Origin of the sequence: Pseudomonas frederiksbergensis, from assembly GCF_003732275.1 — a bacterium.
Lineage (GTDB): Bacteria > Pseudomonadota > Gammaproteobacteria > Pseudomonadales > Pseudomonadaceae > Aquipseudomonas > Aquipseudomonas frederiksbergensis_H.
On the sequence record NZ_MOBM01000011.1, the window covers coordinates 1 to 96,997 of the forward strand.

General features: G+C 58.7%; 82 protein-coding genes, 1 tRNA gene and 1 pseudogene. 48 read left to right on the plus strand and 36 right to left on the minus strand.

Annotation, left to right across the window (positions count from 1 at the left end; genetic code table 11):
• Nucleotides 1-349: 349 nt before the first annotated feature.
• Nucleotides 350-580 (minus strand): hypothetical protein, encoded by a 231-nt coding sequence (locus tag BK662_RS34605; RefSeq protein ID WP_148057919.1) that lies wholly within the window; start codon nt 578-580, stop codon nt 350-352.
• 512 nt (nt 581-1,092) lie between these two features.
• Here BK662_RS34605 and BK662_RS07570 point away from each other — a divergent pair.
• The 3 genes from BK662_RS07570 (at nt 1,093) to BK662_RS07580 (ending at nt 7,888) form a co-directional block, all read left to right on the plus strand.
• Nucleotides 1,093-4,551: an alpha/beta fold hydrolase gene (locus BK662_RS07570; RefSeq protein ID WP_123357557.1), complete on the plus strand. Its 3,459-nt coding sequence runs from the start codon at nt 1,093-1,095 to the stop codon at nt 4,549-4,551.
• A gap of 191 nt (nt 4,552-4,742) precedes the next feature.
• Nucleotides 4,743-6,611, plus strand: coding sequence for a c-type cytochrome (locus BK662_RS07575; RefSeq protein WP_123357558.1), 1,869 nt, complete (start codon nt 4,743-4,745; stop codon nt 6,609-6,611).
• A gap of 26 nt (nt 6,612-6,637) precedes the next feature.
• Nucleotides 6,638-7,888 (plus strand): metallophosphoesterase family protein, encoded by a 1,251-nt coding sequence (locus tag BK662_RS07580; protein ID WP_123357559.1) that lies wholly within the window; start codon nt 6,638-6,640, stop codon nt 7,886-7,888.
• A gap of 108 nt (nt 7,889-7,996) precedes the next feature.
• Here the strand turns inward: BK662_RS07580 and gbca are convergent, their stop codons facing one another.
• The gene (gene gbca / locus BK662_RS07585; RefSeq protein ID WP_123357560.1) at nt 7,997-9,292 is read right to left on the minus strand and encodes a glycine betaine monooxygenase oxygenase subunit; all 1,296 of its coding nucleotides are present in this window, start codon (nt 9,290-9,292) and stop codon (nt 7,997-7,999) included.
• A gap of 287 nt (nt 9,293-9,579) precedes the next feature.
• Here gbca and gbcB point away from each other — a divergent pair, with 287 nt between their 5' ends.
• Complete coding sequence (gene gbcB, locus BK662_RS07595) at nt 9,580-10,680, plus strand: glycine betaine monooxygenase reductase subunit (protein WP_123357562.1); 1,101 nt, start codon at nt 9,580-9,582, stop codon at nt 10,678-10,680.
• A gap of 105 nt (nt 10,681-10,785) precedes the next feature.
• Here gbcB and BK662_RS07605 read toward each other — a convergent pair whose 3' ends face one another.
• Together BK662_RS07605 and BK662_RS07615 are read right to left on the minus strand one after the other, a co-directional pair.
• Nucleotides 10,786-11,610 (minus strand): SDR family oxidoreductase, encoded by an 825-nt coding sequence (locus BK662_RS07605; protein ID WP_123357563.1) that lies wholly within the window; start codon nt 11,608-11,610, stop codon nt 10,786-10,788.
• A 417-nt stretch (nt 11,611-12,027) separates the two neighbouring features.
• Entirely contained in the window at nt 12,028-13,068 is a 1,041-nt protein-coding gene (locus BK662_RS07615; protein WP_123357564.1) for a threonine aldolase family protein, read from the minus strand.
• Nucleotides 13,069-13,199: 131 nt separating this feature from the next.
• On the opposite strand from BK662_RS07615, the gene BK662_RS07620 reads away from it, so the two are divergent.
• The 8 genes from BK662_RS07620 to fdhA all read left to right on the plus strand — a co-directional run bounded on the left by BK662_RS07620 (nt 13,200) and on the right by fdhA (nt 23,336).
• A complete protein-coding gene (locus BK662_RS07620; RefSeq protein ID WP_123357565.1) occupies nt 13,200-13,916 on the plus strand; it encodes a TraX family protein in 717 nt (238 codons plus the stop codon).
• A gap of 318 nt (nt 13,917-14,234) precedes the next feature.
• Nucleotides 14,235-15,488, plus strand: coding sequence for a serine hydroxymethyltransferase (gene glyA, locus BK662_RS07625; protein WP_123357566.1), 1,254 nt, complete (start codon nt 14,235-14,237; stop codon nt 15,486-15,488).
• A 23-nt stretch (nt 15,489-15,511) separates the two neighbouring features.
• Nucleotides 15,512-16,762, plus strand: a complete 1,251-nt coding sequence (locus tag BK662_RS07630; RefSeq protein ID WP_007947735.1) for a sarcosine oxidase subunit beta — start codon at nt 15,512-15,514, stop codon at nt 16,760-16,762.
• A 14-nt stretch (nt 16,763-16,776) separates the two neighbouring features.
• Complete coding sequence (locus tag BK662_RS07635; RefSeq protein ID WP_033053963.1) at nt 16,777-17,106, plus strand: sarcosine oxidase subunit delta; 330 nt, start codon at nt 16,777-16,779, stop codon at nt 17,104-17,106.
• Nucleotides 17,103-20,120: a sarcosine oxidase subunit alpha gene (locus BK662_RS07640; RefSeq protein ID WP_123357567.1), complete on the plus strand. Its 3,018-nt coding sequence runs from the start codon at nt 17,103-17,105 to the stop codon at nt 20,118-20,120. The genes BK662_RS07635 and BK662_RS07640 overlap by 4 nt, the downstream gene beginning before the upstream one ends.
• A 166-nt stretch (nt 20,121-20,286) precedes the next feature.
• A complete protein-coding gene (locus BK662_RS07645; protein WP_123357568.1) occupies nt 20,287-20,919 on the plus strand; it encodes a sarcosine oxidase subunit gamma in 633 nt (210 codons plus the stop codon).
• 180 nt (nt 20,920-21,099) lie between these two features.
• Nucleotides 21,100-21,957 carry a formyltetrahydrofolate deformylase gene (gene purU / locus BK662_RS07655; RefSeq protein WP_007907570.1) on the plus strand — a complete coding sequence of 286 codons (858 nt, stop codon included), beginning with the start codon at nt 21,100-21,102 and terminating at the stop codon, nt 21,955-21,957.
• A gap of 179 nt (nt 21,958-22,136) precedes the next feature.
• A complete protein-coding gene (gene fdhA, locus BK662_RS07660) occupies nt 22,137-23,336 on the plus strand; it encodes a formaldehyde dehydrogenase, glutathione-independent (protein ID WP_123357569.1) in 1,200 nt (399 codons plus the stop codon).
• Nucleotides 23,337-23,416: 80 nt separating this feature from the next.
• On the opposite strand, the gene BK662_RS07665 is transcribed toward fdhA, so the two are convergent.
• Entirely contained in the window at nt 23,417-24,382 is a 966-nt protein-coding gene (locus BK662_RS07665) for an RHS repeat-associated core domain-containing protein (protein WP_123357570.1), read from the minus strand.
• Between the two features lie 695 nt (nt 24,383-25,077).
• Between BK662_RS07665 and BK662_RS07675 the strand changes: the two genes are divergently transcribed.
• Nucleotides 25,078-25,647, plus strand: a complete 570-nt coding sequence (locus BK662_RS07675; RefSeq protein WP_123357572.1) for a DUF2780 domain-containing protein — start codon at nt 25,078-25,080, stop codon at nt 25,645-25,647.
• Here the strand turns inward: BK662_RS07675 and yihG are convergent, their stop codons facing one another.
• The gene (gene yihG / locus BK662_RS07680; protein ID WP_123357573.1) at nt 25,648-26,535 is read right to left on the minus strand and encodes a 1-acylglycerol-3-phosphate O-acyltransferase, YihG family; all 888 of its coding nucleotides are present in this window, start codon (nt 26,533-26,535) and stop codon (nt 25,648-25,650) included. It abuts the gene before it with no gap.
• 270 nt (nt 26,536-26,805) lie between these two features.
• Between yihG and rloA2 the strand changes: the two genes are divergently transcribed.
• From rloA2 to creD, 4 genes are all read left to right on the plus strand, one after another.
• Nucleotides 26,806-27,312 carry a retropepsin-like aspartic peptidase RloA2 gene (gene rloA2 / locus BK662_RS07685; RefSeq protein ID WP_123357574.1) on the plus strand — a complete coding sequence of 169 codons (507 nt, stop codon included), beginning with the start codon at nt 26,806-26,808 and terminating at the stop codon, nt 27,310-27,312.
• Nucleotides 27,313-27,371: 59 nt separating this feature from the next.
• A complete protein-coding gene (creB, locus tag BK662_RS07690) occupies nt 27,372-28,052 on the plus strand; it encodes a two-component system response regulator CreB (protein ID WP_123357575.1) in 681 nt (226 codons plus the stop codon).
• Nucleotides 28,052-29,470, plus strand: a complete 1,419-nt coding sequence (creC, locus tag BK662_RS07695) for a two-component system sensor histidine kinase CreC (protein ID WP_123357576.1) — start codon at nt 28,052-28,054, stop codon at nt 29,468-29,470. The genes creB and creC overlap by 1 nt, the downstream gene beginning before the upstream one ends.
• 203 nt (nt 29,471-29,673) lie before the next feature.
• Nucleotides 29,674-31,044 carry a cell envelope integrity protein CreD gene (gene creD, locus BK662_RS07700; RefSeq protein ID WP_123357577.1) on the plus strand — a complete coding sequence of 457 codons (1,371 nt, stop codon included), beginning with the start codon at nt 29,674-29,676 and terminating at the stop codon, nt 31,042-31,044.
• Between the two features lie 101 nt (nt 31,045-31,145).
• Here the strand turns inward: creD and BK662_RS07705 are convergent, their stop codons facing one another.
• From BK662_RS07705 to BK662_RS07725, 5 genes are read right to left on the minus strand one after another with little or no spacing between them, the layout of a single operon-like run.
• Nucleotides 31,146-31,748, minus strand: a complete 603-nt coding sequence (locus tag BK662_RS07705) for a LysR family transcriptional regulator (protein WP_123357578.1) — start codon at nt 31,746-31,748, stop codon at nt 31,146-31,148.
• Nucleotides 31,749-31,779: 31 nt separating this feature from the next.
• Nucleotides 31,780-33,015: an MFS transporter gene (locus BK662_RS07710; RefSeq protein ID WP_123357579.1), complete on the minus strand. Its 1,236-nt coding sequence runs from the start codon at nt 33,013-33,015 to the stop codon at nt 31,780-31,782.
• A complete protein-coding gene (locus BK662_RS07715; protein ID WP_123357580.1) occupies nt 33,012-35,114 on the minus strand; it encodes an AMP-binding protein in 2,103 nt (700 codons plus the stop codon). Before BK662_RS07715 ends, BK662_RS07710 begins: the two co-directional genes overlap by 4 nt.
• Nucleotides 35,111-38,314 carry an FAD/NAD(P)-binding protein gene (locus BK662_RS07720; protein WP_123357581.1) on the minus strand — a complete coding sequence of 1,068 codons (3,204 nt, stop codon included), beginning with the start codon at nt 38,312-38,314 and terminating at the stop codon, nt 35,111-35,113. The genes BK662_RS07715 and BK662_RS07720 overlap by 4 nt, the downstream gene beginning before the upstream one ends.
• Nucleotides 38,311-38,703: a cobalamin B12-binding domain-containing protein gene (locus tag BK662_RS07725; RefSeq protein ID WP_221179097.1), complete on the minus strand. Its 393-nt coding sequence runs from the start codon at nt 38,701-38,703 to the stop codon at nt 38,311-38,313. Before BK662_RS07725 ends, BK662_RS07720 begins: the two co-directional genes overlap by 4 nt.
• Before the next feature lie 250 nt (nt 38,704-38,953).
• Here BK662_RS07725 and BK662_RS07730 point away from each other — a divergent pair, with 250 nt between their 5' ends.
• From BK662_RS07730 to BK662_RS35170, 4 genes are all read left to right on the plus strand, one after another.
• The gene (locus BK662_RS07730) at nt 38,954-39,814 is read left to right on the plus strand and encodes a LysR family transcriptional regulator (protein ID WP_123357582.1); all 861 of its coding nucleotides are present in this window, start codon (nt 38,954-38,956) and stop codon (nt 39,812-39,814) included.
• A gap of 316 nt (nt 39,815-40,130) precedes the next feature.
• The gene (locus tag BK662_RS07735) at nt 40,131-40,943 is read left to right on the plus strand and encodes a hypothetical protein (protein ID WP_148057920.1); all 813 of its coding nucleotides are present in this window, start codon (nt 40,131-40,133) and stop codon (nt 40,941-40,943) included.
• A gap of 38 nt (nt 40,944-40,981) precedes the next feature.
• Entirely contained in the window at nt 40,982-41,254 is a 273-nt protein-coding gene (locus tag BK662_RS35165) for a LysE family transporter (RefSeq protein ID WP_259695886.1), read from the plus strand.
• A 2-nt stretch (nt 41,255-41,256) separates the two neighbouring features.
• Nucleotides 41,257-41,595, plus strand: coding sequence for a LysE family transporter (locus BK662_RS35170; RefSeq protein WP_259695888.1), 339 nt, complete (start codon nt 41,257-41,259; stop codon nt 41,593-41,595).
• Between the two features lie 6 nt (nt 41,596-41,601).
• Here the strand turns inward: BK662_RS35170 and BK662_RS07745 are convergent.
• The 3 genes and pseudogenes from BK662_RS07745 to BK662_RS07755 form a co-directional block, all read right to left on the minus strand.
• Nucleotides 41,602-41,748: pseudogene (locus tag BK662_RS07745) on the minus strand (PepSY domain-containing protein); the annotation flags it as partial.
• Between the two features lie 161 nt (nt 41,749-41,909).
• Complete coding sequence (locus tag BK662_RS07750) at nt 41,910-42,617, minus strand: 3'-5' exonuclease (protein ID WP_123357584.1); 708 nt, start codon at nt 42,615-42,617, stop codon at nt 41,910-41,912.
• A complete protein-coding gene (locus BK662_RS07755) occupies nt 42,614-44,554 on the minus strand; it encodes a putative nucleotidyltransferase substrate binding domain-containing protein (protein WP_123357585.1) in 1,941 nt (646 codons plus the stop codon). Before BK662_RS07755 ends, BK662_RS07750 begins: the two co-directional genes overlap by 4 nt.
• Before the next feature lie 265 nt (nt 44,555-44,819).
• Between BK662_RS07755 and BK662_RS07760 the strand changes: the two genes are divergently transcribed.
• Nucleotides 44,820-45,266, plus strand: coding sequence for a response regulator (locus tag BK662_RS07760; RefSeq protein WP_123357586.1), 447 nt, complete (start codon nt 44,820-44,822; stop codon nt 45,264-45,266).
• Nucleotides 45,267-45,494: 228 nt separating this feature from the next.
• On the opposite strand, the gene BK662_RS07765 is transcribed toward BK662_RS07760, so the two are convergent.
• On the minus strand, nt 45,495-47,672 hold the full coding sequence (locus BK662_RS07765) for a malate synthase G (protein ID WP_123357587.1): 2,178 nt from the start codon (nt 47,670-47,672) through the stop codon (nt 45,495-45,497).
• On the opposite strand from BK662_RS07765, the gene BK662_RS34610 reads away from it, so the two are divergent.
• Nucleotides 47,655-47,921, plus strand: coding sequence for a hypothetical protein (locus tag BK662_RS34610; protein ID WP_148057921.1), 267 nt, complete (start codon nt 47,655-47,657; stop codon nt 47,919-47,921). The two genes, BK662_RS07765 and BK662_RS34610, sit on opposite strands and share 18 nt — an antisense overlap.
• 349 nt (nt 47,922-48,270) lie before the next feature.
• On the plus strand, nt 48,271-48,789 hold the full coding sequence (locus tag BK662_RS07770; RefSeq protein ID WP_052967399.1) for a glycine cleavage system transcriptional repressor: 519 nt from the start codon (nt 48,271-48,273) through the stop codon (nt 48,787-48,789).
• A 215-nt stretch (nt 48,790-49,004) separates the two neighbouring features.
• On the opposite strand, the gene rarD is transcribed toward BK662_RS07770, so the two are convergent.
• The 5 genes from rarD to BK662_RS07795 form a co-directional block, all read right to left on the minus strand.
• Nucleotides 49,005-49,892, minus strand: coding sequence for an EamA family transporter RarD (rarD, locus tag BK662_RS07775; RefSeq protein ID WP_123357588.1), 888 nt, complete (start codon nt 49,890-49,892; stop codon nt 49,005-49,007).
• Nucleotides 49,893-50,044: 152 nt separating this feature from the next.
• Nucleotides 50,045-51,019 carry an SrkA family protein kinase gene (locus BK662_RS07780; RefSeq protein ID WP_123357589.1) on the minus strand — a complete coding sequence of 325 codons (975 nt, stop codon included), beginning with the start codon at nt 51,017-51,019 and terminating at the stop codon, nt 50,045-50,047.
• Nucleotides 51,020-51,229: 210 nt separating this feature from the next.
• A complete protein-coding gene (locus BK662_RS07785) occupies nt 51,230-53,131 on the minus strand; it encodes a PhoX family protein (protein ID WP_123357590.1) in 1,902 nt (633 codons plus the stop codon).
• Nucleotides 53,132-53,260: 129 nt separating this feature from the next.
• Nucleotides 53,261-54,025: a TOBE domain-containing protein gene (locus tag BK662_RS07790; protein WP_123357591.1), complete on the minus strand. Its 765-nt coding sequence runs from the start codon at nt 54,023-54,025 to the stop codon at nt 53,261-53,263.
• A gap of 63 nt (nt 54,026-54,088) precedes the next feature.
• Nucleotides 54,089-54,829 carry a ComF family protein gene (locus tag BK662_RS07795; protein WP_123357592.1) on the minus strand — a complete coding sequence of 247 codons (741 nt, stop codon included), beginning with the start codon at nt 54,827-54,829 and terminating at the stop codon, nt 54,089-54,091.
• 90 nt (nt 54,830-54,919) lie between these two features.
• Between BK662_RS07795 and bioB the strand changes: the two genes are divergently transcribed.
• From bioB to BK662_RS07845, 10 genes are all read left to right on the plus strand, one after another.
• Nucleotides 54,920-55,975 (plus strand): biotin synthase BioB, encoded by a 1,056-nt coding sequence (bioB, locus tag BK662_RS07800; protein ID WP_123357593.1) that lies wholly within the window; start codon nt 54,920-54,922, stop codon nt 55,973-55,975.
• Nucleotides 55,976-56,212: 237 nt separating this feature from the next.
• Nucleotides 56,213-57,391 carry an 8-amino-7-oxononanoate synthase gene (gene bioF / locus BK662_RS07805; RefSeq protein ID WP_123357623.1) on the plus strand — a complete coding sequence of 393 codons (1,179 nt, stop codon included), beginning with the start codon at nt 56,213-56,215 and terminating at the stop codon, nt 57,389-57,391.
• The gene (locus tag BK662_RS07810; protein WP_123357594.1) at nt 57,384-58,115 is read left to right on the plus strand and encodes an alpha/beta fold hydrolase; all 732 of its coding nucleotides are present in this window, start codon (nt 57,384-57,386) and stop codon (nt 58,113-58,115) included. Before bioF ends, BK662_RS07810 begins: the two co-directional genes overlap by 8 nt.
• Complete coding sequence (gene bioC / locus BK662_RS07815; RefSeq protein ID WP_123357595.1) at nt 58,108-58,920, plus strand: malonyl-ACP O-methyltransferase BioC; 813 nt, start codon at nt 58,108-58,110, stop codon at nt 58,918-58,920. Before BK662_RS07810 ends, bioC begins: the two co-directional genes overlap by 8 nt.
• Nucleotides 58,917-59,597: a dethiobiotin synthase gene (gene bioD / locus BK662_RS07820; RefSeq protein ID WP_038981192.1), complete on the plus strand. Its 681-nt coding sequence runs from the start codon at nt 58,917-58,919 to the stop codon at nt 59,595-59,597. Before bioC ends, bioD begins: the two co-directional genes overlap by 4 nt.
• A 121-nt stretch (nt 59,598-59,718) precedes the next feature.
• Nucleotides 59,719-60,015, plus strand: a complete 297-nt coding sequence (locus BK662_RS07825) for a pyrroloquinoline quinone biosynthesis protein PqqE (RefSeq protein ID WP_123357596.1) — start codon at nt 59,719-59,721, stop codon at nt 60,013-60,015.
• 277 nt (nt 60,016-60,292) lie between these two features.
• Complete coding sequence (locus BK662_RS07830) at nt 60,293-62,098, plus strand: phenylacyl-CoA dehydrogenase (protein ID WP_123357597.1); 1,806 nt, start codon at nt 60,293-60,295, stop codon at nt 62,096-62,098.
• Between the two features lie 227 nt (nt 62,099-62,325).
• Nucleotides 62,326-63,615: a GGDEF domain-containing protein gene (locus BK662_RS07835; protein ID WP_123357598.1), complete on the plus strand. Its 1,290-nt coding sequence runs from the start codon at nt 62,326-62,328 to the stop codon at nt 63,613-63,615.
• 90 nt (nt 63,616-63,705) lie between these two features.
• Nucleotides 63,706-65,502 carry an acyl-CoA dehydrogenase C-terminal domain-containing protein gene (locus tag BK662_RS07840; protein ID WP_123357599.1) on the plus strand — a complete coding sequence of 599 codons (1,797 nt, stop codon included), beginning with the start codon at nt 63,706-63,708 and terminating at the stop codon, nt 65,500-65,502.
• A 266-nt stretch (nt 65,503-65,768) separates the two neighbouring features.
• On the plus strand, nt 65,769-67,547 hold the full coding sequence (locus tag BK662_RS07845; protein WP_123357600.1) for an acyl-CoA dehydrogenase C-terminal domain-containing protein: 1,779 nt from the start codon (nt 65,769-65,771) through the stop codon (nt 67,545-67,547).
• A gap of 226 nt (nt 67,548-67,773) precedes the next feature.
• On the opposite strand, the gene BK662_RS07850 is transcribed toward BK662_RS07845, so the two are convergent.
• Nucleotides 67,774-68,703: a LysR family transcriptional regulator gene (locus BK662_RS07850; RefSeq protein WP_123357601.1), complete on the minus strand. Its 930-nt coding sequence runs from the start codon at nt 68,701-68,703 to the stop codon at nt 67,774-67,776.
• A 169-nt stretch (nt 68,704-68,872) separates the two neighbouring features.
• Between BK662_RS07850 and BK662_RS07855 the strand changes: the two genes are divergently transcribed.
• Nucleotides 68,873-70,156, plus strand: coding sequence for an aspartate aminotransferase family protein (locus tag BK662_RS07855; protein WP_123357602.1), 1,284 nt, complete (start codon nt 68,873-68,875; stop codon nt 70,154-70,156).
• A 204-nt stretch (nt 70,157-70,360) separates the two neighbouring features.
• On the plus strand, nt 70,361-70,519 hold the full coding sequence (locus BK662_RS07860) for a YqaE/Pmp3 family membrane protein (RefSeq protein ID WP_007904205.1): 159 nt from the start codon (nt 70,361-70,363) through the stop codon (nt 70,517-70,519).
• Between the two features lie 154 nt (nt 70,520-70,673).
• On the opposite strand, the gene BK662_RS07865 is transcribed toward BK662_RS07860, so the two are convergent.
• The 10 genes from BK662_RS07865 to BK662_RS07910 all read right to left on the minus strand — a co-directional run bounded on the left by BK662_RS07865 (nt 70,674) and on the right by BK662_RS07910 (nt 81,667).
• Nucleotides 70,674-72,506, minus strand: coding sequence for a S9 family peptidase (locus BK662_RS07865; RefSeq protein ID WP_123357603.1), 1,833 nt, complete (start codon nt 72,504-72,506; stop codon nt 70,674-70,676).
• A complete protein-coding gene (gene pqqE, locus BK662_RS07870; RefSeq protein WP_123357604.1) occupies nt 72,472-73,647 on the minus strand; it encodes a pyrroloquinoline quinone biosynthesis protein PqqE in 1,176 nt (391 codons plus the stop codon). The genes BK662_RS07865 and pqqE overlap by 35 nt, the downstream gene beginning before the upstream one ends.
• Nucleotides 73,619-73,894 (minus strand): pyrroloquinoline quinone biosynthesis peptide chaperone PqqD, encoded by a 276-nt coding sequence (pqqD, locus tag BK662_RS07875; RefSeq protein WP_123357605.1) that lies wholly within the window; start codon nt 73,892-73,894, stop codon nt 73,619-73,621. The genes pqqE and pqqD overlap by 29 nt, the downstream gene beginning before the upstream one ends.
• Nucleotides 73,891-74,643, minus strand: coding sequence for a pyrroloquinoline-quinone synthase PqqC (pqqC, locus tag BK662_RS07880; protein WP_123357606.1), 753 nt, complete (start codon nt 74,641-74,643; stop codon nt 73,891-73,893). Before pqqC ends, pqqD begins: the two co-directional genes overlap by 4 nt.
• Nucleotides 74,644-74,790: 147 nt before the next feature.
• The gene (gene pqqB, locus BK662_RS07885; protein ID WP_123357607.1) at nt 74,791-75,702 is read right to left on the minus strand and encodes a pyrroloquinoline quinone biosynthesis protein PqqB; all 912 of its coding nucleotides are present in this window, start codon (nt 75,700-75,702) and stop codon (nt 74,791-74,793) included.
• 84 nt (nt 75,703-75,786) lie between these two features.
• Entirely contained in the window at nt 75,787-75,861 is a 75-nt protein-coding gene (gene pqqA, locus BK662_RS07890) for a pyrroloquinoline quinone precursor peptide PqqA (RefSeq protein WP_009045898.1), read from the minus strand.
• 156 nt (nt 75,862-76,017) lie between these two features.
• Entirely contained in the window at nt 76,018-78,456 is a 2,439-nt protein-coding gene (gene pqqF / locus BK662_RS07895; RefSeq protein ID WP_123357608.1) for a pyrroloquinoline quinone biosynthesis protein PqqF, read from the minus strand.
• A gap of 38 nt (nt 78,457-78,494) precedes the next feature.
• On the minus strand, nt 78,495-79,289 hold the full coding sequence (locus tag BK662_RS07900) for a carbon-nitrogen hydrolase family protein (protein WP_123357609.1): 795 nt from the start codon (nt 79,287-79,289) through the stop codon (nt 78,495-78,497).
• Nucleotides 79,290-79,301: 12 nt separating this feature from the next.
• Nucleotides 79,302-80,984 carry a flavin monoamine oxidase family protein gene (locus tag BK662_RS07905; protein WP_095052657.1) on the minus strand — a complete coding sequence of 561 codons (1,683 nt, stop codon included), beginning with the start codon at nt 80,982-80,984 and terminating at the stop codon, nt 79,302-79,304.
• 221 nt (nt 80,985-81,205) lie between these two features.
• The gene (locus tag BK662_RS07910; protein ID WP_007980298.1) at nt 81,206-81,667 is read right to left on the minus strand and encodes an Lrp/AsnC family transcriptional regulator; all 462 of its coding nucleotides are present in this window, start codon (nt 81,665-81,667) and stop codon (nt 81,206-81,208) included.
• A gap of 240 nt (nt 81,668-81,907) precedes the next feature.
• On the opposite strand from BK662_RS07910, the gene BK662_RS07915 reads away from it, so the two are divergent.
• Nucleotides 81,908-82,555, plus strand: coding sequence for a zinc metalloprotease (locus BK662_RS07915; RefSeq protein WP_123357624.1), 648 nt, complete (start codon nt 81,908-81,910; stop codon nt 82,553-82,555).
• Nucleotides 82,556-82,574: 19 nt separating this feature from the next.
• Here the strand turns inward: BK662_RS07915 and BK662_RS07920 are convergent, their stop codons facing one another.
• Nucleotides 82,575-83,366, minus strand: a complete 792-nt coding sequence (locus tag BK662_RS07920) for a response regulator transcription factor (RefSeq protein WP_123357610.1) — start codon at nt 83,364-83,366, stop codon at nt 82,575-82,577.
• A gap of 139 nt (nt 83,367-83,505) precedes the next feature.
• Between BK662_RS07920 and BK662_RS07925 the strand changes: the two genes are divergently transcribed.
• The 11 genes from BK662_RS07925 (at nt 83,506) to BK662_RS07970 (ending at nt 91,697) form a co-directional block, all read left to right on the plus strand.
• Nucleotides 83,506-84,609, plus strand: coding sequence for a polyamine ABC transporter substrate-binding protein (locus BK662_RS07925; RefSeq protein ID WP_123357611.1), 1,104 nt, complete (start codon nt 83,506-83,508; stop codon nt 84,607-84,609).
• A gap of 58 nt (nt 84,610-84,667) precedes the next feature.
• The gene (locus BK662_RS07930) at nt 84,668-84,853 is read left to right on the plus strand and encodes a hypothetical protein (RefSeq protein ID WP_123357612.1); all 186 of its coding nucleotides are present in this window, start codon (nt 84,668-84,670) and stop codon (nt 84,851-84,853) included.
• 164 nt (nt 84,854-85,017) lie between these two features.
• Complete coding sequence (locus BK662_RS07935; protein ID WP_123357613.1) at nt 85,018-85,287, plus strand: hypothetical protein; 270 nt, start codon at nt 85,018-85,020, stop codon at nt 85,285-85,287.
• Between the two features lie 397 nt (nt 85,288-85,684).
• Nucleotides 85,685-87,070 carry a tyrosine-type recombinase/integrase gene (locus tag BK662_RS07940; protein ID WP_123357614.1) on the plus strand — a complete coding sequence of 462 codons (1,386 nt, stop codon included), beginning with the start codon at nt 85,685-85,687 and terminating at the stop codon, nt 87,068-87,070.
• A 249-nt stretch (nt 87,071-87,319) separates the two neighbouring features.
• The gene (locus BK662_RS07945) at nt 87,320-87,547 is read left to right on the plus strand and encodes a helix-turn-helix transcriptional regulator (protein WP_221179098.1); all 228 of its coding nucleotides are present in this window, start codon (nt 87,320-87,322) and stop codon (nt 87,545-87,547) included.
• Between the two features lie 2 nt (nt 87,548-87,549).
• The gene (locus tag BK662_RS07950; protein WP_259695887.1) at nt 87,550-87,867 is read left to right on the plus strand and encodes a helix-turn-helix domain-containing protein; all 318 of its coding nucleotides are present in this window, start codon (nt 87,550-87,552) and stop codon (nt 87,865-87,867) included.
• Nucleotides 87,864-88,136, plus strand: a complete 273-nt coding sequence (locus BK662_RS07955; protein WP_123357615.1) for a hypothetical protein — start codon at nt 87,864-87,866, stop codon at nt 88,134-88,136. Before BK662_RS07950 ends, BK662_RS07955 begins: the two co-directional genes overlap by 4 nt.
• Nucleotides 88,133-90,478 carry a phage/plasmid primase, P4 family gene (locus BK662_RS07960; RefSeq protein ID WP_123357616.1) on the plus strand — a complete coding sequence of 782 codons (2,346 nt, stop codon included), beginning with the start codon at nt 88,133-88,135 and terminating at the stop codon, nt 90,476-90,478. Before BK662_RS07955 ends, BK662_RS07960 begins: the two co-directional genes overlap by 4 nt.
• A 323-nt stretch (nt 90,479-90,801) precedes the next feature.
• Nucleotides 90,802-91,008, plus strand: coding sequence for a hypothetical protein (locus BK662_RS07965; RefSeq protein ID WP_123357617.1), 207 nt, complete (start codon nt 90,802-90,804; stop codon nt 91,006-91,008).
• Nucleotides 91,001-91,177 (plus strand): hypothetical protein, encoded by a 177-nt coding sequence (locus BK662_RS34745; RefSeq protein WP_185047095.1) that lies wholly within the window; start codon nt 91,001-91,003, stop codon nt 91,175-91,177. Before BK662_RS07965 ends, BK662_RS34745 begins: the two co-directional genes overlap by 8 nt.
• A complete protein-coding gene (locus BK662_RS07970; protein ID WP_123357618.1) occupies nt 91,164-91,697 on the plus strand; it encodes a hypothetical protein in 534 nt (177 codons plus the stop codon). Before BK662_RS34745 ends, BK662_RS07970 begins: the two co-directional genes overlap by 14 nt.
• Before the next feature lie 313 nt (nt 91,698-92,010).
• Here the strand turns inward: BK662_RS07970 and BK662_RS34620 are convergent, their stop codons facing one another.
• The 4 genes from BK662_RS34620 to BK662_RS07990 form a co-directional block, all read right to left on the minus strand.
• Entirely contained in the window at nt 92,011-92,418 is a 408-nt protein-coding gene (locus BK662_RS34620) for a hypothetical protein (protein ID WP_148057923.1), read from the minus strand.
• 31 nt (nt 92,419-92,449) lie between these two features.
• Nucleotides 92,450-92,815 carry a hypothetical protein gene (locus BK662_RS07980; protein ID WP_123357620.1) on the minus strand — a complete coding sequence of 122 codons (366 nt, stop codon included), beginning with the start codon at nt 92,813-92,815 and terminating at the stop codon, nt 92,450-92,452.
• 182 nt (nt 92,816-92,997) lie between these two features.
• Nucleotides 92,998-93,074: transfer RNA gene (locus BK662_RS07985), tRNA-Ile, on the minus strand.
• Nucleotides 93,075-93,089: 15 nt separating this feature from the next.
• On the minus strand, nt 93,090-96,836 hold the full coding sequence (locus BK662_RS07990) for a bifunctional diguanylate cyclase/phosphodiesterase (protein ID WP_123357621.1): 3,747 nt from the start codon (nt 96,834-96,836) through the stop codon (nt 93,090-93,092).
• Between the last annotated feature and the right edge of the window lie 161 nt (nt 96,837-96,997).

The window sequence follows — 96,997 nt, forward strand, 5'->3', positions numbered from 1 at the left end:
CCTTATCCCAAAGAGGGGGACTGCTTCGCAGTCCAACGGGAGCAAGCTCCCTCGCCACAGGTTCAGTGTCGATCACTGTGCACGCCAACAATCCACCGGGGTTACCCACAATCCCTGTTAGTGCTTCTGTGGATAACATGTTCGCCCCTCGCTACACCCCATGCCCATCAAGCCCTTCAGCCCTCCGTACAAAAAACAACCAGCCTAACCTCCGGTTTTTTCGAGCTTTCTCCACAGAACGACTTCGCTCGTAAGCCGATACTTGCCCCCAATCTCTGTTGGCGCTTCTGTGGATAAGATGTTCGCTGTCCGCTACAGGCTATATAAACCGTGGCTTTCAGTGAGTTGATCAAATAATGCTCAATTGACCATTTTCTCCCCCTGAACCTACCGCAAACCCTGAATTTTCGCGGCTTTCAGCGGTTTTCCACAGAACCCGCAAAGTTGCCCCCAAAGTCTGTTGGCGCTTCTGTGGATAAGGTGTTCGCCATCCTCTGCACGTCATATAAACCGTGCCCTGCAGGCTTCTGATCAAAAAACGATCAATGCTTGCATAAAACCCTGCTTCTGGATAAGTCACGGTTTTTCTTGGTTTTTTGTGAATAAATTTGCCCCGTCATCCACAATTGTCCCCAATAGCTGTGGGTGGAGATGTGGATAACTTGTTCGCTAAACCCTGCAAGCCACGGCCCATATAGACCACAACGCGATAGATCAGATTTCATACAGTTCTAAGTCACTTCCTTGACTTCGATCTGTCGCCTGTCTTCACTCTCAGGTCACAAGGACAGCCGTCACTTATCCACATCTGGTTCAGGGAGAACACGGATGGATAGCCAGCCACATCGCTCGCAGCCACATTCGCACCTCAGCCCCTGCATGACCTGTGTACCGACCCCCGCGACCTTGCTGCGTAAACGGATTCACCGTCGCGCCGCCAATCAGCGCGCTCGCCTATAGCGCCTGAAACCTTTCCCCATACCCTGACGCCGCTGCCATTGAGGCCCGACCGTGCCCGGTGACCAGGTGTTCGTTCGTCTATCGATTGCAGGCAACCACAGAGTTGCCCATCTGCCTGAGAGGAAATGACCCATGACACGGATCGCCACGCCCATCAGCGACATCAAGGAACATTACGACGTGATTGTCATCGGCTCCGGTTACGGCGGCGGGATCGCGGCGTCGCGCCTGTCCCGGGCCGGCAAGCGGGTGTGCCTGCTGGAGCGAGGCCGAGAAATCCAGCCCGGCGAATACCCCAATACGATGCTGGCGGCCACTGAAGAACTGCAAGTCCATGACCCAGACGGACACATCGGTTCGCGCACCGGGTTGTTCGACCTGCACGTCAATGCCCAGCAGAACGTGGTGGTCGGTTGCGGCCTGGGCGGCACGTCGCTGATCAACGCTAACGTTGCGCTGGAACCGGAGCCCGGCGTGTTCGACGATCCGCGCTGGCCGCTGGCGGTGCGTGAACACCGCGACACGCTGCTCAAGGATGGGTACGCCCGGGCTCGGGAGATGCTCAAGCCCAACCCTTACCCAGGCACTTCGCCGGTGTTGCCGAAACTGGAAGCCAACAAAAAGTCTGCGGACTACCTCAAGCAAGGTGCGCATTTCTACAAGCCGCCAATCAACGTGACCTTCGACAAACTGCCGAACAACCTCAACCATGTCGGCGTCGAGCAGCTGCCGTGCAACCACTGCGGCGACTGCGTGTCGGGCTGTAACAACAAGGCCAAGAACACCACGCTGATGAATTACCTGCCGGATGCCTGGAACCACGGCGCGGAGATTTTCTGCCAGGCCGAGGTGCGGCACCTGGAGCGCGACGCCGACGGCGACGGCTGGATCGTGCATTTCCAATACCTGGACAGCGGGCGCGAGCAGTTCTCGGCACCGACGCTATTCGTCAAGGCTGACATCGTCGTGGTTTCGGCGGGCACCCTGGGTTCCACCGAAATCCTCCTGCGTTCTCGGGACAAAGGTCTGGCGACGTCCGATCAACTCGGCGAGAACATGAGCGGCAACGGTGACATTCTCGGTTTCGGCCACAACTGCGACCAAGCAATCAACGGCATCGGTTTCGGCGCGCATCCGGCCAGTGAAATGAAACCGGTCGGCCCGTGTATCACCTCGATCATCGACATGCGCACCGAAGGCGACTGGCGCAGCCGCATGGTCATCGAAGAAGGCTCGATCCCCGGCGCCCTCGGCCGGCCCATGGTGCCGAGCATGGCCGCGTTCGCCGGGTTGATCGGCAAGCCCACCGATGACAGCTTCAGCGGCAAGCTCAAGTACGCCGAGCGCGAAACCGACAGCTTCCTGCGCGGCCCGTATCACGGCGCCCTGCATAACATGCAGACCTACCTGATCATGAGTCACGATGACGGCAAGGGTCGCATGGTGCTCGACAGCAAGGACCAGCTGCGCATCGACTGGCCGGGTGTTGGCGAGCAGGAAAACGTCAAACTCGGTAACGAACGGCTGCACCAGAGCACCAAGGCATTGGGCGGAATCTGGGTCGAGAACCCGATCTGGACCGAGTTGCTCAAACACAGCATCGTGTCCGTTCACCCGTTGGGCGGTTGCGTGATGGGAGAGGACGCGGAGCAGGGCGTGGTCAACCACAAGGGCCAGGTGTTCAGCAGCACCAGTGGCACCAATGTCTATGCCGGGTTGTACGTGACCGACGGCGCGGTGATTCCGACCTCCCTGGCGGTCAATCCGCTGCTGACCATTTCCGCCGTGAGCGAGCGCAACATGGGCCTGCTGGCGGCCGATCGCGGTTGGCATATCGACTACACGCTGCCCTCGGCGCCGCGCAAACAAGTGGCGCCGCCGACCCTCGGCGTGCAGTTCACCGAAACCATGAAGGGCTATTTCTCCAAAGACTTCACTCAGCCTCAAGGCACCGATCTCAAACTCTACGAGGCGGCGGCCAAACGCGGCGAGTCGGAGAACTCGCCGATCGAATTCACCCTGACCATCACCGCCAACGACCTCAACCGCATGATCAAGGAGCCGCAACACGCCGCGACGCTGGTCGGCACGCTCAATGCGCCGGGCCTGTCGCGGGAACCGCTGACCGCCAGCAATGGCGTGTTCAACCTGTTCGAGGAATATCAGGAACAGGTCGGCGTGCGGCACATGAAATACGACATGAAACTGACCGCCGAGGACGGCAGCGATTATTACTTCAGCGCGTTCAAGACCGTGCCCGAAGACAACGGCGTGCTGAACGTCTGGCACGACACCAGCACTCTTTACGTGACGCTGTATCGCGGGTCGGACAAGACCGGCGAGGTGATGGGTTCGGGTGTGATGCACATCCAGCCGGCCGATTTCGCCAAGCAAATGACCACCATGAAGGTGCTCAACGCCCGCAACGAACGCGAGCGTATCGATGGGCTGGCGCGCTTTGGCAAATTCTTCGCCGGCATCTTGTGGGAGAGCTACGGCGGCGTGTTCGCTGGCGACATCTATTTCAACCCCGATGCGCCGCCGCGGCAGAAACGCCCGCTGGATGCGCCAACCCCGAGTGTGCAGTTCTTCCAGACCGAAGACAGCGTCCAGCTACGCCTGACCCGCTATCAGGGCGGCAGCAAAGGGCCGGTGATGCTGGTGCATGGCTTGGGCGTGGGCTCGAATATTTTCTCCACCGACACCATCCAGACCAACCTGCTGGAGTACCTGTGCAAGCACGAGTACGACGTCTGGCTGCTGGATTTGCGGGTGAGCATTCTGTTGCCCGCGAGCAAGAAGGAATGGAACGGCGACCAGATTGCGCAGTACGACTTCAAGGCCGCCATCGCGCAGATCCAGCAAGCAACCAAGGCCGCGGACGTGCAATGCGTGGTGCATTGCTACGGCGCGACGACTTTCTTCATGTCGCTGTTGGCCGGATTGCAGGGCGTGCGTTCGGTGGTGTGTTCGCAGATCGCCGCGGATACGGTGGTCGCCACGGCAACCGGGCTCAAGGCCGGCTTGCACCTTCCGGGGATGCTCGACGCCATCGGCATCAAATCCCTCACCGCGTATGCCGACAACAAGGAGAGCTGGTTCAACAAGCTCTACGACAAGGCTCTCAACGGGTATGCCCGCATCGAGGCTCAGGGCTACTGCACCAACCCGGTGTGCCATCGCATCACCTTCATGTACGCATCGTTGTACCGCCACGACACGCTCAACGAGACCCTGCATGACAACCTGCATGAGCTGTTCGGCGAGTCGAACATGCAGACCTTCGAGCACTTGGCGTTGATCCTGCGCAAAGGTCATCTGGTGGACTTCAAGGGCCAGGACGTCTACATGCCGCACTTCGACCGGCTGACCATGCCGATCTGCTTCATCAGCGGCGAAGACAACCAATGCTACCTGCCGGAAAGCACGCTCAAGACCTATGAGCGCGTTTGTAAAGTCCATGGGCCGGAGCGCTACAGCCGGCATGTAGTGCCGGGTTACGGGCATATCGACTGCATGTTCGGCAAGAATGCGGTGCTCGATGTGTACCCGATCATCCTGCAACACCTGGAGAAAACGGCCCTCGGCTAGCACTGCTTACCTGTGGCGAGGGAGCTTGCTCCCGCTGGGCTGCGTAGCAGCTCCAAAACCTGAGGGTGCGATCTATCAGATACACCGCGTTTTCTGGTTTTACGACTGCTTCGCAGCCGAGCGGGAGCAAGCTCCCTCGCCACAAAAGCCGTGTACTGACTTGGGATTGGTGACGACAAGGAATGGATGCTATGGACAGTTACATCCGCTGGTTTCAACGCTTCATCTGGCTAGGCATCGTGATGAACATGGTCTTCGCGATTCCGGCGCTGTTTGCGCCGGCGTTGCTGACCTCGATGCTCGGGATGCCGCCGCAACTCTCCGATCCGTGGCTGGAAAACGCCGGCATGCTGCTGGTGGGGATCAGCCTGTTCTACATGCCGTCAGGCTTCAACGCACCAAGATACGTCGTGCATTCATGGCTGTGCGTGCTGTCGCGATTGGTCGCCGTGGCGTTCTGGGTTTACCTGATCAACACCAGCAATCAGGCCCAGGTGTTCGTGCCGATGTTGCTGGGTGATCTGAGCATGTTCCTGATCCTCGGGGTTTTGCTGTATCTGGGCAGCGCGCCGGCCAATCGGCCCTTGGCGTTGCTTCGCGACGGCTGGCTTGAATGGCGCGCAGCGTGGGCGCGACGCTGGCAGCGGCACAGCTTCAAGGTTGCCACGCTGGTCGTGGTGCTGGCGCTGGGGTTTATCGGCTACGAAACCTGGTACCAGATGCTGCGGGTGGTGCCGGCAGAGCAATACGCCTCCGATGAGGATCACTACAAGTACGGCGCCATCGGCCTGGGCATCGAGGCGCGGATTCCCTATTACCTGTTCGCCGTATTGCCACAGATGTGCCCGGATAAGCTGCCGAAACCCGGCGGCTATGAAGTCTTCGGTTTCCTCTACGAGAACGGCAAAGACCTGCCGATCGGTATGGCCAAGCGGCAGATCGGTTACCCGACCGTGGAGCCCAACTGCGCCCTGTGTCACACCGGTTCCTACCGGGCCACTACCAGCGACGTCGCCATCCCGGTGGCCACCGCACCGGCCAATACCCTGCAACTGCAGGCCTTTCAGTGGTTCGCCTACAATTGCGCCAGCGACCCGAAATTCACCCCAGACGCGGTGATGACGGCGATCAACAGCAAGTTCCAGCTCGGGTTTTTCGAGCGCTTGTACAACCGCTACGTGATCATTCCGATGGCCACGAGCGCGCTGGTCAAACAGAAGCAGGCCTATGCCTGGCAACGACTGCGCGCACCGCAAGGGCCGGGACGTACCGACACCTTCAACCCGACAAAAATGGTGGTGTTCGGCTTCCCGGATGACTCGACCATCGGCACCGTCGACTTGCCGCAAGTGTGGAACCAGAAGCCGCGGGAGTCGCTGTACCTGCATTGGGATGGCAATAACAACGACATCCATGAACGCAACTACGCGGCGGCCATGGCCGTGGGCGCGACGCCGGAGTCGGTGCTGCCGGCCAGTTTCAACCGGGTGACCAACTGGTTGCTGGGCCACAAGGCGCCGGCATGGCCGTTCGCGCTGGATCAGGCCAAAGTCGCACGGGGCAAACCGGTCTGGGAAAACAACTGCGCCGGTTGCCACGATTTCGGCCGCACCGATACCGGTCAGGTCACCACCAGCATTGATGAACTGGGCACCGATCCCCATCGCCTGAACTCGTTCACCACAGGTTTGGTGACGGCTTTCCATGGCTTCAAGAAATCCCCGTTCGACTTTGGCGCCTATCGCAAGACCCAGAGCTACAGCAACACGCCCACCGACGGCGTCTGGTTGCGCGCGCCGTACTTGCACAACGGTTCGGTACCGACCCTGTGGGATTTGCTGCAACCACCGGAAAAGAGGCCGCTGGTGTTCTTCACCGGCTCTGATGTGTACGACCAGGACAAAGTCGGCTTCGTCACCAGTGGCCAGCAGATGAAAGCCTCGGCGGACTTCAAATACGACACCCGTCTGGAGGGCAACCACAACGGCGGCCACCTGTACGGCACGCAGCTGTCGGAACTCGATAAGCGGGCGCTCATCGAGTTCATGAAAACCCTGTAATTCCACTACGGATGGAGGAAAGCGACATGTCATTGGTCAGTCATTGGGAACACGAGTACGACAAGGTCAAGCTACGCGTACACGGCTTGTTCACCCGTTTGGAAATGGCCTGGAAAAAGCTCGTCAGCGAGCTCGAACCCGAGGAGTACCAGGCCATCGTCGCGCTGTTGCAACGGGGTCACGATCAGGCGCAATACGTGCTCAAGCACGGTGATATGCCAGACGATCAGCCAAGTGTGCCGTGGGAGTTGTCCCATGGCTTGTCGATCCTGCACATCGGCAACGCCAGCCCCTTGCCGCAATCGGTAGACGAGCTGCAAACCCGAGTGCTCAAGGACGGCAGCTTGCTCGGTTGTCGCAAATGGGAGCTGCTGGATCTGTTGTGGAGCGAGGCGCTGCTCAAATGGATCGAGAACCTGCGGCATCACGCGTCGTTCGCCACCAACCCGGCGCTGATGCGCATGGACAGTGATGTGACCCTGGCCATCGCCGGCGACTGGGGTACCGGGCCGTTCGACAGCCATGCTCCGGCGGTGTCGGTGGCCAACCAGATGCAACTGGCCCAGGCCGACTTCACCATTCATCTAGGGGATGTGTATTACGCCGGCACCCGCTCCCAGGAAGACGTCGACATGGTCGGCTGGCCCATGGGCAAGCACGGTTCGTTCACCCTCAACTCCAACCACGAGATGTACAGCGGCGCCCATGGCTACTTCAAGGAACTGGCCAAGCGTTTCCCGGCGCAGCAGGGCACCAGTTATTTTGCGTTGTACAACGATGACTGGCTGGTGATCGGGCTCGACACGGCTTACGCCTCGGATGCGATCAACCTGTACATGGACGGTGCGCTGAACAAGGAGCAGATCGACTGGATGAAAGACCTGCCTCAGCGCAAGAAGATCATGGTGCTCAGTCATCACCAGGGCTTCGACATTTCCGGGCACAACAAGACGGCGCTTTATAAACCGGTGTGCGATGCCTTGGGCCGTGAGCCGGATTATTGGTATTGGGGGCATTTGCACAACGGCATCTGCTACGCCGCTCAAGGCGGGTTGCATGCGCGCTGCGCCGGGCACGGGGCGATTCCCTACGGCAATGCCAGCGAGCTGAACGGGCATGCGCGGGTGCTGTGGTCGGAAACGGAAAATGCGCGGGATGAGGCGTACCCGGATCGGGTGTTGAACGGTTATGTGAAGGTGCGGCTGGTGGGGGAGAACATCGAAGAAACGTTTATTGGGGAGGATGGGTCGGTGCGGTGGTCTTCATCAGCCCATTGATTTGTGGTGACGGGTAGGCCGTCATCGCGAGCAGGCTCGCTCCCACAAGGGATCTTCAGTGCATATAGATCCAGTGTGGGAGCGAGCCTGCTAGCGATGCTTTTGCTCTTAGCCTTGAACCGGTACCCCTTTGAGGTACGGCGCAGGCTCGGCCCCAAGGTTGTTCAGCAACCGCTCGCTGTACCAATCCACAAAGTTCACCACACCAAACTCATAGGTCTTGGAGTAAGGCCCTGGCTGGTACGCGGTGGAGTTGATCCCGCGCTGGTTTTCTTCGGCCAGGCGACGGTCCTGGTCGTTGGTCGCATCCCAGACCTGGCGCATGCGCTCCACGTCGTAGTCCACACCTTCGACTGCGTCCTTGTGGACGATCCACTTGGTGGTGACCATGGTTTCCTGAGCGCTGATCGGCCACACGGTGAACACGATGATGTGGTCGCCCATGCAGTGGTTCCACGAGTGCGGCAGGTGCAGGATGCGCATCGAACCCAGGTCCGGGTTTTTGATGCGGCCCATGAGTTTGGCGCAGCCCTGTTTGCCGTCCAGGGTCATCGACACAGTGCCCTTGAGCAGCGGCATGCGCACGATGCGGTTACGCAGGCCGAAGCTGGCGTGGGCGTAAGGAATCTTCTCGGCTTCCCAGGCAGCGGCCGAAGCAGCGACGTGGTCCTTGAAGGCCTGGTCGGCACGCGGGTCGGTGACGTCGTCCCATTCCAGCAGGGTTTTCAGCAGTTCCGGGTGCGCCGCGTTGCAGTGGTAGCACTCGCGGTTGTTTTCCAGCACCAGTTTCCAGTTGGCCTTTTCGAACAAGGTGGTCTGGATCGCCACCTTGGTGTTCTCCATGTCGTACGGTTCCATGTAATGGTTCAGCGTCGACAGGAAGTCATCAATGGCCGGCGGGTTTTCCGACAGGCTGATGAAGATGTAGCCGCCAGCGGTCTTCACGTTCACAGGCTTCAAGCCGTACTGCTTCATGTCGAAGTCGGCGCCCATTTCGGTGCCGGCGAACAGCAGGCGACCGTCCAGCTCATACGTCCACTGGTGGTAGTGGCAGACCAGTTTGGCGACTTTGCCTTTTTCACTGGTGCACAGCCGCGAACCGCGGTGACGGCAGACGTTGTGGAACGCATGGACCACGCCGTCGGCGCCACGAATCACGATGATCGGGTTCTTGCCGACTTGCAGGGTCAGGTAGTTGCCCTTGGTCGGGATTTCGCAGGTCATGCCGGCGATCAACCACTCTTTCTGAAAGATTTCCTGCATGTCGATATCAAACAGCCGCTCGTCAGAGTAAAACGGCTGCGGCAGCGAGAAAGTGCGCTCACGCTCTTGCAGCATCTGCGCGGTGGCCTTGCGTGCGGGTTCCAGCGGATCGCCCAGGCTGATTTTTGCGGTGACGTCCATCGATTTGATCCTCATGGCCTTTCTGTGTGGCCGGCGAAATAGTGGCTGATACGGTTTGCTACGCAAGGGTGTAAAGAAAACGTCTTTGTGTGTGGCGAGTGTGGGGCCGCCGTTGCCCGGAACCTTATCCATGGGCGACATGGCCCAATCTGTTCCCGACGCGCAACCCCCGGTAATTGGGGGCTGGTCGCGATAAGTATGTGAATGTCGCAGATAGGTAAATGGAGGGGCTGCGCTATACGCAGAATCGCCAACATAAAGGCCGGTAGTCGGCCGTGGAGAACAGCATGTCCAACAGCTTCCTGAACCCGGTAACCACCCAGACCTGGGCCAATGGTCGACACATTGTCCGTTGCGTCAAAGTCATCCAGGAAACCTGGGATGTGCGCACCTTCTGCTTTATGGCCGACCAGCCAATCCTGTTCTTTTTCAAGCCCGGGCAGTTTGTCACCCTGGAGCTGGAAATCGACGGCGTGCCGATCATGCGCTCCTACACCATATCCAGTTCTCCGTCGGTGCCGTACAGCTTTTCGGTGACGATCAAGCGCGTGCCGGGGGGCAAGGTGTCCAACTGGCTGCACGACACTCTGCATGAAGGCCAGGAACTGGCGGTACACGGGCCGGTCGGGCTGTTCAACGCCATGGACTTCACCGCGCCAAAGGTTCTGTACCTCAGCGGTGGCGTCGGCATCACGCCCGTCATGTCGATGGCGCGCTGGTTCTACGACACCAACGGCAACGTCGACATGGTGTTTATCCACAGCGCCCGTTCGCCCAAAGACATCATTTATCACCGCGAGCTGGAACACATGGCGTCGCGAATCGACAACTTCAGCCTGCACCTGATTTGCGAGAAGCATGGCCTGGGCGAGCCGTGGGCCGGTTATCGCGGTTACCTGAACCACAAGATGCTCGAATTGATGGCGCCGGACTTCCTTGAGCGTGAAGTCTTCTGCTGCGGCCCGACCCCGTACATGAACGCGGTCAAGCGCATGCTTGAGGCGGCCGGTTTCGACATGACGCGTTATCACGAAGAATCCTTCGGCGCGACGCCAGCGGAAGCCCGTGCCGACGCGGTGGAGCAAGCCGAAATCGCAGCAGATGCACCGGAAGTCGACGTTGCCGACCTGCATCAGGTGGAATTCACCGCGTCCGGCAAGAGCATTCGTGTGGCGCCGGGCGAAACCGTGCATGCGGCGGCGGCCAAGCTTGGCCTGCTGATTCCGAAGGCTTGCGGGATGGGGATCTGCGGGACGTGCAAGGTGATGAAGCTTGGTGGTGAAGTCGAAATGGACCACAACGGCGGGATTACCGAGGAAGACGAGGCCGAAGGGTTCATCCTGTCGTGCTGCAGCGTGCCGAAGGGTGATGTGCGGATCGAGTTTTGAACCTGTGGGAGCGGGCTTGCTCGCGAAGGCGGCGGCACAGTCAACATTGATGTTGCCTGACACACCGCTTTCGCGAGCAAGCCCGCTCCCACAATGGTTGGTATTTCAGTCCACAAACAAGTCTGGCATCAGCTTGTCTTGGGTGCCGTGCTCAAAGCGGTAATGATCGAATTCGGTCACCCCATGCTCCCGCAGAATCTCCTCATCAATCAGCAAGCGCCCGGTAATGCTGCGGCCACTGCTACCCAGAATTGCGTAGGCGGCGTCGGCCATAATCGCCGGCGTGCGCGCATGCTTGAACGACTCGCGCGACCCCAGCTGAAACTCGATGGCGGCAGTGGCGATCATGGTCTGCGGCCACAGAGAATTGACGCTGATGCCGTAGGAGGCGAATTCCTCGCTCATGCCCAGGGTTAGCATGCTCATGCCGTATTTGGTCACCGTGTAAGGGCTGTACTGGGCGAACCACTTGGTGGCCAGGTTCAGCGGTGGCGACAGGTTGAGGATGTGGCCGGCGGTTTTTTTCAGATAGGGCAGGGCGGCCTGACTGCACAGCAGCACGGCGCGGGTGTTGATCTGGTGCATCAGGTCGAAGCGCTTGAGTTCGATGTGTTGCACGCCGGTCAGCTTGATCGCCCCGGCATTGTTGATCAGCGCATCGATGCCGCCGAAATGCTCAGAGGCGTCGGCCATGGCCTGGCGCACGGCAATTTCATCACGCACATCCACCTGCAAGGCCAACGCCTTGCCGCCCGCGGCTTCAACTTCCGCCGCCACGCTGAAAATGGTGCCAGGCAGTTTGGGGTGAGGAGTGGCGCTTTTGGCGGCAATCACGATGTTGGCCCCGTCCTTTGCTGCCCGCAGCGCAATCTCACGCCCGATGCCACGGCTGGCGCCGGTGATGAACAGGGTTTTGCCTTGTAATGACATGCGTACGCTCCTGATTGTTGTTATCGATGCGGATCGAAACGGCTCGCCAGTCAATGTAGACCAACTCTTGCGGGGCATTTTGCATCAGGGCTTTTTGTGGCGAGGGGGCTTGCCCCCGTTGGGTTGCGAAGCAGCCCCAAACCTTGAACATGCGGTCTGTCAGGCAGGCCAGCGTTGGCTGGTTTCACGACTGCTGCGCAGCCGAACGGGGGCAAGCCCCAGCGCCACAAAGTTTCATTTCAATCAATTAGTTGAGGTTGAACACAGACCTGTGGCGAGGGAGCTTGCTCCCGCTGGGTTGCGCAGCAGCCCCAAAGCCTGAGCATGCGGTCTGTCAGGCAGACCGCGTTGGTTGGTTTTTACGACTGCTGCGCAGCCGAACGGGAGCAAGCTCCCTCTCCACAAAAGCTTGGGGCTTCAGGCTGCCATGACTTCCCGAATATCTGCCGCCAATTCGCGAACGCGTTCTTCTTCGGTGTCCCACGAGCACATGAACCGTGCGCCGCCGTTGCCGATGAAGGTGTAGAAACGCCAGCCCTTGGCGGTCAGTGCGGCAATGGCCGGTTCCGACAATTGCAGGAACACGCCGTTGGCCTGCACCGGGAACATCAGTTCCACGCCCGGAATGTCGCTCACCAGTTCGGCCAGAAGCTGTGCACAGTGGTTGGCGTGGCGGGCGTATTTGAGCCAGGCGTCGTTTTCCAGAATCCCGACCCACGGCGCCGAGAGGAAGCGCATCTTCGAGGCCAGTTGCCCGGCCTGTTTGCAGCGGTAATCGAAGTCTTCAGCCAGTTTGTGGTTGAAGAACAGAATCGCTTCGCCCACCGCCATGCCGTTTTTCGTGCCGCCGAAGCACAGCACGTCAACGCCGGCCTTCCAGGTCAGGTCGGCTGGCGAGCAGCCAAGAAATGCACACGCATTGGAGAAGCGTGCGCCGTCCATGTGCAGGTTCAGGCCCAGTTCTTTGCAGGTGGCACTGATGGCGCGGATTTCTTCCGGGGTGTACACGCTACCGACTTCGGTAGCCTGGGTCAGGGTCACGACGCGCGGTTTCGGGTAGTGGATGTCTTGGCGCTTGAGGGCGATTTCGCGGATCGATTCCGGCGTCAGCTTGCCGTTTTCGGTGCGGGCGATCAGCAGTTTGGAACCGTTGGAGAAAAACTCCGGTGCGCCGCATTCGTCGGTTTCGACGTGGGCGGTTTCCGAGCAGATCACGCTGTGGTAACTCTGGCACAGTGATGAAAGGGCTAACGAGTTGGCCGCGGTGCCGTTGAAGGCGAAGAACACTTCGCAGTCGGTTTCGAACAGTTTGCGGAATTGATCCGCTGCGCGCGCGGTCCACTCATCGTCGCCATAAGCGCGCTGGTGGCCGTGGTTGGCCTGTTCCATGGCAGCCCAGGCTTCAGGGCAAATACCGGAATAGTTGTCGCTGGCGAATTGTTGGCTCTTGTCGGTCATGGCCGGCTTCCGTAATCGAGGCTCTTATGGTGAAGAGCTTCGTGGTCAATGATGGTGCGCACTTTACCGAAGATCGTCCGGGGAGCACACGGGATGTTGCTGTCAGAAAAACACACGGTTGACAGGCAATTATGCACATGACGCAACGGGATGGGGCGCTGGATCTGCTCAAGTGGCTGGCGCTGCTGAGCATGGTGCTCGATCACCTGCGATATATCGGTTACTCCATCGATCTGCTGTATGTGCCGGGCAGATTGGCGTTCCCGTGGTTCTGTCTGGCGATGGCGGCGAACCTGTCGCGAACCCGTGCAGTAACCACCGACGGCCAGTGGCGCTATCTCGGTTGGTTGTTGCTGTTTAGCGTTCTGAGCGAAATTCCCTACCGGATGTACCTTCCTGATCACGACACCTTAAACGTATTGCCCACGCTGGTTCTGGGGCTGTTGGTCGCCCGTGGCTGGCAGCACAGGATGCTTCAGTCGCGACTATTGGCGGCGGGTGCCTTGTTGCTGGCGGCACTGTTCACGGAGCGATTGATGTTCGGTTTCTTCGGCGTGCTGTTGCCGCTGGCGATGTGGCTGGTGATCAGGCGGCCCTGGTATTTCAGCCTGCTGCCGGGGTTGGTCTGCCTGGCGGCCAATCAGTGGCAAGTGCTGTATTACGCCGCACGACTTCATAGCAGTGCAGCCATCCTCGGCATTGCCGCTTGTCTGATTGCGCCATTGCTGGGGCTGTTGCTATTGCGACATGCCCAAGGCATCCGGCCACCGCCAATGCGCCGCTGGGCTTACGCGCTCTATCCCGCGCATTTCCTCGGGCTTCTGGCCTTGCGCCAACTCATCGCCTGACCCTCATGCTCTTGTGGCGAGGGAGCTTGCTCCCGCTGGGCTGCGTAGCAGCCCCAAACCCAGTGCATGCGGTTCATCAGGTTGATCGTGTTGGTCGTTTTTACGACTGCTGCGCAGCCGAGCGGGAGCAAGCTCCCTCGCCACAAGAGCCTTCCCTGGTCCTGCCTTTCTGGCCCATGTCGTAAACGCACCTTTGCGTGGCGTCCATAGGCATTTGACCTGTCTGCGCCGGTCATACCATCGCATCCAAAGGGCACTGCCGTAACGCCAGTGCCTTACCGAGACGAATGGCGCATAGATGCCGCTGGGAGAGACGCGATGTTCAGCAAGCAAGACCAGATCCAGGGTTACGACGATGCACTGCTGGCGGCGATGAATGCCGAGGAGCAACGCCAGGAAGATCACATCGAGCTGATCGCGTCAGAGAACTACACCAGCAAGCGCGTCATGCAAGCGCAGGGCAGCGGCCTGACCAACAAATACGCCGAAGGCTATCCGGGCAAGCGCTACTACGGTGGCTGCGAGCACGTCGACAAGGTTGAAGCCCTGGCCATCGAGCGCGCCAAGCAACTGTTCGGTGCCGATTACGCCAACGTCCAGCCGCACTCCGGTTCCTCGGCCAACAGCGCTGTTTACTTGGCCCTGCTGCAAGCCGGCGACACCATTCTGGGCATGAGCCTGGCCCACGGTGGTCACCTGACCCACGGTGCCAAGGTGTCGTCCTCGGGCAAGCTGTACAACGCCGTGCAGTACGGTATCGACACCAAAACCGGGCTGATCGACTACGACGAAGTCGAGCGTCTGGCTGTCGAATGCAAGCCGAAGATGATCGTTGCCGGATTCTCGGCCTACTCCAAGACCCTCGACTTCCCACGTTTCCGTCAGATCGCCGACAAGGTTGGAGCGCTGCTGTTTGTCGACATGGCTCACGTCGCAGGTCTGGTCGCTGCCGGCCTGTACCCGAACCCGCTGCCGTACGCTGATGTGGTCACCACCACCACCCACAAGACCCTGCGCGGTCCTCGTGGCGGCCTGATCCTGTGCAAGTCCAACGAAGAAATCGAGAAGAAGCTCAACGCGGCAGTGTTCCCGGGTGCCCAAGGCGGCCCGTTGATGCACGTGATCGCCGGTAAGGCGGTGTGCTTCAAGGAAGCGTTGGAGCCTGGCTTCAAGGCTTACCAGCAACAAGTGATCGACAATGCCCAGGCCATGGCCGGCGTATTTATCAAACGCGGCTACGATGTAGTGTCCGGCGGCACCGATAACCACCTGTTCCTGGTCAGCCTGATCCGGCAGGGCCTCACCGGCAAAGAGGCGGACGCAGCACTCGGTCGCGCCCATATCACCGTGAACAAGAACGCTGTCCCGAACGATCCACAGTCGCCATTCGTGACCTCCGGCCTGCGTATCGGCACCCCGGCGGTGACCACTCGCGGCTTCAAGGTTACCCAGTGCGTTGAGCTGGCTGGCTGGATCTGCGACATCCTCGACAACCTCGGTGATGCCGATGTCGAGGCCAATGTCGCGCAGCAAGTGGCAGCCCTGTGCGCGGACTTCCCGGTTTATCGCTGAGCGCGGTTTTGGAGTAAATGACTATGCAACGCTATTCGGGCTTCGGCCTCTTCAAACACTCCCTCAGCCATCACGAAAACTGGCAGAAGATGTGGCGCACGCCGACCCCTAAAAAGGTCTATGACGTGGTCATCGTCGGCGGTGGCGGGCATGGTCTGGCGACCGCTTACTACCTGGCCAAGGAACACGGCATCACCAACGTGGCCGTGGTCGAGAAAGGCTGGCTGGGCGGCGGTAACACCGCGCGCAACACCACCATCGTTCGCTCCAACTACCTGTGGGACGAGTCGGCGCACCTGTACGAGCACGCGATGAAACTGTGGGAAGGCCTGTCTCAGGACCTGAACTACAACGTGATGTTCTCCCAGCGTGGTGTCTACAACCTGTGCCATACCCTGCAGGACATCCGTGATTCCGAGCGTCGGGTCAGCGCCAACCGCCTCAACGGCGTGGACGGCGAACTGCTCGATGCCAAACAGGTAGCCGACGAGATTCCGTACCTCGACTGCTCCAAGAACACGCGCTACCCGGTGATGGGCGCAACCGTCCAGCGTCGCGGCGGCGTGGCCCGTCACGATGCCGTGGCGTGGGGCTTTGCCCGCGCCGCCGATGCCTTGGGCGTGGACCTGATTCAACAGACCGAAGTGATCGGCTTCCGCAAGGAAAACGGCGTGTGCATCGGTGTTGAAACCAACAAGGGCTTCATCGGCGCCAAGCGCGTCGGTGTGGTCACCGCCGGTAACTCCGGGCACATGGCCAAACTCGCCGGTTTCCGTCTGCCGATCGAATCGCACCCGCTGCAAGCGCTGGTGTCCGAGCCGATCAAGCCGATTATCGACAGCGTGATCATGTCCAATGCCGTACACGGTTACATCAGCCAGTCCGACAAGGGCGACCTGGTGATCGGCGCCGGTATCGACGGCTACAACGGCTACGGCCAGCGTGGTTCGTACCCGGTGATCGAGCACACCATTCAGGCCATCGTCGAGATGTTCCCGGTGCTGTCGCGCGTACGCATGAACCGTCAGTGGGGCGGCATCGTCGACACCACGCCGGATGCGTGCCCGATCATCTCGAAAACCCCGGTACCGAACATGTTCTTCAACTGCGGTTGGGGCACCGGTGGCTTCAAGGCAACACCTGGCTCGGGCAACGTGTTTGCCGCGAGTCTGGCCAAGGGTGAAATGCACCCATTGGCCGCACCTTTCTCCATCGACCGTTTCCACAACGGTGCGTTGATCGACGAACACGGCGCTGCTGCGGTTGCCCACTAACAGGAGAAATCCCCATGTTGCATATCTTCTGTCCTCACTGCGGCGAACTGCGCTCCGAAGAGGAATTCCACGCATCCGGCCAGGCGCACATCCCGCGTCCACTGGATCCGAACAGCTGCACCGACGAGGAGTGGGGCGACTACATGTTCTTCCGCGACAACCCTCGCGGTCTGCACCACGAACTGTGGGATCACGTCGCCGGTTGCCGTCAGTACTTCAACGCCACCCGTGACACCGTGACCTACGAGATTCTCGAAACCTACAAGATCGGCGCCAAGCCGCAGTTCACCGACAAGACCGACAGCCCGAAAGCGGCCGCCACGGCTCTGGGAGAGAAGGTATGAGCCAGATCAATCGCCTGTCCAACGGCGGACGGATCGACCGTAACAAAGTGCTGAGCTTCACCTTCAACGGCCAGGTCTACAAAGGCTTTGAAGGTGACTCCCTGGCCGCAGCCTTGCTGGCCAACGGTGTCGACATCATCGGCCGCAGCTTCAAGTATTCGCGTCCGCGCGGCATCTTCGCCGCCGGTGCCGAAGAGCCGAACGCTGTGCTGCAGATCGGTGCGACCGAAGCCACGCAGATCCCGAACGTGCGCGCCACGCAACAAGCGCTGTATCAAGGCCTGGTCGCCACCAGCACCAACGGCTGGCCGAGCGTGAACAACGACATGATGGGGATTCTCGGCAAGGTCGGCGGCAAGCTGATGCCGCCGGGCTTCTACTACAAAACCTTCATGTACCCGCAATCGTTCTGGATGACCTACGAGAAGTACATTCGTAAGGCCGCCGGCCTTGGCCGCTCGCCGACCGAGAACGATCCGGACACCTACGACTACATGAACCAGCACTGCGACGTGCTGATCGTCGGCGCTGGCCCTGCGGGTCTGGCGGCGGCACTGGCGGCTGCCCGTAGCGGTGCGCGTGTGATCCTGGCCGATGAACAGGAAGAGTTCGGCGGCAGCCTGCTCGATTCCCGCGAAAGCCTCGACGGCAAGCCTGCCACCGAGTGGGTCGCCAGCGTCATCGCCGAGCTGAAAAACACCCCGGACGTGCTGCTGTTGCCGCGCGCCACGGTCAACGGTTACCACGACCATAACTTCCTGACCATTCACGAGCGCCTCACCGATCACCTCGGCGACCGCGCCCCGATCGGCCAGGTGCGTCAGCGTATCCACCGGGTTCGTGCCAAGCGTGTAGTGCTGGCGACCGGTACTCATGAGCGTCCACTGGTTTACGGCAACAACGACGTGCCGGGCAACATGCTCGCCGGCGCTGTGTCGACTTATGTACGTCGTTATGGCGTGGCACCGGGCAAGAAACTGGTGCTGTCGACCAACAACGATCACGCCTACCGCGTGGCCCTGGATTGGCTCGACGCCAGTCTGCAAGTGGTCGCGATCGCCGACGCCCGCAGCAACCCTCGTGGTGCGCTGGTGGAAGAAGCCCGCGCCAAAGGCATTCGCATCCTGACTGGCAGCGCCGTGATCGAGGCCCGTGGCAGCAAGCATGTCACTGCCGCTCGCGTTGCCGCGATTGACGTAAAAGCACACACCGTGACCAGCCCAGGCGAGTGGCTCGATTGTGACCTGGTCGCCAGTTCCGGCGGCTACAGCCCGGTGGTTCACCTGGCGTCGCACTTGGGTGGCAAGCCGATCTGGCGTGAAGACATCCTCGGTTTCGTACCGGGCGAAGCACCGCAAAAACGCGTGTGCGTCGGTGGCATCAACGGCGTCTACGGCCTCGGCGATTCGCTGGCAGACGGTTTTGAAGGCGGTGCTCGCGCCGCCAGCGAAGCCGGTTTCAGCGGGGTCGAAGCGACCTTGCCCAAAGCCCTGAGCCGTCTGGAAGAACCGACGTTGGCGCTGTTCCAGGTGCCGCACGAAAAAGCCACCGCACGGGCACCGAAGCAATTTGTCGACCTGCAAAACGACGTCACCGCTGCCGCCATCGAACTGGCGACCCGCGAAGGCTTCGAGTCGGTCGAGCACGTCAAGCGCTACACCGCGCTGGGCTTCGGCACCGATCAGGGCAAGCTCGGCAACGTCAACGGTCTGGCCATCGCCGCCCGTTCGCTGAACGTGACCATCCCGCAGATGGGCACCACCATGTTCCGTCCGAACTACACGCCGGTGACCTTCGGCGCCGTAGCCGGTCGTCACTGTGGGCATATCTTCGAGCCGGTTCGTTTCACCGCGCTGCATCATTGGCACGTGAAAAACGGCGCCGAGTTCGAAGATGTCGGTCAGTGGAAGCGTCCATGGTACTTCCCGAAAAACGGTGAAGACCTGCACACCGCCGTGAAGCGCGAATGCAAAGCCGTGCGCGACAGCGTCGGCCTGCTGGACGCTTCGACCCTGGGCAAGATCGACATCCAGGGCCCGGATTCGCGTGAGTTCCTCAACCGCATCTACACCAACGCCTGGACCAAGCTCGATGTGGGCAAGGCGCGTTACGGCCTGATGTGTAAAGAAGACGGCATGGTGTTCGACGACGGCGTTACCGCATGCCTGGCCGACAACCATTTCGTGATGACCACTACCACCGGCGGCGCTGCACGCGTGCTGCAATGGCTGGAAATCTACCATCAGACCGAATGGCCAGACCTGAAGGTGTACTTCACCTCCGTGACTGACCATTGGGCGACCATGACCCTGTCCGGGCCGAACAGCCGCAAGCTGCTCAGCGAAGTCACCGACGTGGATCTGGCCAATGAAGCTTTCCCGTTCATGACCTGGAAAGAAGCGCTGGTCGGCGGCGTGCCAGCGCGGATATTCCGGATTTCGTTTACCGGCGAGCTGTCGTACGAAGTCAACGTGCAGGCCGACTACGCCATGGGCGTACTCGAGAAAATCGTCGAGGCCGGGAAGAAGTACAACCTGACTCCGTACGGCACCGAAACCATGCACGTACTGCGGGCAGAGAAGGGCTTCATCATTGTCGGTCAGGACACTGACAGCTCGATGACCCCGGACGACCTGAACATGGGCTGGTGCGTCGGTCGCACCAAACCGTTCTCGTGGATCGGCTGGCGTGGCATGAACCGCGAAGACTGCGTGCGTGATCAGCGCAAACAGCTGGTTGGTCTGAAGCCGATCGATCCGACCAAATGGCTGCCGGAAGGTGCGCAACTGGTGTTCAACACCAAGCAAACCATCCCGATGACGATGGTCGGTCACGTGACTTCCAGCTATCTGCACAACTCCCTCGGCTATTCGTTTGCCATGGGGGTGGTCAAGGGCGGCCTGAAGCGCATGGGTGAGCGGGTGTTCGCACCGCTGGCCGACGGCAGCGTGATCGAGGCGGAAATCGTTTCTTCGGTGTTCTTCGATCCGAAGGGTGATCGCCAGAACGTTTAATGGCCTCGGGTCCTGTGGGCTGGCCGCTGCACCGCGTTGTCTGCATCGCGAGCAGGCTCGCTCCCACAGGAGATCGCGTAACCCTTGTGGGAGCGAGCCTGCTCGCGATGGCGACAGAACAGCCACCACAAGGGCCAGAACCAACAGAATTCAAGACAGGTGCTTTATGACCGCAGCCAATGTTTACCAACAACGCCCAACCACCGGGGCCAAGGCCGAGTCGTCGCTGCATCACGCCGACCTCGCCAGCCTGGTGGGCAAGGGCCGCAAGAACGCCGGCGTGATCGTGCGTGAGAAAAAACTCCTCGGTCACCTGACCATCCGTGGCGATGGCCACGATGCGGCTTTCGCCGCTGGCGTGCACAAAGCCCTTGGCATCGAATTGCCGGGTGCGCTGACCGTCATCGTCAAAGGCGAAACCAGCCTGCAATGGATGGGGCCGGATGAATGGCTGCTGATCGTGCCGACCGGTGAAGAATTCGCCGCCGAGCAAAAACTTCGCAAAGCGCTGGGCGACCTGCACATTCAGATCGTCAACGTCAGCGGCGGCCAGCAGATCCTCGAACTCAGCGGCCCGAACGTGCGTCAGGTGCTGATGAAATCCACCAGCTATGACGTGCACCCCAACAACTTCCCGGTGGGCAAGGCTGTCGGTACGGTGTTCGCCAAGTCGCAGCTGATGATCCGCCACACTGCCGAAGACACCTGGGAACTGCTGATTCGCCGCAGCTTCTCGGATTACTGGTGGTTGTGGTTGCAGGATGCAGCGGCTGAGTACGGGCTTAGCGTCCAGGCGTAATTGTGGCGAGGGAGCTTGCTCCCGCTCGGCTGCGAAGCAGTCGTGAAGCCTGAATCCACGTTCCTTCTGAGGGAACGCGGTTGCTGATTTTGGGGTTGCTTCGCAACCCAGCGGGAGCAAGCTCCCTCGCCACAGATCTTCGCAGTCGCGTAGGTTTTTTCGAACAGGAGTCACCGCACTATGAGCCGCGCCCCAGACACATGGATTCTGACCGCCGACTGCCCTAGCGTCCTCGGCACCGTGGATGCGGTGACCCGCTTTCTGTTCGAGCAGGGCTGCTACGTCACCGAGCATCATTCCTTCGATGACCGGCTTTCGGGCCGTTTCTTCATTCGCGTGGAATTCCGTCAGCCCGACGGCTTTGACGAACAAGCTTTTCGCGCAGGTTTGGCGGAACGTGGTGACGCCTTCGGGATGGTCTTCGAGCTGACCCCGCCGCACCACCGGCCAAAAGTGGTGATCATGGTTTCCAAGGCCGATCACTGCCTCAACGACTTGCTCTACCGCCAGCGCATCGGCCAGTTGTCGATGGACGTGGTCGCCGTGGTCTCCAACCACCCGGACCTCAAACCGTTGGCCGACTGGCACCAGATTCCGTACTACCATTTCCCGCTGGACCCGAACGACAAACCGTCGCAGGAGCGTCAGGTCTGGCAGGTGGTTGAAGAGTCCGGCGCCGAGCTGGTGATCCTTGCCCGTTACATGCAGGTTCTGTCGCCAGAGCTGTGCCGCAAACTCGATGGCAAGGCGATCAACATCCACCACTCCCTGCTGCCGGGTTTCAAAGGCGCCAAGCCGTACCACCAGGCCTACAACAAGGGCGTGAAACTGGTCGGCGCCACGGCGCACTACATCAACAACGACCTGGACGAAGGCCCGATCATCGCCCAGGGCGTGGAGGCCGTGGATCACAGTCATTACCCCGAAGATTTGATCGCCAAAGGGCGGGATATCGAAGGGCTGACACTGGCGCGGGCCGTTGGCTATCACATTGAACGACGCGTGTTTTTGAACGCCAACCGCACCGTCGTTCTTTAGATCGCCATCGCGAGCAGGCTCGCTCCCACATTTGATCGCATTCCCCTGTGGGAGCGAGCCTGCTCGCGATGGCGGCATAACAAACAACACAAGAAACACAGGCAATAACCCGAGCAATCAACGCGCCGCCGATCCATGGCGACGCGACCGCTACATAAAAACAACAGCGAGGTGAAAGCATGTCTGGTAATCGTGGTGTCGTGTATCTCGGCGCAGGCAAGGTCGAAGTACAGAAAATCGACTATCCCAAAATGCAGGACCCGCGCGGCAGGAAGATCGAACACGCTGTCATCCTGCGCGTAGTTTCCACCAATATCTGTGGTTCCGACCAGCACATGGTGCGCGGTCGTACCACCGCCCAGACTGGTCTGGTGCTGGGTCACGAGATCACCGGTGAAGTGATCGAGAAGGGCAGCGGCGTCGAGAACCTGCAGATCGGCGATCTGGTATCGGTACCCTTCAACGTTGCATGTGGCCGTTGCCGTTCGTGCAAAGAACAGCACACCGGCGTCTGCCTGAGCGTCAACCCGGCGCGTCCGGGCGGTGCTTACGGTTATGTCGACATGGGCGACTGGACCGGTGGCCAGGCTGAATACGCGATGGTGCCGTACGCTGACTTCAACCTGCTGAAACTCCCGGATCGCGACAAGGCCATGGAAAAAATCCGTGACCTGACCTGCCTCTCCGACATTCTGCCGACCGGTTACCACGGCGCAGTGACTGCGGGCGTTGGCCCAGGCAGCACCGTATACATCGCGGGCGCCGGCCCGGTTGGCCTGGCGGCTGCCGCTTCCGCTCGCCTGTTGGGCGCTGCAGTGGTGATCATCGGTGACGTCAACCCGATCCGCCTGGCTCACGCCAAGGCTCAGGGTTTCGAAATTGCCGACCTGTCGACAGACACCCCACTGCACGAACAAATCGCCGCGCTGCTGGGTGAACCAGAAGTGGATTGCGCCGTCGACGCCGTAGGCTTCGAAGCCCGCGGCCACGGCCATGCCGGCGTGAAACACGAAGCCCCGGCGACCGTGCTCAACTCCCTGATGGGCGTGGTACGCGTGGCGGGCAAAATCGGTATCCCTGGCCTGTACGTGACCGAGGATCCAGGTGCTGTGGATGCGGCCGCGAAAATGGGCAGCCTGAGCATTCGCTTCGGTCTGGGCTGGGCCAAATCCCACAGCTTCCACACCGGCCAGACGCCAGTGATGAAATACAACCGCCAGCTGATGCAGGCGATCATGTGGGACCGCATCAAGATTGCCGACATCGTTGGGGTTGAGGTGATCAGCCTGGATGACGCGCCACGGGGTTATGGCGAGTTCGATGCGGGCGTGCCGAAGAAGTTTGTGATTGATCCGCATAAGATGTTTAGTGCGGCGTAAGGGTTTTAGGTGAAAGAAGAGGGCGACTTATGTCGCCCTTTTTTGCATCAGGGGCATCACTTCTGAATGGCTTGATTCTTCTACCGCGACCTTCTAACCGCGCTTTGGTAACTAGGTAGTTTGTCGGTATCAAGTACATCTTTGTAGCTTGGAAGGGGAATTCTTTCTTTGAGCGCTACGATACTTATTTGTGTTTGATGCCATTCGGTCACTCTGCTTGCATGCTCGCCTGGTGCGACCTGTAAATGGCCGTTGGTAATGTCGTTCAGAAAGCTGCGTTGTATTGACGCACTCGCTTCTCGACGGTTAATTTCGGAGAGCAAATCACTTTCGGTAGTCAATGCTAATCCCGGGTCCGATGTCGGTTCAAACGAAGGACGGCGGTTACGAGGAGGACTATAGGGTGGCGGCGGATCAAGGTTGATAGGGTTTGTAGCATGAGTAGCCATATTTTCCGTCGAACCCGCAGTTCCAATCACTTGTCTAGCGCTGGAAGGTGTTCTGATATTCAATCGATTTGCAATTCCCTTGAAAAGGCTGAATAGCCAATTGGAATGTCCCGTCGGATCTCCCCGATTCACCGGATCCCCCACACAATACGCATACGCATTCAACCCACCCTCCCCAAACGGACTCCAACTGTCCGGACTGTTAAACCGCATCAACACCGGGTTAAACGCCCGATAGCCATTACCTAACAAATAACACCCCGTCACCGGATCCGGCCGTTCGCCGTTGAAGCCAAGCAGGCTGAGCAAGCCGTTCTCCGGATGGCGGTGACCATATGGCGTATAGGCAAGCGGATTGCGACGTGCTGCAGCGAGTACGTTCAACACCGAGCTCTGTTGATCAGTGACGAGTAGGCATGTTTCCACAGGGCCGCTTTGGCGCTGTTGTTGCGCCAGCAGTTGATCTTCATGCTGCATGATCGAACGCTGTTCGGCGCCTTGAATCTCGGTGGTCTGCGCCAAGGGTGTGCTCGCGATCAGCCGATTGAGTGCGTCGTACTGGTAGCGGCAGAGCAAGGTTTTGCTGTCGATCTGCATAGGGCTGATCTCCCTGAAGAGGCCATCGATTCAGGGTTTTACTGTGGCGCAATCGGCCAGGGTTGCCTACTAGCAGAACTGATAGGGTCGGGTGCCACTGAGCTGAAACCACCAGCCTTGACGATTCGCCACGGGTATATCGATTGTTGATGTGAGTACCATGTTTAAGTTTTCTTCTGTGATCCCATTTCTGGAACCACTATCACGTCGACCTTCACTGGGTAGGTATATTTATCTTTGACTTTCCTTTTGGCTTCTTTGGGCGTATTTGCGTCTACAGATCCGTATTGGTTGCTGGGAGTGCCCCTAACAGCGCGGGCGATGTAAATGTAAGTGCACATTGTTAAGTTCCTTTTGTGGGTCCAGCAATGGTTTGAGATATATCCGTTTTGTTTGGGGTTGCCGATAAAGTTGTAAGTCTCGGATGGAGTAAACCCTTGAGAAGGCGATGAAATGTGTTCTTCTAATTTTTTAGTGGTCGCGGCGGACCAAAAATACCCATATGCATTCAACACCACTCAGAGCTTTTACTGTGACGCAATTGACCAAGGGCGCCTACTAGCAGAACTGATAGGGCCAGAAAACGCAGAGAAAAATGAACGGCTTCGCGAGGAACATGCCGACGCATGCCCGGTCAAACTGGCAGCTTTTCCGTCCATCAATCGGGCGGTTTTATGGCACATGAGGATGTCGGGATGAAGATTTCACGCGGTTTTGCATTGGCTTCGCTGTTGGCCCTGTTCGCCAGCCCGGTCTTCGCACAGTTCAGTCTCAGCGATGTGGTCAATGCGGCTTCAGCGATGCAGGGCAACGAGGGCGATGGCGCCGTGGCGGCGGCACCCAAGGCCGCCGGTTTGCTCAATACGCTAGGCTCGCAGCTCGACATCACCCCGGAGCAGGCCGTGGGCGGTGCCGGTGCGATGTTGGGGCTGGCCAGGAATCAACTCAGCGGCGAGGACTTTTCCGAGCTGAGTAAAAACGTGCCGGGCCTCAGTCAGATTGCCGGTAACAGTGCCATCGGCGGCTTGAACGGATTGGGTGGGCTGCTCGGCGCGGGATCGGACAAGAATGCTTTGCTCGATGGTTTGCTGGGTAACGTCAAAGACACCAACGACCTCAATAACGCCTTCAGCGCGCTGGGCATGGACACTGGCATGATCGGCCTGTTCGCCCCGGTGATGCTGCAATACCTCGGTCAGCAAGGCGTCGCCGGTTCGCTGCTGCAAAACCTTGGCGGGATCTGGGGCACCGGCACCGGTAGTTGATCAGCGGCTTTCGGCGCGCAACGCGTCGATACGCCGGTCTTTTTCGATCCAGAGCTGGTTGACCCAGTTCTGGACCTTTTCCCGAAACAGGGCATCGTTTTCATAATCGCCTTGCCACAACGCCGGGTCGAGTTCGCGGGTCTTGATGTCGATGATTACCCTCGGCACGTTGCCGCTGATCAAATCCCAGAACCCCGGAATTTTTTGCTGCGGGTAAACAACCGTCACATCGAGAATCGCATCCAGCTGTTCGCCCATCGCCGCCAGTACGAACGCCACGCCACCCGCCTTGGGCTTGAGAAGATGGGTGAACGGTGATTGCTGCTGGGTGCTTTTCGCCGTGGTGAAGCGAGTGCCTTCCAGGTAATTGACCACCGTCACCGGTTGACGCTTGTACAGCTCGCAGGCCTCTTTGGTGATTTCCAGGTCCTTGCCGGCCAGCTCCGGGTTCTTGGCGAGGAATGCTTTGGTGTAGCGCTTCATGAACGGATAGTCCAACGCCCACCAGGCCAGACCCAGGAACGGCACCCAGATCAGTTCTTTCTTGAGGAAGAATTTGAAGAACGGCGTGCGCCGGTTAAGCGTCTGGATCAGCGCCGGGATATCGACCCAGGATTGATGGTTGCTGATTACCAGGTATGAGGTGTCGCGGTGCAGGTCGTCACCGCCGTGAATGTCCCATTGCGTGGGAATGCACAGACGGAAGATCAGCTTGTCGATCTCGGCCCAGGTTTCGGCAATCCACATCACCGCCGATGAGGCGTTATCGCGAAAACGACCGGGAAGGAGCAGTTTGAGCAGTGCGAGCACCATCAGCGGCCCGAACAGGACTAAGGTGTTGAGCAACAGCAGCAGGGTAACCAGACAGCCGGTGAGCAGGCGGCGCATAAGCAACTCTTGAAAGCGTGTGGGCGCGCCATGATAAGCAGCTTCGGGTGGCAGGCCAAATCGGTGGTGACGAATGTTTCACGTCTGGACCATTAACCTCCTCGTACCGATCGTTCCCATGCTCTGCGTGGGAATGCAACCCGGGACGCTCCGCGTCCCCAAAGCGTGACGCAGAGCGTCACATGAGGCATTACCACGCGGAGCGTGGGAACGATCATCCAGACAACGGTCTAAAATCCAGCTGCCCACTTTCAAAGGAAGCCCCCTTACGTGAAATCTCTCCTTGCACTGCTTTCCCTCGTGGCCCTTCCAGTCCTGGCCGCCGAACCGACCCTGTACGGGCGTTACGAATACATCGCGCTGCCGGAAATCGGCGGCGAAGTCCTCAAGGCCAAAATGGACACCGGCGCCCTGACCGCGTCGCTGTCGGCCAAAGACATCGAAACCTTCACCCGAGATGGCGACGAGTGGGTGCGTTTCCGCCTCGCCACCAAAGGCGCCAGCAACAAGGTCTACGAACACAAGATCGCGCGGATCAGCAAGATCAAGACCCGCTCCGAAGAAGACGAGGATGACAAGGAAGCGATCGAACCCACCAAGCGGCCAGTGGTTGATCTGGAACTGTGCCTGGGCAACGTCAAGCGCACCGTCGAGGTCAACCTCACCGACCGTAGCAGCTTCAATTACCCGTTGCTGATCGGCGCCAAAGCGCTGCGTGAATTCGGTGCGGCAGTGAACCCGGCACGGCGTTTTACGGCAGACAAACCCGACTGCTGATTGACGGCGAATCAGCCTTGGGGCACCGTTCGCCCACTTAACTAGCGGGCTCGGACGCCATGCCCCATATCCTGATTGTCGAAGACGAAGCGGCCATTGCCGACACCCTGATTTTCGCCTTGCAGGGCGAGGGCTTCACCACCACCTGGTTGAGCCTTGGCGCGGCGGCGCTTGAACATCAGCGCGCCACGCCAGCGGACCTGATCATTCTCGACATCGGCCTGCCCGACATCAGTGGCTTCGAAGCCTGCAAGCAATTGCGGCGTTTCAGCGACGTGCCGGTGATCTTCCTCAGCGCCCGTGATGCAGAGATCGACCGCGTGGTGGGCCTGGAAATCGGTGCCGACGACTACGTGGTCAAACCGTTCAGCCCTCGAGAAGTGGCGGCGCGGGTCCGGGCGATTCTCAAGCGCATGGCGCCACGAGCGGTGGCGGAGGTTTCCTCGGCGCTGTTTCGCATCGACAGCGAGCGGGTGCAGATCAGCTATCGTAATCAGCCCTTGAGCCTGACTCGCCATGAGTTTCGTTTGCTGCAATGCCTGCTGGAACAACCCGAGCGAGTCTTCAGCCGCGAGCAATTGCTCGATGCCCTGGGTGTGGCCGCCGATGCCGGTTATGAGCGCAGCATCGACAGCCACATCAAAAGCGTGCGCGCCAAATTGCGCCTGGTGAAAGCCGATGCCGAGCCGATCCAGACTCACCGTGGCCTCGGTTACAGCTACAGCCCGGGGCACAGCTGATGCCCCTGGGGATCCGGATTTTTCTGGTCTACGTGCTGTTCATCGGCCTGACCGGCTACTTCGTGCTCAACACCGTGATGGAAGAAATCCGCCCCGGCGTGCGCCAGTCCACCGAAGAAACCCTGGTGGACACCGCCAACCTGATGGCCGAGATCCTGCGGGACGACTTCAAGGCCGGCACCCTCAGCCAGAACCGCTGGCCGGAATTGCTCAAGGCTTACGGTGAACGGCAACCGAAGGCGAGTATCTGGGGCATGCCGAAGAATCAGGTCAACCACCGCATTTACGTCACCGATACAAAGGGCATCGTGGTGCTGGATTCCAGCGGCATTGCGGTGGGCCAGGACTACTCGCGCTGGAATGACGTCTACCTGACTTTGCGTGGCGAATACGGCGCTCGTTCGACGCGCAGCAACCCGGACGACTCGAACACGTCGGTGATGCACGTTGGAGCGCCGATTCGCGACAACGGCCAGATCATCGGCGTGGTGACGGTGGCCAAGCCCAACAGCTCGCTGCAGCCTTACGTTGATCGCACCGAGCGGCGATTGCTGATTTATGGCGCCGGGCTGATTGGCCTCGGTTTGCTGTTCGGTGCGCTGTTGTCCTGGTGGCTGAGCGCGGCGCTGCGGCGGTTGACGGTGTATGCCCAGGCAGTCAGCGAAGGCCGGCGGGTCGAGGTGCCGCATTATCGTGGTGGCGAGCTGGAGCAACTGGCCACGGCGGTGGAGCAGATGCGCACCCAGCTCGAAGGCAAAGCCTACGTCGAGCGTTATGTGCACACCCTGACCCATGAATTGAAAAGCCCGCTGGCGGCGATTCGTGGTGCGGCGGAGTTGCTGCAAGGCGAGATGCCGGCGACCCAGCAGCAACGTTTCGTCAGCAACATCGACAGCGAAAGCGCGCGCATGCAGCAGTTGATCGAACGACTGTTGAACCTCGCGCAGGTGGAACAGCGCCAAGGGCTGGAAGAGCGGGTGGCGGTGCCATTGGCGGGTTTGGTGGACGAGCTGTTGAGCGCGCAGGCTGCGCGAATCGAAGGTAAGCAGTTGCGTGCGGAACAGCAAATTGCAGCGGATCTGAATCTGCTCGGCGAGCCGTTTTTGTTGCGCCAGGCGCTGGGCAATCTGCTGGAGAATGCGTTGGATTTCACCCCGGCTCAGGGCTTGCTGCGATTCAGTGCCGAACGAGTCGGCGAGCAGATTGAGTTCAAGCTATTCAACCAGGCCGAGGCAATTCCCGACTATGCATTGCCGCGTTTGAGCGAGCGCTTCTACTCACTGCCGCGTCCGGACAGTGGGCGTAAAAGTACGGGGTTGGGGCTTAACTTTGTTGAAGAAGTGATCAAGTTGCATGGCGGCGTGATGAGTCTCGGTAATGTCGACGGCGGTGTAGAGGTCACGTTGCGCCTGCCTTAGGACCGAGTCGCGGCCATCGCGAGCAGGCTCGCTCCCACAAGGGATCTCCAGCGAACACAAACTATATGCGAACCGAAGATCAAATGTGGGAGCGAGCCTGCTCGCGATGGGGCCGGCCCAGTCTCCACAAAGTCTCCACATTCCCCCCATAAAACTCCCACACACCGACTCCAGACTTTCCCCATCCAAACAGGGAGAGTCCCATGAACCGTAGCCTGACCCTAAAACTCGGGGCGATTGCCCTTTTGATTCTGTTGCTGCTGATCCCGCTGCTGATGATCAATGGCGTGATCCAGGATCGGCAACAACTGCGCGACGGTGTACTCGAAGACATCGCCCGCAGCTCCAGTTACAGCCAGCAACTGAGTGGCCCGCTGATGGTGGTGCCCTATCGCAAAACAGTGCGCATCTGGAAAACCAACGAAAAAACCAACCAGCGTTACCAGGACGTCGGCGAGGAGCGCGGGCGTTTGTATTTCTTGCCGGAGCGCTTCGAACTGGACGGCCAGGTCCAGACCGAACTGCGTGCCCGGGGTATCTACGAGGCACGGCTGTTTCATGCCGATAATCGCATCAGCGGGCATTTCTCGGTCCCGGCGCAACTGGGCATCAAGGAGGACTTCGCCGATTACCGCTTTGACCAACCGTTCCTGGCCGTCGGCATCAGCGACATTCGCGGCATCGAAAATGCCCTGAAACTCGAACTCAATGGCCAGAGCCTGGACTTTGTACCGGGTAGCCAAGTGGGCTGGTTGGGCGAGGGTGTGCATGTGACGCTACCGACGCTGGATACCAGACAGGCCACGGAACTGGCGTTCGGTTTCGACTTGCGCCTGCAAGGCACCGGCCAGTTGCAGATTCTTCCGGTGGGCAAGACCAGCAAGGTTTCACTGGCCGCCAATTGGCCGCACCCCAGCTTCATCGGTAACTACCTGCCGGCCCAGCGTGAAATTACCGATCAGGGCTTCACGGCCAATTGGCAGACCTCATTTTTCTCCACCAATCTGCAAGAAGCGTTGAACAGTTGCGTGTCTGGCGGTCATTGCGACGCGTTCAGCGGTCGCAGCTTCGGCGTGAGCTTCATCGACCCGGTGGACCAATACCTGAAAAGCGATCGGGCAATCAAATACGCATTGCTGTTCATCGTCCTGACCTTCGCCGGTTTCTTCCTCTTCGAAGTACTGAAAAGCCTGGCGGTACACCCGGTGCAATACGCCTTGGTGGGCGTGGCGCTGGCGTTCTTCTACCTGTTGCTGCTGTCGCTGTCCGAGCACATCGGCTTTGCCTTGGCGTATCTGCTGTCGGCGAGTGGCTGTGTGGCGTTGATCGGTTTCTATGTCTGCCATGTGCTGCGCAGCGTGCGTCACGGCTTGAGCTTTTCGGCGGGGTTGGCGGCGTTATACGGGCTGCTTTACGGCTTGTTGAGCGCCGAGGATTACGCGCTGTTGATGGGCTCGCTGCTGTTGTTCGGTCTGCTGGGCGTGTTCATGGTGCTGACCCGCAAGCTGGACTGGTACGGGATCGGGCAGAAAACCGTGAAGCCCTTGGACTTTGATATAGGTGCCGTGGAATGAGCCGGTGGTTGGGGTTGCGCGAGGATCAGCGGTTGGGCGATGTCCTGGCGGCACGGATTGCCGAGTTGTTTGCGCTCGATCCGCTAAAGCCGCGATTCGGGTCAGCGCGCGCCTGCCCCGGCCGTCATCGACCCGTGCGTCGAAGCAACGACTGACTTCCAATCTTTGCAGCGCGACGTCACGGGTTGTCGTTGCGCAGGCCAGTTCTTCCGCAATGGCAATCCAGTTCTTCCTCCAGGCGCATTGTTGCCCTGGACCGGTGTGTTTACTAAGGTCCAGCGCGATGGACGGGAGACGATGGCATTGTTGAATAGCAGGCAATTGTGCTGCTGCAGATCCGACAAACTGCGCGGAGTACCCTGCGCAGCCAGGTAATCCGCCGACAAAAACGAGCGACCAATCGCAGCGCTGGCAATCACCTTCAACGCACCGCTGGGGTTTGCCTGCCACTCATCGAGCATTGTGTGAATGGCTTGGGCCTCTTTGACGATGCGCACGCAGTGTTGGTAAATCAGGTTGCCAGCATCCGTCGGCGCGAGCGTGCGAGTGCTGCGATGCAGCAACTTGATCTTCAGGTGTGCTTCGAGTTTGGCGATCTGTTTGCTGACCGAAGAGTGGGTGCTGCCCAGATGTTCGGCAGCCCTGGAGAAACTTCGATGTTCGACCACCGACGCGAAAGTCACGAGGCTGGATAGAGGATTCATAGTGTTCTCCGGGACGGCTGACAGCACAGGCTCAGGACTTGCGTTTTGGCGACAGGACGAAAGCAAACAGACAGAGCAGGGCGATTCCACCCCAGACTTCCGCCCAGGAAAAGCTTCGCAGTAACAACGGGATCAGCGCCGGTGTTGCGAACGCGGCTGCGAACACGGCGGTGTTCTCGATCCCCAGTGCGGTGCCGACACGCGCAGCACCGGCCATTACCGCAATTTCGGTGTAGGCCACGCCGTGCCACGCCGAGCCGAATACACCGGCTGCGACCAACAGCAGCACACTGAGCACGGGAGCGTTGAACGTGAGGATGTTCAATTGCAGTAACACCAGAGACCCCGCCGCGAGCAGGGCGATGCCCCGAACGAACGCGCGACGGTTGTTGTGCTTGTCCGTCCACCGTCCGCTCCAGACCCGCGCGACGGCTCCGAGCAGTTGCACAGCGAAGATCACTGCCGAAGTCACCGCGATACCGAGGTGAAACTCGTTAATCAGATAAATCGCGGAAAAGGTCAGCACCGCGAACTGTGGGACGGTAAGCAGGCCGCTGGCCACGAACAGGCGCCACATGTGCGGATCGTTCAGCGTGCTCTTTGAGCTGTCGGTCGGACTGACCCGAGGGGCCGGCTGCACCGGTGCCGGGGTAAGCCAGGTCCAGGCGGCCATCGCCGCGAGCAGACTGGTCGCGGCCAGCGTACTGAAAACGCTGATGAAGCCGAAGTGCAGCGCGATCCAGGGCAGGATGGCTGCACCGATCCCGCCGCCGACTGGCACTGCTGTCTGGCGAATGCTCATGGCGAAACCGCGTTCACCGTCCTGGAACCACGACATCACAGCCTTGCCACTGGATCCGTTGATGCTCCCGCCCAAAATGCCCAGCGCCAGCAGACCGCTGCCCAGGAGCAATACGCCGGGAATGGAACCGGCGCGTGGCGTGCCGAATGCGGCCAGCAGTGCGAAGATCAGGCTGGTGCTCAGCAGGCCGGTCAACAGCACAAAGCGGTCGCCCAACTTGTCGGTGAGTAATCCCCAAATCACTTCCGAGGCGGCAATCCCCAAGGCAATCGCACCGAGTATCAGGCCTAACTGATCGAGGCTCAGGCCGTAGGCATTCTGCAATAACGGACCAGTGGCCGGAATGCCCTGGAAACCCAGAGAGAAGCTGGCCTGGGCCGCCACGCCGACAGCGAGCACGACCCAGCGATGACGATTGATATTGGCTGCTGGCGCAGCGAGGGTGCTGGTTTTGATGTGGCTCATGCGCAAAGTTCCTTATCGACATCAATCGGGGTGACCGGGCGTTCCCAGATCACCAGTAGCGAACAACCCTTTTCACTGAATGGCGCATGCCGGCTGCCCGGAGCGAGCACCAGCAAGGAGCCTTTGGGGTGGATTTGCTCGCCGGTCTGCAGCTCGCCTTCGAGTACATGAATGAGTTCGTGGCCATTGTGCAGATGCGCTTTGGCGCGGGCGCCGGGTTCGTAGCGCACCAGGGCCGCGACAGAGCCTTCGGGGTCGGCGCGGTAGAGCGTGTGGGACCAGATCCCGGCACGGTCCGGGCTGTGCATTTTCTGAAAGTCGGCGACCAGCGCGCGCATCACGCCATCCTCGTCGCCCTCGAACAGCTGCGGCCAGACACCCTGGATCTCGCCTGGCGTCGGCACGACGGCGTGCGCTTCAATGAGGTATTCGGCGCTGCTGGTGGGCGATGCCTGGCGCAACGTGGCGCGCATGATCTTGCCCGACAAGGTCTTGGGCATTTCATCCACCACGGCAATGCGCCGGATCGCCAGTTCTGGAGGCAGTTTGCGGCTGAGCTGGGCGAAGACGTCGCTGGACCACGCAGCGTCCGCAACGTAACCGCTGCGCAGCACGACAAACGCCTTGGGTACATACAGGCCGACCGGATCAGGAAACGGAATGACGGCAGCCTGGGCAATACTGGGATGTTGCAGCAGTGCACTTTCCAGTTCGACCGGGGAGATGCGGTAGTCGAAGGACTTGAATTGATCGTCCGTGCGTCCCAGGTACCAGAGGCAGCCATCGCTGTCGCGGCGCGCGATGTCACCGGTGCGGTAATGGCTTGCGCCGAGGGCTTTTTCGCTGCGTTGCGGGTCGGCGTCATAGCCTGACATCAGGCCGAGTGGGCGGTCGTCCAACAGGGGCAGACAGATTTCCCCTTCGTCGGCGGGCAGGCCGGTTTCGACATCGAGCAACTCCACTGGATACCCCGGCAAGGGGTAGCCCAGAGCACCGCGGCTGATGGGCATGCCGGGGGCAAAACCCACGATGGCCGTGGCTTCGGATTGCCCGAAGCCATTGCGCAGGTCCAGTCCCCACGCCGCCGAGACTGCGTCGATCAGCGTCGCATCCAGCGGCTCGCCTGCGCTGACGATCTCGCGCAGGGCCGCTGGCCGCGAGCCGATACCGTGACGCAGCAGGGCTCTCCACACGGTCGGCGGGGCGCAAAATGTGTTTACCGACAAGCGCTGCAGCGTCGCCAGAATCGCCGCAGGCCCAACGTCGGCCTCCTCAAGGCTGACGATTGTCGCCTCACATGTCCACGGCACGAAGAACGAACTCCAGGAATGCTTCGCCCAGCCTGGCGCAGAGACATTCAGGTGCACATCCGCTGGGCGGATGCCGTTCCAGTAGACGCTCGACAGATGGCCGATGGGGTAGCTCTGGTGGGTGTGCAGCACCAGCTTCGGCGCAGAGGTCGTGCCGGAGGTAAAGTAGCCGAACAGCGGTTCATCGACCGATGTCGGCACGGCCGGGATGAAGTCAGGCGCGTGCTGCTGGTGATCGTCGAAGGCGATCCAGCCTTTGTGCGCGGCACCCACTGCAATGTAGCCCCGCAGGCTGTCGAGCCGAGGAATGTTGGCGGTGACGCTTTCGCTGGCGACCACATAGCGGGCGCGGCTGCGCGTCAGGCGATCAAGCAGGTTATCGCCGGTAAGCGATGGGTAGCCGGGGATAATGACCAGGCCCAGCTTCATGGCGCCCAGTAACAGGGCGTACAACTCCACGCCGTTGGGCAACATGATCATGATGCGTTCGCCGCGTTGGGCACCGAGTGAATGCAGCCAATTGGCGACCTGATTGGAGCGCTGACGCAGTTCGGCGTAACTGATGCGTACATCCTCTGCGCCATTCACCAGAATCAGCGCCGGCTCGCCACGCCAGGCGAGGCTGTCGAACCAGTCCAGCGCCCAGTTGAAGTGGCGCAGTCGCGGCCATTGGAACGCCGCGCCCGCAGGCTCGGTAATACCGCCATCGTGGTGCAGCAAGGTGTCGCGGGCATCGCCAAACACTGTGCCCGCGTGGTTGCGCAGATTGGGGCGGGAAGGAGCGTTCATAAGGATTCCTCAAACCGTGATGTGTGTTCAGAGACCGCTTGCCGCGCAGCCAAAGCGAACCCCAGCGCGGACTGCGCCACGGTAATTGCGTCTTGGGTGAAGCGCGACAGGACGCCGGGCGTGGCGCTGCCGACTTGGGTGAACCAGCGGACGCCTTCGGTGGGAATGCCAATGGCGAACAGTCCCGGTATGGCGGCGCCCGCCGGATTGAACAGGGCGAAAGTCTTTCGGTCGGTATGCAACCCTTCATTCGCGGACTCGCTGGCCGGGTAGCGATAAGGCTGGGTATGACCTTCGCGCAGTAACTGGGCGTAGAGTGGGGCGCCATCCGTTTCGAGCAGGGGTGTGCGAATGCGGCTGTCGATCAACCAGTCTGCATGCCAGGCGTAACCCGCGACCCTGGGCGAGTCGACGTGGTAGCCGGCACCATCGTCTCGCGGTGTGAAGCGGGCTTGTGGACCGACAATGTTGACCACGCCGGCCTCCAGCAGCGCCAGCAGTTGCTGGGTGCGAAACACCGGTGGCCCGGCCGACAGCAGGGCGCAGGCCGGGGCGAAATCAGCGAAGAAATCTGCGTTGCGCGAAGCCTGGGTCAGCCCGTCCCCCTCGACTGTCTGGCGGATCGTGTCACGCACATCGCGCAACACATCCAGTGCAGCTTTGACCGGACTGCCGAGGTTGCCCAGCAAGGCTTGCGCGACATCCGCTTGCAGGCGGCTGGTCAGCTCGATGCTATAGCTTTGCTGATCGTCGAATATTCGTTCGCCGAAAGGACGTGCGAGGCGGTTGAGTTCCAATAACGGCAAGTCCGCCAGACCATAACGTTGTAGCAGCAGGCCAGGCATCGGTGCCAGAGGTTGCCGGTCCCGGGCGTGTTCCAGAATGAAGCGCTGAGCCGTTGCTTCACCCTCTCGATTGCGCAGTGCCGTGGCGTAATACACATGCTCCATTTCCGCCTGGAGCAGCGGACGAACAGCGGCGTTGAAATCCAGCGAGCGACTGCCGGTAGCCTGTTCGTTAAGTACGCGGGCGCGTTCGATTGCTCGGGCGGTGGCAAAAGTCGCCTGATAAATCGCGCCCGGAGGTTTTTGATTGATCGCCCGGGCGAGGATCGGCATGCCGCTGCGGGTACCGGCGATGATCAGCGGTTCCAGACCGGACTTCACATAGCGCAGCCCCGCGCCTTCGCTGACGAAGCGGCCACCACGGCCAACGGTCAACTCACTGACCAAGTCGTAGAACCCCAACCCCATGCCGATGACAGCGGCAGTTTGCCCGGCAGCTATTTGTTCGAGCGGCATATCAGCTGCCGAATCGCCGGCGATATAACGCGAGGCCGCCTGTTCGGCGTCAGCGCTGTTGGCCAGGGTCGGTTGAGGGACCCGTGCATGCCCGGTAGCTAGGATCACTGTGTCGATAGACTCCAGCCACTGGCCTTCACGCAGTTGCAGGCGAAAACCGGCAGGCTCTTGCGTCAGCGCTGTCACTTCACTTTTCAGCACGCTGACGTTGGCATGGGCTTGCAGGTTGGCAACGAACACCGAGAAGCACGAACGCAGATACTGCCCGTAGAGCTGGCGCGGGGCGTAATCATTGGCACCCAGCCTGCTGAATTGTGGATCGCTGTGCAGTTGCAGCCATTGGTGGAAGTTGGGGCCAGCACCGGCGCGCCATGCACCGCTCTGCAGCGCCCCGGAGTAAAGGGTGATTTGCGAGGTGATGGTATTCATCAGCAGGTGCGGCGACTGATCGGTGCGCCAGACGCGGCCGGCGCCGGGTTCGACGGCGTCGATCACGGTGATTTTCAGCGGGTAGCGCGGCGGGTTGGCCTCCAACTCCAGAACGAGGCGTTCCAGCACGGCAATCGAGCGAGGGCCGCAACCGATGATCGCGATTTGCCTGGTACGACCGGGTTTGGCATCACCGGCAATGACATCGAGCGTTTCGTTGGGCAGGTGCGGCTGATCAAAACGTGCTTCGACGAAGGACAGCATGCTCAGAAACTCATAGGGGTTGAGTTTCTTGCCCTCGCCGAGCGCCGGTTGTGCCTTGATCGGCATCTTGCCGGTGGCGTGCCAGCGCAACAGGCCTTCCTGGCTGATGTAGCTGCGCGAATGGCCGCGATTGTCGGCATGCAGGCAAAACGGTACATCCAGATAGCCCTTGTCGAAGGCGCTGGCGATGCAATTGCCCAAGTCGCTGCCAATGTTCAGCACGGCGTGGATCATGCTTAACGCTTCGTCGTATATCTCCCCCTCAAGGTCGGCGACCAGGTCAGTTGCAAGTGTCGATCCTGGCAGTCGGCTCCAGGTTTGCGAGGCAAATTGCAGCGCCTCGATGTTCTCGGCGACAGTCGGGATTCGGTGGGCTTCGGCAGTGGTTTTGACGATCAGTCGCTCGGCATGGCCGTGGAAGGCCAGGTTCACGCTTTGCGCCAGCAGATCTTGAGCTCCGTCGTGGGTGCGCGGGAAAACGCCCATGTAGGTGTACAGCACGACGTGCCAGTTGGCCTGCCCGAGAAATTCCCCGGCCAGACGCCGCAACGCGTTGAGCGCGGCAACGTCCTGTTGGAGGTGAGTCTGCTGTGCGTAACTCAAGGACAGGTCAAATACTCCGTGCTCGATGAAGAACAGCCCTTCGATAATCGATATGGCAATCAGCAAGCTTGGTGGGCAGAGTTGACCGAGCATGCAACCGCCAAAGCTTTCGAGGTGGATGGAGTCGGGCGAGTCCTTCGGCGCAGCGATGATCCGGCACGATTGCGCCCAGGCCTCAATGGCTCCGCGAAGCGGGGTGCGGCCGTAAGGCAGGCAGTAGGAGATCGGCCCGCCTTCCGTGGCATCGACGCCGCACTGGCGCAGTACCTTGAAAATATCCTGAGGCTTGGCCGAGCCGTGCCGGACCTGAATCGGTAGCGCGCCCGGCAATGTGCCAAGCATCGTCCGGGTCACTGCGGCCCCATGCGCTACGATCGGGTAACCGTTGAGATGCTGGCCGCTTTGCAACGCGTCACGCGCTGAGGCGTGATCGCCGACGCGGGTGTAACTGTCCAGAGTGATCGTGCCCACGGCTACGGCCAGGCATTGACTGACCGCTTCCAGCCCGCCGCGCATGCTTTGCACATCGGCGAATCCCATGCGCGGCTGCACAACCAGACGGCCTGCCTCGCTGGCGGCTTTGACGAATTGGCTGAATTTCATATCGCCACCTCCACTGCCCAGGGCAATGCAGGAATGGGCGAAGCCCGGTGGCTGATTTTTTTGACGAAGGCTTCGAACTGAAGAATCGAAGACGCCGCGTTGAACACGGCGGTGAACCCCGCGTCCAGTAACCGTTGCAAGTGGCTACTGTCCGCCTCCCCATGTATCCCCAACTTGCCGCCAATGACCGCCATCGGTTGCGCCATGTCTTGCCGGGCGCGCAGTTTGCGGATCAACCGTTCGCCATCGATATTGCCGTGGCCGTTGACCGTGCTGACCACCAACAGGTCGAAATGCTCGGCCTCGCAGCGATCGATGATCAATTCATCGGGGCAGCACGCCCCGAGGTTGAAAACCTCGTGCCCCATGTATTCAAGCAGTAACTGCATGAAGACCAGGTTCCAGGTATGCGAGTCGGAGGAGACGTTTGTGAGCAGGATTTTGAGGGGGAGCGGGGCGACGTCTGTCAGATGTGTTACTGATTTTTGCGTCAAGTCCAGCACATTTATCGGTTGCATCTCGACCAGCCTCCGTGTTCAGGCGTTTTTTGGGAGCCACTTCGAACGGATACTGGTCACGACCGAATCAATTGTAAATTTATGCTACGATATATCTGTCATAACGAATGGTTATCTTTGAATGACTACGCATCTGGATTTATCCACCGTTGAAGCGTTTGTGCTCACCACCGACATGCGCAGTTTTACCCAGGCCGCCGAAGTGCTCGGGCTGACCCAGGCCGCTGTCAGCCTTAAGGTTTCGCGGTTGGAGCGAACCCTGCGCCGACGTCTGCTCAATCGCACGCCACGCGCCATCCAGCTGTCACCGGATGGCGAAGCCTTTCTGCCACGCGCCCGAACGTTATTGGCCGCGCAGCAGCTGGCGCTCTCGGAAGTCGCCCATACCCAGAGAAAACTGCGCCTGGGCATCAGCGATCATGTGGCCGGCCCGGAACTGCCGCGGGTGCTGGAGAAAATCAAGTCCTACGATCCAACGCTAGACATCAGCGTGCGGGTCGGGGCGTCGCATGACTTGCTGGCGGAGTTCGATCGCGAAGAGATCGACGTCGCTATCGTGCGCAACGAAAGACATCGGCAAGATGCCGAGAGTCTCTTCGAAGATCGTTACAGCTGGTTCGCTGATCTGTCGATGCGAACGCGCGGTGATCCGATGCCGCTGGTGACCGTCGATGACGCTTGCGGCATACGCGGCACCGCGATCCGTTTGCTGGCCCAGGAAGGCATTCAGTGGTCCGATGCGTTTATCGGCGGCGGTGTGTCCACGGCGTTGTACGCGGCGGCGGCGGGTATTGGCGTCGCGCCGTTGCCGACGCGGTTGGCGGCATCACGACTGATCGATGTCGGCGAGCTGTTCGGACTGCCGCCGCTACCGATTGTGGAAATGGTCATGTACTCCCGGTGGATGGACGCGCATACCCGCGAGAGCCTGCGCATTCTGGCTGGCGCCTTTCGCGGTGTGGCCGTCACGCATCTTGCCTGAAGACCCGAGGCAGAGCTGTCGCGCGACGGGATCAATGGCATGAGCAAAGAAGTTAATCGTCTTTGCCCCGCTGCAGTCACTCACGTAGCATCAAACTTTAATGGAATGAGCGACAAGTTCAGTGAAGAACTACTTTTTGAGCCGTGAGGCCATGTCTGAGGCATTCGATAGCGCTGCCCTGCGCCGGGTTCGAACTCAGACGGATACGAAAGTCGCCCTGGCGCGCCACTTGCGGATTGCGGGTGGCGTCGACAGGCCGTTACCGGTCCTCAACGATTGGCCCGAAGTCACTCAGGCGAGCCTGCGCATCAGGGCCTTGGCGCGCAAGCGTACAGGCTCGGCACTCGCTCATTTGCTCGGCTGCATACAAGACATGTCGGGCGAGCCGGACAGCGCCGAGGTCAGGTGGGAAGGTGAGGCTGCCTTGTTGTCAGCAATGTCGGGTGGCGGGGCGGCGCAGGCCAGCCAGCTATCAGGTCATCCGGGTTGGGCAATCAATGCCGGGCAATTGCAGATCGAGGATGCACGCGAGGCTGGCCGCTATATCCTGGTCGCTGAAACCGAGCCTGGCGAGACGGCGATTTTCTTGATCGCCGACCGCTCACCGGGCGTCCTGCAAACAAGCCTCGGCGACGGATTCATCAACCGCCCCTGCATTGCCCTGAGTGGCGTCCCGACGTTGCACTGTTTGCAGGTCCGGGCGCTAGGCGCTGGCGAGCCGGGCAATGTCATCGTCACCCTATGGTTTGCTTCGCTGTTGTGCGGGATGACTGACCGATTGTTTTCAATGACCAAGGTGCTCCACACCACCATTGATCCGCGCCAGGCTCTGCGCCAGTTCAATGATCCGGCACTGCAACGCTGCCTGGCACGCATCGATGCCCTGCTTCTGACCCAGGAACTGTCCTTGCGCACTATGCTGACAGTCAATGCCGAAGGATCTGTGGATCTCGCCATGGTTCGATCCAACAGTCTCCGCATCATCGAAAGTGCTTTCCAGGCCAGCAGCATGGTGCTTCGCACTTTGCGTGATACTCAAGACATTGATTTGCTCGACTCGATCCGCCTGCAGGTGCAGGCAGTGACGGCCATTTATGGCGTCAGCGCCAAACTCCTCGCGGAGCGGTAGCCCGGGACACGATCCACTCACGGACAAGGTAGAGACTTATGGTTAATTGGGCAGCGGTGCTGGCGGTCTTTTCGGTGTACTGCGCCGGGGTGGTCATCCCCGGGCCAAACTTTGTCGCCGTAGCGCACAAAGCGGCGTCATCGACGATCCCCGAAGCGTTCATGCTGGTTGCTGGCATCGTGGTGGTGAATCTGTTTTGGGCGACCTGCGCGATTCTGGGGATTGGCATGGTGTTTACGCTGCTGCCATGGCTGGCAGTCGTCATCAAGTTCCTCGGCGCTGCTTACCTGATCTGGTTCGGGCCCGGTTGATCGTGTTGCGCGGCGCCGGCCTGAACAGTGCTCACGGCGCGCTGACCGTGACACGCCGCAAAGCGTTCCTGCAGGGAGTTGCGACCAACATTGCCAACCCGAAATCCATCGCGTTCTATGCCGCCATTTTTTCTGCAGCAGCCCCTCCTCACGTCAGCATCGAAACCTTTGCGGCGATGCTCGCAGTTGTCGCGATTGTTGCCTCGCTCTGGTACGGCTTTGTCGCTCTGGCGCTGTCGCATCGGCGTGTCGCCGATGTGTACAGGAAACAGAAGCGCTGGATCGATTCGATATGTGGCAGCGTGATCACTCTGTTGGGCGTGCGGCAAATGCTCCGCTAAGACTGCTCAACCGCACCGCACCGCCCACAGATAAACCCCGCTGCCCAGGACAATAATGGTCAGCACATCCAGGGTCGCCCAGAGGATTTTCATCGGCATGCCGCCGTAATCACCGAAGTGCAGCGGTTGCGACATGCCCATGGCATCCATGTATGGGTGGTTTTGGGCGGGGTGTATTCAGTCAGACCGCGTCATCGTTCATCGCAGGCAAGCCACGTTCCCACAGGTATGGTGTCGTTCACGAAATCGGCGAACGACACCATACCTGTGGGAGCGGGCTTGCCCGCGAAGGCGTCAGGACAAGCGCCGCAGATTTAAAAGGAAGGCGCTTGCCGCCGCCGCTTCCACTGACTCAGCCGCTGCTGCAGGTTCAACGGGCTATGAATCTGCTGCTGTCGCGCCCGGCTGAACAAAATCAGCATCAGCTCCGCCGTTGCCAAGGCATCGGCACTGGCGTTATGCCGTTCGAAGACCTCCAGTTTGAACCAGTCGATCCACTCGTCCAGCCCGGCCTCGCGAAAGTGTGCCAGGGGGCAAAGCAGCGGCGCGATGTCTGCCACGTCCAGAAACGGATGCTGCAGCTTGTAGCCCAGATGTTCTTTCAGCGCGCGCCCGAGCATGTGCTGGTCGAACGGCGCATGAAAGGCCAGCACCGGACTGTCGCCGACGAACTCCATGAGTTCGAGTAAGGCTTGCGCCGGGTCGCTGCCGGCGGCAATGGCGCTCGGGCCCAGTCCATGAATCAACACGCTGGGGCCGAGTTTGAGTTCGGTGCATTGCAGCGTGCGCTCGAACTGCTGGCTGAAGTCGATCGCGCCGTCCTCGATCACCACGGCTCCGATGGACAGCAGCCGATCCTTGTTCAGATTCAGCCCGGTGGTTTCCAGGTCGAGCACCACCCAGCGTTGCTCGCGCAGGCTGCAATCACCCAACTCGGTCACGGCAGGCAAGCGCTCCAGACGTTGTTGCAGTTCGCCGGGCAAAATGGGGGTTACCGGCCGCAGCCATGAAAACAGGCTCATAACTGATACCGCAGGGTCAGGCTGCTTTGCAGGCGTTGGGCCTGGCGCAGGGATTCACGCAGGATGCGTCGGTCCAGATGATTGAGGCTGTCAGGATCGACGCGGTTGGAATAGGGCAAATTCTCCCGGGTCTGTAGCTGATGTTGCTGCATGCGGGTTTGCTGGATGAAGTGATACGCCTCTTCATACGCCGCACCGTCCAGCCGTTCGATGACCTCTTTGGCCACCAATTGGCGAAAGCGCTCCAGGGTATTGTTGGCGTCGATGCCGTGAGCCAGGGCCAGCACTCGAGCGCCATCGACGAAAGGGGTCAAGCCCTGGAGCTTCAGGTCGAGGGTGGCTTTCTCGCCATTCTTGCGAGCCAGCACGAATTCGCGGAAACGCCCTACGGGCGGGCGGTTGCGCAGGGCGTTCTCGGCCATCATCCGCTGGAACAAGCGGTTGTCGCCGACCTGATCGAGAATCCCCCGGCGCAGTTGCTCGCAGCCTCGCTCGTCGCCCCAGACCACGCGCAGGTCGAAGTAGATGCTCGACCCCAGCAGGTTCTCCGGTGTCGCCTCGCGGATAAACGCCGCAAAACGTCGCGCCCACTCGGCCCGGGACAAACACAGCTCGGGATTACTGGCCATGATGTTGCCCTTGCACAGGGTGAAGCCGCACAGCGCCAGGTTCTGATTGATCTGCTGGGCGATGGGCAGCAACTTGCCGCGAATCTCGGCGGCGTGGGCCGCGTCGCGGGCTTCGAACAGAATGCCGTTGTCCTGATCGGTGTGCAGCGTCTGCTCGCGGCGGCCTTCGCTGCCGAAACACAACCAACTGAACGGCACACCAGGGTCGCCTTTCTCGGCGAGCACCAGTTCGATCACCCGGCACACGGTATGGTCGTTGAGCAGGGTGATGATGTGGGTGATCTGGGTCGAGGACGCGCCGTGGGCCAGCATCCGCTCTACCAATTGGCCAATCTCGCCGCGCATCGCCACCAGGTTTTCCAGCTTCTGGGCACTGCGAATAGTCCGCGCCAGATGCACCAGATCGACCCGTTGCAGGGAAAACAGGTCGCGCTCCGAGACCACGCCGCACAGGCGGTGGTCCTTGACCAGGCAGACGTGGGCGATGTGGCGCTCGGTCATGGCAATCGCGGCGTCGAAGGCGCTGTGGTCCGGCGTCAGGTAAAACGGCTCCCGGGTCATGTGCCCTTCGATTGCTTCATTGAAATCGCTGGTGCCGTTGGCCACCACATGTCGCAAGTCGCGCAGGGTGAAAATGCCCAGGGGTGCCTTTTGCTCATCGACCACCACAATGCTGCCGACTTGCTGATCGTGCATCAGCGTCACGGCTTCACGCAGAGGGGTGATCGGGCTGCAGGTCACCGGGTGACGCATGGCCAGTTCGCCCAACCGGGTATTGAGCGAGTACTGGGTGCCGAGGGTCTCCACGGCTTTTTGCTGGACTTGCTGGTTGACTTGATCCAGCAAACTGCTGACACCGCGTAGGGCAAAGTCGCGAAACGGGCTGGAAAGTGCGAACAGTTTGATGAACGCCAGCTTGTTCAGCTGTAGGCAAAAGGTGTCTTCGGCCGCCAGATGTTCGGTGCGAGTCGCCCGTTCCCCCAGTAGCGCGGCGAGGGGGAAACACTCGCCGGTGGTGATTTCGAAGGTGGTTTCGGTCCCGCCCTTGACCGTGTGCGGACGTTCGCCCACGACCCGGCCCTGTTTGACGATGTAGAAATGCTCAACCGGGCCATCGGCAGGTTTGATGATGCTTTCGCCGGGGGCATAAAAACGCAGCTGACATTGCTCGACCAGATAGGCCAAGTGGGCGTTTTCCATCTGATTGAACGGCGGGAAGCGCTGGAGGAATTGCAAAGTGCCTTGGATGTTCTGCAACACCGCGGTTTTCCCTGCCTGGGTGAAGGCGTCCGCTTTACTCATAACCATTACCGCAGTCTTTTTCTGATTGTTGTGTCGGATCGTTGTGTCAGATCGTTACAGGCATGGTCGGCCCCTGTGGGCAGGGTGCCCATTGGACGTAAGTCTAGGTAGGCAGTGCCGCGGTCGGAATATGGGAAATGTCTGACACAATTGCGGGAAAAACCTCCTACATTGTCTATTGGAAAAGTTTCCGACGAAGTGCACATTGAAGTCTGCTTAGCGATGTCTGACACACTGTGTCAGGGATCGAATCGAAAACGTTGAGAAAGCCATGTCCGACCACGATATTTTGAGTGATGCCGAGCGCGAAGCGCTCAGTGCCGTCATGTTGGAACCAGACTTGCCGCCGCAGCGGGTGCTGATCGTTGATGACGATAAGGACTCCAGGGAGTTGCTGTCGGAAATTCTGGGGCTGGATGGCATTCACTGCATGACGGCGGCCAGTGGCGAAACGGCGCTCAAATTGCTGGAAACGAAGCCATCGATCGGGCTGGTGATTACCGACCTGCGAATGGGGCACGTCGATGGTCTGGATTTGATCCGTCAGGTGCGGGAATCGGCTCGTGCGGCGTTGCCGATCATCATCGTTTCCGGCGACGCCGACGTGAAAGATGCGATTGCCGCCATGCATTTGCACGTCGTGGACTTTCTGCTCAAGCCTATCGACAGCGGCAAACTGCTTGAGTTGGTCAAGCATGAACTGGGGATGGATGTGTAGCACGGACCTCCAGACTGCTCAGCTTTTGTGGCGAGGGAGCTTGCTCCCGCTGGGTTGCGAAGCAGCCCCAAAACCAACGATCCCAATGTACCTGATACACCGCATACACAGGATTTACGACTGCTGCGCAGTCGAGCGGGAGCAAGCTCCCTCGCCACAGGGACCGCGGCATAAAAAAAGCCCCGATCTTTCGATCAGGGCTTTTTCATGTCCGGCGTCAGCGTTTACTCAAAGGCCATTGGCAGCCTTGAACTCGCGACGACGACGGTGCAGAACCGGCTCGGTATAGCCGTTCGGCTGTTTGGTGCCTTCGACCACCAGTTCGACCGCCGCCTGGAAGGCGATGTTGCTGTCGAAATTCGGTGCCAGCGGACGGTACAGCGGGTCGTTGGCGTTCTGACGGTCAACCACCGGCGCCATGCGCTTGAGGCTTTCCATCACCTGATCTTCGGTGACGATGCCGTGGCGCAGCCAGTTGGCGATGTGCTGGCTGGAAATACGCAGCGTCGCACGGTCTTCCATCAGGCCGACGTCATTGATGTCCGGCACTTTCGAGCAGCCCACGCCCTGGTCGATCCAGCGCACCACGTAGCCAAGAATGCCCTGGGCGTTGTTGTCCAGTTCGTTCTTGATCTGCTCCGTGGTCCAGTCTGGATTGACGGCCAACGGGATGGTCAGGATGTCGTCCACCGAAGCGCGAGCACGTTTGGCCAGTTCGGCCTGACGGGCGAACACATCGACCTTGTGGTAATGCAGCGCGTGCAACGCGGCGGCGGTCGGCGATGGAACCCAGGCGGTGTTGGCACCGGCCATCGGGTGAGCGATTTTCTGTTCGAGCATCGCTGCCATCAGGTCCGGCATGGCCCACATGCCTTTACCGATCTGGGCGCGACCTTGCAGGCCGGTGCTCAGGCCGATGTCGACGTTCCAGTTCTCGTAGGCACTGATCCACTTCTCAGCCTTCATGTCGGCCTTGCGCACCATCGGGCCGGCTTCCATGGAGGTGTGGATTTCATCACCCGTGCGGTCGAGGAAGCCAGTGTTGATGAACACCACACGCTCGGCGGCAGCCTTGATGCAGGCCTTGAGGTTGACCGTGGTACGGCGTTCCTCGTCCATGATCCCGACCTTGAGAGTATTGCGCGGCAAGTCGAGGACGTCTTCGATGCGACCGAACAGCTCGTTGGTGAACGCAGCTTCTTCCGGGCCGTGCATCTTCGGCTTCACGATATAGACCGAGCCGGTGCGGCTGTTCTTGCGCGAGCTGTTGCCCTTGAGGCTGTGGATCGCCGCGAGGCAAGTCACCAGGCCGTCGAGAATACCTTCCGGTACTTCGTTGCCGTCTTTATCGAGGATCGCGTCGATGGTCATCAGGTGACCGACGTTACGCACGAACAACAGCGAGCGACCGTGCAGGCTCAGTTCGCTGCCATCGAGGGCGGTATAGGTGCGGTCGGCGTTCATGGTGCGGGTAAAGGTCTGACCGCCCTTGGAGACTTCTTCCGACAGATCGCCTTTCATCAGGCCGAGCCAGTTGCGGTAGATCACCACTTTGTCATCGGCATCGACCGCGGCAACCGAGTCTTCGCAGTCCATGATGGTGGTCAGCGCGGCTTCCATCAGGATGTCTTTGACACCGGCAGCGTCGGTCTGGCCGACCGGGGTGCTGGCGTCGATCTGGATTTCGAAGTGCAGGCCGTTGTTTTTCAGCAGGATCGCGGTTGGAGCCGCTGTATCGCCGTGGAAACCGATCAGTTGCGCATCGTCGCGCAGGCCGGTGTTGCTGCCGCCTATGAGGGCGACCACCAGTTTGCCGTCAATGATCTTGTAGCCGGTGGAGTCGACGTGGGAGCCGGCTGCCAGTGGCGCCGCTTCGTCGAGGAAGGCGCGGGCGAAGGCGATGACCTTGTCGCCGCGAACCTTGTTGTAGCCTTTGCCTTTTTCCGCGCCGTCCGCTTCGCTGATGGCGTCGGTGCCGTAGAGCGCGTCATACAGCGAACCCCAGCGAGCGTTCGAGGCGTTGAGCGCGAAGCGCGCGTTCATCACCGGTACCACCAGCTGTGGACCGGCCATGCGGGCGATTTCGTCATCGACGTTTTGTGTCGTTGCCTGGAAATCAGCCGCTTCTGGCAGCAGATAACCGATGTCTTGCAGGAAGGCTTTGTAGGCCACCGCATCGTGCGCAACACCTGCACGAGCCTGGTGCCAGGCATCGATACGTGCCTGGAAATCATCGCGTTTGGCGAGTAGGGCTTTGTTCTTCGGCGCCAGGTCATGGATGACCTTGTCGGCACCGGCCCAGAACTTGTCGGCGGTGAGGCCGGTACCGGGAATGGCTTCGTTGTTCACGAAGTCGAACAGGACTTTGGCGACCTGCAGGCCACCGACTTGAACGTGTTCAGTCATTGCTTGCCTCACTCTGCTCAGCTATTTCGCTTTTCAGCTCTTCAATTTAACAATGAAGCCTCTGGCCATTTAAACCACAAACCCATCTACCAGTACATGCCATTGCTGGCGGCTGGGCTCGATCCGATCAACGGCTTTGCGGCCTTGCTGACAGGGCTTTCAGGGGTTGCAACGGCACCTGCGGCAGACATCGATCCAGCGTTATGTAGTGCGCGCTGCGGCATACTACATGATGAATTGCGGTTGTGAAAATTAGACTAATTACGTCGTTCTGCGACCCCATGACGCATTGCAGTCACGTCGGGGCACGGGATGTTCTCAAAAAACTATTGGATTGTTCCAGTTAAATATAAAAACTTGTACACATAATCTTCGATGCCCTGCTATGGGGCATTGCTTTTGTGGCGAGGGAGCTTGCTCCCGCTGGGGCGCGAAGCGGCCCCCAGCATCTCTCCAACCAGTCCGCATTTTGGCAATTTGGCGACTGCTGCGCAGCCGAACGGGGCGGTGCGGCGTTCCGACAAGACCCCTCGCCACAACCAGCCCCTTGCCTATACTTGTTTTTCTATAACAAAAGTCATGACCAGAGGGCTGCGCCATGGACCATCTCGTACTCACTGTAATTGCTCCAGACAAGCCCGGGCAGGTCGAGCGCATTGCTCAATGCATTGCCGAGCACGGCGGTAACTGGCTGGAAAGCCGCATGTCGCGTATGGCCGGGCAGTTCGCCGGGATTCTTCGGGTGGGTGTGCCGGCCGAGGCCTACGACGAACTGGTAGACGCCCTACAGAGATTGGCGGATCAAGGGATCCGCGTGCTGATCGCCGAAAGTGGCATCGAACAATCCTGCACCTGGAAGCCGATTGCCATGGAGCTGGTGGGCAATGATCGTCCGGGCATTGTGCGAGACATTACGCGTCTGCTGAGTGAGCAAGGCGTGAACCTTGAGCAGTTGGTGACCGAAGTTCGACCGGCGCCCATGAGCAGCGAGCCGCTGTTCCATGCCGAGGCGATTCTTGCAGTGCCACTGACCTTGTCGCTGGAGGTGTTGCAATCGCGCCTGGAAACCCTGGCGGACGATCTGATGGTCGAATTGGTGCTGCGCAGCGAACCTTGAAAAGGTTATCCAAGTTATACGTGCACCTGCCTGTGGATAACCTGTAGAGACACCTCGCCAGGCCACGTCGACCGGGGCTCTTCAGGATCTGATCAAAAAACCAGCAGTTTCAGTGACTTGCGCACAAACGCCGGGGATCACACTGTGGATAACCTTGGGAAGGATGGATGCAGGCCACGGGAGACGTGGCCTGCAGAGGGTTGTGCGTTTTTTGATCAGCGGCGGCGACGCAGACTTATCCACGCGTCGACGCTGTAAACCGCCAGACCGGCCCAGATAAAGATGAACGCCACCAGCGTGCTGGACGACAAGTGCTCGCCAAACAGCAGAACGGCTTGCAATAACACCAGCGTCGGCGCCAGGTACTGGAGAAAACCGAGGGTTGTGTAGGGCAAGTGCCGGGCGGCGGCGTTGAAACACACCAGCGGCACCAGCGTCACCGGACCGGCAGCCACCAGCCACCAGGCTTCAGAGGTGGTCCAGAATTCGGCTTGCGCGCTGGTCGCCGTCGGATTGAACAGCAACCAGGCGACAGCAATCGGTACCAGCATCCAGGTTTCCACCACCAGCCCCGGTAGCGCCTTGACCGGTGCCTGCTTGCGGATCAGTCCGTAGAAGCCGAAGGTCAATGCCAGCACCAGCGACACCCACGGCAGATTGCCGACTTGCCACACTTGCTGCGCAACACCGACCGCCGCCAGGCCCACCGCCAGCCATTGCATGCGCCGCAGCCGTTCGCCGAGGATCAGCATTCCCAGCAGCACGTTTACCAGCGGGTTGATGTAGTAACCGAGGCTGGCTTCAAGCATGCGCCCGTTGTTCACCGACCAGACGTAGGTCAGCCAGTTGGCGGCGATCAACGTGCCGCTCAGGGCCAGGATTGCCAGCCGTCGCGGGTTCTCACGCAGCTCGCGCCACCAGCCGGGATGCTTCCAGACGAGCAGCAGCAAAGCACCAAACAGCGCGGACCAAAGCACTCGGTGGATGATGATCTCCACGGCGGGCACGTTGGCGATGGCTTTGAAGTAGATCGGGAACAGGCCCCAGATGATGTAGGCACTCAGGCCCAGGATGTACCCGCGACGCGGGTTGGCGGCTTGCATGAGAATCCTTGCTTAGGCAGCTAACAAAGAGGGGATTGTATAGATGTGTGGTGTTTGAAAAGCAAAAAGATCGCAGCCTTCGGCAGCTCCTACAGAGGAATCGCGGACACCCTGTAGGAGCTGCCGAAGGCTGCGATCTTTTGATTTTGAATTTAAAAGAGTTTCAATGGCTCTTCATTCAGTGCAGCCAATTGCTCACGCAGCGCCAGCACTTGGTCGCCCCAATAGCGCTCGGTGCCGAACCACGGAAAGCTGCGAGGGAAGGCCGGGTCATCCCAGCGACGGGCGAGCCAGGCGCTGTAGTGCATCAGGCGCAAGGCGCGCAGCGGTTCGATCAGCGCCAGTTCCCGCGGGTCGAAGTCGTGGAATTCGTTGTAGCCGTCCATCAATTCCGACAACTGTCCCAGACATTCCTGACGATCACCCGCCAGCATCATCCAGATATCCTGCACCGCCGGGCCCATACGACAGTCGTCGAGGTCGACGATATGGAACATCTCATCGCGGCACATCATGTTGCCGGGGTGGCAATCGCCGTGCATGCGGATGTTCTGATGCGGCGTGGCCTTGTAGACCTCTTCGACGCGCTTGAGCAGGTCGCGGGCAACGGACTCGTAGGCGGGCAGCAAGCTTTTGGGTACGAAATTGCCTTCGAGCAGGGTCGTCAGCGAGTCCTGACCAAAGTTCTTTACCCCCAGCGCTTCACGGTGTTCGAACGGTTTTGTAGCACCGACCGCATGCAGCCGACCGAGCAGTTGCCCAAGGCGATACAGCTGATCGAGATTGCCCGGTTCGGGCGCACGGCCGCCACGACGGGGGAACAGGGTGAAACGGAAGCCGTTGTGTTCATGCAGGCTGGCACCGTTGTGAATCATCGGCGCAACCACCGGTACGTCGCACTCGGCGAGTTCGAAGGTGAATTGATGCTCTTCGAGAATCGCTTCGTTGGTCCAGCGCTGCGGACGGTAGAACTTGGCGATCAGCGGCTCGGAGTCTTCGATGCCGACCTGATAGACACGGTTCTCGTAGCTGTTGAGCGCCAGAATGCGTGCGTCGCTGAGAAAGCCGATGCTTTCGACGGCATCGAGCACGAGGTCTGGGGTGAGCGTTGCAAACGGGTGGGCCATGCTGACTCCTGCGCGCAGCAGGCTGCCGCGTCCGGCCAAGCATGGTAGCGCAGACGGGGCTTCTTTAGGGGGTTGGGCTTGAGATGAGTGTTGTCTGGGCTGACGCCTTCGCGAGCAAGCCCGCTCCCACATTAGATCTAAGGTGTGCCGCAATTTGCATTCACACTGAAGATCCACTGTGGGAGCGGGCTTGCTCGCGAAGAGGCCTTATCAGGCGCCGACGATCCCGCCATCCTCGCGGGAAATCGCCATCACCGAAGACCGCGGCTTGCCGTTGGGCAGGTGCTCAGGGAACGTCGACCCACCGTTTTCCCCCGGATGCTGAATCCCGACAAACAAGGTTTTCTGGTCCGGCGAGAAGCTGATCCCCGTCACCTCGCAGCCCACCGGGCCGACCATGAAACGACGGATTTCACCGGTCACCGGGTCGGCACAGAGCATCTGGTTATTGCCCATGCCCGCGAAGTCGCCTGCGTTGCTCGAATCGCCATCCGTGAGAATCCACAGACGCCCGGCCTTGTCGAAGCCCAGACCGTCGGGGCTGTTGAACATGTTCTGCGGGGTGATGTTCGATGAACCGCCCTTTGGCGTACCGGCATGGACGCCCGGGTTACCGGCGACCACAAACAGATCCCAGGCAAAGCTATTCGAGCCGTGATCGTCGCGGTCGGTGCGCCAGCGCAGGATCTGCCCGTAGACGTTCTTCTCGCGTGGGTTCGGGCCGCCCACCGGTTGGCCTTCTTCGCCGCGTTTGGCGTTGTTGGTCAGGGTGCAATAAACCTGGCCATCCTTGGGGCTGACAACGATCCATTCCGGACGGTCCATGCGCGTCGCGCTCACAACGGTGGCTGCGAGGCGTGCATGAATCAGCACTTCGGCCTGATCGGCAAAACCGCTGCTGGCATCGATGCCATTTTTGCCGTGGGTCAGTTCGATCCACTGGCCCTGGCCTTTCGGGTGATCGGCGTTGCCGTCGCCCGCGTCGAAACGCGCCACGTACAAGGTGCCGTGGTCCAGCAGGTCGCGGTTGGCTTTAGGGTTTTTGTGGTTGATCTTGTCGCGGCTGACGAATTTATAGATGAACTCGCCGCGTTCGTCGTCGCCCATGTACACCACGGCGCGACCGTCATTGGTTTCGGCCAGTGCGGCGTTTTCATGTTTGAAGCGGCCCAGCGCGGTGCGTTTGACCGGTGTCGACTGCGGATCGAACGGGTCGATTTCCACCACCCAGCCATGACGATTGAGTTCGTTGGGGTTTTTCGCCAGGTCGAAGCGCGGATCGTGTTGATGCCAGTTGATTTCTTTGCTGGCCGCTACCGCGCCGTAGCGTTTCTGCGCCGCGTCGAATTTCTGCTCGGCATTGCTGCTGCCGAAGCAGTCGGTGAAGTTCTCTTCGCAGGTCAGATAAGTGCCCCACGGCGTCTTGCCGTTGGCGCAGTTCTGGAAGGTGCCGAGGACTTTCTTGCCGTGTTTGTCGGTGCTGGTTTTCATCAGCTCGTGACCAGCCGCCGGACCGCTCAGGATCAACGGCGAGTTGCCGTGAATGCGGCGGTTGTAGCGCGAGCCCTGGACGAACTGCCACTGGCCGTTCTTGCGCTGTACTTCGATCACCGACACGCCTTCGCAGGCCAGGGCCTTGCGCACGTCTTCTGCCGATTGCGGCGTGCCGGCATGAGGGTAGAGGTAGCGGTAGTTGGTGTATTCGTTGTTGATCGCCATCAGTGCCCGGTCGTTGTCACCGGGGAACTCGAACAGGCTCATGCCGTCGTTATTGTCGCCGAACTGGACTTCCTGCGCCTGGGCCGTGCCGTTGCCGCTCGGGTCGAACGCCGGGCCATTTTTTTGCAGTGGCTGGCCCCAGCTGATCAGCACCGAAGATTTGTAGCCCGGCGGCAGGGTGATGGCGTCGGTCGTGGCGGCGGCGATGCTGTCGAAGCCCAACAGCTTGCTGGAGCCGGCGCTGACGCTGGCGGCCAGCACGCTGCGACTCAGCAGGTTGCCACCGAGAAACATTGCTGCACCGCAGAGGGCGCCGGCGCTGATGAAGCCACGACGGCTGAGGCCGACCATCTTTTCGAGGTCGGTGGGTTGGTTGTCTTCTAATAAGCTCACATCAGGCTCCCTGCGGGTTTTTGCAGCCACCTTAATGGTGGTCGATGAAGGTTTTGTTGCAGTCGCCATAACACAGTCCTCGTAGGTGCTGCCGAAGGCTGCTCCTACAGAGGTTGCGATGTGTTTGAGCTAGAGCGGTGTACCCAGCAGGATGTTCGACGGCGCGAACTGCACTTGCACCGGTTTACCGGCGGCAAGCCCGAGGGTTTTCAAGTGCAGCGATTCGGCCAGGGCGCAAAGTGTCTGGCCATTGGGCAAGCCGATACGCACTTCGCTGGGGCCGTCGTCGGCGTCGAGGATTTTTTCGATTGTGCCCTTCAGGCAATTATTGCCGGGTGTTGCGGTTTGATCGACGCCCAGCAGTTCCAGCCAACCGGCCTTGATCAGTGCCACCACTTCGGTGCCCGTTTGCAGTTCCAGGCGCAGGGTGCTGTCGTGGGTGATCTGCGCATCGATACTCAAGCCTTCGGCCAGTTCAAGACGGATCCGGTCGTTGCGTCCCTGTGCATCGATCGCCACGACCTTGCCGTGCAGTTGGTTGCGCGCACTGGTTCTGAGCATCAGCCGACCGAGCAGGTCCAGGTCACTGGTCTCCTCGGCGGCTTCCAGCACTTGGGCTTGCAAGGCTTGGAGCTTTTGATACAGACGTAACACGCGTTCGCCTTCGCTGGACAGTTTGGCGCCGCCACCACCCTTGCCGCCGACACTACGCTCCACCAGCGGTTTCTGCGCGAGGTTGTTCAGCTCGTCGATGGCGTCCCATGCCGCCTTGTAACTCAGGCCCGCGCTTTTCGCGGCGCGGGTGATTGAGCCTTGTTCGGCGATGTGTTGCAGCAACGCGATGCGCTGCGGACGACGGACAATGTGCTGGGACAACAACGTAGGCAAGGACATGGCGAGACGCTTTGGGCTGTGGCGATGGGGAGGACGTTGGCGGCTTGGCGCGCGGGAGTCAAGTCAGGTCCCATCGCCAGGTTTTGGGGTGCGGGCCAGGCAGTAGACATCGACCTGCGCGGCACCCGCATCCATCAACAAGCGAGCCAGGGCCTGGGCGGTGGCGCCGGTGGTCAGTACGTCGTCGACCAATGCGAAGTGACGACCCTTGATCGAGGCCGCGGGCGCCAGGGCAAAGGCGTGGCGCAGGTTCTTTTTACGGGCGTCGGCATTCAGCTCTTGTTGCGCGCTGGTGTCCTGAATCCTCAGCAACAGCGTTTCATCACAAGGAATGTCGAGGCTGATGCTGAGCCAGCGAGCGAGCATTGCCGCCTGGTTGAAACCCCGCTGGCGCAGACGTTTGGTGGCCAGAGGTACCGGTATCAGCGCATCGGGCCGGGCAAGATCTTCATCGAAGCGATGTTGCAGGAATTGAGCGAGAAGTTCGGCGAGCAGGTGGCCAAATGGCCACTTTGCGCTGTGCTTGAAACGGGTGATCAAACTGTCGACCGGAAAGCTGTAAGTCCAGGGCGCTGCGACTCGCTCGAAGGCTGGCGGTTGTTTCAAGCATTGGCCGCACGTCAGGCCCGTGGCGGGCAAGGGCAGGGCGCAGGTTTGGCATTGATCGCCCAGCCAGGGCAACTCGGTTTCGCAGGCCATGCAGATTGGCGTGGTGTCGTCTGCGGCTTCTGCGCAGAGCAAACAGATTTGTTTATTTTTTAACCAGATGTAAACCGGCCCTTCGTATCGTGGTTGACAGCGCATCGCTCTTCCTTAAATATGCCGAACATCCGTGTCGCGTCTGTGGGTATTCCATTCCCCAGCCGCTTGCCAAGCATAAACAAGGAAACGCCCATGAGCGCCAGCACCACTGCAACCCTGCGTCATGACTGGTCTTTGGCCGAAGTCAAAGCACTCTTCGTTCAGCCATTCAACGACCTGCTGTTCCAGGCGCAGACGGTGCACCGCGCGCATTTCGACGCCAACCGCGTCCAGGTCTCGACGCTGCTGTCGATCAAAACCGGTGCTTGCCCGGAAGATTGCAAATATTGTCCGCAGTCCGGCCACTACAACACTGGCCTGGAGAAAGAAAAACTGATGGAAGTGCAGAAGGTCCTCGAAGAGGCCGCTCGCGCCAAGGCCATCGGTTCGACCCGTTTCTGCATGGGCGCGGCGTGGAAACACCCGTCGGCCAAAGACATGCCTTACGTGCTGGAGATGGTCAAAGGCGTGAAAGCCATGGGCCTGGAAACCTGCATGACCCTGGGTCGTCTCGATCAGGACCAGACCGTCGCCCTGGCCGAAGCCGGCCTGGATTACTACAACCACAACCTCGACACCTCGCCGGAATTCTACGGCAGCATCATCACTACCCGTACGTACAGCGAGCGCCTGCAAACCCTGGCCTACGTGCGTGAATCGGGGATGAAGATCTGCTCCGGCGGCATTCTCGGCATGGGCGAGTCCCTCGACGACCGTGCCAACCTGCTGATCCAGCTGGCCAACCTGCCGGAGCATCCGGAATCGGTGCCGATCAACATGCTGGTGAAAGTCGCCGGTACGCCGCTGGAAAATGCCGACGACATCGACCCGTTCGACTTCATCCGCATGCTCGCGGTCGCACGCATCCTGATGCCGAAGTCCCACGTGCGCCTGTCCGCCGGCCGTGAAGCGATGAACGAACAGATGCAGGCCCTGGCGTTCTTTGCCGGCGCCAACTCGATTTTCTACGGCGAAAAACTGCTGACCACCGCCAACCCGCAGGCGGACAAGGACATGCAACTGTTCTCGCGTCTGGGCATCCTGCCGGAAGCCCGCGAAGAGCACGCCGACGAAGTGCATCAGGCCGCCATCGAACAGGCACTGGTGGAGCAGAAGAGCAGCGAGCAGTTCTATAACGCTGCCGTCTGAAATCACCGATTCCTCTGAAGGAATGCAAAACCCCTGTGGGAGCGAGCCTGCTCGCGATAGCAATTAGATATTCAACATAGATGTTGGATGTCATGGCCTCATCGCGAGCAGGCTCGCTCCCACAAGGAACTGCTTAGAACGCTGTGGGAGCGTGGCTTGCCCGCGATGGCCGCGACTCGGTTTCCAGCCAAGTCCATTGTTCCTGCATCAGATTGTGAAATGACCTTCGAGGCCTGCATGTCTTTCGATCTCAGCGCGCGCCTTGCTGCCCGTCGTGCCGAAAACCTTTATCGCCAGCGCCCGCTGCTCGAAAGCCCTCAGGGTCCGGAAGTGGTGGTCGATGGTCAGCCGTTGCTGGCGTTCTGTAACAACGATTACCTGGGCCTGGCCAATCATCCGCAAGTGATCGAAGCCTGGCGCGCCGGCGCGTCGCGTTGGGGCGTGGGCGGTGGCGCTTCTCATTTGGTGATCGGTCACAGCGGCCCGCATCACGCACTGGAAGAAGCCCTCGCCGAGTTCACCGGGCGCCCGCGAGCGTTGCTGTTCACCACCGGTTACATGGCCAACCTCGGCGCGGTCACCGCACTGGTCGGGCAGGGCGATACGGTGCTGGAAGACCGGCTCAATCATGCGTCGTTGCTGGATGCAGGGTTGTTGTCCGGTGCGCGTTTCAATCGCTATCTGCATAACGACGCGGCCAGTCTGGCCAAGCGCCTTGAGAAGGCCTCCGGCAATACGCTGGTGGTCACCGATGGCGTGTTCAGCATGGACGGCGACATCGCCGACCTGCCGGCGCTGGCGCGGGAAGCCAAGGCCAAAGGCGCGTGGCTGATGGTCGATGACGCTCACGGTTTTGGTCCGCTGGGTGCCAACGGCGGCGGGATCGTCGAGCATTTCGGTCTGAGTCAGGAAGACGTACCGGTGTTGGTCGGCACCCTCGGCAAGGCGTTCGGTACGGCCGGTGCTTTTGTGGCCGGCAGTGAAGAGTTGATCGAAAGCCTGATCCAGTTCGCTCGCCCTTACATCTACACCACCAGCCAACCGCCGGCGCTGGCCTGCGCGACGCTGAAAAGCCTGGAGCTGTTGCGCAGCGAACACTGGCGACGTGAGCATCTGCAGATGCTGATTCGCCAGTTCCGCCAGGGCGCCGAACAGATTGGCCTGGAGTTGATGGACAGCTTCACGCCGATCCAGCCGATCATGATCGGCGATGCCGGGCGTGCGGTTCGACTGTCGCAGATGCTGCGCGAGCGCGGGCTGATGGTGACTGCGATTCGTCCACCGACTGTGCCCGCGGGCAGCGCACGTTTGCGCGTAACCCTGACCGCCGCTCACAGCGAGGCGCAGGTACAGCTATTGTTAAATGGACTGGCCGATTGTTTTCAACAACTGGGACCGGAGCCAAGCCATGCGTGATCGTCTGATTCTGCTGCCGGGTTGGGGTCTCGGGATTTCGCCGCTGGAACCCTTGGCAGCCGCCTTGCAGGGGCTGGACGAACACCTGCGCGTCGAGATCGAGCCGTTGCCGGAACTGGAATCGAGCGACCTTGATGAATGGCTCGATGAGTTGGACTCGACGTTGCCACAGGATGCCTGGCTCGGTGGCTGGTCATTGGGTGGCATGCTGGCGTCCGAATTGGCGGCGCGACGGGGTGACCGCTGCTGCGGCCTGGTGACGCTGGCGAGTAACCCTTCTTTTGTCGCCCATGAGCAGTGGCCGAGCGCGATGCCTGGTGAGACCTTCGATGCGTTTCTGGCCGGCTGCAAGGCTGACTCGCGCATGACGTTGAAACGTTTTTCGCTGCTGTGCGCCCAAGGTGCCGAAGACCCGCGCGGGATGTCGCGACTGTTGCTCGCTGGCGCACCGCATACGTCTTCGCCGATGCTGATGAGCGGCCTGGAATTGCTTGCCCAGCTGGATACCCGGCAAGCGTTGCAAGCGTTTCGTGGCCCGCAATTGCACTTGTTCGGTGGTCTCGACGGGCTGGTTCCGGCTGAAGCGGCGGGGGATTTGCTGGCACTGCTGCCGGATGTCGAAATCGGTCTGATTGAACAGGCCAGTCACGCGTTTCTTCTGGAAGACCCCCACGGTGTGGCGGGAGCGATTCAGGCCTTTTTGCATGAGTTCGGTGATGACTGATTTATCCTTTCCCAACCTTCCCGGCGGCTTGCCCGACAAACGCCAGGTGGCGGCGTCCTTTTCCCGTGCGGCGGCGAGCTACGACAGCGTCGCCGAATTGCAGCGCGACGTGGGCAGCGAGTTGTTGCGTCGGTTGCCGGAGGAATTTGTCCCTGCTCGTTGGCTGGATATGGGCTGCGGCACCGGGTATTTCAGCCGAGCCTTGGCGGAGAAGTTTCCTGCGAGCGCCGGAGTGGCGCTGGACATCGCAGAAGGCATGCTCAATCACGCCCGTCCCTTGGGAGGCGCGACCCATTTCATCGCAGGTGATGCCGAGCGCTTGCCGTTGCAGGACTCGACCTGCGACCTGGTCTTCTCCAGCCTGGCGGTGCAATGGTGCGCGGATTTCTCCTCGGTGCTCAATGAAGCGTATCGGGTACTGAAACCGGGCGGTATTTTCGCGTTTGCTAGTCTGTGTGTAGGCACTCTGTACGAATTGCGCGACAGCTGGCGTCAGGTGGACGGCATGGTGCATGTCAACCGCTTCCGCGAGTTCGGTGTTTACCAACAGCTTTGCGCGGGCAGCGGCTTGAAGGTCGTCAGCCTCGAAACGCGTCCGCATGTGTTGCATTACCCCGATGTCCGCAGCCTGACCCATGAGCTCAAGGCACTTGGGGCGCACAACCTGAACCCCGGTCGGCCGGGCGGTTTGACCGGCAGGGCGCGGATCCTCGGCCTGATCGAGGCTTACGAGCAGTATCGTCAGGCACAGGGACTGCCGGCGACTTATCAAGTGGTTTACGCCGTGTTGGAGAAACCCTTATGAGCGCAGCCTATTTCATCACCGGTACTGACACCGATGTCGGCAAGACCACTGTCGCCGCCGGTTTGCTGCATGCTGCGCGCTTGGCGGGTTTGAGCACGGCGGCGGGCAAACCGGTGGCCTCCGGTTGCGACCTGACGCCCAAGGGTTTGCGCAACGCCGATGCGCTGGCCCTGTTGGCCGAGTGCTCGATACCGTTGACCTACGATCAGGTCAATCCGGTCGCGTTCGAACCGGCGATTGCACCGCATCTGGCGGCGCGGGAGGCTGGCGTGGCGTTGACCGTGCAATCCCTGTTGACACCGATGCGGCAGATTCTCGATATGCAGGCGGACTTCACCCTGATCGAAGGCGCTGGCGGCTGGCGAGTGCCATTGGCGGATCAGGACAATCTGTCGGACCTGGCCATGGCGTTGGGTCTGCCGGTGATCCTGGTGGTCGGCGTGCGCCTGGGTTGCATCAATCATGCGCTGCTGACAGCCGAGGCGATCGCAAGGGATGGTTTGCAGTTGGCAGGATGGGTGGCCAACATCATTGATCCGAAGACTTCGCGTCTGGAAGAGAACCTCGCGACGCTGGCCGAGCGCATTCCCGCGCCGTGTCTGGGGAGGGTGCCGAAACTCAAGTCGGTGACAGCCGACGCGGTAGCCGAACATCTGCAGCTGGATCTGCTGGACTGAGATTGTTGGCGTGGGGTTTTACCTATGACAAGGCACTGTGCCATTAGTGTTTTTGTCGGGCCTTTTATCGGCGTGTCTGGTTCAATGGCCGCTGTTGATCCTTTGTAGGACGAGTTCTCCCATGGAAATCTCAGGAAACACCGCTTTTTATGCCGGTCTGAGCACTATTCAGACAGGGCAGAACCGTGTCGATCAGGCTTCGGGGCAGATCGTCAACAACACCATCGAGCGTTCGGTCACCAGTCAGTCTTCCGAGATTCAGGTTGATCGTCTGCGTTCAGTAGACCGCAGCCAGCAGTCGGATCTGGCCAGCAACATGGTCGAGATGTCTCAAGGCAAGTTCCAGGTGGAACTGGGCGTCAAAGTCGCCAAGGCATCCGATGAAATGCTCGGTACGCTGATCGATACCTACGCCTGATCCCTCGCTGAATCCGCTACTCCAACGCCGTGCCTGTTCGCGGCGTTTTTCTGCGTAAGTCCTTCTGCCTCAACTAATCTCTCCTACATGGCGTGTTGCGCAGTCAACGGCGTTGCGCAACTGTGTGGCCGAGGTTTTCATGGTGCGATGACGAATGGCAAAAGATCGGCGCTTGACAAGATTTGGGCGTAAACGTATGTTTCAAACAACTGTTTGACCGCCACAACAAATCAACGCGGTCGTTCATTCCCGGTTACATCAGCAGAGGTTTATCGCTATGCCTGACTACAAGGCCCCCTTGCGTGATATTCGCTTCGTTCGTGACGAACTGCTCGGCTACGAAGCGCACTATCAGAGCCTTCCGGCTTGTGCAGACGCAACTCCGGACATGGTTGACGCCATTCTCGAAGAAGGCGCCAAGTTTTGTGAGCAGGTGCTGGCTCCGCTGAACCGCGTGGGTGACACCGAAGGCTGCACCTGGAGCGAGTCCGGCGTTAAAACCCCGACCGGTTTCAAAGAAGCCTACAAGCAATTTGTCGAAGGTGGCTGGCCAAGCCTGGCTCACGACGTAGAGCACGGCGGCCAAGGCTTGCCAGAGTCTCTGGGTCTGGCTGTCAGCGAAATGGTTGGCGAAGCCAACTGGTCGTGGGGCATGTATCCAGGCCTGTCCCATGGCGCGATGAACACCATTTCCGAACACGGTACGCCTGAGCAGCAAGAGGCTTACCTGACCAAACTGGTCTCCGGCGAATGGACCGGCACCATGTGCCTGACCGAACCGCACTGCGGCACCGACCTGGGCATGCTGCGTACCAAGGCCGAGCCTCAGGCCGACGGTTCCTACAAAGTGTCCGGCACCAAGATCTTCATCTCGGCCGGCGAACACGACATGGCCGACAACATCGTCCACATCGTTCTGGCACGTCTGCCGGATGCACCGGCCGGCACCAAAGGCATTTCCCTGTTCATCGTTCCGAAATTCCTGCCAAACGCAGACGGCTCGATCGGCGCACGCAACGCTGTGACCTGCGGTTCCCTGGAACACAAAATGGGCATCCACGGTAACGCCACCTGCGTGATGAACTTCGACGCGGCCACCGGTTACCTGATCGGCCCGGCGAACAAAGGCCTGAACTGCATGTTCACCTTTATGAACACCGCCCGTCTGGGGACTGCGCTGCAAGGTCTGGCACACGCCGAGATCGGCTTCCAGGGCGGCCTGAAATACGCTCGCGATCGTCTGCAAATGCGCTCCCTGACTGGCCCGAAAGCGCCGGACAAAGCTGCTGACCCGATCATCGTTCACCCTGACGTACGTCGCATGCTGTTGACCATGAAGGCTTTCGCCGAAGGCAACCGTGCGATGGTTTACTTCACCGCCAAGCAAGTCGACATCGTCAAGTACGGCGTAGATGAAGAAGAGAAGAAGAAAGCCGACGCACTGCTGGCCTTCATGACTCCGATCGCTAAAGCCTTCATGACTGAAGTCGGTTTCGAATCCGCTAACCACGGCGTGCAGATCTACGGCGGCCACGGCTTCATCGCCGAGTGGGGCATGGAGCAGAACGTTCGCGACAGCCGCATTTCGATGCTGTACGAAGGCACCACCGGGATCCAGGCACTCGACCTGCTGGGCCGTAAAGTGCTGATGACTCAAGGCGAAGCGCTCAAGGGCTTCACCAAGATCGTCCACAAGTTCTGCCAGACCAACGAAGGCAATGCCGCGGTCAAAGAGTTCGTCGAGCCATTGGCTGCGCTGAACAAAGAGTGGGGCGAGCTGACCATGAAGGTCGGTATGGCTGCCATGAAAGACCGCGAAGAAGTCGGCGCGGCGTCGGTGGACTACCTGATGTACTCCGGTTACGCCTGCCTTGCCTACTTCTGGGCTGACATGGCGCGTCTGGCTGCCGAGAAGCTGGCTGCCGGCACCACCGAAGAGGCGTTCTACACCGCCAAGCTGCAGACTGCGCGCTTCTACTTCCAGCGTATCCTGCCGCGTACCCGCACTCACGTTGTCACCATGCTGTCGGGCGCCAACAACCTGATGGACATGAAAGAAGAAGACTTCGCACTGGGTTACTAAGCCCTACGAAGTCTTTCATAAAGCCGCTGCTTCCTCGGGAGCAGCGGCTTTTTTGTGCCTGACGCAAACGGGCTGCGCCTGTAAATATTCCTGACTAAAACGCTAAGAAGAACACCATTGCTGCCGTTAAAGAGGATGGCGATGTGACACACGTCACATCGCACGTGCTTAGCTGCTCTAAATGCAGGCACAATGCCATCTATGTTTGCCGGGTCGGAGCTTTACCCTTGCTGCGTTCTTCCGCTGTACGTTTCAGTCATTTTTTGCCATCGCTGCTGTTGCTGCTCGCGGGGCTTGCGGCTGCCTACGTCAAGGATCTCAACGTCTTCTTCACTTCGCTGTTTAACGTGCTGCCCACTCTGGTGCTGTTGCTCGGCGGAGCGTATTGCGCGGTTTACCGACGTCAGCGTGAACTGTTTCTGATGGTCACGGTGTACATCGCCTACTTCCTGCTCGACACCCAGACCGATTACTACCGCGACAACGGCAAAGTCCGCGAAGACGCCGCCGTGGTTTTCCACCTGTGCTGTCTGTTGCTGCCGTTGCTCTTTGGCTTGTTCGCCGCCTGGCAGGAGCGCACCCACCTGTTCCAGGACATGGTGGCGCGCTTCGCCGTGTTGCTGGCGTTCGGCAGCGTGGCGCTGGGGCTGGAGCAAAGTTACCCACAGGTGCTGCTGATGTGGCTGTCGGAGATCCGCTGGCCAGCTTTGCATGGCGCCTGGATGAGCCTGATCCAGTTGTCCTACCCGGTATTCATCGCCTCTTTCCTGTTACTGGCCTGGCAATACTGGCGCAATCCAAGACCCTTGCATGCTGCGCAATTGGTGGGGCTGTTGGGGTTGTTCTGGATGTTGCCGAAAACCTTCATCCTGCCATTCACCCTGAACATCATGTGCAGCCAGGTGATGTTGATGATTGCCGCGGCGGTTGCCCATGAGGCCTATCAGATGGCCTTCCGCGATGAGCTCACCGGCCTGCCGGGTCGCCGCGCCCTGAACGAACGCATGCAACGGCTGGGGCGCAATTACGTGCTGGCCATGGGCGACGTCGATCACTTCAAGAAATTCAACGACACACATGGTCACGATGTCGGCGACCAAGTGTTGCGGCTGGTCGCCAGCAAGCTGTCGAAAATCAGCGGGGGCGGTAGGGCATATCGCTACGGAGGTGAAGAATTTGCTCTGGTGTTCGCAGGCAAGACCCTCGAAGAGTGTATGCCGCACCTGGAAGTCATTCGCGAATCCATCGCCACCTACAACATCCAGCTGCGCAACCAGGATAGCCGTCCCCAGGATGACCAGCAGGGACGCCAGCGCCGCGCGGGTTCAGGCGCCTCGAGTGTATCGGTCACCGTCAGCATCGGTGTCGCCGAACGGTTGGAACAACGCACGCCGGAAGAAGTGCTCAAATCCGCTGACCAGGCGCTCTACAGCGCCAAAGGCGCGGGGCGAAACTGTGTGATGGCTTTCGGTCAGAACCGTCGTGGCGCGGTGCGCATGGACGCCGCTGCGGGTTGAGTGATGATGGCGCATTCAGCGTCTGGACTGTGATTGTGAGGCGTGGTGCGGGGCAGTAGGTTTGAGCCATCTGCTGCCGGAGAAATGACCATGCCCGAGTACAAAGCTCCCCTGCGCGACATGCGCTTTCTGATCGACCACGTCTTCGACTTTCACAGCAACTACGCCGCGCTGGGTGCCACCGATGCCAGCCCGGACATGATCAATGCGATCCTTGAAGAAGGCGCGAAATTCTGTGAGAACGTTCTCGCACCGCTGAACCGAAGTGGCGACGAAGAAGGCTGCCATTTCGACAGCGGCGTGGTCACAACGCCTACAGGTTTCAAGCAGGCTTTCGCGCAATATGTTGAAGGCGGCTGGCATGGTCTGGCGGCGGATCCGGCTTACGGTGGCCAGGGCTTGCCAAGTTCTTTGGGGCTGGTCATCAGTGAGATGGTCGGTTCCAGCAACACCTCCTGGGGCATGTACCCCGGCCTGACTCACGGTGCGATGTCGGCGATTCACGCCCATGGCACCAAAGAGCAGAAACAAACCTATCTGAGCAAGCTCACCGCTGGTCAATGGACCGGCACCATGTGCCTGACCGAAGCCCATTGCGGCACCGATCTGGGCATCATCAAGACCCGCGCCGTGCCTCAGGCCGATGGCAGTTACGCGATCTCTGGCAGCAAGATCTTCATCTCCGCCGGCGAGCACGACATGAGTGACAACATCATTCACCTGGTGCTGGCTAAACTGCCGGACGCTCCTGCCGGTACCAAGGGTATTTCGCTGTTTATCGTTCCCAAATTCCTACCCAATGCCGAGGGCGAGGTGGGCGAGCGCAATGGCGTTTCCTGCGGCTCGATCGAACATAAAATGGGCATCAAGGCCTCGGCTACCTGTGTGCTGAATTTCGACGACGCCAAGGGCTTCTTGATTGGTGAGCCGAACAAGGGCCTGAACTGCATGTTCACCATGATGAACCACGCGCGGCTCGGCACCGGTATGCAAGGTTTGTGTCTGGGTGAGGCGAGCTTCCAGGGCGCGATCAAATACGCCAACGACCGCCTGCAAATGCGCTCGCTGACCGGCCCGAAAGCGCCGGAAAAAGTCGCCGACCCGATCATCGTTCATCCCGATGTGCGCAGGATGTTGCTGACCATGAAGGCCTTCAACGAAGGCAACCGGGCGCTGACTTACTTCACCGCGCAGTTGCTGGACGTCGCTCATCTGAGCCCGGATGAAACGGCGCGTCAGGATGCCGAAGACCTGTTGGCGTTCCTGACGCCAATCTGTAAAGCCTTTATGACTGACACCGGGCTGGAGGTGACCAACCTCGGCATGCAGGTGTTTGGCGGCCACGGTTTCATTCGTGAATGGGGCATGGAACAGTTGGTTCGCGACTGCCGGATCGCGCCGATCTACGAAGGCACCAACGGCATTCAAGCGCTGGACTTACTTGGGCGCAAAGTCCTTGGCAGTCAGGGAAAACTGCTGCGCGGCTTCACCAAAATCGTCCACAAGTTCTGTGCGGCAAACGCTGAACATCCGCAACTCTCCAGCTATGTGGCGCAGCTCAATGGTCTGAATCAGCAGTGGGGCGAGCTGACCACCAAGGTCGGCATGGCGGCGATGAAAAATCCGGATGAAGTCGGCGCCGCCTCGGTGGATTACCTGATGTACAGCGGCTACATCATCCTCGGCTACCTGTGGCTACGCATGGCGTTGGTGGCTCAGGCGCAGTTGGAGGCGGGCGGCGGCGATGCCGATTACTGCCGGGGCAAGCTGGCGACCAGCGAGTTTTACTTCAAGCGTTTGCTGCCACGTACCGCGGCTCATCGGGCGGCCATCGAGGCGGGCAGTGATTGTCTGATGAAGCTGCCGGCGGAGTTGTTTGCGCTCTGACGAGTATTTGAAAAGCTTCGCGGGCAAGCCTTGCTCCTACGGTTCTATGTCGTTCACGTGAAATGCATGCGACACGACCTGTAGGAGCGAGGCTTGCCCGCGAATGCGTTCTGGCAGCCGAGAACTATCTCCTGAAATGCCGGTGACTAAAAATAACAAAACGGTCATGAGTTGACCCTATGTGTCGTAAAAGTTGTTGAGGTACACTCGGACACAACGAAATCACTATTCTACGAACCACCTGTTTAGATCTTGCGAGGTTTGCCATGGCTGACTACAAAGCGCCCCTGCGCGATATGCGCTTCGTCCTCAATGAAGTTTTCGAGGTCGCCAAACTCTGGGCCGAACTGCCTGCGCTGGCCGAGACCGTCGATGCGGAAACGGTCGAAGCCATTCTGGAAGAGGCCGGCAAGGTCACCAGCAAAAGCATCGCGCCCCTGAGCCGTGCAGCTGACGAAGAAGGTTGCCACTGGGCCGACGGTGCCGTCACCACCCCGGCCGGTTTCCCACAGGCTTATCAGACTTACGCTGAAGGCGGTTGGGTCGGTGTCGGGGGCGATCCGACCTACGGCGGCATGGGCATGCCCAAGGCGGTTTCGGCGCAGGTCGAAGAAATGGTCAACTCCGCGAGCCTGTCGTTCGGTCTGTACCCGATGCTGACTGCCGGCGCTTGCCTGTCGATCAACGCCCACGCCAGCGAAGAGCTGAAAGCGGCGTACCTGCCGAACATGTACGCCGGTATCTGGGCCGGTTCCATGTGCCTGACCGAGCCGCATGCCGGTACTGACCTGGGGATTATCCGCACCAAGGCCGAGCCTCAGGCCGATGGTTCCTACAAAGTCAGCGGCACCAAAATCTTCATCACCGGCGGTGAACACGACCTGACCGAGAACATCATCCACCTGGTATTGGCCAAACTGCCCGACGCGCCAGCGGGGCCGAAAGGCATTTCGCTGTTCCTGGTGCCGAAGTTCATGGTCAATGCCGATGGCAGCCTGGGCGCGCGCAACCCTTTGAGCTGTGGTTCGATCGAACACAAGATGGGCATCCAGGCATCCGCGACCTGCGTGATGAACTTCGACGAAGCCGTGGGTTACCTGGTCGGCGAGCCGAACAAAGGCCTGGCGGCGATGTTCACCATGATGAACTACGAGCGTCTGGGCGTCGGCATCCAGGGCCTGGCCACTGGCGAGCGCTCGTACCAGAACGCTATCGAATACGCTCGCGACCGTCTGCAAAGCCGCTCGCCGACTGGCGCGCAGAACAAGGACAAGGTGGCTGACCCGATCATCGTCCACCCGGACGTGCGTCGCATGCTGCTGACCATGAAAGCCTCGAACGAAGGCGGCCGTGCCTTCTCCACTTACGTGGCGATGCAGCTGGACACCGCCAAATTCAGCGAAGACGCCACCACCCGCAAGCGCGCAGAAGATCTGGTTGCACTGCTGACGCCGGTGGCCAAGGCCTTCCTGACCGACCTGGGTCTGGAAACCACGGTTCACGGCCAGCAGGTTTTTGGCGGTCATGGCTACATTCGTGAGTGGGGCCAGGAGCAACTGGTTCGTGATGTACGGATCACCCAGATCTACGAAGGCACCAACGGTATTCAGGCGCTGGATCTTGTAGGACGCAAGATTGTCGGCAGCGGCGGGGCGTTCTACAACCTGTTCGCTGACGAGATTCGTCATTTCATCGCGACGGCCAATGCTGACCTGGCGGAGTTCACCCAGCCGCTGAATGATGCGGTGGACACTCTCGACGAACTGACCGCGTGGTTGCTGGACCGGGCGAAAAACAACCCGAACGAGATCGGCGCGGCGTCGGTCGAGTATCTGCAAGCATTCGGTTACATGGCCTACGCCTACATGTGGGCACTGATGGCCAAGGCAGCCTTCGGTAAAGAAGCTCAGGACGATTTCTACGCGAGCAAACTTGGTACGGCGCGGTTCTATTTCGCACGTCTGCTGCCGCGTATTCACTCGTTGAGCGCGTCGGTAAAGGCGGGTAGCGAATCGTTGTTCCTGCTGGACGCAGGACAATTCTGATCCTTTGACGTTATGTAAGCATTCTCTTACATAACGTGCTGCTGTTTTCCCATAGGCGAAGATTGGATCCAGAGCTAATCTACTTCACATGGACGTCGCGCAGGAAGCGCAAAGCAACAACACGGACACGTAGGATTCTGCCAGGATGGCGGAGTGAAATGGATGTCAGGGAAACAGTCTGCAAAGCCCCGCTTCGGCGGGGTTTTCTTTTGCCTGGAAAAAGTGCTCAGCTCAAATCGTCCAGTGTCGCTGGGCCATTCAAGTGGTCATCCGGGCGATTCATTACTTCTTCCAGCAATGTCCGCAACAACGTCAGCGAAGCCTGTTGTCGCTGCACATCCCGACACACCAATCCGACTTTCAGCGGCACCCGCGGCTCGCTCAGTGGCTTCCACAGCAAGGCCTGATCGCCATGGGTCTTTTGCGAGCGCCCAGGCAGAACCGTCGCCAGTCGCGTGTGCGGCAGGCTGTCGAGAATCCCCGCCATGTTGTTCAACTCAGCCTGCACCTGCGGGCGACGTCCCAGATTGGCCAGTTGTGCCTGCCAGATCTGCCGCACCTGAAACTCCTCACCCAGTAGCAACATCGGCAACTCGGCGGCCTGGCTCATGGAGACTTTCTTGAATTCCCGCAACGGGTGACCCGCCGGGATGACAAGGGTCAGTTCATCTTCGTACAACTGCACGCCGTGCAAACCCGGCTGACGGGGCGGCAGGTAACTGATGCCGATGTCCAGCGAGCCGTTGAGTAGCCGCCGCTCGATTTCCAGGCCGGTCAGTTCATAGATCTGCACCACCAAATGTGGCTGTGCCTTGCGCAGACGTTCGAGCATTTGCGGCACCAGGCTGGAATGCACGGTCTGCAGCACGCCGATGGCCAAGGTTCGCAGCGCTTTTCCCTTGAAGTTGCCCAAGGCTTCGCGTGCGCGTTGCAGGCCATCGAGCAAGGGCAGGGCATGGTTGTACAACGTGTGAGCAGCCAGAGTGGGCAGCAGACGTTTGCTGCTGCGTTCGAACAGGCTCACATCGAGGTTTTTTTCGAGTTGGCGAATCTGCTGGGACAACGCTGGCTGGGAGATTGAAAGTCGCTCGGCGGCCCGACCGACGTGGCCTTCTTCGTAGACCGCGACGAAATAACGCAGTTGCTTGAAATCCATAAGTAATACTTATCGAAAATGCTGAGAAATCGAAATGGCTCAGTGCCTTGCCTACACCTAGTCTAACCGCATTCACAAGGCTTACAGGGCCAGAGCGCACGATGAATACCGTTTACGGCAATGGTGTTTACATAGGCAAGGCAAAAAACCTCAAACGAGGTTTTATCCAATGAATCTGTTCAACCTGCGACGCAAACCACCGAGCCTTGATGACTTGGCGATGGCCACCTCCTTGTCGTCCAGAAGCGACAACTTATCCAGCGAGTGCCTGATGCCCAGTGTCGAACGGCCGAAACAGATTTTCGTGCGGGGCCAAGGCTCGTGGCTGTGGGACAGCGATGACCGCGCTTATCTGGATTTCTCACAGGGTGGCGGCGCCAATAGCCTCGGACATAGTCCCTCAGTACTGGTCAAGGCGATTTCGGAACAGGCTCAGTCGTTAATCAACCCAGGTTTCAGTTTGCATAACCGTGGCATGCTCAACCTCACCGAACGGCTCTGTACCAGCACCGGCAGTGACCAGGCGTACCTGCTCAACAGTGGCAGCGAAGCCTGTGAAGCGGCGATCAAGTTAGCGCGTAAATGGGGCCAGCGACATCGTGGCGGCGCTTCGCGGATCATCGTTGCCAGTAAAGGTTGTCATGGCCGTAGTCTCGGGACGATTTCAGCGTCGGACAGTTCGAATCTGATCAACCGATTCGAGCCACAACTGCCGGGCTTCAGTCATGTCCCGTTCAATGACCTGCCAGCACTGCATGCGGCCGTAGACGCCCAGACTGTCGCAATCATGCTCGAGCCGATCCAGAGCGAGGCCGGAGTGATTCCCGCCACCGAACACTACCTCAAAGGTGTCGAGCTCCTGTGTCGTGAGCTTGGCATCTTACTGATACTCGACGAAGTACAAACCGGCATCGGTCGCTGCGGCACCTTGCTCGCCGAACAGTCCTACGGCGTGCGGGCAGATATCGTCGTGCTCGGCAAAGGGCTTGGCGGTGGCGTGCCATTGGCGGCATTGCTGGCGCGAGGCAAGGCCTGTTGTTTCGATGTCGGCGAACTGAGCGGCACGCATCATGGCAATGCACTGATGAGTGCGGCCGGTCTTGTCGTCCTCGACAACGTGCAGGACAAGGGCCATCTCGATCATGTACGGGAAATGGGTCAGCATCTGCGTGAAGGATTGAGTCGTCTGGCTCATCGCTACGGTCACGGTGAATTGCGCGGGCAAGGACTGCTCTGGGGTCTTGATCTGTCCGACGATTCGGCTGAGGCCGTAGTCAAGGCTGCGTTGTACGAAGGCTTGCTGCTCAACGCCCCGCAACCCGATTGCCTGCGCTTTACCCCGGCCCTCACCGTCAGCAAGGTCAATGTCGACGAAATGCTCCTGCGCCTGGCCCGCGCCTTCTCTCGCGTGCGCACCGCGCAACTGCAGTGCCGCAAAGGTATTGCAGTCTGATCAGTCCCGTCCTACACGAATTCCAGAACCGTCTCGCGGTATAACGCATCGCCCCACGCCTGATTCTTTTGGCGTGGGGCGTTTTTTTGTCTTCATCGGTATCTGGAGGGGCTGTGATCCGAATCCACAACTGAACCCTGAAGAACGCCGCAGGTCGATTAGCTGTAGGGTTCACAAGAGCCTACTTCAATCAGGAGCTACCCCATGGACTTTATCCGAATCATCATCGCCATTCTTTTGCCGCCACTGGGTGTGTTTCTGCAAGTCGGTTTCGCTGGGGCATTCTGGCTGAACATTCTGCTGACATTATGCGGTTACATTCCGGGGATCGTGCATGCGGTGTACATCATCGCCAAGCGCTGAGTTTTGCCGCACCGGTTAGATCGCATTCGCGAGCAAGCCCGCTCCCACATTTGATCTCTGGTATTCACACATAATGTGTTCACAGAAGGTCCAGTGTGGGAGCGGGTTTGCTCGCGAATGGGGGCACCGCAAATACCTGCACTGAGCGCAGACTTCAGTCCGCCAACTCCATCACCCTTTGATAAAACAACCACTCCTGTTCCAGCGCATGGGCCTGATTGCCGGCCTTGCGAAAGCCATGGCGTTCGTCGGCGTAGTAATGCGCTTCGACCAGAATGCCGTTGTCCTGTAGCGCAGTGACCATGTCGCGGGTCTGTTGTGGCACTACCACGGCGTCCAGTTCACCCTGAAAGAAAATCACCGGAACACTGATGTTGTTCGCGTGCAGCAATGGCGTGCGCGAGGCGTAGCGTTCGGCGTCTTGCACCGGGTCGCCGATCAACCAATCCAGATAATCGCCTTCGAACTTGTGGGTGGCGCGGCCTAGCGCAACGGGATCGCTAACGCCATACAGACTGGCGCCCGCACGAAAGACCTTGTGAAAGGCCAATGCGCACAATGTGGTGTAGCCACCGGCGCTGCCTCCACGGATAAACGCCTTGTCGCCGTCGATCAGTCCACGTTCGGCGAGGTAGGCCACCACCGCACAGGCATCTTCCACATCCACATCGCCCCAACTCAAATGCAAGGCCTGGCGATAAGCGCGGCCATAGCCGCTGCTGCCTCGGTAATTGAGGTCGGCCACGGCGAAGCCGCGTTGTGCCCAATACTGGATCCGCGGGTCGAACATCGGGTAGCAGGCCGAAGTCGGGCCGCCGTGAATGAACACCACTAACGGCGGTTTCGTGTCGCCGGTCATCGCCGGGTAGAAGAAACCATGGGCCTCGCCCGAACCGCTCGGATAACGCAGGGTTTGCGGACGGCTGATCTGTTCGGCGGGCAGCGGTGCGATACCGCCGGCCAGAACGTTGACCTGGCGTGTTTCACGGTCGATGGCAATGATTGCCGACGAACTGACCGGCGAAGCGGCGATGCAGTAGATGAACTGCTCATCCTGTGCGAGGTGGCGCAAGCGGCTGTAGTCGCCCGTGAAATCGTCACGGGAGCCATCGCCATGACAAAGCCCCAGTCGACCAAAACCGCCTTCGGTCCAACTCGCCAGATAAGTGTCTTCGCCCAACGGCAACCAGGTGCAACCACCCAATTGCCAAGGCGCCGGTCCATGGTCGGCGGCCGCGCTTGGCAGTGGGCTCAGACCGTTACCCGACTCCACCCACGGCTGCCAGAAACCGCCGCGATCCGTCAGACAAAACAGACGGCCGCTGTCATCGAATCGTGGTTGTTGCAGTGACTCCTGGGCACCGTCACCCGCCACACAGCGCGGTTGCGCAAAGGTGTGATCGCTCTGGCGTTCGGCAACCATCAGGCGAGTAGCGGTCCAGGGCTGATCCGGGCGATTCCACTCGATCCAGGCCAGACGTCGACCGTCAGGACTCACGGTCGGTGCCGCGTAGAAATCGGCGCCTTCGGCCAGCAAATGACGTTGGCCATCAGCCAGATCGATAGCCACCAGGCGATGTCGATCGCGGTACTCTTCCACCGCCAGCACTTGCCCGTTGACGAAGTGCAAATCGCCGTAGCGGCATTCACTTGAAGTCAGCACCTCAGGCGCCTCACCGGTTAGTGATTGCCGGTACAACTGCTGGTCTGCCTCGTTGACGAAAACAAGCCCGTCATCGGTCAGACAAAACGCGCCGCCGCCATATTCGTACACCCGGCTACGCACACTGAAGGTGGGCGGTGTCAGGCACCGAGCCTGACCGTCGCGCCACTGCCAGATCCGGCAGGCGGCGTCCTCGGGGCGGTATTCGTTCCAGAACAGGCCATGCTTGCCGATTTGCAACTCGGCGAAGTCAATGCCGGCCGCGACAGCCCTGGCGGCGCTTAAGGGTTCAGCTTTTGGTGATGAGGCGTGAGTTTCGTTCATTGCGAAAGGCCAGTTGTTCAATGGTCTGGGTCGCGTGTTCGGCTTCTTCGCGGGCCTTGAGAATCACGCCGTGATGTTCCGACTTGCTGCACACCGGGTCGGCGTTGCTCGCGTCACCCGTGAGCATGAATGCCTGACAGCGACAGCCGCCGAAGTCCTTTTCTTTCTCGTCGCAGGAACGGCACGGCTCGGGCATCCAGTCGTAACCGCGAAAGCGGTTGAAGCCGAACGAGTCGTACCAGATGTGCTGCATGCTGTGGTCGCGCACGTTGGGAAACTGCACCGGCATCTGTCGGGCACCGTGACAGGGCAGGGCGGTTCCGTCCGGCGTGACTGTCAGAAAAATACTGCCCCAGCCATTCATACAGGCTTTCGGGCGTTCTTCGTAATAGTCCGGCGTAACGAAAATCAGCTTGCACGGATGCCCTTCAGCTTCCAGTTTGGCGCGGTATTCGTTGGTGATGCGTTCGGCGCGAACCAATTGTTCTTTGGTCGGCAACAGGCCAACCCGATTGAGCTGGGCCCAGCCGTAGAACTGGCACGTCGCGAGTTCGACGAAGTCCGCTTCAAGGGCAATGCACAGCTCGATGATCCGGTCGATCTTATCGATGTTGTGCCGATGGGTGACGAAGTTCAGCACCATCGGGTAGCCGTGAGCCTTCACCGCACGAGCCATTTCGAGCTTTTGCGCGAAGGCCTTTTTTGAGCCGGCCAGCAGGTTATTCACTTGCTCGTCGCTGGCCTGAAAACTGATCTGGATGTGGTCCAGACCGGCCTTCTTGAAGTCGCTGATTTTCTGCTCGGTGAGACCGATGCCAGAGGTGATCAGGTTGGTGTAGAAACCCAGCTTGCGCGCCTCGGCGATCAGCTCGGCGAGGTCTTGACGCACCAGCGGCTCACCGCCGGAAAAACCCAGCTGCGCCGCACCCATCTCCCGGGCTTCGCGAAAGACTTTGATCCACTGCTCGGTGGACAACTCTTTACCCTGCTCGGCGAAATCCAACGGATTGGAGCAGTACGGGCATTGTAGCGGGCAGCGATAGGTCAGCTCGGCCAGCAACCACAGTGGCAGGCCGATTTCAGGCTTGGGCGGTAACTTGTCTGACACGGAATCAGGCAAGTTCGATCCAGTGCTGAGCACGGGCGACCTCCATGAATTGCTCGATGTCATCACCGAGTTCAGGCACGTCGGGGAACCGCGCGCCCAGTTCGGCGATGATCGCCGTGACATCCCGCTGACCATCAATCAAACCGCCAATCAGCGCAGCGCTGTCGTTGAGTTTGATCATGCCTTCCGGGTAGAGCAGCACATGGCCTTTTTGCGCCGGTTCGTACTGGAAGCGATAGCCGGTGCGCCATGTCGGGGTTTTGCTGCGATCGAAACTCATACGGTGATTCCTTTATGCCAGACCCGCTGTTCGGTCACGCTGTGGTACGGCGGGCGGTTCAGTTCGTAGGCCATGCTCATGGCATCGAGCATGCTCCAAAGAATGTCCAGTTTGAACTGGAGAATTTCCAGCATGCGCTCCTGGCCTTCCCGCGTAGTGTAGTGCTGCAAAGTGATCGCCAGACCATGCTCCACATCCCGGCGTGCTTGCCCCAGGCGAGTGCGGAAATATTCGTAACCGGTCGGGTCGATCCACGGGTAATGCTGCGGCCAACTGTCGAGGCGCGATTGGTGGATCTGCGGCGCGAACAGTTCGGTCAGCGAACTGCTCGCAGCTTCTTGCCAACGGGCCCGGCGGGCGAAGTTGACGTAGGCATCCACGGCGAAACGCACGCCGGGCAGCACCAACTCCTGAGAGCGCAGTTGATCCGGGTCGAGGCCGACCGCTTGGCCGAGGCGTAGCCAGGCTTCGATGCCGCCCTCTTCGCCGGGAGCGCCGTCGTGGTCCAGCAGGCGCTGAATCCACTCGCGACGAATCTCTCGGTCCGGGCAATTGGCCAGGATAGCGGCGTCCTTGAGTGGAATGTTCACCTGATAGTAAAAGCGGTTGGCGACCCAACCCTGGATCTGCTCGCGGGTTGCCCGGCCTTCATACATCGCCACGTGATACGGGTGATAGATATGGTAGTAGGCGCCCTTGGCGCGCAGGGCCGCTTCGAATTCGGCGGGGGACATTGCGGTGTCAGTCATTGCGGTTCTCCGGGGTATAACCCTAGATGTGTAGTGCTTGTACGGGCTTCATCGCGAGCAGGCTCGCTCCCACAGGGGGCAAGTGGTAACCCAATCCAGTGTGGGAGCGAGCCTGCTCGCGATAGACCGCGCAGCGGTCTTGGTTTCCTACAACACAATACTCATGCCGTCATACGCCACTTCAACCTCGCGCCGAGCCAGCTCCGCGCGCTCCGGCGAATCCTCGTCGAGAATCGGGTTGGTATTGTTGATGTGGATAAGCACTTTGCGCTGTTTGGGCAGCTGCTCCAGCACTTCGAGCATGCCGCCAGGGCCGTTCTGCGCCAAGTGGCCCATCTCCCGGCCAGTGCGCGTGCCGACACCACGGCGCTGCATTTCGTCGTCGTCCCACATCGTGCCATCCACCAACAGGCAATCGCTGCAGGCCATGATCTTCATCAGCGATGCGCCGACCTTGCCCAGGCCCGGTGCATAGAACAGTTTGCCGCCGGTGCCCAGGTCTTCGACGATCAGGCCAATGTTGTCGCCCGGGTGCGGGTCGAAGCGATGCGGCGAGTACGGTGGTGCGGCGCTACGCAGGGGCAGAGGGGTGAAGCGCAGGTTCGGGCAAGCCGGGACGGTAAAGCTCTGATCGAGTTCGATACGGTTCCAGTTCAACCCGCCATTCCAGTGGGTCAGCATGGTGAACAGCGGGAAACCGGTGCTCAGGTCTTCGTGGACCATGTCGGTACACCAGACCTGATGCGGGCAGCCTTCGCGCAGGCTGAGCAGGCCGGTGGTGTGATCGATCTGGCTGTCCATCAGGATGATTGCGCTGATGCCGGTGTCACGCAGTGCGCGACCTGGCTGCATTGGAGCGAAGTTCTGGAGCTGAGCGCGGATGTCCGGCGAAGCATTGCACAGCACCCAGTTCACGCCGTCATCGGAAATCGCGATGGACGACTGGGTACGCGCCTCGGCCCGCAGGCTGCCGTCGCGAAAACCTGCGCAGTTCACGCAGTTGCAGTTCCACTGGGGGAAACCGCCGCCGGCGGCGGAACCTAGAATCTGGACAAACATGGCCGCTCCATCATTGAAAGCTGAAAATAAAAACGCCCCGGCGAGCCGAGGCGTAGCACTGCATTCTCTACCAGACGGCAGAGCTTAGCGGCTTGCGAAGTACATGGTGACTTCGAAGCCGATACGCAGGTCGGTGTAAGCAGGTTTGGACCAGGACATAGAAGCGCTCCTTCAGGTGGATGGGACAGTTGAGACCTATACATATAGTCCACCTCCAGCCGGAGATGTTCAGATAGTTAGGTGGCTATGTTACTCAAAATTACACAGCGATTGGCCACGAATCTTTGAGAAAGCTAATTGCAGCACCGGTAATGATCATTTTGCCACTTGCCAAGGCGTCCCCGGACAAGATCCGCTGGCCAGACAGCGCCATCCGCCGTCGGCCCGATTCAAGCGTTGTGCCGCCGCCAGCAAGGCTTCACGGTCGATCATCAGAATCGCCTGAGGCAGATGTTTCAGGTAATCCGACGAGTGGCCGGCCAGTTTGCCTTGCCAGAGCAATTCGGCGGCTTGGGTGTTGGGCAGGGCGGAGCTGTCGAATTGATCGGCCAGGGCTTGGCGCTGAACGATGAAGGTCGCGTCATCGATGCTTTCAATCATCCCTTCCAATTCGCTGAGGAACTGTTTGATGTGCTCCAGCAAATCCAGAGGCGCGACGCTCGGTGATTGCACGCCGAACAGCAGTCCGGTCTGACCGTTTATCTGGCGTAGTCCGCTGAATACGGCGTAACCGAGCTGCAGCTCCACCCGCAGGCGCTGGTAGAACGGCGTCTGGCACACGTGTGCGAGCAAACGCCAGGCGGCTTCATCGGCGATGTCATGGGTTGCTGTTGGACAAAAGAGCAACAGCGCGTGTTCGCTGGATTCGGTATCGACGGAGTTCCAGAGATGCTGCGAGCGAATCGACGGAGGCGGCGTCAGTTGACTGTCCGCAGTGCCGGGAATACGACTCAAGGCAAGCCCCATCGCCGCTTGAGTCTGGGCAGACAGGCCTGTCGCCAGACCATCCCAGCGTGCGCCCGACCAGAGTTGCTGCGAGTCATCTGAGGCGTCGGTGTGCTCAAGGCATAGATCAGGCAATGCCTTGAGCAGCTGTCGAATCGGCATCAACGCAATGGACGCCGGCTCTTCCTGTGAGAAATCGGCATCAGGTTTTGTCAGTTCTTTCAGCGCATGTTCGAGGACTGTCGGCATCGGTTCCTGCAGGCCCGTCATCTTCAGCAGCCATTCATTGCCCAAAGCGCTGAAGGAAAAGTCGACACCGGCCTGACGTGCATCTTCGCGCAGCATCCGCAGGTTGTTTTCCAGATTCGACTGAAGGCGGCCGTGAGGTGCGGATTCCAGGCGCCAGCGCAGATAAACCGCACCTTCATCCGTGTTATCCGGCAACGCCTGACTGAACTGCATCGGCGATCGTTCGCGGCGACTGCGTGAGCGATCCTGGGCAAAAGTCCGCAGGCCGCGGTGGGCGCTGGTCTGGCCGCGAATCAATCCGGCATTCGAGGCTGGAGTCTCGGCGCGCAAAAACGGGTTGGGGGGCGGCAGTTGCCACTGGACGGTGAAGTTATCCACAGCGCCAATTTGTTTGAGGATTGCTTTCAGGGCGACAACGCCCTGTTCGGATAACCCGGGTTCAAGCTGTTCGCTGTCTCGTCGGGCCAGTTGCAAGGCGCTGCTGACTTGCTGTTGGCGCTGCAGCAGAGCTGCATATTCTTCGCGCAATTCGGCCCAATCCCGATGGGAGGCAAAGAAGCCCAGCCAATCCAGAACCTGATCACGGATCACGCTTTGCGGTTGCGTGGCGTGGGCGGGCCGTGTGAATTCGATGTGCAGCAAGGCTTGGCCAGCGTAGTAATAGAGCGGCGCGGCTTTCAGGTTGTCCGCCAGCCCATGCTCTCGCAGCTGCGCCAATAGGCCGCCGGGTTTTTCGGCGTTCAGCCAGTGGCACAGGAACGCCAGCGCTTCGGGCGATGAGTCGGGCAGCGCTTCGAAGGCGAACACCACATCCAGCCGACGCTCTCCAGCCTGTTGATAACTATTGTCTGAAGAATCCATCAGCAGGGTGGGCTTTGTCTGAGGGACTTTATTCCCGGCGGTAATGGCAGCGGAAAACTCCTGGGCCATCACCATCAACTCATCGCGACTCTGTGGCCCGGCCAGGCTTAGCGTCATCTGCCCGGTCTGGTAAAACCGCTGATAGAAGTCCTTCAACGATTGTTGAAATTCGGGCTGCGGTACCGGCAGGCTGTAGCGGTTTCCAGCATGAAACGCCCGCAATGGATGAGCCGCCGAGAGCCCGTCGAACAAAGCAAATTGCTGCTGGGCCGTCGCATCCCGCAACCAGGCGACAAATTCGGCGTGCAGCACTTCCCGTTCCCGCCGCTGATCGTCCGGATTCATACGCGGATGAGCGAGCATGTCTGACAGACGCTCAAGTCCACCCTTAAACGCCTGAGGTGGCAGCTCGAAAAAGAAGTCTGTCGTGCGTTCGCTGGTTCGCGCATTCACCTGCCCGCCATGACCTTGTACGTAGGCCATCAGCCCTTGTTCTGCGGGAAAGCGCTCTGTACCCAGGAACAGCAGATGCTCAAGAAAGTGCGCCAGCCCCGGCCAGGCCAGTGGCACGTCATGACTGCCGGCAGCGACCCGCAACGTAGCGGCGCAGCGCTTCAAATCGGGAGCATGACGCAGCGTCACCCGCAGGCCATTGGCGAGGGTTTCAGTGTGGAGGCGAGGGTGATTCAGCGCAGGCATGAGCACTTCCAGAACAGAGAAGCGCTAATGCTAGCGGATTAGGGCTTGTTCAGCTCGCCGTATAGCTCGGGACGGCGATCGAGGAAGTAGCGATTGGCGGCGCGGGAATCGATCATCAGCTGACGATCCAGTTCACCGACAATCAGTGCTTCATCAAGTCCGGCCTGGGCGATGCGGCTGCCATCCGGCGCGGCGATGCTGCTCTGGCCGCAATACTGGATCTCGCCTTCGTGCCCGCAGTAGTTGGCGTAGGCCACATAACACTGGTTTTCGAAGGCCCGCGCGCGGACGGTGACGTCGGCGATGAAGTCGTAGGGGATCATGTTCGCCGTCGGCACCAGAATCAGCCCGGCACCGGCCAATGCCAGGCGCCGGGCGTTTTCCGGGAACTCCAGGTCGTAGCAGATCAAAAAGCCAAGCTTCCAGCCGTTGAGTTCAACTAGCGGAAACTCATCCGGCCCGGCGCTGAACATCGAGTGATCGAGGTCGCCGAACAAGTGAGTCTTGCGGTAGTTGCACAACCGCTCGCCATTGGCGTCGATCAACTGCACAGCGTTGTAGATCTGCCCGTCTTCGGTACGCTCCGGGTAGCCATACAAAATGGCGATCCCCGTCGTCTTGGCAATGCGCGCGATTTGCTGCGCCGATTCACCGTTGTGCACCTCCGCCAGCACACTGACCGCATCGATGCCGATGTTGTAGCCGGTCAGGAACATCTCCGGCAGCACCAGCAAGTCTGCGCCCTTGGCCTCCAGCGCCAGTTGATGCAAGCGTTGCAGATTACCTGCGACATCCAGGGGCAGCGGTGGACATTGGTAAAGGGCTACGCGCATTTCGGATTCCTCTTACTCGGGCAGGGCGATCGGACCGATCTCGTTGAACACATCTCCTGGACCCGGGTTTTCGGCGTGAGTTTCACCGCCGAAGTGTTTCATGATCCCCCACACCGCGTTGAGAGACGTCTGCACCGCGCCTTCGACCCAGGCCGGCGTCCACGAAACGTCGTCGCCGGCGATGAAAATCCCGCGCTGCTCGGGTGGCATGTCGTCCTGCATGAAGTGCGCATACATGCGCTGGTTGTAGCGGTAGTGGCCGGGCAGGGCGCCTTTGAAGGCCCCGAGAAAGTGCGGGTCGGCTTCCCACGACACGGTGATCGGATCGCCTATGATCCGCGCGGCGATGTCGACTTTCGGGTAGATCTTCTTCAACGCGTCCAAGGCCAGCTTCACGCGTTTTTCCACCGGGTGAGGGAGCATTTTCAGCGCGTCGCTCATCCACGAGTACGACAGGCAAATCACCCCTGGTTTGTCGTCGCCATTGTCGAAAAGATAGGTGCCGCGGGTCAGGCGATCGGTGAGGGTCATGCTCATCAGGTCGCGACCGGTTTCCGGGTCCTTGTCCTTCCAGAATGGGCGATCGACCATCACGAAAGTCTTCGATGATTGCATGTAGCGGGTGCGGTCCAGGGCCATCCACATCTTTTGCGAGAACAGGCTTTCGTCGCATTCGATCTGAGTGGTCAGCAGCCAGCTCTGGCAGGTGGTCAGTACAGCCGCGTATTCGCGTGTGTCGCCGTAGTTATCGGTAACAGTAAAACGCCCGTTCGGTGCATGGGCGATTTTTTTTACGCCGGAGCGCGGCGCACCGCTGTGCAGCGAACTGAGGCTGGTGCCTTCAGGCCAATGCACGCAACGCTCCGGCACATGGCGCCAGATGCCCAGCGGCACTTGCTCCACGCCGCCGACTACCAAGTGCTGATGATCGTCGCAGTTGGTCATCACCACGCGGAAGATTTCCAGCATCGAGTTGGGGAAGTCCGAGTCCCAGCCGCCAGTACCGAAACCGACTTGGCCGAACACTTCGCGATGATGGAACGAGAGCTTGGCGAAGGCTTCGGAGGTGGCGACGAAATCATAGAACGTGCGGTCGTCCCACAGCGGCACCAGGGTGTTCCATAGTTCCTTGAGGCGCGGCACGTCGCGGTCACGGATCGCTTGCTGGATATCGGAGAACTGCGAACCGGCTTCCAGAGCATCCGCCCAGGCGTCAGCAACTTCCTGGAACAGTGCAGGAAGATCCGCCAGTTTCTGTGCGTAATGAGTTTTGCCTTCCAGATCGATTACCGTGCTGCCCGACGCAGGCGTCAGCGGGTTCGGGAAGGGTTTGGTCTGCAGGCCAAGCTTGTCGACGTAGTGATAAAACGCGGTCGACGACACCGGGAAACGCATGCCGCCGAGTTCGGCGATGATGCCTTCGGCACCGTTGAACGCCTGGGAGCGCAGGCGACCGCCCATCTTCGAGGCTTCATAAACGACGGGTTTGAGGCCCAGCTTCATCAATTCGTAGGCGGCCACCAGACCGGCAATGCCAGCCCCGACAATCGCCACCTCGGCGCCGTGATTGTGCGCCGGAATGCTGCCCAGCCCGGCCGGGTGTTCGATCCAGTCGTCGAAGGCGAAAGGAAAGTCCGGGCCGAAAACGGTGACCGGTTTTTTACCGTCTGCAGGATGGCGATTGTTCTTGTTCATGGCTGACCTTGCTGGCGACCTGACGCAGAGTGCGCGTCTGAGTATAGGAAAAGATGGCAGCCATTCTAGAGAGCGTAGAACACGTTAATAAGACGCAATGTGTCGTCATTTTGCTAATAGCCTGATCAATGTGACGATGTATTGCTACACACTGTTCAATGTGGGAGCGAGCCTGCTCGCGATGAGGCCCGATCAGACAATGAAGAATTATTGGTTGAAACTCAAACCGGCTGCCCCCGATCAATCTTGCTACTCAAGATGATCGAAGTCGTCGTCTTCTCCACGCCATCCACACTGCCAATCTGATCCAGCAACTGATCCAGTTGCTCCGGCGAGTCGGTGCGCAACCACGCCACATAATCAAATTCGCCGCTCACTGCACACAACTGCTGAACCTGCGCCATGGCGCTAAGACGACGCAGCACTTCCTTGCCGGACCGCGGTTGCACCGTAATCCCGACATACGCCTGCAATCCGCCATCAACCACCCGCTGCCCCAGGCGCACACCGTAACCGGTGATCACTTTGGCCTTTTCCAGTCGCGCCAGACGCGACGTCACCGTGGTGCGGGCGATACCCAGTTGCCGGGCGAGCATGGCCACGCTTTCGCGGGCATTGATCTGCAAGGCCGCGATCAATTGGCGGTCGATTTCGTCAAGAACGGGCGGGCGGGTGTCAGGCAAAGGGGCATCTCCAGCGGCACAGATCAATGGGCAGGCATGTTACAGGCACATCCTGCGCGGTGCTCGTGGCGGTTGTCTGATCCGGATCATCAGCGGCATCTCGGTCGGTTTACCAGGACGCTGTGTAACGAAATGGTTAATCGCTGATTCAGATTGGCTAATCAATGGTCGATAGCATGGACAGGTGTCGTAACTCGTAGTCGAATGCGCTACTAAGGACTGTGACGGGAGATGCTGGCAATGATGAAGAAGATGCCTCCCGCTATGCGGGAACATGCATTGCAGATTGCGAATCACGAAATGGGGCACTACGTAGTTGCCCGAGCCTTGGGCTTTGAAACGGGTGATGTGACCCTGAAAGTCACCATGGACTTTAGGCATCAGGCCGGGGCTTCCATTCTCTTGGCGCGGTCAATCTCTTCCATAGAAGAAATGAAGGAACATCTGGAAGGTCGGCTGATTGTGCTTTTTGCTGGCGCTATGAGTCAGACATTATCTACAAAGCACTCAGCCAGGAAATTCGTCGATAAATCGAAAGCGACAGCCATCCTGAATGGAGAGCTTGGGGCGGAACAGGATTACGCAAAAGTAAGGGAGTTACGACACTTGCTGCGGAATATCTCTTACCCCGATACAGATCCAGCCTCGTCCGAGCGCATAACTGCCGAACTTAAAGAGATTACTGATCGTGTGTGGCTGCGGACTCAACAAATCGTAGAGGCATTGGCCGATACGATTACCGAATTGGGCGCGGCACTAGTAGACGGCATGACCATTGTGGAGCAATGGGGTAGGCCGGCGGATACCTATGAGGTTGTGTTGACGGGTGAAATGCTTGAGCGGCTGCGGCCAGTGCAGGCGATTCCGTCGTTGAGTGTTTGGGCCTGAAAAGTGCCAAGCGCTGACTTCAATTTGCAGGGAAGATATCCTGTTTTGGCATAAAAAATCGAGCAAATAGTTCGGGTTGTGACTTGATGTTTAATTTGGCGTAAATGTTTCGGCGGTGAACTTTTATAGTTTCTGTCGACAGGGCAAGTTTTCCGGCTATCTCTTTGTTAGAAAAGCCGCTAAGTAATAATTGAAGTACGTCCTTTTCGCGCGTTGTTATTTGTGTGCCCAGCTGAATGATCGTTTCTGACCATGAAGTTGGCTCAGGGAGGTCTTTTTCTACGTCAACCTCAAAACACATGCGTTGATGCATTAGCGCAGTCACCCATGGTTTGATAATGTCAAGTATTGTTATTTGCTCTTGATTAAAGCGGGTTTTGCTGCCAAAGGAAATGCATAGCGTTCTATCGGCGTCAAGCTGGACATTGTACTGCGCTTCATCGACAGAAATATATTGCGCGAAATATTGATGATAATACTCGGTTTTAAGGAAGTGCTCTGGCGCAATATCCAGCATATGAAAGAAGCCGCTCTGTGGGTTTTCTCGATTCGCAATATAAAACGGATCCAGCATATAAAGCCCCTTCACATAGCGATGAGTGAATGCATCTATCTCTTCTGTATCTGCTACTTCAGGAAGGCTGACAACTTGCACTTGTGTATTGCTAAATATGAGTACGACCCAGTTATCGATTTGCACATATTCATTTAATATACGAATAAGTGAACTCCAGAATTCTGGACGGTTCAACTGCATGATCAGCTTTCCAATCGATCGGTGCCAAGCCAGGTTATGACGGTCGAGTGGCATTTTCTACCCCTTTAGGGTTAGGGATTCGTAGGTCAGGGGTAAGTATTCGTAGGTATTTACTATTCGTCAATGCCCGGTATATTCACGATCAGGACTCACGATGGCCATGAGGGCATATCGTCTTGACAAGGATAGTTGTATGAGCAAATCACCTTTGCGAACCCTTTTTGCGGCCTCGCTTCTCTGTGCAGGGATAAGCACATCAGTGGGGGCTGTAGAGCCTGAGGTGTTTCTGTATAACTGGTTCGGATTTATCGCACCGCAGACCCCAAAGGAGTTTGAGCAGGAAACCGGCACCAGAGTCCAAATGGATGCGTTCGACAGCGCCGAAATCATGCAGAGTAAAGTAATGGCCGGGCGCACGGGGTATGACGTGGTTGTGGCTACCTCCAATGTGCTGCCAAGCCTGATCCAGGCGGGAGTCCTTCAGCCGTTGGATCGTAATCAACTGAGTAATTTGTCACACATCGATCCTGATATCTTGTCCCAGGTTGCGGTCAATGATCCTGGTAATCGCTATTCTGTGCCCTATTTATGGGGCACCACCGGCATTGGCTATGATGTTGATAAAGTCAAAGCAGCATTGGGTGATAATGCTCCGGTGAATAGCTGGGACTTGATCTTCAAAGAAGAAAATATCAGCAAGCTTAAGTCGTGCGGTGTGGCAATGCTCGACTCTCCAAGCGAGATCATTTCAATTGCTTTGCATTACCTTGGGCTCCCTAGCAACAGTAGGAACCCGGATGATTACCAGAAAGCTCAAGCCCTATTGTTAAAAATCCGTCCCTACGTCCTCTATTTCGACTCCTCCAGAATCGACGCTGACCTAGCCGATGGCAATATTTGCGCCGTTGTAGGATGGGCCAATGGTGCCCTTGCTGCGCAGGCCATGAATGAGAAAGCTAACACTGGGCGCAAGATTGCATACAGCCTTCCTCGCGAGGGAGCGCTGGTTTGGTCGGAAAATTTGGTTCTGTTAAAAGATGCTCCCCACCCAAAGGAAGGCATGGCGTTTATTAATTATATGTTGCGACCAGAAATTATTGCCAAAACCTCAAACCACACCCTATATCCTAATGCTAATAAAGATGCCGCTGAATTTGTTGAGCGAAAATTGCGAGAAAATTCTTGGATTTATCCAGACAAAAAAACGGTTGCCACACTTGTTCCACTTGAACCGCTGCCATTGCAATTGGAGCGAGTCCGCACCCGGGTTTGGACCAAAGTGAAGAGTGGTACGTGATCTGACAGGGTTGTCGTCTTTGTTATTCTATGGGGTCTTTATTCTATATGAGGGTGCTATGGGTATTTACAGAGAAATTAAAAGCGAAATTAAAGAATTGGTAGTGCTGATAAAGATGACTGAGCGATATGAAGCGCTCATCGCAAATGGCTTTGTGTCGCTGGATAATCAGTCAATTGTTATTAATGAACAGCGGTTGAGCCGTATTGAAGAGTTACTCCGTAAGTATGATGTGGGTTTATAATTTAAAAGGAGATTAATCTATTCCGGTTTGGCCTGTACGTGGCTTTTCTGGATTTTTCGGCTTGCCAATTTGGAGAACTGGTAATCACGTAGGGAGCAAGGGCAGCCCTTATCAGCCGACTGACGTAGGGGGTGTCGCAGAGGTTCTAGGGAAGGAGAAACATCATGTACCAAGGTGATTGCCAATGCTACTTGGAGTCGGACGAATACAAAGCCTACAAGGAGATTGAGGAGCAGATCGGTCATTGCACCCCGGAACAAGCCTGGGCCATGTATTACGTCTCGGTCGGGATGGTGCGTGAAAACATCGCCTTGGCGGTGATGGAACACATCGCCAGGGGTAACAAGGCACTGCTGATTGAGTTCCCCGAACTTGCACCGGCTGAGAAGGGAGTTCACGAGGTGGATCAGGCAAGCCGTTTACAACGGTTTTAGCGATGATCAGCCGGCCAGTTTTGCAAATCAGAGCTTTCCAGATGCCGGAAGGTATTTTGACGAGACTTGAATGAGAGGGTGCCCTGGACGGCTGGCGAACCAGCTCTGTTCCTACATTTGTACCCTTGGGCCATAGGACTGTATCTGTGGTGATCCACCCAGAAACACGAAAGCCGCGCAATGCGCGGCTTTGAGTATGGTGGGTCCAGTAGGACTCGAACCTACGACCAAGGGATTATGAGTCACAAGATTTGAAATTATCTGATGCTTCTTGAAACGATGATTTCAGATAAATCAAGGCTTTCAGGCCTATTTGACGTTTCGTGCCGTTTCTTATTATCTCCTAGAATTGCTATGATTCGTTGAGCAGTTCGTTAAGAGAATTTAGGGGCTCGGAATGGCGCAGAAACTGGTTCACAGCAAGATCACAGCCTTGAAGAAAGGCACTATTTCCGAGGCTTTGGAGGGCAAGGGAACGGGTTCGCTTATCTTTGAGCGCCGAGCTACTGGTGTGCTGGTTTACTTGAGTCTGCGCAGAGAAGGAAAGCAGGAGCGGTTAAAGCTGGGGATCTACTCCGACAAAACGTTGGTTGAGTGGCGGGCCTACGCTGCTGCTAAGTCTCTGGAGATCCGTGCCTTTCCGAACATTGATGCTTATGAGGATGCGGAAAAGGAGCGCCTGCGCTTAACCCTGCGTGCTGCCGAAGTTGAGGCAAGGCAGGGGACGCTGGGCCAAATGCTGAATGCCTATGTTGACGATATGGAGCGAAGGGGCAAGTCCAGTGCCAGAGCTGTGCGTGGTGCGCTAAAACTAGATGTTCTCGATCCATTCCCGGAATTGTCGCAATGCAGGGCCAAGGAAGTCGAACCCAGCGATATTGCCAACATTCTGCGTCGTTGCCTGACTCGCTCAGTAGCTAGTAAAGGGCGTGGCGTTCGCTTGACCAAGGCGTCAGCAACCAATGGTAAGAAGCGGCAGGCTGATAAATTGCGCTCCTACCTTCAGGCAGCGTTTTCGTTTGGGCTTGCGAGCGACCTAAATCCACTCCGCGCTGGTAACGCTGTTCAATATGGCCTCAAATCGAACCCCGCGCGTGACGTGCCAACTATTGAAGGCGCCAATCAGGCGAATACCTGGGCGCTGACCAAAGAAGAATTGAAGGCGGTTGTTCTAGCCGTTGAGGATTTGCCGGATCGCCGTCGCGCAATCGCTAAAGCAATGCTTTATCTGGCTGGGCAGCGGGTAGAGATGCTTTGTCGTGTCACTTGGAATGACCTTTACGACGATGGCGAGCATGGGGAGGTGATGCGGTTGATCGACCTCAAGGGCGGTAAAGGAACGCCGCCACGGGAGCATCTGTTACCGATGACTCAGCGACTGCGCGAAATCCTTTCTCCACTGATGGCGCTTCAAGATGCAGGTAAAGCACCGGGGCCGTTTTCCTTGCGTGGCAAGGTCAATATCACACCCGGTACTGCGCTGGATATTTTTTCCGCGCTTGGGGATCAGCTTGCGTCGAAAGGTGAGGCTCGCCGTTTCACCTGGCGGACACTAAGGGCGACTATCGAAACTCACTTGGCGTCGTTGGGTGTGAATCAAGAGCGCCGCGCATGGCTGTTGTCGCATGGCCGGTCAGGCGTCCAGGCAAAGCATTATGATCGATGGAATTATCTACCGGAGAAGCGCGGGGATTTGGATAGATGGGCGCGTTATCTAGATGAGCTCGCGGGCGTTGCGCCTGCTGATAACGTGCTAAAAGGGGTGTTTGGCAAAACCTCATAATCGCTGTCGGGCACAGAGATACTGGGCTTGACTCTCGAAAGTTGACTGATCGGCCAGCTTTCGTTTTGACCTAAAACATCCATGCTAAAATAGAAACGTGAAGAAGCCCAGTGAAACGCACTGAGCTGATTCTAAATCGCTTTGCATGGAGTGAGTCTCACCTCACTACTGCGAGGCACAAACGCTAAAACGAGTTTGGCCTTCCTTTCTGAACAATTGGAATCATAGGGCGCTGAAAAACAGCCGTCAATGAAAAAAGCCAGCTCGCTACCAAACGGTAATGAGATGACGATTGATTTTACACTGATGATGATGAACAAAAAGCAGGTGTGTGCCGCCCTTGGCGTTTCGCCTGTAACCCTATGGCGTTGGGTGTGCGCAGACCACTTTCCTAAGCCGATCCAGCTTGGCCCCCGCCGTGTTGCATGGCGATCATCTGCCGTCGAAGCCTTCCTAGTAAAAACAGAGGCGGCTTAATCATGAAGATTAAACAACCCTGCGATGTGGGGATGGTATCGGCTTGCCTCCAGAAAGTGGCTGACCTGAAAGCTACTAGCGCTTACGCGCAGCGGCAGCGTGTCCTGGCCGTGCTGATAGATCATCCCGCAAGTACCTTTGAGCTGCGAGATCGCTACAACGTGATGATGCCAGGCGCTCGTGTGATTGAGTTGCGAGAGCAAGGGCACGAGATTTTGACCAAGCGTCAAAACCTCCCTGATCGCTTCGGCCGTATTCATCCGCGTGTTGCAGTTTATGTGTTGGTTCGATTGGCTCAACAAAAGGAGCTTGTGGCATGAATGCTCAGCAAATCACGCAAGTGAAAGCCCTTGCAGGACTGTACCAAATGATCGGTAATGCCTCGTTGATCAGTGCTAACGATAACGACGATGCGCTCGCAATTAGCGTATTCGTGAAGGCCTTCGATAGTCTTAAGTCCGCGCCGCTTGATGTGGTTGAAGTCAATCGCCGCTATCTGGCTGCGTTCAATTCCGGCAAAGCACTTGCCGGTCTGATTGAGGCGGAGCGTGTGCAAATAATCGCCAGCTACCATGGGGATGAGCAATGACCGTCCCTTCTCAGAAGCCTTTGCCAAACGTTGATGAAGCTTTGCGATTCTTGGCGTTGTTAGACCCTGATTCGCAGCCGCAAGATTGGCACTATCGAGCTATCCACCCGATGCAAGGGGCACGCAAGGCAAATTCTTTGTATGACTTGCAGGCGAAAAATATTGCTGGGTGGGGCGCATACGCCGTCGTGAATGCGGGAGGGCATGACGCCGCTAGCATTACTCGCGTCCGAGCCTTGTATGTGGACTTCGACGTAATCGATGATCATCTAGATCGGCTGTCGTTTGTCCCCTTTGCTCCGTCGATCATTGTTGAGTCGTCACCCGGTAAGCATCATGCGTATTGGTGTGTGGATGGTGTGCCGTTGAGTGAGTTTGAAGCTGCTCAGCGAAAGCTGATTGCGTTAGTAGACAGTGACAAGAGCATTCACGACTTGCCACGTGTCATGCGCTTGCCTGGCTTCAACCACACTAAAGCGCAGCCTGTAAGGTCGTGCATTGTTCATGAAAGCGGTCAGCGTTACACATGGGCCGAGTTCTCCGAATGGCTGGGCACGCTCAAGGAGCCGCACCTAAGCGCCGCTAATGATTCTGGAGAGCGTGGCAGCAGTGATCACACTGAGCTGTTAGCTGAGTTGTTGCAGGGTGAGAGTGTTCACGAAAACGCTTTGCGAATTGTTGGCCGATTGGTGGCAAAGGGTGCTGACGATCAGTTGATTCATTTGGTTTTTTCCGCCGTAGCTCCTGAGGTGGCAAAGCAGCGAGGTGCAGAGCGTGCCTCGGCGCTAATGGGGGTTGAACTGGCTGGAATGATTGAAGGAGCCCGACGCAAAGGGTATGCACCTCTTCCGGCGCGGCCATACTCAGAAATCAGTGCGGATGTGAAATTACTGAGTGATGAGAGCGAATCGTCCGATATTGAAAGCCTAGTAGCGGAGGCTTTGTCCCGGAGTCCTATCGAGCGTGACCGGCTGCTCAAAGCGATCAAGCAACAAACAGGTATCGGCCTGGGCACTTTGCGCGAGATGGCCCCTGCTGCGAATGATGATGATCACGAGGACCATCTTGAACTTGCGCAGCGTGTTTTGGTTTCTATCGGTGCTGACAACATCCTTGCATCCGGGCCGTTGGTTTACGAGTGGCTCAGTCGCGGTGTCTGGAGAGTTGCTGAGGATCGAGCGGTAAAGCAGTTGGTTCAAAGGGCGCTTGCACCACACACGGCCATTACAGCGAACGTGGTCAATAACGTCGCAGATGTTTTCAAAACCGCGATTTACAGCAGGGACCATGACTTCAATTTGGGCGATCCTGAGTCTGTGAACTGCTTATCCGGGGCTCTGGTGCGATATGATCTGACTGGTGAGTGGGAGCTTGAGCCTCATAACAAGCTGGAGTACCGAACCACTCAAGTTCCTATTGAGTACCAGTCTGAAGCCTCTGCACCTCGCTTCTCTCAGTTTCTAGGTGAGATTTTCGAGCCTGATAGCGATGGCAAGGAGAAGGCGCGGGCACTGTTGGAAATGCTCGGATATACGCTGATGACGCATTGCAGGCATGAGCGATTCATTATGCTCATCGGTGGTGGCAGCAACGGTAAATCTGTTCTGCTGTCGGTGCTGGAGGCGCTGCTAGGGTCTGAGAATGTGTCCGGTGTGCAGCCTTCGCAATTCGACCGTGCTTTTTCTCGTGCGCATCTGCATATGAAGCTAGCCAACATTGTTACTGAAATTCGGGAAGGCGAGGTAATCGCTGATGCCGCTTTGAAAGGCATTGTGTCGGGCGAGCCTGCGACGGTTGAGCATAAGTTCCAAGACCCTTTTGTCATGCGCCCATACGCTACCTGCTGGTTTGGTACGAACCACATGCCACACACACGGGACTTTTCTGATGCCTTGTTCCGGCGTGCGTTGGTTATTCGCTTCAACAGAAAATTTGACGCCAGCTTGGGCCAGACGGACCCGATGCTCAAAGAGAAGTTGCTTGCTGAGCTTCCCGGCATTCTCAACCTGTCTTTAGCTGCGTATAGCGAGGCGCTAGAGCATGGCTTTACCGATCCTGAGAGCAGTCGCCAAGCTAAAGAGGAATGGCGCCTAGAGGCTGATCAGGTGGCCCAGTTCGTTGATGATGTGTGTGAGCGGAGTACCTTAGGTAAGGTCGGTTCTCAAAAGCTGTATGACACGTTTACGAGTTGGGCGTCTGATCAGGGTATCGGTCAGAAGGTTAAGCAGAAATCTTTTGTAGATAGGCTGGAGCGGCTGGGCTTCGGGCGTACGCGTGATCGACACGGGAAGCATGTAAGTGGCTTGGAGATTCGTCCAGGTTGGAGCATGCAACAGCAATAACTAGAAGGGGCCATAGCGGCCCCTTTTCTTTGTGCAATGTGTGCCGCTTGTGCCGTGTTATCTGAGATACCCCAACCTTTCAAAAAATATAAGTAGTGAAATATCAATACATTATTTTTTCAGAAAGATAATGAATGTCGAAAAACCCGGCACACCCGGCACACCATACATAATGTCCAAATACTGTCCAATATGTCGCCTGATGCTTAGCTTGCTATCTATCTGTGTTGCAACTTTTGAAACTTGGCGTCGCCATAGGTACGCTTTTCTATCGGGTATAATTAATTGGTCGAAACCCAATTAACTTAAACGGATATGCCTATATGAACGAAGAACTTTTGAAATTGTTATTGGACGCTATCCTAGCCTTCACCAATGAACTTAAAGCAGTACAGGCAACTAATAAGCAAGTCCAAAATACCTTGGCGACGATCCTTAACAACACTCTCAAAGTTAACGCGAAGCCAAAAGACGACGAGTTCACGGGCTACAGCTTGAACACTGCTGACCAGGAGCCCGCGCATGGCTAAGCAAGCTTTCGAGGTTGGCGCAGCCCAACCTATCCGCGACGTGAAGGGCCGTTTCCAGCCGGGACACCCAGCTCTTAATGGATCTGGTCGGCCAGTCGGCTCGAAGTCCCAGACCGCTTTGCGCGACCTTTTGAATCTTTTGAGGAATATCCGCAATGAACACGCCTGAATTGATCGAGCTGCACAAACGACAACTGAGCGAAGCCGAGGCACTGTCTGACTCTCTCAGTATCGAGTGGGAGAAAGGCGCTCGTAGTGGCGCGGACGTAACCGAAATCGAGGATCGTATCGACGCAACCGCCCGACTGGTTAAGCGCTTGTCACTGCGATTGGAAACCCTAGAAGACCAGCTCGCCACCGAAGTCGAACAGGATCGGGTTCGCCGTGCTGCTGTGCTACGTGACCAAGTGATTAGTAAGTATGAAACGCTTGCCCTGGACTACAGCAAAATCAAGGCAGCTGCCGACAAACTCACCGCCCAGCTTGAGCGATTCAACCAGCAAGGTATCGAGGTCGCTGAGGTCGATATCCGCCAACTCAAGCGGCTAGGAGGTTCGCCGTTACCGCGAGATATTTCCAGCATCTTTGTAGGCAATGTCTTCGACGCGAATGCCTTCGATGACGCATGGCGAACTGCACACCACATGGCAGTGCATGGCCTTGAAAACGCGGCATACATCGTTGGCTGATTACGACCGCCCGAGCCTAATCCGCTCGGGCAATACCAGGAGTGCGGACAATATGGTTCCTGATTTTGAAGAAGACGATCAACCCAGCGACGAGCAGCTTTTGCTATGGGCGATAGAGGCTGCTGAGTCGATGCCCCCGCGCAGATGGCTAGCTAAACACGGCGGTTGGCTTACGTCGCACATGGAGCATTGCAAGGGTAGCTCGAAGAGTCGCTACAACGCACTGGTGCGCGGCGTGGCGCAGGCTACTAAGCCGGTGCCAGACAGAGATGCTTCGCCATATCCGGGCGTGATGTGGGCGTAGGAAATAGGGTTATATTTTTCGTTTTGCAGCTTTTGCTATTTCGCACACGCCTTGCGAAGTTGAAGTTTTTGCTGGAATTTGAGACGCATATGCTGGGTTTGCAGGTTCTGCTCTAAATAATCTTGTTAGCGATAGGTCACTTCTGTCTATCGTATAGATGTAGGTAATTTTTACTCCCCCGCCAATATCGGAGGTCTGATATGAAATTTGGTTTGTTGAATAAAATCCCTCGGCGTTGAATGCTTCGCCTGACTTATATGTTTGCGTTATTTTTCCTGTGTCCTCATCGGTTTTTACCGTGAACTCAATAGTTCCATCTGCGTGCTTTATGGCGCAGTCTAGATAAATAGGAGCGGCCATCGCTGGCAGGCATGCTGTTAGGGTGGAGGCTAATAGCATGCTGTTGATTTTGTTCACTGGCTCGTCCTTTGTTTTTCTAATCTGTGGCTTAGTTGGTTTGTGAGCTGTAAGGGTTTTGCCCTTCATTGAATGTAAAGTTGATTACCGTGTCATTACGGATTAGCACGTCTAGAGTCTTCTGCGTGCCGGTGGTGGTGACTTTCATGGTGACAATGTAGCTCTGTGCGTGAGCAGAGCCGTTTGCGTAGGTGTAGACCCACTTTTCATCGGTTTCGTTGACTGGGCTTTTTGCGAAGGGTTCGCCAAAGAGGTTTTTAAGTTCCGTCGTCGTTGTCTTCCCTTTAACGATGCTAGCTACGTTCTCTGATGGGAAATCCTTGCCGCTCGTGTAGTGCGAGGTAGCGCAACCGCTAAGTGCCAAGCTCATTGCCAGTACTGCCAGTGCCTTTCTCATATCGATCCCTGATGACGTGATTTTTCACAGCATACGCTCGGATGAAATCGAAAGGCCACTACTTGGCGCGCGTCTAATCGGTGGCGCGGAGGCACAGGCGGCATTCGTTTAGCAATTCGTTAAGATTTTTCATCGGAAAACAAAAAAGGCCTACGCCGTTAAGCGTAAGCCTTTGATTTGTTTGGTGGGCCCAGTAGGACTCGAACCTACGACCAAGGGATTATGAGTCCCCTGCTCTAACCAACTGAGCTATAGGCCCTCAGTAGGCCGCGGATTATAGCGATGGTTTCTCAGCTGTGCTATCCGAAAAATCCAATACGGCTGTACGAAGAAACGTCGCGGCGAATTCGTCAGGGGGAAGCGGCAGGCTGACGATGTAGCCCTGGATCTGTTCACAGCCCTCCGCAGCCAGGAATTGCTGCTGCGCCTGGGTTTCGACGCCCTCGGCGATGACCGTGAATTGCATGCTGCGGCCCAGGGCGATAATTGCGCGAACAATGGCCGCGTCGTGTGGATCGTCCGGCAGGCCGCGGACGAAGGATTGGTCGATCTTGAGGATGTCCAGTGGCAGGCGTTTGAGGTAGCTCAGGGACGAATAGCCAGTGCCGAAATCGTCGATTGCCAATTGCACGCCCAGGCGTTTGAGTTGATGCAGCACCGCCAGCGCCTCTTCGGCCTGGCTCATGATGAAGTTTTCAGTGATTTCCAGTTGCAGGAAGCCGGGGTTGAGGTGGTTGTCTTTGAGCAATTGCTCGATTCGGCCGAGCAGGTTCGGCTGGCGCAGTTGCGCGCCCGCGAGGTTGACGGAGAGTGGGCCCAGGCACTCATAGACCTGATTCCACTCGTACATCTGTCGGCAGGCGGTCTCAAGTACCCAGTCGCCGATTTGCAGAATCATGCCGTTTTCTTCGGCCAGGGGAATGAAGTGCTCGGGAGGTACATCGCCGAAGGTGGGGTGATGCCAGCGAATCAACGCTTCGGCGCCGACCACTCGATGATCGTCCAGACTGATTTTGGGCTGGTAGTACAAAAACAGCTCATTGCGCTCGATGGCACGCCGCAGTTCATGTTCCAGCGCCACGCGCTCGCTGGCTTGGGCGGTGAGGTCGCGGGTGTAGCTTTCAACCCGGTTGCGGCCCTTGGCCTTGGAGCGATACATCGCGGCATCGGCATTCTTGACCAGCGTGGCGACGTCGCACCCGTCCTTGGGGTACAGGCTGGTGCCGATGCTGGCGCTGATGAAAAACTCGTGCTCGCCGGCCTGGAAAGGAGCGGCGAAGCAATTGAGCAGCTTGGTGGCAATGTTGTCGGCATCGCTGGACTGTTGCAGGCCGGGAAGCAGGATGATGAATTCGTCGCCACCCAGCCGCGCCACGGTATCGATATCGCGCAGCTGCTCCTTGAGGCGCACGGCAATGCCTTTGAGCAGCAGGTCGCCAACCGGATGGCCGAGGCTGTCGTTGATGTGTTTGAAACGGTCCAGGTCGAGGAACAGCACCGCGCCCTGGCCGCCGTTTTCCTGTTGGCTGTTCAGTGCCGTCAACAACCGACTCTCGAACAGCGTGCGGTTTGGCAGGCCCGTCAACGGGTCGTGGTGCGCCTGGTAGTCGAGTTTGGCCTGCGCGTGCTTGAGGCTGGAAATGTCCGCGAACACCGCAACAAAGTGGGTGATGAGTTTATCCCGGTTGCGCACCGCGCTGATGGTCAGCCAGCTCGGGTAGAGCTCGCCATTCTTGCGTCGGTTGGAAATCTCGCCCTGCCAATGACCGTCGGCGGTCAATTGATGCCACATCGCCGCATAAAATGCGCTGTCATGCAGGCCCGAGGCGAGCAGGCGAGGGGTGTGGCCCAGCGCTTCGCTCTCGCTATAACCGGTAATTTCGGTGAACGCACGATTGACTGCGCTGATGTGCTGTTGGGTGTCGGTGATCAAAACACCCTCGGCAGTGCTCTCGAACACCGTGGCGGCCTGCTGCAGTTTCTCCTGCATCAGATGCCGCTCGGTAATGTCCCGGGCGATGGTCAGCATGCAGTCCTCATCGCCGATGGGCAACGGCCGGCTTGAAACCTCACAGAGCCTGATCTGCCCGTCTTTGCGGCGGATGTGGCAACTGAAGTCGCGGACAAAACCATCCCGGTGCAACAGCTCGAGCATCTGTTTGCGTTCGTTGAGGTTGACCCAGATCCCCAAGTCCAGGGCCGACCGATCCACGGACATCGCACTATTGAAGCCGGTAATACGGCTGAAGCCTTCGTTAACCTCCAACAGCAAACCGTCGCTCTGTCGGGACAGCAGCAAGCCGTCGGGAGAGGCATGAAAGGCCTTGGCGAATTTCTCTTCGGAGGTTTGCAGTTGTTGCTGGGTTTCCTTGAGCTGACTGATGTCCCGCACGACGACCACCAAGGCCGGGGTCGTATCGAGATCGAAAGGCTCGGCGGAAATCAGGCCGGTGAACACCTGACCATTGCTGCGGCGAAAAGGCATCTCCAGGTTGCGGATGCTGCCGGCCTGCAAGCGCTGCAACAAACCCGGCCCCACGCCGGGTACGCCCCAGATGTTCAGGTCGGTGGCGGTCTGGCCTATGACGTCTTCGGCCTTGAGGCCGATCTGTTCTTCGAACGCTTCGTTGACCTCCAGCAGACAACCGTCGGAAAGCCGCGCGATCACCAGAATATCCGGGCATTGCTGGAACACCGAAGCGAACTTCTGCTCCGACAGGCGCAGCGCCTCTTCCGTGCGCTTGGCTTCACTGATATCGATCATCAGCCCGCGCAGTACCGGTTCATGGGCGTGCTCGATCAGGCTGACGATGTCGCGGACCCACAGGCAACGGCCGTCAGCGGTGATGACCCGGTAATCGACGCTGTGATCGCGTCCGGCCGCCACTTCACGGTCGCAGAAGGTCTGGGCCCGGGTCAGATCCGCGGGGTGGATAATGTTGCGCCAGAAGCCTGGAATCAGCCAATGGGGCAGGGGATAGCCGAGGAGGTCCTGAGCGTGAGGTGACACGTAACTGTAGGTGTAATCGCTGATCCGGGCTTCCCAGGCGATGGCTGAAAGACTCTCCACCAGCCCGCGGTAATGGTATTCACTGCTGCGCAGCTCCTGTTCCAGAGCGACCCGACGGGCAATTTCCGAACTGAGTCGGCGGTTGATCCGGATAACCACTGCCAGCACGATCACCAGAAACAGTAATCCTGGCAGGCCGTAACTCAGCACGTCGAGCCAGAAGGTTCGATGGTCCAGAACGTTACCGACCCAATGTTCCTGGATGGCACTGATTTCACTCGGGGTCATGTCTGCCAGGACTTTGTCCAGGATGCTGACCAGCAGTTTGTTGTTCGGGGGCACGGCCATCGCCAATTGGTAGCGATAGGGTGTTTCACCGCTGACGTAGAGCCCGTCAAGCTTGAGCTGGCGCAGACTCCAGACACTGGAGGCGAGATCGCCTACTACGGCGTCCACAGCGTCGGTGGCCAGCGCCTGCAGTGCCGAGCTGACGTTGGGCATCGCCACCAGATTCAGGTCGGGATGGTGGGTGCGCAATAGTTCATGGGGGGCGTAGTTTTCCACCACGGCGATCTTCAGCCCGTACAGGTCTTCGAGTTTGCGCGGTTGGGGGCCTCCGACGTGAGCCAGAATGACTATCGGAAAGTCGAGATAGGGGCGGGTGAACGACAGATACGTCTGGCGCTCGGGAGTCGACATGATGCCCGGCAAGATGTCTAGCTTGCCTTGTTTGGCCTGCTGCAAGACTTCGGTCCAGCTGACTGGCTCGATGGGCGTGAGTTTGATGGCCAGCCGTTGACGGATGACATTGATGTAGTCCGCTGCCAGGCCCTGATAACGCCCATGTTCGTCGCGAAATTCAAACGGCGGCCAGGACGCGTCCACGCCCAGGCGCAATTCCGGATGAGCCGACAGCCAGCTACGTTCTTCGTCGGTAAGAGTCAACGCGCCAGCCGTTGCGGTCCAGGTCATCAGCGACAGCAAAAAAAGCACGGTCGGCCATCTGGGCATAACGGTCTCGTTATGGCTGGGGGGAATGTTTCGAGTGTAGACGGGCTATTCGGCGGGGGGGACGTGCGGGAGATTTAATCTGTACAAAGCAAAACCCCCGGCCTGGGCCGTAATGCTGTTCACTTAAGTGGAGCAGCCTTACGATCCACTGGAAACCGGGT

Excerpts from the sequence above, each read along its gene's own strand:
- BK662_RS07970 (WP_123357618.1), top strand. The coding sequence starts at position 91,164 with ATGAACACGCCTGAATTGATCGAGCTGCACAAACGACAACTGAGCGAA.
- BK662_RS07980 (WP_123357620.1), bottom strand. The coding sequence starts at position 92,815 with ATGAGAAAGGCACTGGCAGTACTGGCAATGAGCTTGGCACTTAGCGGT.
- BK662_RS07665 (WP_123357570.1), bottom strand. The coding sequence starts at position 24,382 with ATGCAGATCGACAGCAAAACCTTGCTCTGCCGCTACCAGTACGACGCA.
- glyA (WP_123357566.1), top strand. The coding sequence starts at position 14,235 with ATGTTCAGCAAGCAAGACCAGATCCAGGGTTACGACGATGCACTGCTG.
- BK662_RS34745 (WP_185047095.1), top strand. The coding sequence starts at position 91,001 with ATGGCTAAGCAAGCTTTCGAGGTTGGCGCAGCCCAACCTATCCGCGAC.
- BK662_RS07770 (WP_052967399.1), top strand. The coding sequence starts at position 48,271 with ATGGACCATCTCGTACTCACTGTAATTGCTCCAGACAAGCCCGGGCAG.
- pqqB (WP_123357607.1), bottom strand. The coding sequence starts at position 75,702 with ATGTTTGTCCAGATTCTAGGTTCCGCCGCCGGCGGCGGTTTCCCCCAG.
- BK662_RS07945 (WP_221179098.1), top strand. The coding sequence starts at position 87,320 with ATGAAAAAAGCCAGCTCGCTACCAAACGGTAATGAGATGACGATTGAT.
- bioB (WP_123357593.1), top strand. The coding sequence starts at position 54,920 with ATGAGCGCCAGCACCACTGCAACCCTGCGTCATGACTGGTCTTTGGCC.
- BK662_RS07725 (WP_221179097.1), bottom strand. The coding sequence starts at position 38,703 with ATGCAGTTACTGCTTGAATACATGGGGCACGAGGTTTTCAACCTCGGG.
- BK662_RS07645 (WP_123357568.1), top strand. The coding sequence starts at position 20,287 with ATGACCGCAGCCAATGTTTACCAACAACGCCCAACCACCGGGGCCAAG.
- BK662_RS07925 (WP_123357611.1), top strand. The coding sequence starts at position 83,506 with ATGAGCAAATCACCTTTGCGAACCCTTTTTGCGGCCTCGCTTCTCTGT.
- BK662_RS07930 (WP_123357612.1), top strand. The coding sequence starts at position 84,668 with ATGGGTATTTACAGAGAAATTAAAAGCGAAATTAAAGAATTGGTAGTG.
- BK662_RS07810 (WP_123357594.1), top strand. The coding sequence starts at position 57,384 with ATGCGTGATCGTCTGATTCTGCTGCCGGGTTGGGGTCTCGGGATTTCG.
- purU (WP_007907570.1), top strand. The coding sequence starts at position 21,100 with ATGAGCCGCGCCCCAGACACATGGATTCTGACCGCCGACTGCCCTAGC.
- bioD (WP_038981192.1), top strand. The coding sequence starts at position 58,917 with ATGAGCGCAGCCTATTTCATCACCGGTACTGACACCGATGTCGGCAAG.
- BK662_RS07860 (WP_007904205.1), top strand. The coding sequence starts at position 70,361 with ATGGACTTTATCCGAATCATCATCGCCATTCTTTTGCCGCCACTGGGT.
- BK662_RS07765 (WP_123357587.1), bottom strand. The coding sequence starts at position 47,672 with ATGACTGAACACGTTCAAGTCGGTGGCCTGCAGGTCGCCAAAGTCCTG.
- yihG (WP_123357573.1), bottom strand. The coding sequence starts at position 26,535 with ATGCGCCGCCTGCTCACCGGCTGTCTGGTTACCCTGCTGCTGTTGCTC.
- BK662_RS07935 (WP_123357613.1), top strand. The coding sequence starts at position 85,018 with ATGTACCAAGGTGATTGCCAATGCTACTTGGAGTCGGACGAATACAAA.
- bioF (WP_123357623.1), top strand. The coding sequence starts at position 56,213 with ATGTCTTTCGATCTCAGCGCGCGCCTTGCTGCCCGTCGTGCCGAAAAC.
- BK662_RS07830 (WP_123357597.1), top strand. The coding sequence starts at position 60,293 with ATGCCTGACTACAAGGCCCCCTTGCGTGATATTCGCTTCGTTCGTGAC.
- BK662_RS07850 (WP_123357601.1), bottom strand. The coding sequence starts at position 68,703 with ATGGATTTCAAGCAACTGCGTTATTTCGTCGCGGTCTACGAAGAAGGC.
- BK662_RS35165 (WP_259695886.1), top strand. The coding sequence starts at position 40,982 with ATGGTTAATTGGGCAGCGGTGCTGGCGGTCTTTTCGGTGTACTGCGCC.
- BK662_RS07950 (WP_259695887.1), top strand. The coding sequence starts at position 87,550 with ATGAAGATTAAACAACCCTGCGATGTGGGGATGGTATCGGCTTGCCTC.
- creB (WP_123357575.1), top strand. The coding sequence starts at position 27,372 with ATGCCCCATATCCTGATTGTCGAAGACGAAGCGGCCATTGCCGACACC.
- BK662_RS07605 (WP_123357563.1), bottom strand. The coding sequence starts at position 11,610 with ATGTCATTACAAGGCAAAACCCTGTTCATCACCGGCGCCAGCCGTGGC.
- BK662_RS07675 (WP_123357572.1), top strand. The coding sequence starts at position 25,078 with ATGAAGATTTCACGCGGTTTTGCATTGGCTTCGCTGTTGGCCCTGTTC.
- BK662_RS07705 (WP_123357578.1), bottom strand. The coding sequence starts at position 31,748 with ATGAATCCTCTATCCAGCCTCGTGACTTTCGCGTCGGTGGTCGAACAT.
- BK662_RS07615 (WP_123357564.1), bottom strand. The coding sequence starts at position 13,068 with ATGACCGACAAGAGCCAACAATTCGCCAGCGACAACTATTCCGGTATT.
- gbca (WP_123357560.1), bottom strand. The coding sequence starts at position 9,292 with ATGGACGTCACCGCAAAAATCAGCCTGGGCGATCCGCTGGAACCCGCA.
- BK662_RS07920 (WP_123357610.1), bottom strand. The coding sequence starts at position 83,366 with ATGCCACTCGACCGTCATAACCTGGCTTGGCACCGATCGATTGGAAAG.
- BK662_RS07965 (WP_123357617.1), top strand. The coding sequence starts at position 90,802 with ATGAACGAAGAACTTTTGAAATTGTTATTGGACGCTATCCTAGCCTTC.
- BK662_RS07825 (WP_123357596.1), top strand. The coding sequence starts at position 59,719 with ATGGAAATCTCAGGAAACACCGCTTTTTATGCCGGTCTGAGCACTATT.
- bioC (WP_123357595.1), top strand. The coding sequence starts at position 58,108 with ATGACTGATTTATCCTTTCCCAACCTTCCCGGCGGCTTGCCCGACAAA.
- BK662_RS07640 (WP_123357567.1), top strand. The coding sequence starts at position 17,103 with ATGAGCCAGATCAATCGCCTGTCCAACGGCGGACGGATCGACCGTAAC.
- BK662_RS07780 (WP_123357589.1), bottom strand. The coding sequence starts at position 51,019 with ATGGCCCACCCGTTTGCAACGCTCACCCCAGACCTCGTGCTCGATGCC.
- creC (WP_123357576.1), top strand. The coding sequence starts at position 28,052 with ATGCCCCTGGGGATCCGGATTTTTCTGGTCTACGTGCTGTTCATCGGC.
- BK662_RS07760 (WP_123357586.1), top strand. The coding sequence starts at position 44,820 with ATGTCCGACCACGATATTTTGAGTGATGCCGAGCGCGAAGCGCTCAGT.
- BK662_RS07580 (WP_123357559.1), top strand. The coding sequence starts at position 6,638 with ATGTCATTGGTCAGTCATTGGGAACACGAGTACGACAAGGTCAAGCTA.
- BK662_RS07630 (WP_007947735.1), top strand. The coding sequence starts at position 15,512 with ATGCAACGCTATTCGGGCTTCGGCCTCTTCAAACACTCCCTCAGCCAT.
- rarD (WP_123357588.1), bottom strand. The coding sequence starts at position 49,892 with ATGCAAGCCGCCAACCCGCGTCGCGGGTACATCCTGGGCCTGAGTGCC.
- BK662_RS07635 (WP_033053963.1), top strand. The coding sequence starts at position 16,777 with ATGTTGCATATCTTCTGTCCTCACTGCGGCGAACTGCGCTCCGAAGAG.
- BK662_RS07790 (WP_123357591.1), bottom strand. The coding sequence starts at position 54,025 with ATGTCCTTGCCTACGTTGTTGTCCCAGCACATTGTCCGTCGTCCGCAG.
- BK662_RS07795 (WP_123357592.1), bottom strand. The coding sequence starts at position 54,829 with ATGCGCTGTCAACCACGATACGAAGGGCCGGTTTACATCTGGTTAAAA.
- fdhA (WP_123357569.1), top strand. The coding sequence starts at position 22,137 with ATGTCTGGTAATCGTGGTGTCGTGTATCTCGGCGCAGGCAAGGTCGAA.
- BK662_RS07915 (WP_123357624.1), top strand. The coding sequence starts at position 81,908 with ATGATGAAGAAGATGCCTCCCGCTATGCGGGAACATGCATTGCAGATT.
- BK662_RS07905 (WP_095052657.1), bottom strand. The coding sequence starts at position 80,984 with ATGAACAAGAACAATCGCCATCCTGCAGACGGTAAAAAACCGGTCACC.
- BK662_RS07575 (WP_123357558.1), top strand. The coding sequence starts at position 4,743 with ATGGACAGTTACATCCGCTGGTTTCAACGCTTCATCTGGCTAGGCATC.
- BK662_RS07855 (WP_123357602.1), top strand. The coding sequence starts at position 68,873 with ATGAATCTGTTCAACCTGCGACGCAAACCACCGAGCCTTGATGACTTG.
- BK662_RS07710 (WP_123357579.1), bottom strand. The coding sequence starts at position 33,015 with ATGAGCCACATCAAAACCAGCACCCTCGCTGCGCCAGCAGCCAATATC.
- BK662_RS07840 (WP_123357599.1), top strand. The coding sequence starts at position 63,706 with ATGCCCGAGTACAAAGCTCCCCTGCGCGACATGCGCTTTCTGATCGAC.
- BK662_RS07570 (WP_123357557.1), top strand. The coding sequence starts at position 1,093 with ATGACACGGATCGCCACGCCCATCAGCGACATCAAGGAACATTACGAC.
- BK662_RS07750 (WP_123357584.1), bottom strand. The coding sequence starts at position 42,617 with ATGAGCCTGTTTTCATGGCTGCGGCCGGTAACCCCCATTTTGCCCGGC.
- BK662_RS07620 (WP_123357565.1), top strand. The coding sequence starts at position 13,200 with ATGCACATGACGCAACGGGATGGGGCGCTGGATCTGCTCAAGTGGCTG.
- gbcB (WP_123357562.1), top strand. The coding sequence starts at position 9,580 with ATGTCCAACAGCTTCCTGAACCCGGTAACCACCCAGACCTGGGCCAAT.
- BK662_RS07755 (WP_123357585.1), bottom strand. The coding sequence starts at position 44,554 with ATGGTTATGAGTAAAGCGGACGCCTTCACCCAGGCAGGGAAAACCGCG.
- creD (WP_123357577.1), top strand. The coding sequence starts at position 29,674 with ATGAACCGTAGCCTGACCCTAAAACTCGGGGCGATTGCCCTTTTGATT.
- BK662_RS07990 (WP_123357621.1), bottom strand. The coding sequence starts at position 96,836 with ATGCCCAGATGGCCGACCGTGCTTTTTTTGCTGTCGCTGATGACCTGG.
- BK662_RS07845 (WP_123357600.1), top strand. The coding sequence starts at position 65,769 with ATGGCTGACTACAAAGCGCCCCTGCGCGATATGCGCTTCGTCCTCAAT.
- pqqF (WP_123357608.1), bottom strand. The coding sequence starts at position 78,456 with ATGCCTGCGCTGAATCACCCTCGCCTCCACACTGAAACCCTCGCCAAT.
- BK662_RS07900 (WP_123357609.1), bottom strand. The coding sequence starts at position 79,289 with ATGCGCGTAGCCCTTTACCAATGTCCACCGCTGCCCCTGGATGTCGCA.
- BK662_RS07720 (WP_123357581.1), bottom strand. The coding sequence starts at position 38,314 with ATGAAATTCAGCCAATTCGTCAAAGCCGCCAGCGAGGCAGGCCGTCTG.
- BK662_RS07715 (WP_123357580.1), bottom strand. The coding sequence starts at position 35,114 with ATGAACGCTCCTTCCCGCCCCAATCTGCGCAACCACGCGGGCACAGTG.
- BK662_RS07955 (WP_123357615.1), top strand. The coding sequence starts at position 87,864 with ATGAATGCTCAGCAAATCACGCAAGTGAAAGCCCTTGCAGGACTGTAC.
- BK662_RS07940 (WP_123357614.1), top strand. The coding sequence starts at position 85,685 with ATGGCGCAGAAACTGGTTCACAGCAAGATCACAGCCTTGAAGAAAGGC.
- BK662_RS07865 (WP_123357603.1), bottom strand. The coding sequence starts at position 72,506 with ATGAACGAAACTCACGCCTCATCACCAAAAGCTGAACCCTTAAGCGCC.
- pqqC (WP_123357606.1), bottom strand. The coding sequence starts at position 74,643 with ATGACTGACACCGCAATGTCCCCCGCCGAATTCGAAGCGGCCCTGCGC.
- BK662_RS07730 (WP_123357582.1), top strand. The coding sequence starts at position 38,954 with ATGACTACGCATCTGGATTTATCCACCGTTGAAGCGTTTGTGCTCACC.
- BK662_RS07960 (WP_123357616.1), top strand. The coding sequence starts at position 88,133 with ATGACCGTCCCTTCTCAGAAGCCTTTGCCAAACGTTGATGAAGCTTTG.
- pqqD (WP_123357605.1), bottom strand. The coding sequence starts at position 73,894 with ATGAGTTTCGATCGCAGCAAAACCCCGACATGGCGCACCGGCTATCGC.